Raw genomic sequence first — 113,084 nt, 5'->3', positions numbered from 1 at the left:
AGTACGAACGCGGTGTGGTGCTGCGGCTGGGGCGGCTGGCCTCCGAGGTGCGCGAGCCCGGGTTCACCATGATCGTTCCGGTCATCGACCGGATGCGCAAGGTGAACATGCAGATCGTCACGATGCCGGTGCCCGCCCAGGAGGGCATCACCCGCGACAACGTCACGGTGCGGGTCGACGCGGTCGTCTATTTCAAGGTCGTGGACGCCGCCGACGCGGTCATCCGGGTCGAGGACTACCGCTTCGCGGTCTCCCAGATGGCGCAGACCTCGCTGCGGTCGATCATCGGTAAGAGCGAGCTGGACGATCTGCTGTCCAACCGCGAGAAGCTCAATCAGGGCCTGGAGCTGATGATGGACAGCCCGGCCATCGGCTGGGGAGTGACCGTCGACCGGGTGGAGATCAAGGATGTCTCGCTGCCGGAGACGATGAAGCGGTCGATGGCCCGCCAGGCGGAGGCCACTCGCGACCGGCGGGCCCGGGTGATCAACGCGGACGCCGAGCTCCAGGCGTCGCGGAAGCTGGCCGAGGCGGCCGAGGCGATGTCCGACCAGCCCGCGGCGCTGCAACTGCGACTGCTCCAGACCGTGGTGGCGGTCGCCGCGGAGAAGAATTCCACCCTTGTCCTGCCTTTCCCGGTCGAACTGCTGCGGTTCCTGGAGCGCTCCGGGCTCCAGGCCCAGGCGCAGACCGCGGCCGCCGAGGCGGAGCGGGACGGCGTGCAGCGGCCTGCCCCGGCGGCGCCCCGGGCGCCGCGTACGGCCGTCGAGCACGGTGCGGAGGCCGCTCTGCCGCCGGAGCTGGCGGACCTCCCGCCGGTGGAGGATCTCCCGTAGGCATCCCGCGCGACTGAGGTTCCGATGCTCGCGCCGACTGCGTTTCTGATGTGCCACTGAATGCCGTATGTACCCCTTGGTGCGGGTATATACGGCATTTTCGATGGGCCGGGGGGCGGTTCCGGGCCGGTGTTTTCCGGCCAGCTATAGTCCTCACACGTTGCCGTCCGCCGTGCTCTCCGCGTGTCCGCTGATGTCCGCACTCGGCCGAGGTGCACGGATATCGGTGTGTCCTTCGTGTGGCGAAGTGGTGAACTCCCGCCTATGAGACCGGAACTCGGTCTTGTGCGCGAGTGAGGCGGATGGGAATACTCGGCTCCACCTTGGCATGGACGCGACTCCCCGAGCCGCCGCTCCGCGGGGCGGACCCGTGCCAGTCCTGATCCCCTCACTCCACGGGCCCGGGCGACTCCCCACAGTTTCCGGGCTCTTCCCCCACGGGAGGCCCTGAGTTGAAGCACCGACGCATAACCGACCGGCGCGCCGTCATAGCGGGCGCCGGAGCGCTCGCCCTCGCCGCCACCGCCACCGTCACCCTCGCCAACGCCAACGCGTCCCAGGCCCCCGCCCCCAAGCCGACGCTCGCCAAGCTGACCTCGGCGGCGGCGAGCACGCTCGCCTCCCACCTCAAGACGGACACCGCCGGTGCGTTCTATGACGCCAAGGCCAAGAAGCTGGTGGTCAACGTCGTGAACCAGGCGGCGGCCAAGGCCGTACGGGCGAAGGGGGCGGAAGCCAGACTCGTCAAGCACACCTTCGCCCAGCTCGACTCGGCCCGGCAGACGCTGAAGTCGAAGGCGACCATCCCCGGCACGTCCTGGGGCATCGACCCGCAGAGCAACAAGGTCGTGGTGACCGCCGACCGCACGGTCAAGGGCGCCAAGCTGGACCGGCTCACCAAGGTCGCCAACAGCCTCGGCGACAAGGTCGAGGTCCGCCACAGCAAGGGGCAGTTCAAACCCTTCATCGGCGGCGGCGACGCGATCTGGGGGAGCGGTGCCCGCTGTTCGCTCGGCTTCAACGTCGTCAAGGACGGCCAGCCGCACTTCCTCACGGCCGGCCACTGCGGCAACGAGATCAAGAGCTGGTCCGACAAACAGGGCGGCTCGGCGATCGCCACCACCGAGGACTCCAAGTTCCCCGGTGACGACTACTCGCTCGCCAAGTACACCGGCGACACCGCGCACCCGAGCGAGGTCGACCTCTACAACGGCAGCAGCCAGAAGATCACCAAGGCCGCGGAGGCCACCGTCGGCGAGAAGGTGCAGCGCAGCGGCAGCACCACCCAGGTGCACGACGGCACCGTCAAGGCGCTGAACGCCAGCGTCAACTACCAGGAGGGCACGGTCGAGGGTCTGATCCAGACCGATGTCTGCGCCGAGCCCGGTGACAGCGGCGGCGCGCTCTTCGACGGCGAGTCCGCCCTCGGTCTCACCTCCGGCGGCAGCGGCGACTGCTCCAACGGCGGCGAAACCTTCTTCCAGCCGGTCACCGAGGCCCTGAAGGCCTACGGCGCGGAAATCGGCTGACCCACCGGCACACCCCGCAGCAGCCCGGCGCACGGTGCCAGCCCCGGATCCGCTCGTCGTCCGGGGGTCGGCACCGTCCCGCGGCGCTCAGCCGTCCGTGCCCGGGGCGGTGTTCCGGCCGTCGCCCGGCCCGAACGCCGCCAGTGCCTCCTCGGCGGAACACCGGGCCCGGACATAGGTATCCGCCCACGCGGCCGCCGACGGAGAGTCCGATTCCCGGGCGATCCGGGCGCAGGCCGCCTCGTGATCGAAGGCCGTATGCCGCAGCGTGACCGCTCCGCCGCCCGGCCCCAGCAGCGCCCAAGGGGCGCCCGGCCGGCCGTACGGCATGCCGACGCTCCCCGGGTTGACCACCAGCCGCCCGTGGGTGAACCGGACGAACGGCATATGGGTGTGCCCGCAGACCACCGTGCGGACGGCATCGGGCACCCCCGCCAGCACCTCCGCCCAGCGCTCCGGCCGGGAGTCGACCAGCGCGATCTCGGTGTCGTCGCGCGGGGTGGCATGGCAGAAGAGGACCGGCCCGAGCCCGGGTACCTCCAGCGTCACGGTGGCGGGCAGCGAGCCCAGGAACTCCCGCTCGTCCGGGCCCAGTTGACCCGCCGCCCAGGCATCCATCGGATCTCCCGGCTCGTTCCCCGGCCGGGCGGCGGCCATCTCGCGGTCGGCGTTGCCGCTGATCCACACCGCCCGGTCGCCCAGGGCGCGCAGCCGCGCCAGGGTCTGACGGGGGAGCGGCCCGGCGAGCAGGTCACCGGTCAGCACGATGCGGTCGGCGGCCCGGACGTCCGGCTCGGCGAGCACCGCCTCCAGCGCCGGCAGCACGGCATGGATATCGGAGAGCACGGCGACGCCCGCGCCGTGCGGGCGAACGGAGTCCGGGGCGGATTCGGGAGCGGTGTCGGGAGCGGTCATGCGCCGACTCCAGGCGCCGTCAAAGCCCCACCCCATGCGAAATCCCCGGGCACCGCGTCCGGTGCCCGGGGATCTGACGCGACGGTCCGGTCAGAAGTCGAAGACCGCGCCGATGCCGTCGGCCATCGCGCAGGAGTTGGCGAAGGTGTAGGTGTACGAGACCCGCTTGCCCTGCCACACGCCGTCGGCGGTGACTACGAAGGGGTTCCACTCCCTGGTGCACAGCCGGTCGGACGGGGCGGTGGTCACCGCGTTGAAGTCACCGGCCACCGTGCGCAGTTCGGCGCAGGCGGCTTTCGGGTTCGGGTGGCTGCCGGTCGCCCCCGGCATGCAGCTGAGCGTCACGGCGCGCTGCACCGTGGCGGTCGCGCGGCTTTCGCCCTGGCCGGCCGTCAGCACCAGTGCCGTGGGGGCGTAGAGCCCGCCGGTCCGCGTGGGCTGCGCCGGTGCGGCGACGGCGTGCGCGGTGGTGGCGAGCGTGCCCAGGACCAGTGCCGCGCCGAGCGCAACAGCCCCAGTGATGTACCGCATGACGAACACTCCCTTGCTCGAAGGTGCAGATACCGGACCGGAGTCTGGCCCAACCGCACCCCGAAAGCATCTCGAGTGGGCAAGGAGCGATCACTTTGAGTCGTTAGATGAAAGCTGAGAGTAATGGCGTGAACCAGCCGGGGGTGGCACCGGGCGGCCGGGCCGAAGCGGTGTGCGGCCAGCGGGGATGCCGCTGCCGGTATGCCCCGGGCAACGGGTGATCGGCCACGGAACGAAGCAATCCGGCCGCCGACCGGTCGTTCGGGCGGGGTTGGATCTCCGGCGATTGGCCGAAGAGGGGGGCCGGAGGGTCCCTCCGTGCTGCCCGGGGCGTCCGGAGAGGTAAGAACCGGCCGCCCGCGGGTCGCCTTACCGGCCCGGGGCCTCCCCGTTTTCCCGCCCGTTCCCCGTGTATGCCCGGTACGGTGCGTCCAGTTCCGGCAGTCCCCCCGTCAGCGCCCGCATGGCCCGCACTGCCGACGCGGCAGGCCCCCGCGGCCCGTCCGGCGCCGCGTCTCCCGCCGCCCACTCCTCCACCGCGAGCCGCATCGCGGTGTTCGCGGCGGCCGCGGCCAGCCGCACCGCCCACGGGTCCGCACCGGTCAGCCGCGCCAGGACCGGCCGCAGCGCCTCCTCGGAGTCGTGATGGACCCGGTGCCAGACCGCGCGCAGCGCCGGATCGTCCGGCATCGCCCGCAGCAGCCCGCGGGTCCAGCGAAGCGCCTCGGCGGCCGGCTCGTCGGCGGGGGTCAGGGCCCGGCGGGCCGCCCGCTCCAGCACCTCGCGTACGGGGAGGGTGTCCGGGCCGGCCGGCGGCGCGGCCAGATCGTCGAGCCACTCCCGCACCCCGTTGGCCAGCAGTGGCACCACCGCGTCCTCCTTGGTGCGGAAGTAGCGGTAGAAGGTGCGCAGCGCGACCCCGGAGGTGCGGGCGATCTCCTCGGCGGTCACGGCGGCGCCGTGCTCCGTGAACAGGGCCGCCGCGGTACGGGCGATCTCCAGCTGGGTCTCGGCCTTGCGCCGCTCGGTGAGCGAGCGGCGGGGCGGCGGGGTGGAGCGGGGTGCGGTCGGCATGGCTTCAGTGTAGGGAGTGTGTGTCAGGGTGGCATGGCAGGCGCGAGTGGCATGGTGTGCCAGATGCGGGTTAGCGTGCCCGGGTACCTCGAGAACGGAGCTGGGCCATGCATCGCTTTGACGGACGCCGCGCACTGATCACCGGTGCCGGTTCGGGCATCGGACAGGCGACGGTCCACCGGATCCTCGCCGAGGGCGGCCGGGTGGTGGCGGCGGATGTCGACGCCGCGGGCCTGCGGATCACCGCCGACCGGGCCGCCGCGGAGGGCACCGACGGCCGGCTGGAGACCGTGGTGCTGGACGTGGCCGACGAGGCGGCGGTCCGTGCGGGCGTCGCCTCGGCGGTGGCCACCCTCGGCGGGCTGGACGTGCTGGTCAACGCGGCCGGCATCCTGCGTGCCGCACACACCCACGAGACCGGCCTGGACCTCTTCAACCAGGTCCTCACGATCAATCTGACCGGCACCTTCCTGATGATCCGTGAGTCGCTGCCCGCGCTCCTGGAGGGCGAGGCGCCGGTCGTGGTCAACTTCAGCTCCACGTCGGCCTCGTTCGCGCACCCGTACATGTCGGCGTACGCGGCGAGCAAGGGCGGCATCCAGTCCATGACGCACGCCATCGCGAGCGAGTACAGCAAGCAGGGGCTGCGCGCGGTGTGTGTGGCGCCGGGCTCCATCGCCAGCGGCATGACCAGCGGCCCGGTGCCGGGGCTGCCCGAGGACGCCGACATGACCCTGTTCACCAAGCTCTTCCCGGCCATCGGGGAGGGCTTCGCCGGCCCGGAGACGGTCGCCGGGGTCATCGCGATGCTCGCCTCGCGGGACGGCGCGTTCATCACCGGCACGGAGATACGGATCGACGGCGGCACGCATATGTGAGCCAGGGGCGGGGGCCGCGAACCCGGCCGGGCGGGGCCGGCGGCCGGGCTCGGCTGCCCGCCGGGGCGCGGTTGCTCAGGCGCTGCGCCGGCCGGCGGGGAGGGTCATGACGGGTTCTAGCCCTTCTTGCGGAAGATCGACAGAGCCAGGGTGAGCAGGGTGCCGCCCACCGCCCAGGCGGCGAGCACCAGGAGCGGGCCGGTGATCGCGTTGCCGCGGAAGTAGGCGAGGGAGCGTGCCGTCCAGGTGCCCGCGCCCGGTGGGAGGGCGGGGCCGATGGCGCGCCAGAACGGGGGCAGCAGCGGATAGGGGTAGGCGCCGCCCGCGCTCGGGTTGCCGAGGATGACGATCAGCAGGATCGCCAGGCCGATGCCGAGGATGCCCAGCAGGGCCTGGCAGGCCAGGGTGGTGGCGCCCACCGCGAAGACGGTCAGGGCGCCCAGCCCCCACAGCCCGAAGAAGGTGCCGGGCAGGGCACCGAGGACCGGCCCGACGATGATCGCGCCGGCCAGCCCGGCGGCGAGCGCGTAGACGGCGAGCGCGGCCAGCCGGATGACCGCCCGGTGCCCGTTCGAGGGGCGCGCGCCGGCGCTGATCGCGAGGATCGCGGCGCACAGATAGCCGCCGACGCACCAGCCGACGACGAGGTAGAAGGACGACAGGCTGCGGCTGTCGCCCGCGGCGGCGGGGGCCACGTCGACCGTGCGGACGGTGCGGTGTTGGGCCTTCTCGGCCGAGCGGACGACCAGTTCGACCGCCTGGGCGAGGGAGGCGCCGCCACCGCCGGCCACCAGCAGCCGGTCGGTGCTCCCGCGGGGGTTGACGATCAGTGCGCCGTCGATGGTCCGGTCCGCGAGCTGCTGCCGGGCGGCCCGTTCGGAGGGCAGTGCGCGCGGGTCCAGAGGAGAGCCCGGCAGCCGGTCCAGTTTGCCCACCAGTTGCGCCCTGGCCTGTGGGGGAGCGACGACACCGAGCGGTACATCGGCCGGCGCGGGGTGGTGGAAGGCGCCGGTGTACGACGTGATGAACGCGATCACCAGCCCCAGGACGCCGAGCACCAGCAGCGAGGCATGCGGCGTCACCGCGCTCTTCACCTCCCCGAGGAAGGTGGTGCGGGTGCCGTCGTCCGTCGTGGCCATGACTCGCTCCTCGCCACACTTCGGCTGCCGGTCCGGTGCTTTTGCTCCCTTATCTTCCGGTTGGCGGCAAAGCTGCGCAGATCGGTGGGGCTGATCGGCGGATCGGTGACCGGCCTCCCGGCATGTCTTCGTACGAATGTTCGATGCGCGGGTTATGGTGGAGAGGAGGAACGGGGGACGCAAGGTCAGCCGGGGGGCGGATGAGGTGCAGGAGGTGCGGATGCCCGGGTTCACGCATCTGCACACCGCTTCAGGGTTCTCCCTGCGCTACGGCGCCTCCCATCCGGAGCGGCTCGCCGAGCGCGCCGCCGAGCGCGGTATGGACGCCCTCGCACTGACCGACCGGGACGGGCTCTCCGGGTCCGTACGGTTCGCCAAGGCCGCGGCCGAAGCCGGTATCCGCCCGCTGTTCGGCAGCGAACTCGCCGTGGCGGAGCGCGCGTCGGCGCCCACGCCCACCGCGCGCCGCCGCACCCCGGTGCGTGGCGGCGCCTTCCTCGACGAGTCCGCCGCCCGTGCCGTCTTCCTGGCCCGGGACGGAGCGGCCGGCTGGGCCGCCCTGTGCCGGCTGGTCTCGGCCGCCCACGCCGGGCAGGGGGAGCAGCCCGTCCTCCCGTGGAGTGCCCTGGAGGCCGCCACGGACGGACTGACCGTGCTGCTCGGGCCGGACTCCGAGGTCGGCCGGGCGCTGGCGGCCGGCCGGCCGGACCGTGCCGCGCGGCTCCTCGGCCCCTGGCGTGAGCTGTACGGCGAGGCGCTGCGCCTGGAGGTCGTCGACCACGGCCGGCCCGGCAGCGGCCCCGGCTCCCCGCGGCTGGCCGCCCGTACCCTCGGCTTCGCCGTCGACCAGGGCCTCCGCGCCGTCCTGACCAACGCGGTCCGCTACGCCGACCCCGGTCAGGGCCCGGTCGCCGATGTCCTGGACTCCGCCCGCCGTCTGGTGCCGGTGGACCGGCGCCGGCCCGAGGCCCGGGACAGCGGGGAACGCTGGCTCAAGGACGGCGCCACGATGAGCCACACCGCCGGGCGGATCGCCGAGGCGGCCGGTTTCCGGCGCGGCCTGGCCCACCGGCTGCTCGCCATGACCGAGGAGGCCGCCGGGGAGTGCCTGGTCGATCCGCAGGACGACATCGGGCTGGGCCGGATCCACTTCCCCGAGCCGCGGCTGGTCGGCGCGGGCCGGCGCACCGCCGCCCGGGTGCTGCGCTCGCGCTGCGCCGCCGGGATGGTGCTGCGCGGCTACGACCACGACCGTGAACGCTGGGCGCGGCTGCACGACGAGCTGCGCACCATCGAACGGCTCGGCTACCCCTCGTACTTCCTGACGGTCGCTCAAGTCGTGGACGACATACGGGAGATGGGCATCCGGGTCGCGGCGCGCGGGTCCGGCGCGGGTTCCCTGGTCAACCACCTCCTGGGCATCGCACACGCCGATCCGGTCGAGCACGGGCTGCTGATGGAGCGTTTTCTGTCCGAGCGGCGGGCGGCGCTGCCGGATATCGACATCGATGTGGAGTCCGCCCGCCGACTGGAGGTCTACCGCGCGATCTTCGACCGGTTCGGCGCGGAGCGGGTCGCCACCGTCTCGATGCCCGAGACCTATCGCGTCCGGCACGCCGTACGGGACGTGGGCGCCGCCCTGGGCATGGACCCGGCGCGGGTGGACCGGCTGGCCAAGGCCTTCCCGCACATCCGCGCCCGGGACGCCCGGGCCGCGCTGGCCGAGCTGCCGGAGCTGCGCGGGGTGCGGGAGGCCGGCGGCGAGCGGCTGTGGCCGCTGGTCGAGGCACTGGACGCCCTGCCGCGCGGTATCGCCATGCACCCGTGCGGGGTGCTGCTCTCCGACGCCACGCTGCTGGACCGTACGCCGGTCGTCCCGACCAGCGGCGAGGGCTTCGCCATGTCGCAGTTCGACAAGGACGACGTGGAGGAGATGGGTCTGCTCAAGCTCGATGTGCTGGGCGTGCGGATGCAGTCCGCGATGGCGCATGCGGTCGCCGAGATCGGCCGGGCCACGGGGCGCCGGATCGATCTCGACGACCCCGCACAGGTGCCGCCCGGGGACCCGGCCACCTACGACCTGATCCGTTCGACCGAGACGCTCGGCTGCTTCCAGATCGAGTCGCCGGGCCAGCGCGACCTGGTCGGCCGGTTGCAGCCCGCCACCTTCCACGACCTGGTCGTCGACATCTCCCTCTTCCGTCCCGGGCCGGTCGCCGCCGACATGGTGCGGCCCTTCATCGAGGCCCGGCACGGCCGCAAGGCGATCCGCTATCCGCACCCCGACCTGGAGGAACCGCTGCGCGAGACCTATGGGGTGGTGGTGTTCCACGAGCAGATCATCGAGCTGCTGCGGATCATGACGGGCTGCGGGCGGGACGAGGGTGACGAGAAGCGGCGGGCGCTGTCGCATCCGGAGCTCCAGGGCCGGGTGCGCGCCTGGTTCGCGCAGCGCGCCGAGCGGCGCGGGTACGCACCCGAAGTGATCGCGCGTACCTGGGAGATCGTCGAGGCCTTCGGCTCGTACGGCTTCTGCAAGGCGCACGCGGTGGCCTTCGCGGTGCCCACCTACCAGTCCGCCTGGCTCAAGGCACACCATCCCGCGGCCTTCTATGCCGGGCTGCTCACCCATGACCCGGGGATGTACCCGAAGCGGCTGCTGCTCGCGGACGCGCGGCGGCGCGGGGTGCCGGTGCTGCCGCTGGATGTGAACCGGTCGGCGGTCGCTCATCGAATCGAACTGGTGTCCGGTGCGGCTTCCCGTGGCGACGGCCCGGGGGACTCCGCGGTCTGGGGCCTGCGGCTCGCGCTCTCCGATGTGCACGGCATGAGCGAGGCCGAGGCGCAGCGGATCGAGGCCGGGCAGCCCTACCGCTCGCTGCCGGACCTGTGGCAGCGGGCCAGGCCGGGCCGCGCGGTGGCCGAACGCCTCGCACGGGTGGGCGCGTTGGACGCCTTCGGGGCGAACCGGCGGGACCTGCTGCTGTACCTCGCCGAGCTGCACCACCGCGGCCGGCAGGCGCCCGGCGGCCAGCTGACGCTGCCCGGCCGGGCCCTCGACGGCGCGGACGCGGAACCGGTCGATCCGGTCGAGCCGGCCGGGCTGCCCGACCTCAGCGAGGTCGAACGGCTCAGCGCCGAGCTGGGCGTCCTCGGCATGGACGCCTCCCGTCATCTGATGGCCGACCACCGGGAGTTCCTCGCGGAGCTGGGCGCGCTGCCGGCCCGGCTGCTGCGCGATGCCCGGCACGGTGAGACAGTGCTGGTCGCCGGGGCCAAGGCGGCCACCCAGACGCCGCCGATCCGCTCCGGCCGCCGGGTCATCTTCACCACCCTGGACGACAGCACCGGACTGGTCGACTGCGCCTTCTTCGACGACAGCCATGCGGCCTGTGCGCACACGATCTTCCACTCCTGGCTGCTGCTGGTGCGCGGCACGGTCCAGCGGCGCGGTCCGCGCAGCCTCAGCGTGGTCGGCGCCGCCGCCTGGAACCTCGCCGAGCTGGCCGAACTGCGCCGCGAGGGCGGGCTGGAGGCGGTCGCCGCCCGGCTCGCGGAGGTGCCGGACGCGGGGTCGGCCGAGGCAGGTGCGGGGACGGCCGAGGCGGACACCCCGGCGGCGGAGCCGGACGCGCCGGCGGCGGAGCCGGGCCAGCGTCCGGGCGCGGAGCCCGGGACGGACCGGGAGTCCGAGGCGGCCGCCGTCCCGGGCCGCACCATCCGGCTGACGACCGGCTACGAGCTGCACCCGTGGGCCGACCTCCAGCCCCCCGGCGAACGCGCCGCCACCGGACGCAAGCTGTGGCACTCCAGCCCGGGGAGCGCGGGATGACCCCCGCGCCGAGGCCACCCGCCGCACCGCCGGATCCGCCCGGCGCCCCGCGGCAGCCGGGCATGCTCCATATCCGGTTCCGGACCGTCGACGGCACCCCCGTGAGCGCCGGATGCTTCGAACAACTGCTGGTGCTGCTGGCGCAGTTCACCCCGGTGATCGAGGCGCTGCCGCCGGACGCCGCGCTGGCGGATGTGCGTGGTGCGCTGCGCTATTTCGACCGGGACGCGACGGGCCTCGCCGAACTGGTGCGGCTGCGCGCCCTGGCCTGGCACGGCGTACGGTGCACGATCGGGATCGGCGCCAACCCGCTGCTCGCCCGGATGGCGGCCCAGGGGGCGGCGCCCGGGGAGATCCGGGCCGTCCCCGAAGGCGCCCCGGCCGTCGCCGCGTTCCTCGACCGCCGTCCGGTCTCGGCACTGCACGGTGTCGGCCCGGCGACCGCGCGCGCCCTGTGTGCGTACGGGCTCGACAGCGTCGGCCGGGTCGCCGCCGCCCCGCCCGCGACCCTCCAGCGGATCCTCGGCGCCAGGACGGGGCGGATCGTGTACGAACGGGCCCGCGGTATCGATCCGACGCCGGTGACGCCCAACGCCGCGGCCCGCTCGATGGGTGCCGAACACCGCTTCGTCCACGACGAGTTGGACCCGGCCAGGCGCCGCCGGGCGCTGCTCTCGCTCGCCGACGGCCTCGGTGCCCGGATGCGTGCGAGCGGGCAGGTGGCCCGCGCGCTCACCCTCACCGTCCGCTATGCCGACCGCTCCACCACGACCCGCACCCGGCGGCTGGACGGACCGACCGCGCACGGTCCCGCACTGACCGATGCGGCCTATGCGCTGCACGCCGCGCTCGGACTTCAGCGGGCGCGAGTACGCTCCGTGGCACTGCGCGCGGAGGACCTCTGCCGCGCCGAACGCGCCGCACGCCAGCTGACCTTCGACCCGTCCGACGACAAGGCGCACCGCATCGAGGCCGCCGTCGACCGCGCCAGGGCACGCTTCGGGACCGCGAGCGTACGCCCCGCCGCAACCCTCGGCCAGGCGGGCCGGACCCCACCGCCTCCGGGCACCAAGCCCCTCGGACGCGGGGTCAACCGGCCGTAGCTTGCCGCCGGTCAGCCGGTCAGCCGGCGAGCAGGGCCTTCTCCCACTGGTCCGCCCGCTGCTCGATATAGGCGGCATCACTGCGCCAGACGTCGCCGTGGCCTTCCGCCCACAGGGTTGCCCAGGGCTGTGTGCCCAGGGCGGCCTGCTCCCGCAGGAAGTCATGCATGGCCCGCGTACGGCGCCCCAGCAGCGGGACCAGCCGGCGCCGCTCGGCCTCGTCGAGACCGTAGGCATCGGCGAAAATCCGCAGCCGGCCCCCGGCATCGGCGCGCTGCCGGCCGGGTTGCGCCGACAGCGGGAGGAAGCCGTGCGCCGCATACGCGAGATCGCCGAGCCGGGTCCCCGGGGCGGCCGCGTCCCAGTCGATGAAGGCCCACTCGTCCTCCGCGCCGACCACGAGGTTCCAGGGAGCCAGGTCCTGATGGGCGATGATCTCGCTTCCCCCGGCGGGGAGGAGCACCTGCCAGTGCGGGTCGGGCGGTGGCGTGAAGCTCTGCACGGCGTCGTGGAAGTCCCTGATGAGACGCGCCACCCGGGCCAGCCGCCGAGCGGGCTCCAGCAGGGAGAACCGGTCGGGCCAGACCACCTGGCCCGGCATGAAGGTCAGCACCTCCCGGCCCTGTTCGTCGATGCCGAGGGGGCGCGGGGCGGCCCGGAACCCCACTTCGTGCAGATGCGTGAGGAGGGCGTGCACCGCAGGGGTCCACGGACCGGCGGGGCGGCGGACGGTGTCCCCGACACGGACGACACCGGCGCTGACGTTTCCACCGGCCAACGGCTGCTCTTCCGGATGCTGCATGGAACCAGCCTGGCCGGACTCCCCAGCCGCGTCACCTCGATTACGGCGATCACGGCACCGGCCGGAGGCCGAACGGCCGGATCGGACCTGCCCTTTGGACCGGTCCGGTCCGGCCGGTCCCCGGCTCCCCCTGCCTCAGCCGTAGAGCCGTTCCGCGTACTGGGGGCCGTAGTGCTGCTCCAGTTCCTCCAGGGAGTGGTCCGGGGCTTCGAGGCCCTTGACGATGCGGGCCCGGGAGGGCAGCGCGTCGGGGTGCCAGGTCTCCGGCTTCCACAGGTCCGAGCGGAGGAACGCCTTGGAGCAGTGGTAGAAGATCTCCTCGACCTCCACCAGGAGCGCCAGCCGGGGGCGGTGGCCCTTGACGGTCAGGGCGTCGAAGAACGGGGCGTCGCGCAGCAGCCGGGCGCGGCCGTTGATGCGCAGGGTGTCACCGCGGCCCGGGAGGAGGTAGTTCAGCCCGACATGCGGATTGTCGAGGACGTTCATCCAGCCGTCCACGCGCTTGTTGCCGGGGCGGTCCGGGATCACCAGGGTGGTGTCGTCCAGGACATGGGTGAAGCCCGCGGGGTCGCCCTTGGGTGAGACGTCGCAGCGGCCCTGCGCGTCCGCGGTGGCTATCACGCAGAACGGCGAGCGGGCCAGCCACTGCCGGTCGAGGTCGTGCAGCCGGTACCGGGTCTTGTGCGCCGCATGGGAGCTGGGCTCACCCATCAGCTCGCGCAGCTCCGCCTTCGAGTCGATCTCCACAAGCCCGGTCAGATCCGCCGTCCCGGCCGTTTCCATTGGTCGCCCCCTCATGTCTCGTCCCCGGCCAAGTCTCTTACCTGGCCAAGTCCCGTAGCTGGTCAAGCCGTTGCCGACTCTACGCGACGGGTCTGACATCCGGTCCGGTCGCGACGGACGGGGCGCACCGGCACGGAAACCGTTCGTTGAACCCCGGACGTCCGGTGAGGGTTGTGTGCGGCTTCCTTCACCGTCACACCGCTGGCACACCGCGCTTACCCAGCCGTAACTTACTTGCCAGTCAACTGCGTTGGCCCTTGCGATCCGGATCGCAGGTGAACGGCTCACGGAGCACTTCGGAGTCCCCTCACCCCGCAAGGAGCATCGTATGAAGCTGCGCTGGTCAAGAACGCTCACCCTTCTCCCCGCCCTCGCCCTGGCCCTCGGTGCCGCCACCGTCCCCGCCGCGGCCGCCGACCCGTCGCCCGCCACCACCCCGGCCGGAGGCGCCGCCCAGCACCCCACGCGCACCGCCGCCGGCAGCGGCTGGAACAACTACTCCTGCAAGCCCTCCGCCGCCCACCCGCGGCCGGTGGTCCTGGTGCACGGCACGCTCGGCAACTCCATCGACAACTGGCTCGGCCTGGCGCCCTACTTGGTGGCCCGCGGCTACTGCGTCTTCTCCCTGGACTACGGTCAGCTGCCCGGCGTCCCGTTCTTCCACGGGCTGGGCCCGGTCGACGCGTCCGCCCAGCAGCTCGCCGCCTATGTCGACCGGGTGCTGGCCGCCACCGGCACCGAGAAGGTCGATCTCGTCGGCCACTCGCAGGGCGGCATGATGTCGCGGGTGTACCTGAAGTTCCATGGCGGTGCGGACAAGGTGAACACGCTGGTCGGGCTGGCACCCGACAACCACGGCACCGATCTGAACGGCCTGACCCGTCTGCTCGACCACTTTCCCGGTGCCAAGGACTACATCGACAAGCTGACTCCCGGGCTGGCCGACCAGATCGCCGGCTCCGACATCCTCAACCGCCTCAACGAGGGCGGTGACACGCTCCCCGGGGTGCACTACACCGTGATCGCGACCAAGTACGACGAGGTCGTCACCCCCTACCGGAGTGCCTTCCTCGACGGCCCCGATGTACGCAATGTGGTGGTCCAGGATCTGTGCGGGCTCGACCTCTCCGAGCATGTGGCCATCGGGCTCGTCGACCGCGTCGCCTTCCACGAGACGGCCAACGCCCTCGACCCGGCGCACGCCACCCGGACGACCTGTCTGCCGGGCTGACCGGGAGCCGGCCCGGTCCGCCGCCGCGGCGGGGCCGGGCCGCGCTCCGTATCAGGCGTGAGGGTCAGTCGGCGGCCAACAGGGCGTCGGTGCACCGCTCCGCCAGGTCCTCGGCGTGCGGGGGCAGCGGGGTGCCGCCGCGCAGATGGCGGCGGACCAGCGACAGCGGGAGGTCGACGGCGGCGAGCGTCACCCGGTCGAAGCCCTCTCTGCCGTGCAGCCCCAGGGCCCCCGCGAGCGCCGCCAGGGCGGCCCGTACCTGCATGTTCCCCTCTTCCGCGCGCAGCAGATGCTCGTCGGACCAGTCGTCCCGCCCGAATTCCTGGGCCCCGTACAGGAGCAGCGCGGCCTCCGCCGGGTGGGTGCGGCTCCACGCCACGATGTGCCGGGCGGCCGCCCGGCCCCCGGCGCGCGGGTCGTCCGAGGATTCGAGGGCCTCGAAGTAGCCCGCCTGGAAGCCCTCGACGGTACGCAGCCACACCTCGGCCAGCAGCGCCGAGCGGCCGGCGAAACGGTGGTAGAGCGAGCCGCTGGGGGCGCCGGCGGCGGCCGCGACCGCGGACATGGTGACGCCCGAGGGCCCGGACTCGGCCGCCAGCTGTACGGCGGCGTCGAGGAGCTGTGCGGTGTCGAACCGGGGTGGCCTGGCCATGTTCTAGAGGGTACTCTCCACTATATTGGAGAGGCGCCTCTAGAACGGGTGCGGACCAGGTGAGGAAGGGCGCGATGGGTGTCTGCAACGTGCACGAGCGGGAGCTGCCGGTGTCCGGCGCCGAGGCGGGTCTGCTGATCGACGGCCTGTCCGGCGGCACCGGCCCGCTCTGGCCGCGCCCCCTGGACCGCGCCGAACGGGCCTGTACGGGCACCGTCGCCCGGCCCGCCCGCTGGAGCCGCTATGTACGGCTGCTGCGCCGCCTCATCGGGTGATCCGGCGCAGCGTCAGAAAGCCGACGGCCGCGCAGGCGAGTCCCGCCGGGATCAGCAGCAGCCATCCTGAGAAGACCAGCACGGCCGCCGTCAGCAGGGCGCTCGCGCATCCGCCGCACCACAGGGGAGCGCGGCGGGGCAGCAGCACCAGCGCGGCGGCCAGGCCGGCGAGGGTCACCGCCGCCAGACAGGTGGCGGTGGCCCTCATCAGGAGATCCAGGTCGGCGCCGCCGAAGCCCGCCGCTGCCCCCACGAGCACGGCCGCCCCGCCGAGCACCGTCAGTGACCGCCGCGGCACCTCACCCGGCGCGCCGCCCTTGGCCAGCGCGCGCGGCGCCGCCCCGTCCCGGGCGAGCGCCGCACCGAGCCGGGAGGCCCCGGCCAGATACGAGTTGACCGCGCCGAAGGTCAGAAAGAGCGCCGCCACGGCGGCCACGGGGCGGGCGGCGCCGCCCACGCTCCGGGCGAGCAACTCGGTCAGCGGGGTCTCGGTCCCGGCCGCGGCCGGACCCAGCGCACCGATCGTGGCCACCGCGAGCCCCAGGTAGAGCACGGTGATGACGGCGAGCGTACGGCGCGTGACCCGCGGCAGATCCCGCGCGGGATCGGCGAACTCGCCCGACAGATGGCTGGCCGCCTCCCACCCGGCGAACGCGAAGAACAGCACCACGGCCGCCGACCCGACCGAGGACCAGCCGCCCGGCATGAACGGGGTGAAGTGGGCGGCGGACACCTGCGGCGCGGCGGCCAGCACGGTGCCCAGCAGCACCACCGCCAGCAGCCCGCCGAGCAGCAGCTGCACCCGGCCCGACAGCCGCAGCCCCACCGCGTTGGAGACCAGCGCCACCGCGACCACCGCCGCGGCCACCACGGCCGCGCCCGTGCCGCCCCAGCCGGCCGCGTCGGCCACGTACTTCCCGCCGATCCACGACGCCGAGACCACGCCGATCGGCACCGCCCCGTAGAACCACCACCCCACCACGGCCGCCGCCCGCGGCCCGATCGCCCGGTGTACGTAGGTGGCCACGCCCCCGCCGTCGGGGAACCGCGCGCCGAGCGCCGCGAAGGAGGCGGCCACCGGCACGCACAGGGCGAGCAGGACCACCCAGGCCAGGATCGAGGCGGGGCCGGCCGCGGCGGCGGCCAGGGACGGCAGCGTCAGCACGCCGGGCCCGAGGACGGCCCCGGCGCACAGCGCGGTACCGCTGCCGACGCCCAGCCGCCGTACATCCGGTAGTGCGGATGCCGGGAGGGATGTTTGTTGTACGGTCACAGCCGCAGAACGTAACCGCTGGATTGATCAATCTGGCCTCTCGCCGAACATAATTCGGCGGCTGCGGCACCATGGGGCTCATGGACGACATTGATTCGGCGATTGTGCGTGAACTACAGCGCGATGCACGGCAGACCAACCGTGACCTGGCCCGCCGGCTGAACATCGCGCCCTCCACCTGCCTGGAGCGGGTCCGGGCCCTGCGCGCCCGGGGAGTGATCACCGGCTATCGCGCGACCGTGGACCTGCGCGCCCTCAACCGGCCCGTACAGGCGCTGCTCACGGTCCGTATCCGCCCGATGAACCGCGAGGTCATCGAGCGCTTCAAGGCCTTTCTGACCTCGCTGCCCGAGGTGCTCAGCGTCTATGTCGTCGCGGGCGGCGACGACTTCCTCGTCCATGTGGCCGTCCCCGACGTCGACCGGCTGCACGCGCTCCTGATGGACCAGGTCTTCAAGCGCCGTGAGGTCGTCGACTGCCGGAGCTCGGTCATCTACCAGCATGTCGCCAACGACATCATCGAGGCGCTGCCGCCGGCCGGCTCCTGATACGTCGACGACGCCGCCCCCGCGGTGAAGCAGGGGCGGCGCCGCTTACCGGACCCGCCGGGCTGCGGGCTCAGTCGCGGTGCCGGGCGGCCTTGCGGCGGGTGGTGAGGAACAGGACCCCGGCGCCGAGGGCGACCACGGCGGCGCCGCTCACGGCGAGCGAGGCGGTGGAGCTGTCCCCGCCGGTCTCCGCCAGCCGCTGCCCGCCGACCGGCCGGGAACCGCCGTGGGGGTGCGCGCCGTTGGCCTCCGCGTGATCGGCGGGCGCCGGGGCGTCGGCGGCCGCCGACCGGACCGTGCCCGTGTGGCCGGCCTCGCCGCCGTGATGGTGGTGACCCGTGCCCACCGACGACTTGGGGGCGCCCGCCGCGATCTGGGCGTCGGTCGGCGCGGAGGCGGACGGCGCGGGCGCCGCCGCGCTGCCGGTGCCGGCCGCCTTCTTGCCGAAGACCACGTCCGAGCAGGTGTAGAACGCCTCGGGGCTGTCCGACCGCTGCCAGATGCTGTAGATCAGATGGCGTCCGGACCGCGCCGGCACCTTCGCGTCGAAGACGTACTCGCCGTTGACGAGCTTGGGGTCGACGACCTTCGCGAACGGCTTCGACTCCAGGTCGGACCACTTCAGCGGCTTCTTCGGGTCATAGCCGGCCTTGGTGAGGTACAGCTCGAACGAACCCCGGTGGGGCGCGGTGGCCTTGTAGTGGAAGGTGTGGCCGCCCGCCCGCATCGGGGACGACGGCCAGTCGGCACGGGCCAGGTCCAGGCCCTTGTACTCGGCGCTGTTGGCGCTGCACAGCTTGCCGTCCGGGATACGGGTCCGGGACCGGCCGCCCGCTTCGCCGTCCCGTACGCCGTTCCAGTCGTAGAGGGCCTGGGCCCCGCCGGCCTGGACGGCGGCCTTGCACGCCGCGGACCGCGGGCTCTCGGGGCCCTCGGCGTAGCAGGCCGAGACCCGGCTGACCGGGTCCGTCATCGAGCCGTGTGCGGCGGCCGGGCTCGCGGTGAGCGCGGTGAGCGCGAGCGGGGCGATGCCGATGAGTGCGATCCCGGTGGCCTTGCGACGAACGGTCATCGTGGGGGTCTCCTTCAGGTGCGGGGAGCGGGAGTGGCGGGGGAGCGGTGGGGGTCGGGTCGCGTCCGGCGACGCCGCCCCCGGTGACCGGCGCCGACGGTCCGCGACCCGCCTTGCGAACAGCACGCTAGCCGCGCTGAACAGCGCTTTTGCCGGTGAAAGGGCGATCCTGGTGATCGTTATGGTGGCCTTAAGGGACGGCTAAGCGGGGGCTCATGCAGATGGGGAGGAAACGGGCACCCGTACGGGCGGGGAGCGCCGCCCGTACGGGTGTCCCGGTCGCCTCGAACCGCAGCTGCCGCGGCCACCTTGCGCCGCTCTCGGGCCGTACCCGCAGCGGGAATTGGCATCGGCGGGAGTCGTCCGCGGGGGGAGCCGTGCGCGGTGGGAGCCGTCCGCGCGGGAGTGGTTGTCAGCGGCCTTCGGTGCCGCCGTCGGGGGACGGGTCGCCGATGTCGTCGAGGCCTTCGAGGAGCGCGTCCACGGCGTTCGCCGATACGGGGCCGTCGGCCGAACGGAGCGACTGTTCGGCCCAGATGATCTTCCCCTGGGCGGTGTAGCGGGTGCCCCAGCGCTCGGCGTACCGGGCGATGAGGAACAGCCCCCGGCCGCCCTCGTCGGTGGTGCGCGCATGGCGGAGGTGCGGCGAGGTGCTGCTGCTGTCCGACACCTCGCAGATCAGCGTCCGCGCCCGGATCATCCGCAGGCTGATCGGCCCGGAGGCGTGCCGGATGGCGTTGGTGACCAGTTCGCTGACGATCAGCTCGGTGGAGAAGACGAGGTCCTCCAGGCCCCACTCCGCCAGCCGGCCGGCGGCGGACCTGCGGGCCTGGCCGACCGCGGACGGATCGGCGGGGATCTCCCAGGTCGCCAGCTGGGACGGCGCCAGGGCGCGGGTGCGGGCCAGCAGCAACGCCACGTCATCGACCGGCCGTCCGCCCGGCAGAGCGCCGATCACCGTGTCGCAGAGATCCTCCAGCGGGGCCTGCGGATCGGCCAGGGCGGTACGCAGCCTGGTGATCCCGCCGTCGAGATCGAGCGCCTTCCCCAGCAGCAGGCCGTTGGTGTAGAGGGCCAGCAGGCTGCCTTCCCCCAACGGGAGTTCGACGGATTCGAAGGGCATCCCGCCCAGCCCCAGCGGCGGTCCGGTCGGCAGCTCCAGCAGCTGACCTTCGCCCGCGGGGCTGATGAGCAGCGGTGCGGGGTGTCCGGCGCGGGCCAGCGTGCAGCGGCAGCCGACCGGGTCGTAGACCGCGTACAGGCAGGTGGCTCCGATGACCCCGTCGTCGGCGTTGGTGTCGTGGCCGACCCGGTTGACCATGTCGTCCAGGTGCGCCAGCACCTCTTCCGGGGACAGGTCAAGGTCGGCGAGCGCCTGCACCGCGGCCCGCAGCCGCCCCATGGTGGCCGCGGCGTGCACCCCGTGGCCGACGACATCGCCGACCACCAGCGCCACCCGGGCGCCGGACAGCGGGATCACATCGAACCAGTCGCCGCCGACGCCGCTGAGCGAGTCGGCCGGCAGATAGCGGTAGGCGGCCTCCACCGCGCACTGCTCGGGCAGATCGTGCGGCAGCAGGCTGTGCTGGAGGGTGAGGGCCGCATTGTGCTCGCGGGTGTATCTGCGGGCGTTGTCGATGGAGATCGCGGCGCGGGCGACGAATTCCTCGGCGAGCACCAGGTCGTCGGGCTGGAACGGCCCGGTGTGCTGCCAGCGGGCGAACGCGGCCGTCCCCAGGAAGGCGCCCCGCGCCCGGAGCGGCACCACCATCAGCGAGTGGAAGCCCAGTTCCCGCAGGTGCGCCGCGCGGACCGGGTCCTCGGCCGCCCATTCGGCGTCGGCGAGATCCAGCGTCTGGAACAGCGCCGAATCGCCCTCGATGAGACTCAGCACGACGGGCGCCGACGGCGGGTAGGCGGCCGCGTCCCCGATCGCCACCACCGCCTCGGGACAGCCCTCGCGTACCGACTGCTGCCCCGCCCGGCGCATGGTGAACAGATCCGTGGCGTCGACCGGCTCGGGCAGCGGCTCCTCCCCGGAGAGCAGCGCGTCGAGCAGATCGACGGTGACGAAGTCGGCGAGCTCCGGAACCGCCGCGTCGGCGAGTTCCTGCGCGGTCTGCCAGACGTCCAGGGAGCTGCCGATGCGCTCGGCGGCCCGGTTCAGCAGGGCCATCCGCTGACGTGCCCGGTAGCTCTCCGTGACGTCGAGGACCATGTAGCAGACGCCCAGCACCTGACCGGCTTCGTCCTCGATCCGGAAGAACGAGGTGGAGTAGGCGTGCTCCCGCTGCGGATCGGACTCCGGGTGCCCCAGATACTCGTAGCCGACCGACGGGGTACCGGTGGCCAGCACCTTGCGCATCTCCGCCTCGATGGCCTCCACGGCGAGGCCCGGCTGGATCTCCCCCAGCCGCTTCCCGAGGCGCTGCTCGCGGCGGGTGCCGCCCATCTGCTCCAAGGCGTCGTTCAGCCACACGAACTGGAGGTCGGCGTTCACCATGGCCACGCCGATCGGCGACATACCGAGGATGCCCTCCAGGAACGACCGGCTCGCTCCCGACCAGGGCGTCCGGGTCATCTCGGCGGCGAGGACGAGACGTGTCGAGTGCTCCTGCGCATCCATCAGCGGCAGCACGCGGAACTCCAGGTCGAGCCGGTGGCCGTCCTTGTGCCGTACGGCTTCCAGCCCGCTCCAGCCGTCCGCCGCCGCCAGCCGGGACTCCCACCTGCTGTCCTGCGGCGCCCCGGTGGCCACGCCCGCGAACAGCTCCCCCAGGGGCCTGCCGACGGCCTCGGACACCGCATAGCCCAGCAGCCGCTCGGCGCCCTTCGTCCAGCCCTGCGCCACCCCCGCGCGATCGGCCATCACCACGGCCGTCCGCGTGAGGTCGAAGACGCCGTCTCCGGAGAGACGGCTGCTCTGGGAGGCGCACATATGACCGGTCCAATGCCGGTCCCCACCGTGCGACAGGCGCTCTCTCAGGGTGGCGCCGCCGCACTCGACCGGCCTTTTCCACGGTACCCCCTCACCCTGTCCGGGCGCTCTCCCCGGCGCCCGCCACCGGCCCGCGCAGCACGCCGGGAAGCCGTCTCCGCAGGCTTGTCAGTGGGTGCTGCCACCATCGGCACATGAGTCCCGAAGCGCCCGCCGATCCGTCCCGTCAGCCCGTGACCGACCCCCTCAACCCACCGCTGCCGACCGCCGACGCCGCCTATTGGGAAGCGGCCGCCGCCTCCTTCGACGAGGAGCCCGACCACGGTCTGCGCGACCCCGCCGTCCGCGCCGCCTGGGCCGCCCGGCTGCGCTCCTGGCTGCCGTCCGCGCCCGCCGCCGTCCTCGACCTGGGCTGCGGCACCGGAAGCCTCTCCCTGCTGGCCGCCGAGCAGGGCCACCGCGTCACGGGCATCGACCGCTCCGCGCGCATGATCGAGCGGGCGCGCACCAAGCTCGCGGGCCGCGATGCCGCGTTCCGTGTAGGTGACGCCGCCGAACCACCCGTGGGGGAGCGGCGGTTCGATGTCGTCCTGGTGCGCCATGTCCTGTGGGCCCTGCCCGACCCCGCGGCCGCGCTGCGGCACTGGGCCGGTCTGCTCACCCCCGGTGGCCGGCTGGTGCTGGTGGAGGGCCGCTGGGGCGAGGCGGACCCGATAGGTCTTCCGGCCGACGAACTCACCGCCCTCGTCGAGCCGTTGGCGGTGCGTACGCGAGTGGAGAGCCTCGCGCACGATCCGGCGCTGTGGGGCAGGGAAGTGGCCGATGAGCGGTATGTGCTGATCGCCGACCTCCCCCGTCGGCACACCGAAGTGGTCGACGTCCATCTTGTGGTGCGCCGCGGCGACGAGGTGCTGCTCGCCCGCCGGGCCGGCACCGGTTATGCGGACGGTCTGCTGAACGTCCCCTCGGGTCATGCGGAGGACGGGGAGGACGTCCGGGAGGCGGTGATCCGGGAGGCCGCGGAGGAGATCGGGCTGCGGCTGGCGCCCGAGGACCTGCGGGTCGCGCTCGTGATGCAGCACTGCGCCCCGCCTCCGGCACGGCCCCGGATCGGCTGGTTCTTCGAGGCGGAATACGGCGTGGGCGGCGAGCCGTGGAACCGCGAGCCGGACAAGTGCGCGGAGTTGGCGTGGTTCCCGCTGGCGGCGCTGCCGGACGACATGGTCGCCTACTCCCGCGCCGGACTGGACGGACTGCGCGCGGGCCACCGCTTCCTGCTCCACTGGCACCGGCCCGGCGACGCCGTGGCCCACGACCCGTCGGGCCCCGGCCGCGCGGTCGTGCTGGACGGACCGGGCCCGACGGGGTGAACCGGCGAGCACGCGCTACGCCTCGGCCACCCCTCAACTCGCTCATGTGACACGGCTCCTGGGGGAGCGGCCGAGGCCCGGCACGCGACGCGATTGCCGCTTCTTTTCCGGTGTACGGGCCCCGCTTTGCCGCCGCTTTTCCGTAACGCGGTGAGCGCGTGGCCCGTTCCGGGCGCTCCGGGACGGCTTCTGTGGCCAATACACCTACCCGCGCGTACGGTGCCTGCCGCAGGCCGCCGCCCGGATGCGGCGGCCCCGAAGGAGGAGCCGCCAGCATGTGCGGAATCACCGGATGGATCTCCTACGAGCACGACCTCACCAGACAGCGCGCCACCCTTGAGGCGATGACCGAAACCATGGCCTGCCGCGGCCCGGACGCGGCCGGCCGCTGGCTCGACACCCACGCCGCGTTCGGCCACCGCCGGCTCGCCGTCATCGACCCCGACGGCGGCAAACAGCCCATGACCGTCACCCACGACGGCCGCACCCTGGTCGTCACCACCTACAGCGGCGAGGTGTACAACTACCGCGAGCTGCGCGCCGAACTGGAGCAGCTGGGCCACACCTTCCGTACCCGCAGCGACACCGAAGTGGTGCTGCACGCCTACCTCCAATGGGGCGAGGCGTTCGCCGAGCGCCTCAACGGTATGTACGCCCTGGCGCTCTGGGACCCACGAAGCCGGCAACTCCTGCTGGTACGCGACCGGATGGGCATCAAGCCGCTCTACTACCACCCCACCCCCGACGGGGTGCTGTTCGGCTCCGAGCCCAAGGCGATCCTCGCCCACCCCTCCCTACGCCCCACCGTCGACGCCGAGGGCCTGGCCGAGCTCATCACCTTCACCAAGACCCCGGGCCACGCCGTCTACCAGGGCATGCACGAGGTACGCCCCGGCCATCTCGTCCGGGTCGGCCGCGGCGGGGTGACCGTCAAGCGCTACTGGGCCCTCACCGCCCGCGAGCACACCGATGACCTCGGCACCACCGTCGCGCACATCCGCACGCTGCTCGACGACATCGTGGACCGCCAGCTGATCGCCGATGTGCCGCTGTGCACCCTGCTCTCCGGCGGCCTGGACTCCTCCGCCATCACCGCACTCGCCGCCGGCGCGCTGGCCGCCCAGGGGCGCGGCCCGGTCCGCTCGTTCGCCGTCGACTTCACCGGCTACACCGAGAACTTCCGGCCCGACGATCTGCGAAGCACCCCCGACGGGCCGTACGCGCACGCCCTGGCCGAGCACGTCCGCACCGAGCACCAGGACATCGTCCTGGACACCGCCGCCCTGATGGACCCCGGCCACCGCGCCGCCGTCCTCGCCGCCCGCGATCTGCCCAACGGCTTCGGCGACGGCGACACCTCCCTCTACCTGCTGTTCAAGGCCATCCGCGAACAGTCCACGGTCGCGCTGTCCGGCGAGTCCGCGGACGAGGTCTTCGGCGGCTACCGCTGGTTCCACGACCCCGAGGCCGTGCACGCCGACACCTTCCCCTGGATCGCGGCCGGCCTCTCCGGCAGGTTCGCCGGGGGTGACGGCACCCGCGAGGCGCTGCTGGACCGCGGCCTGCTGGCCAAGCTCGACCTGCCCGGATACACCGCCCGCCGCTATCGCGAGGCGCTCGCCGAAGTGCCCTGCCTCGACAGCGACACCGGCCTCCAGCGGCGGATGCGCGAGATCAGCTATCTGCATCTGACCCGCTTCGTACAGATCCTGCTCGACCGCAAGGACCGCGCCAGTATGGCCGTCGGCCTGGAGGTCCGCGTCCCGTTCTGCGACCACCGCCTCGTCGACTATGTCTTCAACACCCCCTGGTCGATGAAGACCTTCGACGGCCGGGAGAAGTCGCTGCTGCGCGCCGCCACCCGCGATGTGCTGCCCGACGCGGTGGCCGACCGGGTCAAGAGCCCCTACCCCAGCACCCAGGACCCGCGCTATATCGAGGCGTTGCACGACGAACTGCAAGAGCTGGCCGCCGACCGCGCCGCCCCCGTCCGGCCGCTGCTGGACTCCGGCGCCCTCGCACAGGCCACCGCCGACGGCGCGACGCCCGGCATCCGCCCCGGCGCCGAGCTGGTCCTCGGCATGAACGCCTGGCTGCGGACGACGGGCACCACCTTGGAGCTGTGACCCCTCCCTGGGGGACACCGCCTACGTGACGTGCACCGCCTACGTGGCGTGCCCTGGGGCTGACACCTCCCGAGAGGTGGGACTTCCCGTCACAGCGGGCGCTCCTGACGCACAATGGATGCGACAAACACGCGCACCGACGGGTACGCGTACGCGCACGCATCCCGGGGACACACCCCAGGGGTACGCGCCGTCGCGCATCCGCCCGCCCCACCACCAGCACCAGGAGCGCCACCGTGTCCCCGCAGACCTTGACCCTCACCATCGATCCGGCCGCGGCCGCCGCGCCGTTCGAGCAGGTACGCACCCAGATCGCGGATCAGGCCAGGGACGGCGGTCTGCCGGTCGGCTACAAACTCCCCACCGTCCGCGGCCTCGCCGAAGAGCTCGGCCTGGCCGCCAACACCGTGGCCAAGGCCTACCGCGCCCTGGAGACCGACGGCGTGATCGAGACCCGCGGCCGCAACGGCAGCTTCATCGCGGCGGCCGGCGAGGCCGCGGACAAGGAAGCCGCCGCGGCCGCCGAGAACTACGCCCGCCGCGCCCAGCGCCTCGGCCTGGACCACCACGCCGCCCGCGCGGCGGTGGAGGAGGCCCTGCGCGCCACGTACGGGACTGACGACTGACCGCACGGCCCGAGCGGCCACCGGACCCCGCCGACACCCACCACTACGGCCCCCGAAGAGGATCCCCATGCCCAGCAAGCAGGCGCTCGTCCGCCGCCCCGGTCCCCGTCTCGCCGAGGGGCTGGTCACTCATATAGACCGGCGCCCGGTCGACCCCGCCCTCGCCCTGCGCCAGTGGGAGTCCTACGTCCAGGTGCTGCGCGACCACGGCTGGCACCTCACCGAGGTCGCCCCCGCCGACGACTGCCCCGACGCGGTCTTCGTCGAGGACACCGTGGTCATGTTCCGCAATGTCGCGCTGCTCGCCCGCCCCGGAGCCGGAGAGCGCCGGCCCGAAGTGCCGGACGCCCGCGCGGCCGTCGAGGCGCTCGGCTGCTCCGTCAACGAGATCCGGGCGCCCGGCACCCTGGACGGCGGCGACATCCTCAAGGTCGGCGACACCGTCTACGTGGGCCGCGGCGGCCGCACCAACGCCGAGGGCGTCCGCCAACTCCGGGCCGCCTTCGAGCCGTTGGGCGCCCGTGTGGTCGCGGTGCCGGTGAGCCGCGTACTGCATCTCAAATCCGCCGTGACCGCGCTCCCGGACGGCACCGTCATCGGCCATCCGCCGCTGGTCGACGACCCCGCCGCCTTTCCCCTCTTCCTGCCCGTCCCCGAGGAGTCCGGCGCCCATGTCGTGCTGCTCGGCGGCGGCAAGCTGCTGATGGCCGCCGGCGCGCCCCGCAGCGCGGAGCTCTTCGCGGACCTGGGCTATCAGCCGGTCGTCGTGGACATCAGCGAGTTTGAGAAGCTGGAGGGCTGTGTGACCTGCCTGTCCGTGCGGCTCCGCGAGCTGTATGCATGACGGGGCATCATCCCCGGCGCTTCGTGTGCCTGCCCGGACCGCACCGCTGACCGTGCCTATCGTGGCGCCATGAGCAACCTTGAAGTCAGACCCGCGCCCAGCCTGTGCGGCGGCACCGGCCGCACGGGCCCGGTCCGCGACGTCCAGCCCGGCAAGCAGGTACCCCTCGGCGAGAGCACCGTCGTCCGCCGGCTGCTGCCGAACCTCGGCCGGCGGATGGTCGGCGCCTGGTGCTTCGTCGACCACTACGGCCCGGACGACATCGTCGACGAGCCCGGGATGCAGGTGCCGCCGCATCCGCACATGGGGCTCCAGACCGTCAGCTGGCTGCGTGAGGGCGAGGTACTGCACCGCGACAGCCTCGGCAGCCTCCAGACCGTACGGCCGCGGGAACTGGGCCTGATGACGTCCGGCCGGGCCATCGCCCACTCCGAGGAATCGCCGCACGGCCATGGCCCGTTCCTGCACGGCGCCCAGCTCTGGGTGGCACTCCCCGGCGCACACCGCGACACCGCACCGTCCTTCGAGCACCACACCGACCTGCCGGTGATCAACGGCGGCGGCCTCTCCGCCACCGTCATCCTCGGCGAACTGGCCGGCGCCACCTCGCCCGGCACCACCTACTCCCCCCTGGTCGGCGCCGACCTCACCCTCACCGCCGGCACGGACACCCGTCTGCCGCTCGACACCGACTTCGAGTACGCGGCACTCACCATCTCCGGCGAGAGCGAGGTGGACGGCGTCCGGCTGGCCCCCGGCTCCCTCCTCTACCTCGGCTGCGGCCGCAGTGAGCTGCCCCTGCGCGCCGACTCCGACAGCAGCCTGCTCCTCCTCGGCGGCGAACCGTTCGAGGAACAGATCGTGATGTGGTGGAACTTCATCGGCCGCTCCCAGCAGGACATCGAGGACGCCCGCACGGACTGGACCACCGGCTCCCGCTTCGGCACCGTCCACGGCTACGACGGCGACCGGTTGGCTGCTCCCGAGCTTCCGCCCGGCCCCTTGAAGCCGCGGGGGCGAGTGCGCTGACCTGGTGCTGTGCGACTTGAGTGGATCAACGGCGAGTGCGTCCACTGCCGGCCGGGCTTTGCGGACCTGAGTGACTGGCTGCGCTTCACAGTGCAGGCTCCGGGACGCACCGGTGGCCGGACTGGCCGAGCCGGGCCGCTCGGCGTGGCTCTTCCCCTTCGTCGACCGCGGGCCGAGCCTGATGTTCTCCTACCGCACCGACGACATCGACGCCGAGTTCAAGCGCCCCGCGGTCAAGTCGATCCGGGCAGCCTTCGGCCCGGCAGGACCGTGCGCTGCTCATGCGCCGAATCTGCACGCCGCACGACCGCAAGGAGCAGCTCATGCGCACTGCGATGGTGTGCCTCATGGCCAACCCGGCGGCCGGCCCCACGCAGTGCGTTCTCCCCGAGGCGGTCCGTCCGCTTCGGGTGGGCCCGGGAGGCCCGATTCGCCACCGTCGTCTTGTTGATCCCGAGACCCCATCTGGGCGATCGCTTTCCCGGCCGCGGTGACGATCAGGAAAGCCCCCTCACGGAGCTTCGCATCGAACGTGCGTTGCTTCTCCGCCGTGACTCTTGACTTCCTCTGCCATCACGGCCTCCACGCTACGAGGGAAAGCCACTTCGATTACTGCGTTGTCATGGGGAGCAGTCCGCGTTCGCCGAAGACCTTTTTGGCGACGAGGGTGGCATTGAGGGCCTTGGGTATGCCGCAGTAGACCGCTGAGTGCAGCAGGGCCTCGATGATCTCCTTGGGGGTCAGGCCGAGGTTGAGGGAAATGTTGATGTGCACATCGAGCTCATGTTCACAGCCTCCGTGGGCGGTGAGCATGCCGAGCGTGACGAGCTGTCGGTCGCGCGGGGCGAGCCCCGGGCGGTCGTAGATTTCGCCGAAAGCCCAGGCGGCGATCTGGTGGCCGAGTTCGGGAGCGACGTCGGCGAGAGCGTCGGTGAGCTTCTGCCCGGCCTCCTCGTCAATGCGGGTGAGCACCTCCATGCCCCGCTCGAAGCGGTCCTGGCGGGTCTCGGCAACGGGGGTGGTGGAACTCATGGGTGGTCCCTTCCCGACTGCTCGTCGAGCAGCCGTTCATTGTGGTTGAGCTTTTCGGGGTTTGCCCCCGAATCCTGGATACGGCTTGTGCGGCTTCGTCTTATTCCTCATGCGTGGTGATCGAGGCCAGCAGGAGCTCCCGTCGTCTACGCAGCTCTCGCAGGCCCTCGTCAGCGGTTGCGTGGATGTCGTCCGGGCTCGCCTGTTCAGGGCCCAGCAGTGCGGTCACCGCTGCGGCGATGACCTTGTCGGGCTCGTCGACGACGGTGCCGGGCAGAGCGTGTGTGCGGATGGCCGCTTCAGTGAACCCGTCCATGAGTGCCTGCAATGCGTAGGCTTGTTCGTCCAGGGGCCAGTCGGTTCGGGCGAGCCGATGCTGGCGCCATACCGGCAGTACCGAGTACATCAGTGCGGCAGGGCCCAGGCTGTTGAGCAGTTTCATGCTGCGCGGGTGTTGGGTGAGGACGCCCAGCAGGTCAGCGTCGCCGGTCATGAGCCCGCGGACGAACGGGTGATCCAGCGCGGTGTGGATGAGCCGGGGGCACAGCCGGTGCGGGCGGCTGAGGTCAGGGTCGGTGGTCAGCGCGTCGAGGTTGCCGTCCACGGCGTGGAGGAAGTCCCTGGCGAACAGCCCGACCAGCAGGTCTTCCTTGGTGGCCCAGTACAGGTACACGGTGCCCTTGCCGACGTGCGCTTTGTCCGCGATCTCGGCGACGGTCACGCCCTTGACCCCGCGCTTGAGCACCAAGTCCCTGGCGACGGTAAGAATCCGGGCGGCCTTTTCAGAATCCTGTTCAGCCAGTACAGCCATAATCGTCTCCCCTTCCGTTTGTGTGAGCTGGACACCCGCGGCCGCGGGGCCAGGTAGCGTACCTGGGCGATGTCCCTTTCCTGCGGTCCGCCTACCGTGTTCTTCCTGGGCAGTCGCCGCAGCGGGTACGAGGTCACCGGCATCCGCATTCCGCGCGCCATCGCCCTGCGATTCGCGATCTGGAAGCAGTTGGCCGGGGTGAAGAACGTGCGTCGTTTGCCGGGCGTGCGTCCGGTCGGCCGGGGTCGAGCATCGCGCGCAACCGCTCGGCCGGCTGCTTGGCGAACCCGCCCTCCCCATGTGGTCGCGCAGACCATCCAGGATGCCCAGGCGTTCGGCGCCCGCCCTGCCGGCGCCGACGTACCCGTGTCGCGGCCTTCTCGATGACGACCGGCCTCCACGCGCTGTGCGGTAGCCGCATGGATGCCGCGATCCCGTTGATGCCAGGCCCGACCGCCAGAGCCCGTCGGCCGCTGTCGATCGCGGTGCTTTCACTGTCCATGCACTCAGGTTAGCCGAACTGACCAGATTCGTCATTTGGTCATTGACGCGTAGGGCAGACGACGTTAGCGTTCAAGCATCCGCCGAGGAGTGAGCGCGTTTCGCGTGTCCCGGCCTTCGCGGATCCATACGGCCCCGAGCACCGCGTCGCCACCGAGCTCGCGGACGACCGGCGCCATTCCTGTCTACCGAAAAGGCAATTCCTCATGCGACTGATGACGTTTCAGGACAGCGGGGGCGACCGGCTCGGCGCCCTGGTCGACGGCGATACCGTCGTCGTCGACCTCGCCGCCGCCGCCGACCCGAACCGGCCGGCGTTCGCGTCCATGCAGGCGCTGATCGATGCGGGCGAGCGCGGCCTCGCCGAGGCCCGCAAGCTCGTCGCCGACCACCCGGAGCACACGCGCCGCCCCGCCGGCTCGGTGACCTGGCGCTCGCCCCTGCCTCGGCCGGTACGGCTGCGCGACTGCGGGCTGTTCATCGAGCACCTCGCCCCGACGGGCAAGTCGATGGCGAAGCGGCAGGCGGCCTCGGCCGACGACCCGGAGGCGGAGCTGGCCCGCCTGCTCGCGAGCGGACGCTACGACGTGCCGAAGCTCGTGACCGAGCGCGTCTTGTACTACGGCGCCGATCACCTCTCCGTCAGCGGACCGGACGAGGTGATCAACTGTCCCTCCTACTCGGCACACCTGGACTACGAGCTCGAATGGGCCGCCGTCGTCGGGCGGACCGGCCGGGACATCACCCCGGACGACGCGCACTCCTACATCTTCGGCTACACGATCTTCAACGACTGGACGGCCCGTGACACACAGGCACTGATCGCGCAGGCCGGGTTCGGGGTCGGCGGCGACAGCAAGGACTTCGACGGCTCCACGACCCTGGGGCCGTGCATCGTCACAGCGGACGAGATCGCCGACCCGTACGCGCTGGAGATGAGTGCCTGGGTCAACGGCGTCGAGCGGTCCCGTGGCACCACCCGGCGCATGCACCACAGCTTCGAGTCCGCCGTCGTCCAGCTGAGCACCGGTAAGACAGTGTATGCGGGCGAGGTACTCGGCTCCGGAACCGTCCGCAGCGGTACCTCCTTTGAGAACGGCTGGCAGCTTGCCGACGGCGACGTCGTCGAGCTGGAGGTCGAGGGAATCGGGGTGCTGCGCAACCGGGTCCAGATCCCTGGCCGCTGACGCAGCACGACACCGCCAGAACACGAAAGAGGAGCCCGAGCCATGACCCATCTCGTCGATCTCACCAAGACGCTGGACGCCGCCGACCGTGCCAGGATCCCGGATTTTCTCGCCCCGATGGCCTCGGTGATCGCCCCCGAGATCAGCTACGAAACCCCTGACGCCGGCGGGCGCGACTCGATGATGCGCATGTTCGGCGTCGACGCCGACACCCTTCCCGACGGCGAGGGGTGGGCCGGGGAGAACATGAACGACATCTCGACGCACTGCGGCACGCACGTCGACGCCCCACTGCACAGCGGCCGAATCATCGCCGGCGCGCCGGCGCGCACCATCACCGACATCGGTCTCGACGAGCTGTTCCGGCCGGGCATGGTGCTCGACATGCGGCCGTGGGCGAAGCGCGGCCAGGCGTTCTCCGTCGACGAGCTCAAGGCAGCCATTGCCGCCGTGGGCCGGAACATCGCCGAAGGAGACGCCGTGCTGCTGCGCACCGGCCAGGAGGACTACACGCTGGAGGACAGCGACTACTTCAACCATGCCGGCATGTCCGGGGACGGGACGCGCTTCCTCACCGACCAGGGCGCGACGATCCTGGGCACCGACGCGGGCTGGGACCGGCCGTTTCCCGTGATGCGCAAGGCGTTCGAGGAGACCGGGAACCCGCAGGAGATCTGGGACGGGCACTACGCGATCAAGGACAAGGAAGCGTTCATCGTCCAACAGCTCACGAACCTGGGCGCCCTGCCGCCGACGGGATTCATGGTCGGGTTCTTCCCGCTGAAGATATGGAAGGCCAGCGCCGCACCCGCCCGGGTCGTCGCCTTCGTCGACTGACCGTGCGAACCGGGGGCGGACCGGGCAGGTCCGTCCTCGGTCCAGGGGCCTGAGCCCTTGCTCCGCCGGCAGCATGCCGCGAGTGATTCGAGGATCTGGTCGGCGGTCTTTCCCGACGTACGGCCGGGGGGCGTTCCAGAGCCTCGGCGCCGTGCAGGCCACTGCCGTCCCGGATACGGCCGGCCGGGAGTACTCCGCCGACTTCATCCGCGTCAGGAGCGGCTTCCTGGGGCCCACTGGCTGCCTCGTCACCCCGCACCTCGCCGGTCCCGCGGACGGTCCAGATCCGGCACTGTCTCCCCGATATCTCCCACACCCTCGACACCGCACGAAGGAGCAGCGCATGTGCGACCACGGAAAGTCCATGGAGCCGGAGGGCGAACACTCCGGCAACTCCCCGGCCGGGGGCCGCTGGCGGCGCCGCGACCTGCTGCGCGCCTCGGCCGTCGGCGGCGGCGCCCTGCTCGGCGGCGGCGCCTTGATCGGCGGCGGCGTCCTGCTCGGCGCGGCGCAGTCCGCACCGGCAGCGCACTCCGCCACCGTGCCGTCCGCCAAGCACGCGCAGCGGCAACGCGGCCTGGAATTGGTGCTCTTGGGCACCGCGGCCGGCCCCGTACCCGACCCGAAGCGCGCCGGCATTTCCTCGGCACTGATCGTCGACGGAGCGGTCTACCTGGTGGATGCCGGGCTCGGCGCCCCCCGCCAGTTCGCCGCGGCCGGGCTGGATCGCTCGGCACTGCGCAACATGTTCATCACTCACCTGCACGCCGACCACCTGATGTCGTACTACGACTTCTTCCTCACCGCGCCGGGCCGCCCGGCCCCGGTCACCGCGCACGGCCCCGGCCCGGCGGGAGCGCTCCCCCCTAAGGAACAGGGCTCCACGCCGGGCACGGTCGACCCGCGCGACCCGACCCCCGGGCTGAAGGACCACACCGAGGACTGCCACGCCGCCTTCGCCTACAGCAGCAACATCCTCATGCGCAGTGTCGGCTCGGCGGACCCACGCGACCTCGTGGACGTGCACGACATCGCGCTGCCGGCCGTGGGCGCGTCGGCGCTCGGCGACACCGCCCCGCGGATGCGGCCGTTTCCGGTCATGGAGGACAAGCGGGTCAAGGTCACTGCCACCCTCGTCCCGCACGGCCCGGTCTTCCCCTCCTTCGCCTTCCGCTTCGACACCGACCACGGCTCGGTCACCTTCTCCGGCGACACCCGCCCCACCCCCAACCTGGTCCAACTCGCCCACGACACCGACCTGCTGGTGCACGAGGCGGTGCCGGACGCCGCCATGCAGGCACCCGGCCTCACGGGCAGCCACAGTCGCGCCTCGCACACCGCACTCTCCCAGGTGGGCGGTATCGCCCAGCGCTGCGGCGCCCGCCGCCTGGTCCTCTCGCACATCGGCAGCGGCACTTCCCAGCCGATCGACTCCCCCCAGTGGACCCGCACCGTCAAGCAAACCTACGACGGCCCCGTCACCGTCGGCGCCGACCTCATGCGCTTCACCGTTACCGCCCGCTCCTGAGCTCGACCTCCATGGGGAAGGGACAGGCCGTCCACCGCTGCGCTGAGCGCCCTCTCCCGTCATAGGTCTCCGTGAGCCGGGTGATGACCTTGTCCTGGGTGGCGAATCCGGCTTCCTGGGTCTGAAAGAACTCGAGCCGGACGGGGCGCGACCGTCCTGGTGGCGCATCTCGCCTACCGGCGGCGGGTGAAAGCCGGAGAACTCATTCCGCGGGAGATTCCGGGGCCGCGGCACACTCACCGGACAAGAACCTCCCCCTCATTCCGGTCCCGGCGTGGTAAGCGCAGAAGAACGAGTGCCGGCCGGTACTGGTGAAGTGGAGCCGGATGCTGCCGTGTCGCCCGCCGTTGAGGTTGTCCATGCCGGAGCTGTCACGCCAAGAGGTGCCACGGCGAGCATGACGGCGACCGAGATCAGCACAGCCGCCATACGCAGGCTCACCCGGCGCCACCACGGACCGCCCGACGACCGAATCACCGCTGTGTCTCCACTCCCGCTGCCCCACGGCACCTTTTTGCCGTGGGAATCCTGCCTGGCGAAGTGCAGGGCGTACCGGCACCTCGCCCTCCACCGTCACGGGACAGGGCGATGGGGCCGGCTCAGCGGACGCCGTCGCAGCTCAGCGTCGTCGGTCGTCGGGTGCGGTGCGTGGGCCGGGCGTCCGGGCGACGGCCAGCAGCCGGCGGTGGGTGGGCGCGAAGGGGTGGCCGTCGTCACCCAGGAACTGCACATCGACGAAACCCGCTTCGCCCAGCCACTGTTCGAGTTCGCTCGGTTCGAGCATCCGCAGCGACCAGCGGCATTCGCGCAGGGCATGGTCGCGTACCACGGTGCGCCGGGATTCGAGCCGGCTCCGGGTCACGTCGTAGGTGACCTCGTCGAGCATGAAGTCGGAGCCCACCCGCTGCAACCCCAGCTGGGGCCGGCCGGCGCTCAGGGCCCGCTGCTGGGCCGGATTGAGAATGTCGAGGAGCAGCCGGCCTCCCGGGCGCAGGGCGGTACACAGATTGGCCAGAATCACCCGGCTGTCGGCATCGCTGCCGTAGCCGAAGGAGGTGAACCACACCAGCGCGGCGTCATAAGCACCCGCGGCCGTCAGCTCACGCAGGTCCGCGGTGTCGAAGTCGGCCGGCAGGCTCTCCCGGCCGGCTCGGGTACGGGCGGAGGCCACCAGCGCGGGATTGCGGTCGACGCCGTGCACGTCGATACCGCGACGGGCCAGCTCCAGGCCGATGCGTCCGTAGCCGCACGCCGCGTCCAGCACCCGCATGCCGGGTTCCAGCCTCCCGGCGCGTATCGCGAGGTCCGCTTCCTTCCCGTTGAACTGCGGATCATGACCGGAACTCATGAAGTACTCGTAGTCGGTGTCGAAGACCTCGTCCAGTTCCGTCTCCCGCATGCGCCCGCTGTCCGCGAGCGGTATCCGCCGTATGTCATCCGTCTGCTGCACCTTGCGTCTTCCCCTCGTCCGCTGGCCGGTACCCGCCGGGCCGTGGCACGTCGCCGTGCACGCCGGTCCCCGTCCGACAGATGTGCACCCGGCAGCGCCGCTCCACCGCTACGGCGGACTCCGACCAGCACTGTGGTGTCCGTCAACCGGACATGATCAAGCGCGAGGCTACTTCCTGCACCCCAACTGGCCGTAGATGAGGACCTTTTACAGGGGGCGGTGGCGAGGCGGGCGGACTGGACCACCGGCTCCCGCTTCGGCACCGTCCACGGCTACGAGGGGCGACCGACTGGCCGCGCCCGAACTACCGCCGGTGGCACTGAAGCCCCGGGGGAGGGTGCGGTGAGCTGCGGGTATGACTGAGGGGCGGGTTGTGGTGAGGGGTGCCCTCGCCCTCGACCGGACCGGGAAAGCCAGGCCCGATCGAGGGCAAGCGCACCCCTGTCACCCTTCCCCGACCCGCGCTCCGGCGGCGCGTGCCAGCGCCCGCGCCTCGGGGCTGACGCCGCGCTTGCGGGGGGACATCCGTGAGTCTGTCGCTTCCCGCTGGGCGACCCACAGGAGGTTCCGCGGCCCAGGGGTCGCTACGACGCCCACGTACCGGGGGTCACCGGCGAACCACGCTGACGTGACCTCACCGGACTTCATGGCGCGCACCCAGAAGTGCTGCCCGGTCCCGAGCAGACCGCCGTAACCGAGGCTCACGGATTTCTCCGGCCGCTCCGGGACCGGCACGACGAACTGCGTACTTCCCTTCTTCTTCGCTCTCACCTCGGCAATGTCCACCTGCCAGGGGTAGACGCGCAGTACCCGCCGGATTCCCCGCAGAGTGGTGACCGCGACCATCGCGAGCAGGGTGTACCAGATACCGACCCACAGCACCGGCAGCCACAGCACCAGCAGCCAGGTCGGCGTCATGACGACGGCGAAAAGCCATGTGGGGAAGCCCAGCAGCCACCCCAGCAGGGCAGCGCACCGGAACATCGCGGTGCGACGCCACGCCTGGCGGGTGGCCGGGTCCTCCCAGGCCGTCTTGTAGTGCACTGCTGACGTCACTTCTGTCCTCACCGGTCTCTGATCAGCCGAATACATCTCGTGCGGCGGCGACTTCCTGGGCTTCCGGAATCTGCTCGCGCAGTTGCGGCGGAGGCGGGTTATCGACACTCACCATCCGGGCAATGCCGCAAACATGTCACGGCGGCCCCGGCCCCGACCACCTCCTGCTGTGACGTGCTATCTGGAAACAGAGCGGCCCCGGAGCTGGTGCTCCGGGGCCGCCCGAGGTCATCCCTCGTCCGGTGGTCCGGTATCGGATTCCGGATCGGATAGGGGGCTCAGCGGTTGGTCCACAGGATCCACCGCACGGGGCCGTTCGCGCACTGGAATTCGTCCCAGTGGTGGCGCTGGACGCCTTCCTGCCCGGCCTCCGTGCAGCCCCCGCGGGTCCAGTACTTGCCGCGCAGTACCCAGCCCGGGGGCGCGTAGGCGGTGTCGGGCCGGGTGGCCTGGTGCGGCGTCCGGGTGGGTGGGGCAGAAGCCTGAGCGGTGCCCATGCCGAGGGTTCCGGTGAGTGCGAGGGCCGCGAGAAGGCCGACTGTAAGGCGGTGGCGGCTCATGTTATTCCCCTTGGTGTGTGCGGAGCTGATGACACTTCAGAGTGTGTCGGTCGATTCCTGTAGGCCACAAGAATTCTGCAATGCCATAGCTGTCGTGATTGATGCACCATTGGTTATGGAGAGTTCATGGGGAATGCCTGCGTGAGCACCTGGCGTGGCTGTGGTGACGTACCCGGGTAATCCGGAAGGCGCGATTGGCCGGGCGGCTGGTCAGGGAGGGGCGGTCCTAGCGATCTTTCGCATCAGGGCGACATGAGGGCGATCGCGATTTCTGGCGAACCAGGTGAGGGCCATCGTGCATGGTGGTGCATCCACCAGCTCTCGATAGACGATTCCCGGGCGTGGGTAGAAGTCGCGAGCTGAGGCGGGGAGGAACCCGATGGCCTGCTTTCGGGCGATCGCCTGAAGAACACCCTCGACGTCCACGGCCAACGGGCCGAAGCGGATGGGAATTCCGTTGGGGCGAGGATTGATGGCCCAGAAGTCCCGCCATATCTGGGGTGACTCCGGCGGCATGGTGACCATGGTGCGATCGGAGAGCTCGGCAAGGGTGAGGCGTTCCTGGACGGCCAGTGGATCACCGTCCGGCAGGCAGACCAGGCGAGGTTCTTCGGCCAGCTGGTGAGCCTGGATACCGGAAGGTGTCGGCGGGCGAAGAAAGGCCACGTCCACCTCGCCGCAGGCGAGAGCCTCGTACTGATTGATGAAGTTGAGGCTGCGCATCTCGATCGCCAAATGCGGCTGAAGCCGGTGCAGTTCGTCGAGGATGAGGCGGGTGTGGGGCATCGCCGGCTCGGCAGCGAGGGTGCCGACGACGATGCGGCCGGAATTCTCTCGTGATCGCACCTCGGCGACTTGGCGCAAGTTGGCCATGGCTTCCGTGACGGCACGGGCATGTGGCAGCAGAGCAAGCCCGGACGGGGTGAGCTCTACGATACGACTGGTGCGCTCGACCAGCTGGAGACCTAATCGCCGCTCCAGAACGCGGATCTGCTTGCTGAATGCCGGCTGCGACATGAAAAGCCGGGAAGCGGACCGCCCAAAATGTAACTCCTCGGCCAATATCATGAACAGGCGAAGTTGATGCACGCTCGGTTCGGAGCCGCTTCCGTTCGAACGGGCATGCGGGCGGAATTCCTCTTCGCCGTTTGCGGTCATGGAGAAACGCTATCGCCGCGTGAGCATCGGTTCCATACGGAAACCGGCACCGCCCCGCGCTGTCGGGGACCGGCTCGTACGAGCGGGCAGGTGGGCAGCGGCGCCTGGCATGCCCGGCCCCCGCGCCCCAAAGCTGGGACTCCCTTCTGCGTCCGCGCACAGGGCCGCCGGGTGCTGCGTACCCGTCAGCCGTAGCTCACAGATACAACCCCGCGTCCGCGCCCGAGTCCTGGGGTGGGACCGAGGCGGGGCGGGTGCCGCGGCGTAGGGCGTAGAGCTCGGCGAGGGTGGCGCCCTCGCGGCCGATGCCCTGGTCCGTGCCGAGCCAGTGGGTGGCTTCGGGGCGGGTCAGCGGGCCGACCTCGATACGGGCCAGGCAGCGGCCGGGGCGGACCACGGCCGGGTGCATGCGTTCCAGGTCCTCGTTGGTGGTCACTCCGACCAGGACGTTCCGGCCCTGGCCCAGCAGGCCGTCCGTCAGGTTGAGCAGCCGTGACAGGGCCTGGCCCGCGGCGTGCTTGGCCTCGCCGCGGATCAGTTCGTCGCAGTCCTCCAGGAGCAGCAGCCGCCAGCGGCCCTTGCCGGTGCTGTCGTCCTCGCCGATCGCGATGTCCATCAGATAGCCGACGTCGTTGAACAGCCGTTCCGGGTCCAGGACGCAGTCCACCTGGCACCAGTCCCGCCAGGAGCGGGCCAGGGTGCGCAGTGCGGAGGTCTTGCCCGTACCGGGCGGGCCGTGCAGCAACAGCAGCCGGCCGGAGATCTCCTCGGGTGCCACCTTCATCAGCCGGTCCATGGCGTCGGCCACCGGCGCGGTGTAGTTGGGGCGGATCTCCTCCCAGGTGCCCGCCGAGATCTGCCGGGAAGTACGGTGCGGCCCGCGGCGGGGGGAGAAGTACCAGAAGCCCATGGGGACGTTCTCCGGCTGTGGCTCCGGTTCGTCCTCCGCTCCGTCCGTGGCCTGTCCCAGCACCTTCTCGGCCAGCTCGTCGGTGACGGCGGTGACCGTGACATCGGCGCCGCGGTTCCAGCGGGAGACCAGCAGGGTGAAACCGTCGCCCTCGGCGAGGACGGCGCTGCGGTCCTCGTCCTTGGCCGAGCGCAGGACCCGGGCGCCCGGGGGCAGCAGGGTCAGGCCCGAGCGGACCCGGTCCATGGACCGGCTGCGGGCGTACGGCTGCTCCCCTGTGGCGAACCGGCCCAGGAAGAGCGCGTCGACGACATCGGCGGGCGAATCGCTGTCGTCCATGGTCAGCCGGAGCGGAAGGGACTCCTCGGCGGCGGACGGCTGGACGTGATCGGCACACATGCGGCCATGATCCGTCACGGCGGGCCACGACGTACACGGATTATCCCGGCGTTTCCCCGGAGCCGGGCGTGGCGGCCGAGGTCCGGGGCCGGTGGTGGCGGGCCGCCCACAGACGGCGCAATGACGGTCCGTCGGGCGGGGCGTCCGGAGACTGGGAGGACGTGCCGCGAGGTGAGGTGACCGCGGGAAGGAGGTCGCGTCCGTGGAGCCGCCGAGCGGAACCCCGCTGACGGTGGTCATGGTCTGTCTGACCGTGGCCACCGGGATGCTCGATGCCGTCAGCTTTCTGGCGCTCGGTCAGGTCTTCACCGCCACCCAGACCGGCAATCTGCTCTTCCTCGGCTTCGGTATCGCCGGGCAGGGCGGGCTCCCGGTGGTGGCGACGGCGATTTCGCTCGGCGCCTTCGCGCTGGGCGCGGTCCTCGGGGCGCGGATGGAGTCCCTTCTGGCCGCACGGGCCTCCCAGTGGTTTCCGGTGGCGCTGGCCGTGGAGGCGGCGCTGCTGCTCGCGGCCGCGGCGGCGGCCTGGGAGTCGGGGTCGGTCCCGGGGCTGCCGCAGGGCCGGCGCGATGTCGTCATCGGTCTGATGGCGGTGGCGATGGGCATGCGCAATGTCACCGCCATACGGGCCGCGCCGCCCGATCTCACCACGACCGTGGAGACCCGGGCGATGACGGCGCTGGTCAGCGCGTCGCCGCTGGGGCGGGACACGCGGCTGGGGTACGGCGGGCACAGCGCGGGCCGCCGGCTGCTCTCGGTCGGCTCGATGTTCGCCGGCGGTCTCCTCGGGGCCGGGCTGCTCGGTCTGGGGACCCGTCCGACGCTGGTGCTCCTGCTGGTGGCCGTCTTCGTCGCGGCCACCGCCTTTCTCGTGCCCGGCCTCGCCCGCCGTCGCCGCAGCAGTGAGGAGTGAGGAGTGAAGTGCGGAATGAGGCGTGGCACGGGCGGGGGCTGCTGTGGAGGGACCGTCATGAGGCGGTGCGGGCAGGGAGGGCGGGCCGAACGGACGCCTCGGGGCCTCTCCCGGAGCTCATCGGCACGTGGCGCCGCGGCGATGACATGGCGGTGAACATCCCCACACATCGCCAGATTTGCCGTGAACCGCAGACAACTTTTGGCATGGACACTTCCGACTACCCGTGAGTCTTGCTACGACAGATAGGGCAGAGCTCCTGCTAAGGGAGGTTCCATGAAACTGTCCCGATTCGCGGCCTTGACGTCCGCCTTCTTCGTCACCACGGCGCTCGCGCTCACCGGCGCGAGCGCCGCCGCGTCCGCCCAACTCCCCGCCGCCACGGGCTATGTGGCCCTCGGCGACTCCTACTCCTCCGGCGTCGGCGCCGGCAGCTACGACAGTGCCAGCGGCTCCTGCAAGCGCAGCACCAAGGCCTACCCGGCCCTATGGGCCGCCGCACACTCCCCCTCTTCCTTTCAGTTCACCGCCTGTTCGGGCGCCCGAACGGGTGATGTTCTCAGCGGGCAACTCGCGCCGCTCAGCGGCTCCACCGGCCTGGTGAGCATCTCCATCGGCGGCAATGACGCGGGATTCGCCGACACCATGACGACCTGTGCGCTCCAGGGCGAGAGCGCCTGTCTGGCCCGCGTCGCCCAGGCCAGGACCTACATCGACACCACCCTGCCCGGCCGGCTCGACCAGGTGTACGACGCCATCTCCCAGAAGGCCCCGGCCGCGCACGTGGTGGTCCTGGGCTACCCGCGCTTCTACAAGCTCCAAGGAACCTGTATCGCCGGTCTCTCCGAGAAGTCCCGCGCCGCCATCAACGCCGCCGCCGACCACATCAACGGTGTCACCGCCAAGCGGGCCGCCGACCACGGCTTCACCTTCGCCGATGTCAACGCCACCTTCTCCGGCCATGAGCTGTGCTCCGGCAGCGCCTGGCTGCACAGCGTGACCTTCCCCGTCCTGGAGTCCTACCACCCCACCGCCACCGGCCAGTCCGGCGGTTATCTGCCGGTCTTCGCCTCCGCTGCGTGACGCCCCGTACGCCGGGCGCCGGGGAGAGGCCGTGATCCCGGTCTCTCCTTGTGCGTTCCGGCGGTCCGTCAGGACCCCCGCACCACCCGCGCCGAAGTCCGACGGTTGCTCAACTCGCCCTGTTCCAAGCCTTGTACGTGACATTCCGTATGGTGTTCGTCAACGTCAGAGCGAGGCAGGTGAATCCGATGACCGGTCTGCACGCGTGTCCTCCAAGAGAGATAGGGTTACCCTGCCCGGGCCGGGGTGCCCTCATAGGGTGGGGAGAGTCATGGAACAGATAACAGTGCGTAGCAGGGCGCGAGTCCCTGCCATCACATGCGGGAGCGTCGCCACCAGTGCGCGTCTCGACCGCCATCTCGCGGTGTTGGGTGGCCCTGCCATCCCGCAGCGTGAGGTGGAGGGCGCGACGTCGCTGATGCAGGAGCTCACCGCGCGCGATCACTCGCGCACGAGGAACGGCCGCGGCGCCAGGGTGTCGCTGTTCGCACCGCTGCGCAGGCTGCGGCGCTCGCTGTTCGGCGGGCACGGCTGACCCGTTTCTGAAGCGGCATCTCGGGCGATCACACCGTCCCGGCGCGGCACTGCGGTCCGATCGCTCATCAGGCCGGCAGCGCCACCAGTACGTCGGTGTGTTCGCCGGGGTGGAATCCCTCGCCCCGGAGGTGCAGTGAGCCGCTCACTTCTTCGCCCGGCCCCGTCCCCGCCCGGCCGGTTGCAGCACTCCCCACCACCCGTCGCTCCTACCGCGACGGGTGGTTTGCTGTGCGCGGCCCCAGCGGCCCCAGCGGCCCCAGCGGCCCCAGCCCCAGCCGTCCCAGCACCCCGCGGTCGGATGTCCGGCGCTCACAGCAGCGCGAACTGCCCCTCCGGGCCCTCCTCGTGGTGGTCGAGCACGGAGGCCGGGCGGTGTGCGGAGACCGGCGCCGGGAGGATACCGGCCGCCCGTAGTTCCCCCGCCGTCAGTTGTGCGGCCGCCGCCGTCTTCCGCCGCAACTCCACGCACTCCGGGGCGAGTTCGGACAGCAGGGCCAGTACGGTGATCAGCTCCAGCAGCTCCGAGGTCCACTCCTGGGGCCAGCCGGCGGGGCGCAGCGCGGCCAGCGAACCGGGCTCGGGCGGTTCCGTGCCCGCGCCGGTGCGCTCGGCGTACCACGCCTCCAGGACCCGGACACCGCCCGCATGGAAGTCCCAGGCGCCCGGCGGCACCGGCGAGATCCGGCCGCTGCCGAGGAGCAGCGCCTGCTCCTCCGGGTCGTAGCCGAGGGCCTCGGGCAGTCCGCGGTCGGGCAGCGCGGAGCGCACATACGGGCGCCGGCCGCCCGGCATCCGGGGCCGCTCGCCCGTACGCCCGCCGTCGGCTCCGTGCCCATGGGCGCCCCGGGTACCGAGCCACAGCAGCCGGGCGCCGAGTGCGACGCCGCGGCCCCAGAGCTCCGGGTCGGTGGTGAGCGGGACCGTGCAGCCGTCGGGGGAGTGGTGGGCGCTCGCGGCGAGCCAGGCGAGCAGGTCCGTCGGGCCCGCCGGGCGGTCCAGGCGCCGCCCGAGCAGGGCGAGCAGGCCCGGGGCCATGTTCGGTTCCTGCCCGCCGGGCCGCCGGTAGAGGGGGCGGATCCGTCCGGGCCGGCCGGCCGGGGACCGTCCGTCCGGCAGCAGCGCCGAGCACAGTACGGCCGGGCCGGGCAGTTGCGGCACCTGCGGCCACTCGACCGCGAACAGCTGCCGGGCGTCCGCGACCCGCCACAGCTCCGGGCGCGCGCCGTCGAGCAGCCGGTGGTCGGGCAGCAGCCACTGCTGGTCGAACGGGCCGTGCAGGATCCGCACCGGTTCGGGGCACGGTCCGCTCGCCCGGTACAGCCGCCCGGTCGGGGTGGGCTGGCCCGGCAGCTGGCCGACGGCGGAGTGCAGGGTCCGGGCCCGGGACGGCCGGAACAGCCGCTCGCGTTCCGCCGCGTCCTCGGCGGCCACCAGCGCCGCCCAACGGGCCCGCAGGGTGGCCGGATCCGGCGCCCGCACCCAGGAGCGGCCGAGCCGCAGTGGCGCCACGGACCACGGCATGAGATCGGACAGCCGTGGCGCGTCCTGCTTCGCCGTCACGCGGAGCCCCTCCCGGACCGTTCGGTTGACCCGGGCATGGTATCCAGCGGCCCCGCGGCCGCACCGAATCCGCAGGCCGTACCACCCTTCCGGGACGGCACAGGCGGTCTTCCGCTTGCTGATCTTGACGGAGTACGGTCCTCGCCGTACGCCCGACCACGCGGTGCGGACCCGGCTCCGTCCCGCGCGCGCCGGGACCTGCTCAGGGGAGGACCGTCATGACGGACACCACCTCCTCCACGCCTGAACGGCGCGGGGGGACCCCCATCGGCGCCCGGGCCGCGGCCCGGCTGGACCGGCTGCCGCCGTCCCGGTGGCACCGCCGCCTCACCCTCATCGTCGGCATCGGCGCCTTCTTCGACCTCTACGAGATCTTCCTCGGCGGGGTGCTGGCCGCGGTCCTCGCCGACCAGTGGCACCTCGGGCACACCGCGAAGGCCTGGGTGATCGCCGCCGGTTTCCTCGGGATGTTCGTCGGCGCGAATGTGCTGTCGGTACTCGCCGACCGCTTCGGGCGGCGCCGGATGTTCCTGGTCAACCTCGCCGGGTACGCCCTCTTCTCACTGCTGTGCGCGGCCGCCCCGGACCTGTCCTGGCTGCTGGTGCTGCGCTTTCTGGCCGGTCTCGGGCTCGGCGGCGAACTCGTGCTGGTGGACACCTATCTCGCGGAGTTCCTGCCCAGGGCGGTACGGGGCCGCTATATCGCCTATGCGTACACCCTCGGCTTCGTCGGGGTCCCGGTCGCGGCGCTGCTGGGTGCCCGGCTGGTGGCCGCGCACCGGCTGTTCGGGATCGAGGGCTGGCGCTGGCTGCTGGTCGCCGGTGCGCTGGGGGCCGCGTTCCTCCAGCTGATGCGGCGCCGGCTCCCGGAGTCGCCACGGTGGCTCGTGGTGCAGGGGCGCGGTGCGGAGGCCGAACGGATCGTGGCCGGGCTGGAGGAACGGGTGGCCCGGGAGACCGGTGGCAGCCTGCCGTCCGTACCGGAGGCGGAGACCGTGCCGGAGCGGAAGGTGCCGCTGGCCGAGATGTTCCGGGGCGAGCAGCGGCGGCGCACCGTCATGTGGTGGATCTTCCAGGTGCTGCAGACCGTCGGCTACTACGGCTTCGGCTCACTGGCGCCGGTGGTGCTCACCGCGAAGGGCCACACCGTCACCGAGTCGCTGCTGTACGCGGCGCTCAGCTTCTGCGGCTATCCGCTCGGCTCCGCGCTGTCCATCCCGCTCATCGACCGGATCGAGCGCCGAACACTGATCATCGCCGCCGCGCTCGGTATCGCCGGCTGCGGACTGGCCTTCGGCTTCGCCACCGCCACCTGGGCCATCGTCACCTTCGGCTTCCTGCTGACGGTGTGCAGCAACGTCTTCTCCAACGCCTTCCACGTCTACCAGACCGAGCTCTTCCCGACCGGTCTGCGCAGCAGCGCGATCGGCATCGCCTACTCGCTGTCCCGCCTCACCTCGGTCGTGCTGCCGTTCATCGCCCTGAGCGTCCTGACCGCCCTGGGCCCGGCCGCGGTATTCACCGGCTCGGCGGCGCTGATGCTGCTCCTGTGCGTGGACGTAGCGCTGCTGGGGCCCCGGAGCACGGGGCGGAGCCTTGAGAGGATTTGAGGGCTTCCCACGTTTTCGGCTGTCCCGTCGTGTGGGACCTCGCCGTTCCGCTGCGCTTTGCCCTGGCCGATGTTTTCGGCTTGCTCGCCGTTGCGCCTGCGGCGGGCGTTGCCGCTGCGCGGGGCTGTTGGGGTGCGGTGACGGGTCTGCGCGGGTGGGGGTTTCCGGACTGCTTCGCTTTACGTCCGGAAACCCCCACCCGCGCAGACCCGTCCCCTCCCGTTGAGGGGTGGGAAAGACGGTCGGTGGGGGCGCATGTTGGTGGTCCGGTGCGCCTTGTTGGTCGCAGTGAATCTGGTTACGGCGGCCAGCCCCCACCCACCGTCACACTTCTCCCAACGGGAGGGGACGGGCCGGAGGGGCTGGTGTGTGGGACGTAAAGCGAAGCAGTCCCACACACCAGTCCCGGAGGTCCGTCACCGCACCCGACAACCACCTGGCCCGCCGCAGGCGCAACGGCGAGCAACCACCACGGCGGGAAAGCCAAAAACGTAGGACGCTACGCGTCCAGCGTCACCGTGAAGGAGAAGCGGTCCCCCCGATAGTGGATGCGGGCGACATCGACCGCGCGGCCGTCCTCGTCGTAGCTGACGCCCGTGTAGTGGAGGATCGGGCTGAGCAGCGGGACTTCGAGGAGCCGGGCGGTTTCCGGGTCGGCCAGGCGCGCCTCAACCGTGTCGGTGATCCGGCTGATCCGTACGCCCGCCGCGTCCCGCAGCACCTTCGTCATCGGCCAGCGGAGCAGATCCGCCGGGTCGATGGCCGCGGCGACCTCGGGGTGGACGTAGTTGCATGCGTGGTTGGTCGGCTCGCCGGTCTTCTCGTCGCTGCGCAGCCGGCGGAAGCCGGCCACCTCCGCCAGGTCCGGGAAGAACTCGGCCAGTTCGGACGGCACCGGGGTGGGGCCGTGTTCCAGCAGTTCGGTGCGCATCCCGGACTGCTGGGCCACGATGGCGTCCACGGAGCCCAGCAGCCGCACCGGCGCACCGCGCTGGGCGCTCGGTTCGATGAAGGTGCCGCGGCGCCGGTGCCGGCTGATCAGGCCCTCCGTCTCCAGCTCCTTGAGGGCCTGGCGCATGGTCAGCACGCTGACGCCGTAGTGCGCGGCGAGCGCGTCCTCGGTGGGCAGCCGAAGCGGCGCCTCCGGGGAGCGGCCCAGTATGGAGGCGCGCAGCGACTGCGAGACCTGATACCAGAGCGGCAGCTTGCGGTTCAGGGCGAGCGAGTCGGGAGCGAAGGTGGTCACGAGGCGTTCCCCGGTGTCACAGGCGGAAGTGGCGCTGGAGACCCTGCCATACGTCGTCGTAGCCGCGCTGAAGATGGCCGGCGTCCCGGGCCTGTTCGGTGAGCGTCAGCGGCCAGCGGGTCTCGAACATGAAGGCCAGACCGTCGTCGATCTTCTGCGGCCGCAGTTCGGCGGCGCTCGCCCGGTCGAAGGTCTCCCGGTCGGGCCCGTGCGCCGACATCATGTTGTGCAGCGAGCCGCCGCCCGGGACGAAGCCCTCCGCCTTGGCGTCGTAGGCGCCCTCGATCAGGCCCATGTACTCGGTCATCACATTGCGGTGGAAGTAGGGCGGCCGGAAGGTGTCCTCGCCGACCAGCCAGCGCGGCGCGAAGGCCACGAAGTCCACGCCCGCCAGCCCCGGGGTGTCGGAGGGGGAGGTGAGCACGGTGAAGATGGACGGGTCGGGGTGGTCGTAGCTGATCGAGCCGATGACATTGAAGCGGCGCAGGTCGTAGACGTACGGGACGTGGTTGCCGTGCCAGGCGACGACGTCCAGGGGGGAGTGGTCGTAGGTGGCCGTCCAGAGGTGGCCGCAGAACTTGTTGACGACCTCGACGGGGCCCTCGACGTCCTCGTAGGCGGCGACCGGGGCGCGGAAGTCCCGGGCGTTGGCCAGGCCGTTGGCACCGATCGGGCCGAGGTCGGGGAGCTGGAAGGGCCGGCCGTAGTTCTCGCAGACATAGCCGCGAGCTGTCGGGCTCTGCCCGTCGGAGGCAGCGTCCAGCAGCTCGACGCGGAAGCGGACGCCGCGCGGGATCAGCGCCACCTCGCCCGGTGCGGCGTGCAGCAGGCCGAGTTCGGTGCGCAGCAGCAGTCCGCCCCGTTCCGGCACGATCAGCAGCTCGCCGTCCGCGTTGCCGAACACCCGCCGTTCCATGGAGGTGTTGGCGTAGTAGAGGTGGACGGCCATACCGGTGCGCTGGGTGGCGTCGCCGTTGCCGCCCAGGGTCCACAGGCCGTCCAGGAAGTCGGTGGGCCCGGTGGGTTCGGGCAGCGGGTTCCAGCGCAGCCGGTTGGGGTCGGGGGTGCAGTCGGTGAACGGTGCCGAGCGGAGCGCGTGCCGCTCGGCCCGGACGAACGGCGGATGCGCGGCCGACGGGCGGATGCGGTAGAGCCAGGAGCGGAGGTTGTGGCCGCGCGGTTCGGTGAACGCCGACCCGCTGAGCTGCTCGGCGTACAGGCCGAGCGGTGCGCGCTGCGGGGAGTTGCGGCCCACCGGCAGCGCGCCCGGGACGGCCTCCGAGCTGTGCTCGTTGCCGAAGCCGGTCTGGTACGCCAGCCCCTCGGCCGTCTTCCTCGCCTGCTCGTTGCCCGTGCCTGCCATCGCGTGCTCCCGCCGCTCAAGGAATCCTATGCATGACCTTAGGATTGCGGTCGGGGGCCGTCAACGGAGGATCCCGGCCGCGTCGGCCGGATCGCGGCGCTCATGTACCGCCGCCCGTGAGGCGGGCAGGATGGTCGGGTGCCGCAGCCGACCCCCCACCCCGACCCGCCGCCCGCCGCCCTGCGCCGCGCCCCCGTCCAGCGGCGCAGTGCCCAGCGGCTGGCCAGAATCCTCGACGCCTGTGCCGAAGTGCTGGAGGAGAGCGGCTACGAGGACCTGAGCACCCGGGCCGTGGCCGGCCGCGCCGGCGTTCCGATCGGCTCCGTCTACCGCTTCTTCCCCAACAAGCGCGCCATGGCCGAGGCCCTCGCCCGGCGCAATCTCGACGCCTACGCGGACCGCATCACCGCCCGGCTGACCGCCCCGGCGCACACCCCGCTCCGGTGGCGCCATGCGATGGATGTGGTGGTCGACGAGTACCTCGCCATGAAGCGGACGGTGCCGGGCTTCGCCCTGGTGGAGTTCACCGTCCCCGCACCGAGCGCCTCCCGGCAGGCCAACTACGAGGTCGCCGACCGGCTGCTGGCGCTCTTCGCCGGCCCGCTCGGTCTGGACGCCGCCGACGAACGGCTGCGCACCGCCTTCCTGGTCGGCGTAGAGACCGCCGATGCGCTGCTTCAGCTCGCCTTCCGTACGGATCCGGCGGGCGACCCGGCCCTCGTGGCCGAGACCAAGCTGCTGCTGCGGGCCTATCTGGCGCGGTATCTCGACACGGCGGGCGCGGGGGAGGAGTGAGTGCCGACGGAGGGGCGGCGCGGGCCCGGTGTGCCGGTTGTGCGCATGACCGTCCGGTGAGATCCCTATTGACCTGGGGTTTTGCTCGTATTGCTCGCGCGTCAAGACCTTGTTAACAAAACTTTGCGGGACCTAACGTCGCCTGAACCGCCACCCCCGGCAGATGTTCAAGGGCGAACGTGAGGTAACCCCTAATGCTGACAATCCTCGGATTTGTCATGATCGCCGCCTTCCTGGTGCTGATCATGATGAAGAAGATGTCACCGATGGCAGCGCTGGTGCTGATTCCCGCGCTGTTCTGCGTCCTGGTCGGACAGGGCGCGCACTTGGGCGACTACGTCCTCAAGGGCATCGGCGACCTGGCCCCCACTGCCGCGATGCTGATGTTCGCCATCATCTACTTCGGGGTGATGATCGACGTCGGGCTCTTCGACCCGATCGTCCGCGGCATCCTGAAGTTCTGCAAGGCCGATCCGGTGCGGGTGGTGGTCGGTACGGCCCTGCTCGCCGCGATCGTCTCGCTCGACGGCGACGGCTCCACCACCTTCATGATCACCGTCTCGGCGCTCTACCCGCTCTACAAGCGGCTGAAGATGAGCCTCGTGGTGATGACCGGTGTCGCCGCCACCGCCAACGGCGTGATGAACACCCTCCCGTGGGGCGGCCCGACCGCCCGCGCCGCCACCGCGCTCAAGCTCGACGCCGGTGACATCTTCGTCCCGATGATCCCCGCCCTGGCCGTCGGCCTGGTCGCGGTCTTCGCCCTCGCGTACGTCCTCGGCCGGCGCGAGCGCAAGCGGCTCGGCGTGCTGACCCTCGGCGACACCGGGCAGGTGACCGAGACCGTGCCCGAGAGGGAGACCGAGCAGGTCCTGGTCGGCGCGGGTTCCGGCGGCACCGGCGGTGCCCCGGCCGAGGCGCGGCGCACCACCGGCGGCGCGGGCACCGGCTCCGACGACGAGCCGGCCGCCGGCTCCGGAGAGCCGGCCGACGACGACGGCCTCCAGGTCCTGGACCCGCAGCGCGCCACCCTGCGGCCCAAGCTCTACTGGTTCAACGCCGCGCTCACCCTCGCGCTGCTCACCCTGCTGATCCTTCAGACGCTGCCGATCCCGGTGCTCTTCCTGCTCGGCGCCGCCCTCGCGCTCACCGTCAACTTCCCGCACATGAAGGACCAGAAGGCCCGGGTCGCCGCGCACGCCGAGAACGTGCTCAACGTCTCCGGCATGGTCTTCGCCGCCGCCGTCTTCACCGGTGTGCTCACCGGCACCGGCATGGTCGAGCACATGGCCCGCTGGCTGGTCAGCGGCATCCCCGACGCGCTCGGCCCGCACATGGGCATCGTCACCGGCATCCTCAGCATCCCGCTGACCTACTTCATGTCCAACGACGGCTTCTACTTCGGCATCGTGCCGATCCTCGCCGAGGCCGGCGCCGCCCACGGGGTCGCGCCCATCGAGATCGCCCGCGCCTCCCTCGTCGGCCAGGCCCTGCACATGTCCAGCCCGCTCGTCCCCGCCGTCTACGTCCTCGTCGGGATGGCCAAGGTCGAGTTCGGCGACCACACCAAGTTCACCGTCAAATGGGCCGCGCTGACCTCCCTGGTGGTCCTGTGCGCCGGTGTGCTCTTCGGCATCCTCTAGATGACCGCCACCCACACCGCGGGGCCCGGCAGGAGTTGGCTGCTGCGCCTGGTCCTCACCTTCTCCTTCGCGCAAGGAGCGGTGAGCATGGCCAGGCCGGCCGTCTCCTACCGGGCCCTCGCCCTGGGCGATTGGGGTCTCCCCTGCTCGAACGGGACCGTAAGCCCTCCCCAAAGGACCGTAAGCAGACCCGAAGGGAACCATAAGCGCAGCTCGGCAGGGTGGTGTGCACAGCGGGCCGGGCAGTGGGCCGGGCCCGCGCAGCGGATGAGGAGCACACCATGAGCAGCACCCCGAACGACCCCCGCACCCCGGTGACCGTGCTCGGCCTCGGCGCCATGGGCAGCGCGCTGGCCGGCGCCTTCGTCCGGGCCGGGCACCCCACGACGGTCTGGAACCGTACGCCGGGCAAGGCCGATCCCCTGGTGGCGCGCGGTGCGGTCCGCGCGGACTCGGTGGCCGAGGCGGTGGCCGCCAGCTCGCTGGTGATCGTGTGTGTAGTGGACTACGCAGCGGCCCGGGAGATCCTGGACCCGGCCGGCCCCGGGCTCTCCGGACGGGTCCTGGTCAACCTGACCTCCGACACCCCGGAGCGCGCACGGTCCGCCGCCGCCTGGGCCGCCGGGCACGGCATCGACTACCTCGACGGCTCGGTCATGGTCCCGACGCCGGACATCGGCGAGCCCGGCGCGACGCTCCTCTACAGCGGCTCACGGCAGGCGTTCGAGACGTACGAGGAGACGCTGAAGGTGCTCGGCGGCCAGGCGACGTACCTCGGCGACGACCATGCCATGGCCGCGGTGTACGACCTCGCCCTGCTCGGCTTCTTCTTTCCCGCGATGGCCGGCCTGGTGCACGGCTTCGCGCTGGCAGGCGCCGAGGGCGTACCGGCCACGGAGTTCGCGCCGTTCACGGCGGCGATCGCCGGCATCCTGCCGCCGCTCGCCGCGGGCATGGCGCGGGATCTGGAGCGCGGCGTCTTCCCCGGCGACCAGGACAACATCGTGATGGAGGCCGCGGGCATCGCCCACATCATCGAGGCGTCCACGGACCGCGGCCTCAACACCGAGGTGCTCGACGCCGTCAAGGGCCTCGCCGACCGCACCATCGCCGCGGGCCACGGCAAGGCGGGCTTCGTCAGCATCATCGAGGAAATCCGCAAGCCGTCCGCCAAGGGGTGAGGGCGGGGCGCCTCTTCGGCCTTCGCCCTGTGCCGCGACCGGGTTCGACCGGCACCGGAGCACGAGGCCTCCCGCGTTCAGCCGCCGCAGCCGTCGATGTCGTCGTCACAGCCGTCCACGTCCTCCCGGGCGACGGTGTTGAGCCGCCACAGCACGAGGCCGGTGCCGGTCCGCACCGCGTCGACGCGGGCCGTGAAGGGGGCGCCCGGGGGGATGTTGAACTGATCGGCCTCAGGGTCCCCGCAGCCGATTCCGTAGGCCTGTTCCGTGCTGCCGCGAGTCAGTGTGAGGGTGACTTCCTGCACGCCGCTCGTGTCGCAGGTGAGGTCGAGGCGGTACCACCGCTTCCCGGGGGCCCGGAAGGTCCTGCGCACTCCGTCGGCGAGGAACGCGGACCCGGAGTCGGCGCGTTGTACTGTGCTGCCGTCCTCGTCGTAGGCGTCCAAAGCCCGCTCCGCGCGTTGCATGGCGTCGTCGGGCTCCCATGGCCTGCCGCGGTCCGGTGCCGAGGTCTTCGGTGCTTCAGGTGTCTTCGGAGCCTTTGCCGAAGCCGTGACCTGACCCGGGGTCGCTTTTTCCGCCTCGCCGGCGCAGCCGGAAAGGAGAAAGGCCATGGCGGCGCCGAGCGGGACGAGGTGGCGCGGACGGTGCAGACGCATGGGAACCTCAGGTATCCGTTTTCGCCGAGGTCCGGAGCCCTGAACGAGGCTCCCGCCCTCGGCGCGAGACGCCCGATAGTGACCCCACCGGCACAGTTCCGCAATGTGGAATGCTCGTTTTCGGACTGGCGGGGGAGGGGCGATGCGGACGGGGGGCCGGCCGGTGGGGCCGGTGTGCTGGACTGGGCTCCCGGGCCGCGAGCATGCTGGCGAGTCACGACCGCCCGAGGCGGTCTCTCGTGGCCACCGTCACCCCTCAGCAGGTGGCGGGTCCCTGGCGGCAGAAAACTACCGGCGCTAGTTTAGGGACGAGGACCATTAGCCGGCGCGGGAGGACCACGACGTGAAGCAGCACGACGCGATGTACATCGACGGAAGCTGGCGGCCCGCGGAGGGCGGCGGGGTGATCGAGGTCGTCAACCCGGCCGACGGGCGGGTCATCGGCACCGTCCCGGCCGGGTCCGCGCAGGATGTGGATGCTGCTGTGCGGGCCGCCCGCGCCGCTCTGCCGGGCTGGGCCGCGACCCCGCCCGAGGAGCGGGCGGACCGGCTGGCGGCGCTGCGCGATCAACTCGTCGCCCGTACCGGGGAGATCGCCGATACGGTCACCGCCGAGCTCGGCTCACCGCTCGCCTTCAGCACGGCGGTGCACGCCGGGGTGCCGGTCGCGGTCTGCGGTTCCTACGCCGAACTGGCCCGTACGTACTCCTTCGAGGAGACGATCGGCAACTCCACCGTGCTGCACGAACCGGTCGGCGTGGTCGGCGCGATCACGCCGTGGAACTACCCGCTCCACCAGATCGTCGCCAAGGTCGCCCCGGCGCTCGCGGCCGGCTGCACGGTGGTGCTCAAGCCCGCCGAGGACACCCCGCTGGTCGCCCAGCTCTTCGCGGAGTGCGTCGACGCGGCCGGGATACCCGCCGGGGTCTTCAACCTCGTCACCGGCCTCGGACCGGTCGCCGGGCAGGCGCTCGCCGAGCACGACGGGGTCGATCTGGTCTCCTTCACCGGCTCGACGGCCGTCGGCAAGCGGATCGGTGCCCTGGCGGGCGCCGCGGTCAAGCGGGTGGCGCTGGAGCTGGGCGGCAAGTCCGCCAATGTCATCCTGCCCGGCGCCGATCTGCCGAAGGCGGTCGCGGTCGGCGTCGCCAACGTCATGGCCAACTCCGGCCAGACATGCAGCGCCTGGACCCGGATGCTGGTCCACCGGGACCACTACGCCGAGGCGGTGGAGCTGGCGACGGCGGCCGCCGCGAAGTACGTCCCCGGCGAGAAGATCGGCCCGCTGGTCAACGCCGCCCAGCGGGACAGGGTGCGCGGCTATATCGAGCAGGGCATCGCCCAGGGGGCGCGGGTGGTGGCGGGCGGCCCGGAGGCACCTGACGCCGGCCCCGGCTACTACGTCGCGCCGACCGTCTTCGCGGACGTCACCCCGGAGATGACCATCGCCCAGGAGGAGATCTTCGGCCCGGTCCTGTCGATCCTGGAATACGAGGACGAGGACGACGCCGCCCGGATCGCCAACGACACCGTCTACGGCCTGGCCGGCGCGGTCTGGGCGGCCGACGACGCCGAGGCGATCGCGTTCGCCCGCCGTCTGCACACCGGGCAGGTCGACATCAACGGCGGCCGCTTCAACCCCCTCGCCCCGTTCGGCGGTTACAAGCAGTCCGGCATAGGCCGGGAACTGGGCCCGCACGGCCTGACCGAATATCTCCAGACCAAGTCCCTCCAGTTCTGATCCGTCCGGCCGGTGGGGGCGGCCGCCGCCCCCACACGCCGCCCGCCGCCCCGCGCACGAGGAGTCCTCAGTGGTCCGCGCCGCCGTACTGCCCGCCGTCAACGCCCCCCTCCAGATCACCGAGATCGAGCTGCCCGAGCCCGGCCCCGGCCAGGTCCGTATCCGGCTGGCCGCGGCCGGGGTCTGCCACTCCGATCTGTCGCTGTCCAACGGCACCCTGCGCCAGCCCGCCCCGGCCGTCCTCGGGCACGAGGGCGCGGGCACCGTCACCGCGGTCGGCCCGGACGTGACCACGGTGGCCCCCGGCGACCGGGTCGTCCTCAACTGGGCGCCGTCCTGCGGCGACTGCCACTTCTGCGGGTTGTCCGAGCCCTGGCTGTGTGCCCACTCCGGCCTCGCCGCGAACGCCCCGTACGCCCGGCGCGCCGATGACGCCACCGAGCTCTACCCCGGCCTGGGCACCGCCGCGTTCGCCGAGGAGACCGTGGTGCCCGCGCGGGCCGCGCTGCCGCTGCCGGACGGGGTGCCGCTCGCGGACGCCGCACTGCTCGGCTGCGCGGTGCTCACCGGCTGGGGCGCGGTCCACCACAGCGCCCGGGTGCGGGCGGGGGAGTCCGTCGTGGTCTTCGGCGTCGGCGGGGTGGGCCTGGCCACGCTGCAGGCGGCCCGGATCGCCGGTGCGGGCCCGATCGTCGCGGTGGACGTCTCCCCGGCGAAGGAGGAGCTGGCCCGTGCGGCGGGCGCCACCGAATTCGTGGTCGCCGACGGGCCCGCGTTCTTCGAGAAGGAGGGCGCCAAGCGGATCCGCAAGCTCACCGGGGGCGTCGGCGCCGATGTCGCCATCGAGTGCGTGGGCCGCGCCGACACCATCCGTACGGCCTGGTCGGCGACCCGCCGCGGCGGCCGTACGACGGTCGTCGGCATCGGCGGCCAGGAGCAGCAGGTGACCTTCTCCGCCCTGGAACTCTTCTACTTCGGCCGGACGCTCTCCGGCTGCGTCTACGGCAACAGCGACCCCGCCCGCGATCTCCCCGTCATCGCCGGCCACGTCCGCTCCGGCGCGCTCGATCTCTCCGCGCTGGTCACCGAGCGGATCGGCCTCGACGGCATCCCGGCCGCGTTCGACGCGATGCTGGCGGGCAAGGGCGGGCGGGCGCTGGTCGTCTTCTAGACGGCGCTGTTCTTCACGGCGGCAACGAAGGACCCCCAGGCGGCGGCGCTGAAGACGAGCGCGGGCCCTTGGGGGTTCTTGCTGTCACGTACGGGGACGAGGGCGGGGAGGTTGTCGGCTATCTCGATGCACTCGCCGCCGGTCGTGTTGCTGTAGCTGCTCTTGCGCCAGTTGGCGGCGGCCAGGAAGTCGTCGGAGACCTCGATGCAGTTGCCGCCGCTCGTATTGCTGTAGCTGCTCTTGCGCCACGTCGCCTTGCTCAGGTCGATGGCTCGCACGGCATTTCCTCCAACAATCGCGTGATGAACTTCCGCGACTCGGCCGGGGACAGCGCCAGGTCACGCATCGCATCGTATCGGCGCTGCAAACCCTCAACCCTGCCATTTTCTTCGACCAGTTCACCGCGATCGTCGTTCTCCGTGTACGCCACGGTATGACCGTCCAGCAGCCGCAGGAACATCGTGTCCGTGTTCATCAGGCCATGAGGACCGGCGCTGAACGGCAAGACGTGGAGCGTGATGTTCGGGCGCTCTGCCGCTTCCATCAGGTACTCCAGCTGCTTCCGCCACTCCTGAGGGTCGCGCAGCCGCGTGCGCAGCACCGCCTCGGAGAGGATGACGCGAAACGGCGGTGCGTCGTCCCCCTCCAGCAACGTCCGACGCCCTACGCGCGCCTCGACCTGTTGGTCCAATTTCTCGCCCTTGACGCCCGTCGTGAGCGCTTCACGCGCATAGCCGGGAGTCTGGAGCAGCCCCGGCGGCGCACTCACGGAGTATTGCCAGAGGCTCATCGCCTCCTGTTCCAGCGCCATGTACCTCCGGTACTGCTCCAGGAACTGCGACGGATCCCCCACCGCCAACTCCCACAGCGTCAGCAGCCATTCCTCCGCCCCGTAGTGCTGGGCCAGCGCCTCCACCACCTCCGGGCTGCCGATGGTCTTCCCGCTCTCCATCTTCCCGAACAGCGACGCGTCCCAGCCGAGCACCTCACCGACCTTGCGCAGGCTGTCGCCCTTCTGTGCACGCAGTAAGCGCAGTTCCTCCGCGAACCGCTTGCGCGGCTCCTTGCTCCGTCCGGTGACGACCCTTCTCGGCGGCATGGGACCTCCTCCGTAACCGGCCAATTCCCGTAGTGGCCAGAACACTTACGGTAGTCAGCCCTTGGTTGGCCGCGCAGGGAATTGCAGGGCCAGGCCGTCCACCAGCGCGCGCAACCCCGTCTCGAACGCGCCCTCGTCCACCTGACGTTGATGCTCCGCCAGCAGATGCGCCTGGCCCAGATGCGGATAGTCGGCGGGGTCGTAGGCGCTCGGGTCGTCGACGAAACCGCGGGCGAACGAGCCCAGTGCGGAGCCGGCGACGAAGTAGCGGACCATCGCACAGACCCGGGTGGCCTGGGCGGGCGGCCAGCCCGCCTCGACCATGCCGCCGAACGCCGCGTCGGCCATCTTCAGTCCGGCGGGGCGGCGACCGGGCCCCTGGGCGAGGAACGGCACGATGTGCGGATGGGCGGCGAGCGCCGCGCGATACGAGCGGGCCCAGCCGAGCAGCCCGGCGCGCCAGTCCCCGCCCGTCTCCAGCGCCGACACATCGACCTGGGCGATGACCGTGTCGGCCACCGCGTCGAGGATCTCGTCCTTGGTCGTGAAGTGGTTGTAGAGGGAGGGCCCGCTCACCCCCAGCTCCGCCGCCAGCCGCCGGGTGGAGAGCGCCGGCAGCCCCTCGGAGTCGATGAGCGCCAGCGCCGTGGAGACGATGCGTTCGCGGCTCAGCAGGGGCTTACGGGGTCGGGCCATGTCGCACATAGTAGGGGCCCTCCGAGGAAAACTAGCAGTGCTCATTAACTGCTCCGGCCGGCCCGCCCGCGCTCGCCGGACCCTAAGCGCTTGCTCAGCGGCGCGATATGGTGTTCGATCCGTCAGTGGAGGGTCCCTGGTGGATCGAGGAGCGGGGAGCGCGATGGGTGCGGCGGCGGAACGGGCCGAAGAGGAGAACGAGGAGTGGGCCGGGGTGACCCCGGACGCCGCGCGACGGCTGGTCGGTGCCGCCGTCGAGGCCTTCGCGGAGCGCGGCTACCACGCGACGACCACCCGTGACATCGCCGGCCGGGCCGGGATGAGCCCGGCCGCCCTCTACATCCACTACAAGACCAAGGAAGAGCTGCTCTACCGCATCAGCGGCATCGGCCACGAAAAGGCGCTGCGCATCATGGGCGCCGCCGCCGGGGCCGGGGGCAGCGCCACCGAGCGGCTGCGCGACGGCGTCCGCACCTTCGCCCGCTGGCACGCGGAGCACCACACCACCGCCCGGGTCATCCAGTACGAACTCCAGGCGCTGAGCCCCGACCACTACACCGAGATCGCCGGACTGCGCCGCCGGACCGACCGGTTGCTGCGGCAGATCATCCAGGACGGCGCGGACAGTGGAGAGTTCCGGGCCGACGACGTCCCGGGCACCACTCTCGCGGTGCTGTCGCTGTGTGTGGACGTCGCCCGCTGGTTCACGGCCGACGGCCCGCGCACGCCCGACGAGGTGGGCACCCTCTACGCCGATCTCGTCCTGCGGATGGTGGGCGCGCCGGACTAGGCCGTGGGCTTCCTCGTTACTTTCCCGCTGCACCCATGCGTTGCTGCTGCGCCGCGGTGAGCGCGCGGACGACGAAGATGCCGGCCACGGCCGCGCCCACGATGGCTGCGTCGGCCATCACCAGGAACTGCACGTCCGTGTAGGCACGCGCGATCATGTCGTCCGTGGAGCCGGTGTACATGAGTCCCACCCCGCTCAGCATCCCGGCCAGCCACAGCCCCCACCACCAGTTCACGGCGCGCGGCAGCGGCTGGCCCGGGGCGCTCTTGTGGTGGACGTCCGCGACGATTCCGCGGGGCACCCACAGGTTCATGATCGGTACGATCCAGCCCGCGTAGACCCACGGCCAGGCGTAGCGCGGCGCTTGTCCCGAAAGGACGAGCGCGTTGTCCCGCACGCGCATCAGCCACACGAGGAAGGCGGCCGCGCACAGCACTGTGGCCGCATCCCCCAAGGTGCTCACGAGGTGGTACGTGTCCTCCAGCCCGGTCAGCGTGCGGTGTCGGCCGTCGCCCTGGTCCGGGGGACCGGAGGACGGCAGCCCCGCCGTGGCAAGCCGGATCTGCCACGCGGCCCGGGCCACCCAGGCGGCGCCGGCGAGGATGAAGCCGGCGATCGCGGAACGGGCCGCGCCCCTGACCGGATGCAGAGCGGGCTGTGTGGTGTCGTCGTTCACCCGGCCATCCTGACCTACGACAAGCGCCTGAGGCCAGGCCGTGATCGCCGGTCTAGAGGTAGAAGCGGCTGACCGTCTCCGCGACGCACACGGGCTTGTCGCCGCCCTCGCGCTCGACGGTCACGACAGTGGTGAGCTGGACGCCGCCGGACACCTCGGTCACCTCCGCGATCCTGGCCGTGGCGCGCAACCGCGAGCCGACCGGCACGGTGGCGGGGAAGCGGACCTTGTTGGTGCCGTAGTTGATGCCCATCTTCACGTTGTCGACGCGCATCAGCTGCGGGACGAGGGCGGGCAGCAGCGACAGCGTGAGATAGCCGTGCGCGATGGTGGTGCCGAACGGGCCGGCCGCGGCCTTCTCCGGGTCCACATGGATCCACTGGTGATCACCGGTGGCCTCCGCGAACAGATCGATCCGCTTCTGGTCGATCTCCAGCCAGTCGCTGGTGCCCAGCTCCTCACCGACCGCGGCTCGCAGTTCGTCGAGCGATCCAAACACTCGGGGCTCTGCCATCTCTCGTCTGCCTCCTCGGGGTCCGTCCGCCGTTGGCGCGCATCGGCCGACGCTTACTAAGCGCTTGCTCAGAATGCGTAGTGCGAGCCCCCGCTGTCAATGGCGGGACGACCAGCGCCGGCCCGATGGGTCCAGGGGCGGACACACCCTAGGGTTGAACCGTGCCCCAGCTTCCGTACAAGGTTCATGAACTCTCCGTCGGCCAGCTCTCCGCGCGCAGTGGCGCCGCGGTGTCCGCGCTGCACTTCTACGAGTCCAAGGGTCTGATCAGCAGCACCCGGACGGCGGGCAACCAGCGCCGCTACAGCCGGGACGCACTGCGCCGGGTCGCCTTCGTACGGGCGGCACAGCGGGTCGGCATCCCGCTCGCGGTGATCCGCGACGCGCTGGCGGAGCTGCCCGACGAGCGCACCCCCAACCGCGCCGACTGGGCCCGGCTCTCCGAGGTCTGGCGCTCCGAACTGGACGAGCGGATCAGTCAACTCGTCGAGCTGCGCGACCGGTTGACCGACTGCATCGGCTGCGGCTGCCTCTCGCTGGAGAAGTGCGCGCTGTCCAATCCGTACGACAACCTCGGCGAGCAGGGGCCCGGCGCACGGCGGCTGCGGGTCGACCGGAGCGCCAAGGACCCGGAGGGGACCCGGCGGCGCGCCGGCGGCGAGCCGGGGAGCGGCCCGGCGCAGGCGGCCGGGCAGGAGTGCTGCACGGGCGAGAGCTGAGCGCGGACGCGCCCGTCCCGGGGCGGGACGGGCGCGCGCAGTCGGGCGTTCGTCACCACACGGACGGGGTGCGTCCCGCCCACGGGCGGGCCTGCTCCAGCTGCGCCGACAGCGCGATCAGGGTGGCCTCGTCGCCGTACCGGCCGGCCAGCATCACCCCGATCGGCAGCCCTGCGGCGTTCCACTGCAACGGGACGTTCACGGCGGGCTGGCCGGTGGCGTTGTAGAGCGCGGTGAACGGGGTGAACGCCCCGAGGGCGTCGAACTCGGCCTGCGGATCGGCGTCGTTGCGCAGCGCGCCGACCTCGGCCGGTGGCGCGGCCAGGGTCGGCGAGAGGATCACGTCATAGCCGCCCGGCGGCATCAGACCGTCGGCCAGGGACTGGGCGAGCATCCGGAAGGCGTACAGCGAGCGGGTGAAGTCCGTGCCCGAGACCTCGGCGCCGCGCTCGCGCAGATAGCGGGTGAGCGGCATCAGCAGCTCCTCGCCCCCCGGCGGCACGGGGCGGCTCGCGGCCAGCACCGACCAGACGCGGGTGAAGGCGAGCAGGATGCTGTCGTCGGCGGGCAGCGTCAACTCCTCGACCTCATGGCCGAGTCCGGTCAGCAGGGCGGCGGTGTCGGTGGTGGCGGTGCGGCAGTCGGGGTGCACCTCGATGCCGGGGACGGGCGCCTCGGTGAGGCAGGCGATCCGCAGCCGTCCCGGGTCGCGGAGGGCGTGGTCGGCGAAGGTCTCCCCGGGCGGCAGCGACGGCGCCGCGAACGGGTCGCCGGGCATCGGCCCCGCCAGGACGTCCAGCAGGGTGGCCGCGTCGGCGACCGTACGGGCCAGCGGGCCCGAGGTGGCCAGGCCGGAGATGTCGTGCAGCATCGGGCCGCTGCTGATCCGGCCGCGGCTGGGCTTGATGCCGAAGAGCCCGCAGACCGAGGCCGGTATCCGGACCGAGCCGCCGCCGTCACTGGCGTGCGCGACCGGCGCCAGGCCCCCCGCCACGGCCGCGGCGGCCCCACCGCTGGAACCGCCCGCCGAGCGCGCCAGGTCCCACGGGGTGCGGGCGGGTGGGGCGAGGCCGTTCTCGGTGTAGCAGGGCAGCCCGAATTCGGGGGTGTTGGTCTTGCCGAGCAGAATCGTGCCGCCCGCCCGCAGTTTGCCGACCAGATGGTCGTCGACGGTGGGCACATGCTCGGCCAGCGCCCGGGAGCCCATCGTGCAGCGCACCCCCGCGACCTGGTTGAGGTCCTTCACCGGCACGGGAACGCCGTGCAGCGGCGGCAGTTCACGGCCCTCGCGGCGGGCCGCGGCGGCCTCGCTCTCCGCGTCCGCGGCCTGTTTGCGGGCGATGTCGGGGGTACGGGTGAGGAAGGCGCCGAGTGTGTCGTCGAGCCGCTCGATCCGCGCGAGGTAGTGCTCGGTGAGTTCCACGGGGGAGAGTTCCCCGGACCGGATTCCCCGGGCCTGCTCGAGCGCGGTCAGATCGTGCAGTTCGGCCATGGACGTCCACCTTCTCCTGGGAGTACCTCCCCTGCCCTCACGGCATGAGGGGAGGGCGCTCGTGCGGCCTGGTGCCGTACGGGCGGGGCCGGTGCCCGCCGGGCGCGATGCCGGTGCGGGTGGTCAGCCCGTGCACAGTTGTTTCAGTTTCCGGGCCGGGGCGTAAAGGCCGCATATGAACGGGCGGTTCATGCGCCGCCGGGAGGGCTGCTCATCGCGGCCGCTGCGGCGCGTATCAGCTCGGCGTTGTCGCGGGCCGGCCGGCCGTCGGGCAGCAGGAGGGTGTCCTCCAGGCCGATCCGGGTGTCCAGACCCAGTGCGCCGGCCAGCCGCAGCACCGGCCAGGCTCCGCCGTCCATTCCGTGGAGCAGCACCGGGCGGCCGGGCGCGGCACCGGCCAGCGCGGCCAGCAGCTCGCGCGCGGTGGCGGTCGCGCAAGCGGCGTCGGTGCCCACATCGGTCCCGGCCTCGGTGCTGATCACTTCGGCCAGCACCCGCAGCACCCTGGGGGCGAGCGGGGAGCGGGCGAACAGCCCGGCGCCGGCGGTGCCCGCCCAGATGCCGGCCTCGATGCCGACGCCGCGCTCCAGCAGGGCCGCGGCGAGCGCGTCGGCGCCCGGCTCGTGCCAGTTCACCGACGCGTGATCGGGCAGCACCGTCCAGGATCTGATCCGCGCCAGCCGGCGCTCGGGGTCCGGCTCGGCCCAGGCACCGGTCGTCACCCCGACCGGGACGTCCACCACTGCCCGGATCGCTTCCAGGGCCGCGGCCACCACCCGTGGTGCGAGCGAATCCTGGCCGCACGGGGTCTTGGGATGGACATGGACATCCTCGGCACCGGCCGCCACCGCCTGCTGTGCGGCAGCGGCCAGGGCGGCCGGTGACATCGGTACGGCGCCGGAATCGGCCGCGGTCCGGGGGCCGTTGAGACAGACCTGAAGCATGCCCTCATGATGGCAGCCGGGTCTGACAACGCCCGGACCCGGCCTTTCCCGCTGTGCCCGGTGCCGCTTCCCCGGCTTGCTCAGGCCGCCGCGAACGCCCCCACGCGGTGGACCCGGTCCGCGGCCCTCAGCACCTCGGGCGTGAGCACGGACACCGGCGCAAGCACACCGCACTGGCGGCAGGCCGGGCCGGAGGCAGGGGAGTCCGGGGACTCCGGGAGCCAGGCGAAGTGGGTGCTGCCGCACACCGGGCAGTCGCGGCGGGGCCGGCCGGCCTCCATCGCGGCGATCATGCGGCGCAGCACCACCGCGAGACGGGCCGCGGGGTGCCGTTGCGGCGACTCGCACGGCACGATGTCGCAGCCGCCCCAGGTCCGCCGGTGCCACTCGTCGAGGGCGCCGGGCTGGCGGATGCCGTGGTATTTCTCCTTGCGGCGCCGGGCGGCGCACTCCTCCTCGTACGCGAGCCAGAGCGTACGGGCCTCCTCCAGCTCGGCGAGCGCGGCCATCAGCCGCTCCGGATCGGGATCGCGGTCCTGGGTCGCGATACCGGCCCGGGTGCACAGATGGTGCCAGGTCGCCCGGTGCCCGTAAGGGGCGAAGCGTTCTAGGCACTTGCGCAGCGCGGTGCGACGCTGGGTCGCGACGAGACGTGGATTGCGGACCTGCTCTGCGAGGGCTCTGAAACCGGCCATTTCTTCCCACCTCCGTGGGGAGGATCCGACTGGACGGGGTTGAGACGTAGCCTGCCCCCACTTGGATCCATCGAACTTTTTTGTGGCCTTGTCGGCGATGTTCCGAAGTATCGCCGCGGCACGGGTCCGATCTTGCGGCGGAAGAGCAAAAGTTGACTGTTGTTCATCTTCCGGCCGGGGATAACCGCCGGTAACGTCCCGCCAGCCCTCCCCAAGGGGACCCCCATCGAGGAGCTGCAATGCGACGACGTACCGGAAGGTTCAGGACTGCCGCCGCGGCAGCCCTGTTCGCCTTGGGTGCCACGCTCTTGGCACCGCCCCCCACCGCGGCCGCCGCGCCGCCGGACGCCCAGGACTACTGCCAGGGCCAGTGCGGCGACATCCTGCCGCCCGGCGCCACCGGCAACGCCACCCTGGTGGAGATCCTCGGCAACAAGCTGTTCGGTACCCACCCCGAGCACACCACCGACCAACTCGCCCCGTACGGCGCGCTGTCGAGCGGCTATCAGTCGCTCACCGACGACACCCTCGGCAACTTCTTCAACGACGCCTCGTTCGGCGTCCCCGCGGACCAGGTCGGCAAGGTCAGTACGCCCCGCGACGACGTGACCATCACCCGTGACAAGAAGACCGGCGTCCCGCACATCAAGGGCACCACCCGCTACGGCACCGAATTCGGCGCCGGCTACGCCGCGGGCCAGGACCGGCTCTGGCTGATGGACCTCTTCCGCCACATCGGCCGTGGTGAACTGACCTCGTTCGCGGGTGGCGCGCTCGCCAACCAGGGCCTGGAGCAGCAGTTCTGGCCGCAGGCGCCGTACACCGAGGACGATCTCCAGGCCCAGGTCGAGCGCATCCGGGACACCAACGGCGAGCGCGGCAAGCTGGCCATGCAGGACGCCCAGGCCTATGTCGACGGGATCAACGCCTACCGCGAACAGTCCAAGAACGGCCGCTACTTCCCGGGCGAGTACGTGCTCACCGGTCATGTCGACGCCATTACCAACGCCGGTGAGATCCAGCCCTTCAAGCTGACCGATCTGATAGCCCTGGCCTCCGTCGTCGGAGGTCTCTTCGGCAACGGCGGTGGCGGCGAGGTCCCCTCGGCCCTGGCGCTGCTCTCCGCCCAGCAGAAGTACGGCGTCGAGAAGGGCACCGAGGTCTGGGAGTCCTTCCGGGAGCGCAACGACCCCGAGGCCGCCAAGACCCTGCACGACGGCAGCAGCTTCCCGTACGCCGTGAAGCCCGCCAAGGCCAAGGGCACGGCGCTGCCGGACCGCGGCTCGGTCACCCCCGAACCCCTGGTCTTCGACCGCACCGGCGCGGCCACCACCAAGAGCGGGACGCCGCCCCGGGACCCCGTCAAGGCGCCCAAGAAGTACAAGAAGCTGGAGGGCCTCTTCAAGGACGGGGTGCTGCCCGACGGGAGCTTCGATCCCACCCAGCACCGCGGGATGTCCAACGCCCTGCTGGTGTCCGGCAAACACTCCGCGAGCGGCCACCCGGTCGCCGTCTTCGGCCCGCAGACCGGCTACTTCGCGCCCCAGCTGCTGATGCTCCAGGAGATCCAGGGGCCCGGCATCAGTGCCCGGGGCGCCTCCTTCGCGGGCGTCGGGATGTACGTCCAGCTCGGCCGCGGCCAGGACTACTCCTGGAGCGCCACCTCCGCCGGCCAGGACATCACCGACACCTTCGCGGTCGAGCTGTGCAACGCGGACGGCTCCGCGCCCACCAAGGACTCCACCTCCTACCGCTACCGCGGTGCGTGCGTCCCCATGGAGAAGCTGGAGCGCACCAACTCCTGGAAGCCCACCATCGCCGACCCCACGGCGGCCGGCTCCTACCGGATGCAGGTCTTCCGGACCAAGTACGGGACCGTCACCCACCGCGCCACCGTCGACGGCAAGCCCGTCGCCTACACCGCGCAGCGCTCCACCTACCGTCACGAGGCCGACTCGATCATCGGCTTCCAGATGTTCAACGACCCGTCCTACGTGCGGGACGCCAAGACGTTCCAGAAGGCCGCCGGGCACATCGGCTACGCCTTCAACTGGTTCTACGCCGACTCCCGCGACATCGCGTACTACAACAGCGGCCTCAACCCGGTCCGCAACCCCGACGTCGATCCGGCCCTGCCCGTCAAGGCGGACGACGCCTACGAGTGGAAGGGCTACGACCCCGCGACCAACACCACCGACTACACCCCGGCCGCCCAGCACCCGCAGTCCGTCAACCAGGACTACTACATCTCCTGGAACAACAAGCAGGCCAAGGACTACGACTCGGCGGGCTACGGCAACGGTTCGGTGCACCGCGGCAATCTGCTGGACGACCGGGTGCGCGCGCTGACGAAGGACGGCGGGGTGACCCGGGCGTCGCTGACCCGTGCCATGGGGGAGGCCGCCGTCACCGATCTGCGCGGTGAGGACGTGCTGCCCGAACTCCTGCGGGTCCTCAACAGCAAGCCCGTCACCGACCCGAAGCTGAAGACCGCGGTCCAGCAGCTGGCGGCCTGGCGCAAGGACGGTGCCCAGCGCCGGGAGACCGCCGCGGGCTCGCACACCTACACCCACCCCGACGCGGTCCGCCTGATGGACGCCTGGTGGCCGCTGATGACGGAGGCCGTCTTCAAGCCGGGCCTCGGCGGCGACCTCTACGACGCGCTGCGCGCCAACCTCGGCATCGACGAATCACCGTCGGCCGGCCACGGCCCCACCGGGGCGCACGCCGGATCGGCCTTCCAGTACGGCTGGTGGAGCTACGCGGACAAGGATCTGCGGGAGGTGCTCGGCGACAAGGTGGCGGGGCCGCTCGGCCGGCAGTTCTGCGGCAACGGTGAGCTGTCCGCCTGCCGCGACACCCTGCTCACCACGCTCCAGCAGGCCGGCGGGAAGACGGCCGAGCAGGTCTACCCCGGCGATGACAGCTGCAAGGCCGGCGACCAGTGGTGCGCGGACGCCATCATCCACCGCACGGTGGGCGGCCTGACCCACGCCACCATCAGCTGGCAGAACCGGCCGACCTATCAGCAGGTGGTGGAGTTCCCCACCCACCGGTAGACGGAAGGCGGCACCACCGAGGCCCCGGGGCGCGTGACCCCGGGGCCTTCGTGCGCGCCCGACGGGTGCCTCGGCGGGCCCAACTCCCATGCGGGGCACCCCGACTGCCCTCGGGGCGGATTTCCCTTGGGGTTATGCTTCAGGGTTCTGAACTCCAGGGGAGGGGAAAGCGAGGCATGGCCTTGTCAGGTCCGCAGCAGTACCCGACGGAGCTGCTGGATACCACCATGGACCAGCTGCGCACGCTGATCGTCGTCCACGAGGCGGGTACCGCGCTGGGCGCCGCCCGCCGGCTGGGCCGCGAACAGTCCAGCGTGCAGAAGCAGCTGGACACCATGAACCGCACCTTCTCCGCGCTGTGCGGCGAGGAACTGGTCCGTAAGCAGGGGCGGGGCCGGGACGCCCTGTTCACCGCGACCGGGGAGGCGCTGGTCGTGCTGGCGCGCCGCACGCTGGGGGAGTGGACGGACGGGGTGCACGACGCCCGCCGCCGGCTCGGCCGGACGCTCTCCGTCGGCACCACCCGCTACACACTCGGCTTTCTGCTGGACGCGGTGGAACGGGTCACCGAGGACTACGAACGCGACGATGTCGATCTCAAGGTCACCCATGTCCGCACCGGCGACCTCTTCACCAAACTGCGCTCCAAGGAACTCGATCTGGTCTGCGGCAGCGTCGTGGTCACCGAGCGGGATGAAGCGGAACTGCTGGCTCCGTACGAGGTGATGGAGTGGCGGCGCAGCGGGCTGTCGCTGCTGACGAACCTGCCGCCGGAGCGGCTCCCCGGCACCTCCTTCGCGGCCCAGGACCTGCCCCGGCTGCCGCTGGTCGTCTCCGCACGCGGGCTGATCGGCCGCTTCCTGACCGCCTGGTACGGCCCCGACTACCGCCAGCGCCTCTCCATCGCGGCCGAGATCGAGGCCGCGCACTACGGCTTCGAGCTGCTGCGGTCCGGGGTGGTGAGCGGCGCGATGCTGGTCACCCGGGGCATCGGGGAGGCGGCGGCGGACGGCCGCCTCCCGGAGGCCGGCGGACTGCGCACCCTGGAACTCGTGGGAGAGGTGGGCCCCAAAACGGAAGTACTGGTCGGCGTCTTCACCCGCCACGGCGAACGCGACTCCTACGCCCCCGGCCACCCCCTCAACCTCCTGTGGGACGCCCTCTCCCGGGAGAGCGGCCGGTGGTGGCTGAGCTCGTGAGCGCGCGGGGGCGCCGGCGGCTCAGACCAGTTCCCGCTCCCGGGTCTCCGGCAGGGCCAGGACGCACAGCAGTGAGACGGCCGCCATCGCGCTGACGTACCAGCCCACCGATGACGAGCCGTACGCGGACTGGAGGCGGGTGGCGACCAGCGGGGCCACCGCGCCGCCCAGGACGCCGCCGAGGTTGTAGGCGAGTGAGGCGCCCGAGTACCGGACCCGCGCGCTGAACAGCTCCGGGAGATAGGCGCCCATCGGGCCGTACACCACGCCCATGCAGAACAGCGCGCCACCGATCCCCAGGGCGATCAGCGCCGGCCGGCCGGTGTCCAGCAGCGGGAAGAGCACCAGGCCCCACAGTGCCGCGAGGACGCTGCCGGCCAGGATCAGCCTGCGGCGGCCGGCGGCGTCGGAGCGGGTGGCGGCGAGCCAGGTGCCGGCCGCCAGGAAGAGGCAGGCGACGAGGGAGAGCCCGAGCATGGTGTTGCGGGAGATGCCCAGGGTGCCGGTGGCGTAGGCGAGGCAGTAGGTCGTCGCGGTGTAGAAGAGGCCGTAGGCGACGATCATCCCGCCTGCGCCCAGCAGCAGTTCGCGCGGATGACGGCGCAGCACCTCGACGGCGGGGGCCTTGCTCGCCTCTTGGGCATCCAACACCTTGGTGAAGACCGGTGTTTCACTGATCTTCAGCCGTACGAACAGCCCGACGCCGACGAGCAGGAACGACAGCAGGAACGGCACCCGCCAGCCCCATGAGCGAAACGCCGCGTCGTCGAGCGCGGACGACAGCAGCCAGAACACGCCGGTCGCCGCGAAGAACCCGACGGACGGGCCGAGTTGCGGGAACGCCGCATACAGTCCCCGGCGGGTGCGCGGTGCGTGCTCGACCGCGAGCAGCGCGGCCCCGCCCCACTCCCCGCCCAGTCCGATGCCCTGGAGGAAGCGCAGCGCGATCAGCAGCAGCGGCGCCCAGATGCCCCAGGTGCCGTACCCCGGGAGCAGTCCGACGCACGCCGTCGACAGCCCCATCAGCAGCAGCGACGCGACCAGGACGGATTTTCGGCCCACCCGGTCGCCGAAGTGGCCGAAGACCACCGAGCCGAGCGGCCGCGCGGCGAACGCCACCGCATAGGTGGAGAACGAGGCGAGGGTGGCGTTGACCGGATCGAGGGTCGGGAAGAACGCCTGGTTGAGGACGAGCGCGGCGGCCGTCCCGTAGATGTAGAAGTCGTAGAACTCGATGGCGGTCCCGATGAACGAGGCCACCGCCACCCGGCGCAGGCTCTCGCCGCCGGCGGCCGCCCCGTTCGTCTCCGCCGGAGCGTCGTCCGGTGTCTGTGCTGCTGTCGCGTCTTTGCTCACCAGCGCACTTTCCGGCCCGGTGGCAGAGCCGGTCAAGAGGCGAAAGGGCCTGTCCCGGTTCCTGAGACCGGGACAGGCCCCTTACGGCCACCGGTCCAACGCCCTTACGGATAGCGCAGATACCGCCGCCGCACCGTACGGAAGCGCTTCAGATCCTGCTGCCAGGCGGCCACGATCTCGTCCGGTCCGGCGCCCGCGTCGATCATCGTCCGGACGGTCGCGGAGCCGGTCAGCCGGTCGATGCCGTGGTCCGGGCGCCAGGCGAAGCCGGACCAGACCCGTTTCGCGGTCACCAGCAGACCGATGCCGGTACGCACCGGGTCGAAGGCCGGGCGGTCGTGGACGTGCAGCTGGACGCCGCCGATCGTCTTGCCCTGGAACTTGGAGAAGGTGGGGGCGAAGTAGGCCTCCCTGAAGTGGACGCCGGGCAGGGCCAGTTCGTTGGCGGCCGCGGCCCAGTGCCGGTCGATGCCATCGGCGCCCAGCAGTTCGAAGGGACGGGTGGTGCCGCGTCCCTCGGAGAGGTTGGTGCCCTCGAAGAGGCAGGTGCCCGCGTAGACGAGGGCGGTGTCGGGGGTGGGCATGTTGGGGCTCGGGGGGACCCAGGGCAGCCGGGTGGTGTCGTAGAAGTCGCTGCGCCGCCAGCCCGTCATCCGGACCGTCTCCAGCTCCACCGGGCGCCCGGCGGCCTGCGGCACGAACTCGCCGTTGAACAGCAGCGCCAGCTCCGCCACGGTCATCCCGTGCGCCTGGGAGATCGGCTCCCGGCCGATGAACGAGGCATACGCCTTGTCGAGCACCGGGCCGGTGGCCGCGCGGCCGGTGACCGGGTTCGGGCGGTCGAGGACCAGGAAACGCTTGCCGGCCAGGACCGCCGCCACCATGCAGTCGTACAGCGTCCAGATGTAGGTGTAGAAGCGGGCTCCGACGTCCTGGATGTCGAAGACGACGGTGTCCACGCCGGAGGCGGTGAAGATGTCGGCGAGGGCCTGGCCGCTCTTGTTGTAGGTGTCGTAGACCGGCAGCCCGGTGGCCGGGTCGTCGTAACGGCCCTCGGAGCCGCCGGCCTGGGCGGTGCCCCGGAAGCCGTGCTCGGGGCCGAAGACGGCGGTCAGCCGCACCCGGTCGTCGGCGTGCATCACATCCACGATGTGCCGCAGATCCGGTGTGACGCCGGTGGGGTTGGTGACGATGCCGACCTTTTGGCCGTCCAGCAGGCGGTAGCCGTCGGCGGCCAGCCGGTCGAAGCCGGTGTGCACCCGCCGCCCGCCGCCGTGCGCCGGCTGCGCGGCACGGGCCGGCCCGGCCCCCACGGCCAGGGCCGCCCCGGCCGCACCGGTCGCCGCCAGCCGCCCGAGCAACAGTCGTCTCGACAGAGCCATCCGCACACCTCCGTGATCAGAAATCCACCGGGTCCGTGTCGTGCCCGTGCGCACGCTAGCCGGGCCGGGGGCATCCCGGAACAGGGCGGGCCGGGGCGCGAAGGACTCTTCCGTCCGGACATACCGACTGGTTAGTCTGCCGTCAGTCGAACCGACGTGACCGAGGGAGATCCAGCGTGGCAGCCGTACGGGACAAGACCGTGGTCGTGACCGGGGCGGGCGGGGGGATCGGCGCCGCGCTGGCCCGCCGATTCGCCGCCGAGGGCGCCCGGGTCGTGGTCAACGATCTGGACGAGGCCAAGGCGCAGCGGACCGCCGACGAGATCGGGGCGCTCGCGGTCGCCGGTGACGCCTCCGCCGTCGTCCCGGCCGCCCGCGAGGCGCTCGGCGGCGGAATCGACATCTTCTGCGCCAACGCCGGGGTCGGCACCGGCGGCGGGCCCGACGCGCCCGAGGAGGACTGGGCGCTGGCCTGGGACGTCAATGTCATGGCGCATGTCCGGGCCGCCCGTGAGCTGGTGCCGGAGTGGCTGGAGCGCGGCAGTGGCCGCTTCATCTCCACGGTGTCCGCCGCCGGTCTGCTCACCATGGTCGCCGCCGCCCCGTACAGCGTCACCAAGCACGGTGCCTACGCCTTCGCCGAGTGGCTGTCGCTGACCTACCGGCACCGCGGTATCGACGTCCACGCCATCTGCCCCCAGGGCGTCCGCACCGACATGCTGGCCGCCACCGGGACCGCCGGGGACCTCGTGCTCACCCCGACCGCCGTGGAGCCGGAGGACGTCGCCGAGGCGCTCTTCGCGGCCATGGCGGAGGGCCGCTTCCTGGTCCTGCCGCATCCGGAGGTCGCGGACTACTACACCGCGCGCGCCGCCGAGCCCGACCGCTGGCTCGGCGGGATGAACCACCTCCAGCGGAAGCTGGAGCAGGCCGAGGGCCGCTCCTAGGGGCGAGGGGTGGCGGGCCGGGTCCGCCACCCCACCTCACCTCAGCCGTTTCCCCGCAGGGATGATCGGGCGATCAGGAAGAAAGGGCCGCACCTCGATGACCTCCTACCAGGACAAGCCGTGGCTGGCACAGCTCACCGACGCCCAGCGCGCCCCCGTGCAGCCGCCTCCCTCGACGCTGCACGCCTTCCGGGCCGCGGTGGGCAGCGTCCCCGACCGTACGGCGCTCGCCTACTTCGACGGCCGGCTGTCCTACGCCGAGACCGACGCGCTCTCCGACGGCCTCGCCGTCCACCTCGCCGAGCGCGGCTTCCGGCGCGGCGACCGGGCGGCGGTCATGCTTCAGAACACCCCGCACTTCGTGCTCGCGCTGCTCGGCGTGTGGAAGGCGGGCGGGGTGGCGGTGCCCGTCAACCCCATGTACAAGTCCACCGAGATGCGGCACATCCTGGACGACGCCGAGGTCACCGCCGTCCTCTGCGCCGACCGCACCTGGGACGGCTTTCTGCGGGACACCGCCGCCGGGTCCCCGTCCGTACGGATCGTGCTCACCGCCCACGAACGGGATCTCCAGACCCGCGACGACCTGCGGGTGCTGCACGGTGAGCGGCTCGGGCCGCAGCAGGACGCCGACGATCTGCTGACCGTGGCGCGTACCGCCGGCCGGATACGGGTGGCGCCTGCCGACCCGGAGCTCACCGCCGGCGACCTCGCGCTGATCAGCTACACCTCGGGCACCAGCGGCACCCCCAAGGGCGCCACCAACACCCACGGCAACATCACCTACAACGCCGAACGCCAGCGCACCGGCCTGGGTCTCCCCGAGGGCGCCACCTACTTCGCGCTCGCCCCGCTCTTCCACATCACCGGCATGGTCTGCGAACTGGCGGCCTGTATCGCCAACCAGGGCACCCTGGTGCTCGCCTACCGCTTCGAGGCGGGCGTCGTCCTGGACGCCTTCCTGGAGCACCGCCCCGCCTATACGGTCGGCCCCTCCACCGCCTATATGGCGCTGATGGCCCACCCCGAGGTCACCCGCGACCACTTCGCGTCCTTCCGGACCATGTCCTCCGGCGGCGCGCCGCTGCCGCCCGCCCTCGTCGAGAAGTTCCGTACCGGCTTCGGGCCGTACGTCCACAACGGCTACGGCCTGACCGAGTGCACCGCGCCCTGCGCCAGCGTCCCGCCGGGCCGGGAGGCGCCGGTCGACAAGGTCTCCGGCACGCTCGCCGTCGGGGTGCCCGGCGCCGACACCGTCGTCCGGATCATCGGTGAGGACGGCCGGGACCTGCCGTTCGGCGAGCCGGGCGAGATCGCGGTGCGCGGCCCGCAGGTCGTCCCCGGCTACTGGCGCCGCCCCGACGCCACCGCCGAGGCCCTCCCGGACGGCGAGCTGCGAACCGGCGACATCGGCTTCATGGACCGCGACGGCTGGCTCTATGTCGTCGACCGCAAGAAGGACATGATCAACGCCTCCGGTTTCAAGGTGTGGCCGCGCGAGGTCGAGGACGTGCTCTACAGCCATCCCGCGGTGCGCGAGGCGGCGGTGGTCGGGGTGCCCGACGCCTACCGCGGCGAGTCGGTGAAGGCGTACGTCAGCCTGCGCCCCGGCACCTCCCCGGAACCCGCCGAGCTGGCCGCCTACTGCAAGGAACGGCTGGCCGCGTACAAATATCCCCGTGCGGTGGAGATCCTGGCCGAGCTTCCGAAGACCACGAGTGGCAAGATCCTCCGACGGGAGCTGCGCCACCGCGCATGACTGAGCACGAAGGACAGGTGAGGGCGATGGCCGGCACGAAGGACGGTAACGGCAACGGCGCTGCGAAGCCGGTGGCCCAGCGGCTGCTGGCCACCGCCACCAGGCTCTTCGCTGAGCAGGGCTACGACCGCACCTCCGTCCAGGAGATCGTCGATGCGGCGGGCGTGACCAAGGGCGCCCTCTACCACTATTTCGGCTCCAAGGACGATCTGCTGCACGAGGTCTACGGCCGGGTGCTGCGGCTTCAGCAGGAACGGCTGGACCACTTCGCGGACGCCGACGCGCCGGTGGAGCAGCGGCTGCGGGACGCCGCCGCCGATGTGGTCGTCACCACCATCGAGAACCTCGACGACACCAAGATCTTCTTCCGCTCGATGCACCAGCTGAGTCCGGAGAAGGACAAGCAGGTGCGCGCCGAGCGGCGGCGCTACCACGAGCGGTTCCGGGCCCTGATCGAGGAGGGGCAGCGCACCGGCGTGTTCGCCGCCGACATCCCCGCCGACCTCGTCGTGGACTACCACTTCGGCTCGGTGCACCACCTGGGGACCTGGTACCGCGAGAACGGGCCGCTCAGCCCGCAGCAGGTCGCCGACCAGCTCGCCGATCTGCTGCTGCGGGCCCTGCGGCCGTGAGCCACGATGCCGGGGTGCGGCGCTGCTCACACAGCTGCACCTGATCGCGCAGCGGGCCTTGACCGCATCCCCTGGAATTTGTTGGATTGCGCGCAAGAGCAGTGGGCATGCGCTCCGGGGCCATGAGACTCAGGGGGCGGTCACGGGCAGGGGCTGTCCTCATCCCGCACCCGTAACCTAAGGTATGGATAGTACTGCTATCTATCGAGTGGGTGCCCTTTGCCTGAAGTGACACTTTTTCTCCGGGAGTACGCACGGACGAGCCGGGAGGTGGGGGCGATCGCTCCCAGCGGCCCCCGGCTCGGCAGGGCCCTCACCCGCTATGTGATCCCCAGCCCCGGCAGTGCCCGCGCAGTCCTTGAGGTGGGGCCCGGCACCGGGGCGGTGACCCGCCATATCGCCGGCGCGCTCGGCCGGCACGACACCCTCGACCTGGTCGAGGCCAACCCGCGCTTCGTCGACCTGCTGCAAGGCGCCTACGGCAGCGATCCGCGGCTCCAGTTCCGCACCGGCCTCGTGCAGGACCACGACCTGGGCAGCTACGACACCATCGTCTGCGGTCTGCCGTTCGCGAACTTCGACGCCCCGACGACCGCGGACATCTTCGACCGGCTGCTGGGCGCCCTGCGGCCCGGCGGCACGCTGTCCTTCTTCGGCTATGTGGGAGGGGCGCGGATGCGCCGCACCTTCACCAAGCGGGCGGGACGCGAACACGTCCTGGACGGGCAGAACACCCTGCGCCGCATACTGGAGCGGCACACCTTCCGTACGGAACTGGTGCTGGGCAATCTGCCGCCGGCCCGGGTGCACCACCTGGCACCGGTCAGCGCCCCCGTTCACCCGGTGTGACGGCGCGCGCCCACCCACCCGCAGACGTTCCCCCGGGCGATGCCGGACAGGCATCACGGCATCGCCCGGACGGCCCCGGACGCCGGCACCCCTGATCCGGGTGCCGGTGCCCGGGGTCCGTCGACGGCGGCCGGCCGGGTCCCGCCCGGGGCCGGCCGCCGGACCCGCGCTACAGGTAGCGCTTCAACTCCCGGCGCGCCAGCGACCGTTGGTGCACCTCGTCCGGACCGTCCGCCAACTGGAGCGTACGGGCCCCGGCCCACAGCTCGGCCAGCGGGAAGTCCTGGCTGACACCGCCCGCGCCGTGCAGCTGCACCGCCTTGTCGAGGATGTCCACGACCGTGCGCGGGGTGGCGATCTTGATGGCCTGGATCTCGGTGTGCGCGCCCTTGTTGCCGACCGTGTCCATCAGCCAGGCGGTCTTCAGTACCAGCAGCCGCAGCTGCTCCACCGCCACCCGGGCGTCCGCGATCCACTCCTGGACCACGCCCTGCTGGGCCAGCGGCTTGCCGAAGGCCGTACGGCTCACCGCGCGGCGGCACATCAGCTCGATGGCGCGCTCGGCCATCCCGATCAGCCGCATGCAGTGGTGGATCCGGCCGGGGCCGAGCCGGGCCTGGGCGATGCCGAAGCCGCCGCCCTCCTCACCGATCAGATTGCCGGCCGGCACCCGTACGTCATGGAAGAGCACCTCGGCATGGCCGCCGTGCCAGTGGTCCTCGAAGCCGTAGACCTGCATCGCCCGCTTGACCTCGACACCGGGGGTGTCGCGCGGCACCAGGACCATCGACTGCTGGCGGCGCGGGTCCGGGCCGTCCGGGTCGGTCTTGCCCATCACGATGAAGATCTGGCACTGCGGGTTCATCGCCCCGGAGATGTACCACTTGCGCCCGTTGATGACGTAGCTGTCACCGTCCCGCGCGATATGGGTCTCGATGTTGGTGGCGTCCGACGAGGCCACCTCCGGTTCGGTCATCGCGAACGCCGACCGGATCTCGCCCGCCAGCAGCGGCTCCAGCCACTGCTTCTGCTGCGCCGCGGAGCCGAACTGCGCCAGTACCTCCATGTTGCCGGTGTCCGGCGCCGCGCAGTTCAGCGCGGTGGGCGCCAACTGGGGGCTGCGGCCGGTGATTTCGGCCAGCGGCGCGTACTGGAGGTTGGTCAGCCCGGCGCCGTGCTCCTCGTCGGGCAGGAAGAGGTTCCACAGTCCCTGCTTGCGGGCCTCGGCCTTGAGCTCGTCGACGATCGCCGGGGTCTCCCACGGGGAGGCCAGTGCGGCCCGCTGCTCATGGGCGGTCTGCTCGGCCGGGTGGACATGCTCGTCCATGAAGGTCAGGAGCCTCTCGCGGAGCTCCTCCGTCCGGGCGTCGAATGCGAAGTCCATGGCTGCCTCAGCCTTCCTTGAGGGTGGTGAGTCCGCGGTCGATGAAGACGGGGACGAGCTCGCCGATCCGGTCGAACCCGGCGCCGACGGTCTGGCCGAGCGTGAAGCGGTAGTGGATGCCTTCGAGGATCACGGCGAGCTTGAACCAGGCGAACGCCGTGTACCAGGCGATGGCGGAGGTGTCCCGGCCGGACCGGGCGGCGTAGCGCTCGATCAGCTCGGCCGGGGACGGGTGCCCCGGAGCGCCGCTGGTGGTGCTCACCGGCGACTCCGGCAGCCCCAGGTCCGAGCTGTACATCACCAGCAGCCCGAGGTCGGTCAGCGGGTCGCCGAGCGTGGACATCTCCCAGTCCAGTACGGCCTTGAGGGTGTCGGCGCCCCTTGTGGGTTCGTTCACCTCCGGGGCGCTCGCCGGGCCCACCAGGACATTGTCGAGGCGGTAGTCGCCGTGCACGATGGCCGGGGCGGGCGAGGCGGGCAGCGCCCGGCCGAGCGCCTCGTGCAGCTCGTCGATGCCCGGCAGCTCACGGTTCTTCGACGCGGTCAACTGCTTGCCCCAGCGCCGCAGTTGGCGCTCCAGGAAGCCGTCGGGGCGGCCGAAGTCGCCGAGCCCGACCGCCTCCGGGTCCACCGCGTGCAGCTCCACGAGCGTGTCGACGAGGGACAGCACCACGGCGCGGGTGCGCTCCGGGCCGAGCGGGGCGAGCTGCGCGGCGGTGCGGTACGGGGTCCCCTCGACCAGCTCCATCACGTAGAAGGGCGCCCCGATGACCGACTCGTCCGTGCACAGCAGCAGCGTCTCGGGTACCGGCACCGGCGTCCGGTGCAGTGCGCTGATCACCCGGTGCTCGCGCTGCATGTCGTGGGCGGTGGCCAGCACATGGCCGAGCGGCGGCCGGCGGACGACCCAGGAGGCGGCGCCGTCGGTGACGCGGTAGGTGAGATTGGACCGCCCGCCCTCGATCAGCTGCGCCCGCAGCGGGCCGCCGGCCAGCCCCGGCCGTTCCTGGTCCAGATGCGCACGCAATCGTGTCAGGTCGAGGCCGGGAGGGTCCTCCCGGTCCCGGTCCTGCGGGGGAGGGGTGCCCTTGCTCATCGTGCTCCTCCGTACGGAGTGGACGGTCCATCGGTCGCTGGCACGATCATGCCGACTAGTCGGTATGGAGTCCAGTGCCGGAGCGTGGGGCGTCCGTCACGCGAGGTTTTTCCGCCGCACCCGCCGCCCCGTCCGCCCCTGCCCCTCATGGCCGCGGGCCCGCCGGCTCCCGCGGCCCACGGGGCGGTTCAGGCGTGACAGGACATCGGGACCCCGCCGTTCAGCACCGTCATATCGCCGAATCCGGCGATCGGGTCGAGCGGGACGCCCGGGGCGGCGCCGCCCAGTTCCGTGTAGGCGCGGTGCAGATTCGCCACCAGCCGCTCGCTCTCGGCCAGCTCGGCGAAGGGGCCGAGATCCGCCTCCTGGGCGGCCTCCAGCGGGGTACGCCCGGCCGCCCGGCCCTCCTCCGCGAGCCGGCCGACGAACCGCAGATAGCGCTCGATCCCGTCGTAGACCTCGGGGCCGGTCACCGGACCGTGCCCGGGGACGACGGTGACCGCGTCCAGGGCCCGCAGCGTTTGCAGCGCGCGCAGTGAGCCGGCCAGCGACCCCATGAAGACGAACGGGGTGCCGCCGTGGAAGACCAGATCGCCGGCGAAGACGATGCGCTCCCGGGGCAGCCAGACGATGGTGTCGCCGGTGGTGTGCGCGACGCCCGGGTGGATCAGCCGCACCTCGGTGTCGCCGACGTGCAGGGTCAGCTCGTCGGTGTAGGTGACCTCGGGCGGGGTGAGGCGGATGTCGCCGTACCCCACCTCCGGCCAGACGGCGTGCAGTTGATGTCCGGCGGCCAGCAGTTCGCGGCGGCAGGAGGCATGGCCGACGATCGTCGCCTCGGGCGCGAAGACGCCGTTGCCGTAGGTGTGGTCGCCGTGGTGGTGGGTGTTGACCACGGTGCGGGGAGCCGGTGCGCCGCTCTCGGCGATCCGTCGGCGCAGCAGGCGCGCCCGGCGCTCGGTGGCGGCGGTGTCCACGACCAGGGTGGCGTCCCCGTCGGTGACGAAGCCCGCGTTGTTCAGGCACCAGCCGCCGTCCGGCTGGATGAACGCATGGACCCCGGCGGCCAGTTCGGTGAGGTAGGGCTCGGGGACGGGGGACCCGTCGGCGGGCGGCGGGCCCGCGGGGGTCCCGGCGCCGGGCGGCTCCGTGGCGTCCGGTCCGGTCGCGCCGGGGCCGGTGGCCGGTGTCGTGGCCGGTGCCCCCGGGTTCTGTGCCGCCGTGTGCCGTGCCGTCGCGTCGTCCATGCGGGTGTGCCCTTCGTCTGATAGCCCGTCACTCCACGCTGCCGAGCAGGGGCCCGCCCGGTGCGCGCGAGGTCGTGTCACGGTACCGCCGCCCCGGCCGGCGGGCGTGCCGCACCCCGGCGTCAGTGCCCCGGCCGCACCAGGATCACCGCGCCGCCCAGCGCCAGCGCCAGGGTGCAGCCGACCAGCAGCAGCGCGGTCCGCGGGGGCAGGGCCGGCGGGCGGCCGCCGGCCATCGCCCGCATCCGGCGGTGGGCGAGGGCCACGAAGGCCGCCCACAGCAGCCCCATCAGCACCGCCAGCGTCACCTCGACCGCTCCCGGGGCATCGCTGCGCAGCAGCTGACGGCCGGCCAGTACCGCCATCGCGGTGGCCGACAGCGTGGTGCGCCGCCACGCCAGCCGGGTCCGCTCCGGCTGGAGCCCGGGGTCCCGGTCGGGAGCCGGACGCGGCGTTCCCGCGCCCGGCGGCTGTCCGCCCGCCATCGGCTAGTCGGTCCGGCCCAGCAGCACCAGCACGACCATCGCCACCGCCAGCACGCCGACGCCCAGGGCCAGCGCGCTGGGGAAACGGGTGACCGGCAGGTCCTCCCCGCGCCGCATCGCGCGCTCACAGCGCACCCAGTGGTTGACCGCCCGCAGCGCACACAGCGCGCCGCCCACCAGCAGCACGACGGTGAAGATCAGCCGCAGCCCCTCGTGCAGCCGGGGCAGGAACTGGTCCACCGCGAACCCGCCGCCGACCAGCGCCAGCCCGGTCCGCAGCCAGGCGAGAAAGGTGCGCTCATTGGCGAGCGAGAAGCGGTAGTCGGGGGTCGCCCCCTCCTCGTGGACCCGCGCGGGCGAGACCCACAGCCGTACGGCCGCGCGGAGCGACCGCAGTCCGTCGGTGCGGATCATGGCCGGAACCCTGGCCCGCGTCCCGTCCCGTACACCGGTGGCATCAGAACTCCCCCGCCTCCCGCCGGGCGAGCACCTGCCGGTAGGCGGCCATCCCGTCCGGCGTCCACGGCCACTCGTCGAGCCGCCGCCCCAGCTCCTCCTCGGTCAGGAACGCGGACCAGTCGATCTCCGACTCCTGCGGGGCGACCGGCAGGGTGCAGCGCACCTGGTAGACCGCGGACCACCAGGAGTGCTCGTCCGTCTCGTAGAGGAACTTGAACAGCGGCTCGGGCTGCGCCAGCCCCTGCACGCCCAGTTCCTCCTCGGCCTCCCGCAGCGCCGCCTGGTCATAGGTCTCGCCGGCGCCGACCACCCCGCCCACGAACATGTCGTAGTGCGCCGGGAAGACGAGCTTCCGCGGTGTGCGGCGGTGCACGAAGATCCGGTCCTCGGCGTCCCTGACCAGGACGAAGGCGGAGCGGGTGCGCATCCTGCGGGCGTAGGTCTCACCGCGTGGAGCCTGTCCCACGACCTGATCGTTCTCATCGACGACGTCGAGGATCTCGTCCGCGTTGAGCGGTTGCTGATCAGCCATGGAGCCATGCAATCACCACGGGCGGGGGCCGCACCCGCCGGGGCGGGGCGCGATGGGCGGGTTCCGGCCGGGGGAGCGGGACGCGAGGAAGGCCCGTACGAGGGAGTCGCACAGGGCCGGACGGGGGAGTGGCGGCGGGGAGGCGCGAGGCGACGGCGCCGGGCGGCGCACCGCCCCGGACGGGCCCGTCAGCGCGGCTGGAGCTCCCGGGCGTTCTCCCGCTGCCCGGCGCCCGGCGGCATCGCCGGATGGCTGCCGATCAGCACGATGCCCGCGACGACGGCCATGATCCCGATCACCTCCGCGGCCAGCGCCCCGGGCGTCACCCGCAGCTGGTCGCCGAGGAACCCCACCCCGCAGAGGATTCCGGCCAGCGGCTGGGCGGCGGTCAGCGCCGGCAGCGACAGCCGCAGCGGCGCCGACTCGAAGGCGCTCTGCACGAACACCAGGGCCAGCACCCCGAGCACGACGATGGCGTACGGCTGCCAGCTGGTGAGCAGCCCCGACCAGCCGCCGGAGCCGAAGCGCTCACCGCTGATCCGGGTCAGCGCGTCCTGGAGCCCGTAGAGCAGCCCGGCGGCGATGCCCAGGAGGGCGGCCTCCAGGCTCACATGCACCCGCTCCCGCTTGGCGACCGCCGCCAGCAGCAGGGCGGCGCCCAGCACCAAGCCCATGATCAGCCACTGCCACATCGGGTCGGCGTTGCTGCGCCCGCCCTGGGGGCGCCCGGCCACGATGAAGGCCGTCACCCCGCCCGCCAGCAGCCACAGCCCGGCCCAGCCGCTGCGGCCGAGCCGCTGGCGGGTCAGCCGTCGTGACAGCGCCATCGCGAACAGCAGATTGGTCGCGAGCAGGGGCTCCACGAGGGTGATGTCGCCCATCCCCAGCGCCACCGCGCCGAGCGCCATCCCGACCACCATCAGACCGATACCGGCCACCCACAGGGGCATCCGCACCAAGTCGAGCAGCAGACGGAAGGAGAGGAAGTCCTTCATCGGGGCGTGTTGCGCCGCGGCCTGCTGAAACACGAAACCGAGTCCCAGGCAGCAGGCCGCGCCAAGGGCGAGCAATATCACCGTCACGTCGCACCTCGTATCGCGCGGGGTGGGGGGATGCGCCTGAGGATAGTCATCCGGCGTCGGGCGTGGGGTGGCCCTCGTCACCCCCATTCTCCCGCGCGCCCCGGTGTACCACCCGGTAACTCCATGGTTGACGCGGCAGACGGGTGCGCTGAGGATCGTTCCACCGTTGCGGCCGGGGCGCCCGGCGTGCCCCGTTGAGGAGAGCAGAGATGGCGTACGACGCTGATGTGATCGTGATCGGAGCGGGGCTCGCGGGCCTGGCGGCCACCGCCGAGCTGGTGGACGCGGGACGCAAGGTGATCCTCCTCGACCAGGAGCCCGAACAGTCCCTCGGCGGACAGGCCCACTGGTCCTTCGGCGGTCTCTTCCTGGTCGACTCGCCCGAGCAGCGCCGGCTCCGGGTCCGCGACAGCCACGCGCTGGCCTGGCAGGACTGGCTGGGCACGGCCGGTTTTGACCGGCCGGAGGATCACTGGCCGCGCAAATGGGCCGAGGCCTATGTCGACTTCGCGGCCGGCGAGAAACGCGCCTGGCTGCACCGGCAGGGCGTACGGCTGTTCCCCGTCGTCGGCTGGGCCGAACGCGGCGGCTATGACGCGACCGGGCACGGCAACTCCGTCCCCCGCTTCCACATCACCTGGGGCACCGGGCCCGGTCTGGTCGCCCCGTTCGAGCGCCGGGTACGGGCCGGAGCGGCCCGTGGCCTGGTGGAGCTGCGCTTCCGCCACCGGGTGACCGGGCTGTCGCGCAGCGCGGGGACCGTGGACACCGTCAGCGGCGAGATCCTGGAGCCGTCGGACGTGGAACGCGGCCGGCCCAGCAGCCGCGAGGTGGCCGGCGCCTTCGAGCTGCGGGCGCAGGCCGTGATCGTCACCTCGGGCGGTATCGGCGGCAATCACGAGCTGGTGCGCGCCAACTGGCCGAAGCGGCTCGGCAGGCCCCCGAAGCGGATGCTGTCCGGGGTCCCGGCGCATGTGGACGGCAAGATGCTGGGCATCGCCGAGGCGGCCGGCGGCCGGCTCATCAACCGTGACCGGATGTGGCACTACACCGAAGGCATCGACAACTGGAACCCCATCTGGCCGCTGCACGGCATCCGGATCCTGTCCGGCCCGTCCCCGCTGTGGCTGGACGCCCGCGGCAAACGGCTGCCGGTGCCGCTGTTCCCGGGCTTCGACACCCTCGGGACGCTGGAGCACATCATGCGGACCGGCCATGATCACACCTGGTTCGTGCTCACCCAGAAGATCATCGAGAAGGAGTTCACCCTCTCCGGCTCCGAGCAGAACCCGGATCTGACCGGAAAGAGCATCCGGGACGTGCTGGGCCGGGCCAGGGCCGGTGCGCCGGGCCCGGTGCGGGCCTTCATGGACCACGGCGCGGACTTCATCGTCGAGCGGTCGCTGACGGACCTGGTGCGGCGGATGAACGAGCTGACCGGAAAGCCGCTGATCGCGGAGGACGCGCTGCGCGGCGAGATCGTCGCGCGCGACCGCGAGATCGCCCACTCCTTCACCAAGGACCTCCAGGTGACGGCGATACGCGGGGCCCGGAAGTACCTCGGCGACCGGCTGATCCGCACCGCCGCCCCGCACCGGCTGCTCGACCCCAAGGCGGGCCCGCTGATCGCCGTACGGCTGAACATCCTCACCCGCAAGACGCTCGGCGGCCTGGAGACCGACCTCTCCTCGCGGGTGCTGGCCGACGGCGGCGCGCCTCTGCCCGGTGTGTACGCGGCGGGCGAGGCGGCCGGGTTCGGCGGCGGCGGGGTGCACGGCTACCGCTCGCTGGAGGGCACCTTCCTCGGCGGCTGCCTCTTCTCCGGGCGTACGGCGGGGCGGGCGGCGGCGCGGGCGGTGTCCTGACGGGGACGGAGGCGGGGACGGGCAGCGGGGACGGGGGACCGGGGCGGGGGAGGGGAGACGGGCGGCGGGGACGCGGGCGGTGCGCGTTCCGGCCGCCATCCGTCTCCCCCTTCCGTTGGCCGTCCGTTCAATACCGTGATACGGAAGGGGGGTTGGGGCGGATCCAGCCATTCCCCTTCCCGCCTTGACGCGGAGCTCTGCGTACCGCTTTGCTGTGCGTGATGACTGGTGCGGACCAAGCCATCACCCTCTGTAGAGGCGCGTACGGATCCGGTCCCTCCCCACTGAGGGCGACTCAGGGGGTTGTTCGGGGCCGGTGCGGCGCGTCATGGAGCCCCTGACCCGTGATTTCGATTTCCCCATCCCCACCGCCGCAGCTCGCACCCGCCCGCTGCCCGGCCGGCCCGGCCCTCGCCCCGGTCCTCGCCCCGGCCCTGGACGACGCTCAACTGTCCCTCGCCGCCGACGCCTTGGCGCTCGGCCAGTGGGCCCGGGTGCGCGGCCTGCTCGCCGAGACCGGCCAGGACTGGGATCTGCGCGGCCACCGATTAACGGTCCTGGCCACCTCGCCCGGCAGCGCGGCCTGGGCCGGCGACTGGCGGCTCGCCGAACCGGACAGCGGTGACGCCGCCACCCTCCTGGCGCTCGCCACCGTCCGGCTCGCGCTGCACGGCGAGAGCAGCGCCGAGGCCGCCGCCGACGCCTGTGCCACCGCCGCCCGGCTGCTGCCCGAGGACCCGACGCCCTGGCTCGGCGCGCTGATCCTCGCCCGCCGCACCGGCACCCCGGAGGCCCGGGCGCACGCCTTCCAGCAGATCCGTGCCCGGCACCGCGACCACCATCACGCACATCACCTGATGACGGCCGCCCTGGCCGAGGAGCATCCCGGCGCCCGCGAGGACCCCCGGCACCCGGCCCATGCCTTCGCCGCCCGCGCCGCGGCCCGCGCCCCCGCCGACTCGCCGCTCGCCCTCCTGCCCCTCGTGGCCCACACGGAGCGCTACCGCGTCCTGGCCACCGCGGGCCCGGCACCCCGTCCGGACCGGGGCCACTGGTCCACCCGGCGCGCCCACCAGATCCTGCGGGACGCCTTCGACTGGTGGCTGGAATGGGGCGGTGAGGACCACCCCCGCGCCAAGGTCGATCTCAACTTCCTCGCCCACGCCACCTTCCATGAGGGGTGGATGGCCGAGGCCGCCGCGCTCTTCCAGCGCATCGGCCCGCACCCCACCCGGACCCCGTGGTCGTACGCGGGCCGCGACGCCGACGGCGCGTTCCGGGCCGCCCGGGACACCGCCCTGCGCCGCGCCGGGGACATCACCGCACCGTGCCCCCGGGGACGACGATGACGAAAGTCTGACGCCGGGGCCCGGACACTGGCCCCGGCGCCCGTCCGGTGTTCGAATCGAGGCATGACCAGGGACGACAGGCCGGACCGCGCGGCGGGCGGCGGCAGGGACGGGCAGGGCACCCCCGTGGGCCGTCGGGTGGTGCTCGGCATGCTCGCGGCCGGTGCCGCCGGAGTGGCCACGGCACCTCTCCTCCAGCGTGCCTACGACAGTGCCCTCGGCGCCGCCGCGCAGAAGGACCCCACCGGCCTGTCAGGGCTGCTCCCGGGCGGCGGCGGCTTCCGCTACTACTCGGTGACCGGATCCGTACCGGAGAAGGACGCCCACCACTACCGGCTGACGGTCGACGGCCTGGTGCGTCACCGCGCCGGCTACAGCCTCGCCGACCTGCGCCGGATGCCGCAGACCCGGCTCGTGCGCGATGTCCAGTGCGTCACCGGCTGGCGGGTGCCCGGCACCCCCTTCGAGGGGGTCCGCCTCTCGGCCCTGCTCGATGCCGCGGGGGTCCGCCCCGAGGCCCGGGCCGTCCGCTTCACCTGCTTCGACGGCGCCTACAGCGAGTCGCTCACCCTCGAACAGGCCCGCCGCGACGACGTCCTGGTCGCCCTGCGGATGCAGGACAGACCGCTCGCGCATGCGCACGGCGGCCCGGTGCGGCTCTATGTCGCGCCCATGTACTTCTACAAGTCGGCGAAGTGGCTCTCCGGGATCACCGTCACCGAACAGGTCGAGCCCGGATACTGGGAGGACCGTGGATATGACGTCGACGCCTGGGTCGGCCGGTCGAACGGACGCGACGATGCCCCCACGACCTGACGCCCCCTCGGCACCCGTCGCCGAGCGCCCCCGCGTCCCCCGCTTCACCCGCGCGGAACACCGGGTGCACCGCGCCACCGCCACCCTGATGGCCGTCTGCGTCCTCACGGCGGGCTGTCTCTACCTCCCCTTCCTCGCCGAACTCGTCGGCCGCCGCGCCCTGATGGTCACCGTCCACGAGTGGTCCGGCATCCTGCTGCCCGTCCCCCTGCTGCTGGGCCTCGGCTCCCGCGCGCTGCGCACCGACCTCACCCGCCTCAACCGCTACGGCCCGCACGACCGCCAGTGGCTGCGCGCCGCACTCCGCCGCCGGGGCGGCCGGCCGGCCGGGAAATTCAACGCCGGCCAGAAGCTCTACGCCGCCTGGATCGCCGGCGCGGTTCTCGTGATGCTGGGCACCGGCCTGTTGATGTGGTTCACGGATCTCGCGCCCCTGGTCTGGCGGACCGGCGCCACCTTCGTCCACGACTGGCTCGCGCTCGCCGTGGTCCTGGTGATCGCTGGCCATGTCTGGAAGGCCTTCGGCGACCCCGAGTCCCGCCGCGGGCTGCGCACCGGGTCGGTCGATGCCCAATGGGCCCGCCGCGAGCACCCGTTGTGGGAGCACGAGGACAACACGCGGTAGCGGGCGGCAAGTTGCAGAGAACTCTTTGCAGAGAACCCTGTGCAGAGGAGTCTCTGCAACTCTAGGCTGTCGTCTCATGAGCGATGCCCCTGAGCCGGAGCGGCCTCAACCGCCGTCCGCAGCCCCTCCCGCCGCCCCTCCCGTGCGCCGGATGGACGCCCGCAGTCTGCGCGGCCTGGCGCATCCCCTGCGGATGCGCATCCTGGACCTGCTGGCCCTCGACGGCCCGGACACCGCCACCGGACTCGGCCGCCGCCTCGATGAGAACACCGGCACGGTCAGCTGGCATCTGCGCCACCTCGCCGACCACGGCTTCATCGAGGAGGAGACCGGCCGAGGCACCCGCCGCGAGCGCTGGTGGCGGGCGGTGCGGGTGGCCCGCCGCCTCGACACCAACGACTTCCGCGACGACCCCGACAGCCGGGGCGCGCTGGCGGTCTATCTGCACGAAACCGTCCACCGGGACTTCGGCCAGGTGACCACCTACCTCGCCGAGGAGTGGGCCGCGGAGTGGCGTGACGCCGGGACGCTCTCGCGCTGGCAGGACCTGCGCCTGACTCCGGACCAACTGGCCGCACTGAACGCGGAGTTGGAGGCCGTGGTCGTCCGGCACCGGGAGGCGGCGGCGCGCGAGGCGGCGGCGGGGGACGGGGCGGCGCCGGGTGCCGAGGAGGCCCGGCCCGTGATCGTCCAGCTCCAGTCCTTCCCCCGCAAGGAACGGGACGAGCGATGAGCCAACTGCTGCGCCGCCACCGTGACTTCCGGCTGCTGTGGTGCGGGGAGACGGCGGGCAAATTCGGAGCGGCGGTCAGCACGGTGGCGATGCCGCTGGTGGCCGTCTCCACCCTGCACGCCACCACCTTCGAGGTCGCCCTGATCAGCGCCTGCGGCTGGCTGCCCTGGCTGCTGATCGGCCTCCCGGTCGGGGTCTGGGTGGACCGTCTGTGCCGCCGCCCGCTGATGCTGGCCGCCGCGGGGACCTCGATGGTGCTCTTCGCCGCCGTACCGGTCCTGGCCCGGGCCGGCGGGCTCACGCTCGGTCTGCTGATCGCCGTGGCCCTGCTGACCGGTGGCTCGGCGGTGCTGTTCCAGACCGCGTACAGCGCCTACCTCCCCACCCTGCTCGCCCGGGCGGACCAGGCCGAGGGCAACGCCAAGCTGCACGGCAGCGCCTCCGCGGCCCAGATCGCCGGGCAGGGGGCGGGCGGCCTCATCGCCCAACTCGCGGGCGCCGTCAACGGGTTGTTCGCCCATGCCGCCACCTTCCTCGTCGCGCTGCTGTGCCTGCTCGGCATCCGGTACCGCGAACCCCGCCCGGCGGGCCGGGAGGGCGCACCGAGGTCGCTGACCGGGGAGGTCGCCGAGGGGCTGCGGCTGGTCGCCGGTGACCCGTGGTTCCGTACGCTCACGCTCTTCGGCGCCGCCTCCAACCTCGCGCTGATGGGATACCAGTCCCTCACAGCGGTCTTCCTGGTCCGCGAGGTCGGGCTGCCGCCCGGCGCGGTCGGCGGGCTGCTGGCGATGGCGAGCACGGGCGGTATCGCGGGCGCCTTCGTGGTGCGCCGCACCGCCGGCCGGCTCGGCACCGCCCGCGCCATACTGCTGTTTGAACTCGGTGTCCCCAGCGCGGCGCTGCTCATCCCGCTCACCGCCCCGGGCGCCGGGGCGCTGCTCTACGTGGCGGGCAGTTTCGGCGTCAGCGCGGGAGTGGTGGCCGGAACCATCCTCAAGGTGAGCTTCCAGCAGAGCTACTGCCCGCCGCCGCTGCTCGGCCGGCTGGTCGCCAGCAGCGCGTTCCTCAACTACGGCACCCTGCCGCTGGGCGCGCTGCTCGGCGGCGCGCTCGGCTCCGCCCTCGGCGTCCGCACCGCGATGTGGATCATGACGGCCGGGGTGCCGCTGGCCGCCCTGATCCTCTTCTTCTCGCCGGTCCGGACGGTCCGCGACCTGCCGGTGCGCCCGGCCGAGCAGGAGTCCGGCGGGCCCGGCCCCGGGGCGGCGGAGCGGAACGGGGCGCCGGCGCACCGCTGAGGCGGCGCCGGGCCGCCCGTACGCTCATGCCGCGGGCGGCGCCGCCGGTGCCTCCGCCGCCGGCAGTTCGACCTCGAAGCGGCAGCCCGCCCCGGTGTTCCGTACCGTCGCCCGGCCCTCATGGGCCGCCACGATCCCGCGGACGATCGCCAGGCCCAGCCCGGCGCCGCCCATACCGTCCGCCCGCGGGGTGCGGGCCGCACCGCCGCGCCAGCCGGTGTCGAAGACCCGCGGCAGATCCTCCGGCGGGATGCCGCCGCAGCCGTCCTCGACCGCGAGCACCACCCGGCCCTCCTCGTGCCGGGCGCTGACCGCGACGGTGCCGTCGGCGGGCGTCGCGCGGATCGCGTTGACCAGCAGATTGCCCAGGACCCGGGTGATCTGCTGGGCGTCCACCCGCACCGGCAGCGGGACCACCCCGCCGTCCACCAGCCGCACCCCGCTCGCCCGCGCCAGCGGCCCGGCCCCGGCCAGCGCCTCGCCGACCAGGTCGTAGACCGACACCCGCGACAGCGTCAGGGCCAGCGCCCCGGCCTGGATACGGGACAGTTCGAAGAGGTCATCGACCATCGCGGCCAGCCGGTCCACCTCGATCCGCATCCGTGCGTGATAGCGCGCGGTGTCCTCGGCGACCCCGTCCTCCAGCGCCTCGGCCATCGCCCGCAGCCCGGCGAGCGGAGTGCGCAGATCGTGCGAGATCCCGGCGATCAGCTCGCGCCGGGAGGCATCCAGCGCCCGTTCCCGCTCCCGCGCCTCGGCCAGCTGCCCGCTGGTCTCCTCCAACGCCCGTGACAGCGCGGCCAGTTCGGCCGTCGGCGGTTCGGCGGGCGCCACGAAGCCGCCCTCGCTGCCGACCGTACGGGCTGAGCGCGCCAGCTCCCGGCTGCCCGCCGCGATCCGCCGCCCGAAGAGCAGCGCCGCCGCCAGCGACACCACCCCGGAGACGGCCACCACGGCCATCACCACGCCCAGGTCGTGCCCCGACAGGAACATCGCCTGGGCGACCGCCACCGTGCCCGCCGCCATCGCGGCCACCGCCAGCGCCGCCACCGCGAACAGCGACAGCGCGACCGAGCGCCGCCGCAACACCCGTACCGCGGGCGCGGCGAGCAGCCCGGCCAGTGCCGCGCCGAGCGCCGCCAGCGCCACGATGACCAGGAAGTCCGTCATGGGTGCAGTTCCCCTCCCGGCAGCGGGCCGTCCTCCGGCGGCGGCTCGTCCTCCACGGGGTCGAAGCGGTAGCCGGCGCCCCAGACCGTCGTCACCAGCCGCGGCGCCGCCGGATCGGCCTCGATCTTCTCGCGCAGCCGCCGTACGTGGACGGTCACCGTCGACAGATCGCCGAACTCCCAGCCCCAGACCCGGTGCAGCAGCTCCTCCCGGGAGAAGACCCGCCCGGGGTGGCGCATCAGGAAGACCAGCAGATCGAACTCGCGGGTGGTGAGCGAGAGCGCCCGCCCGGCCCGGTCGGCCCGCCGGCCGCCGGGGTCGGCGGACAGATCCCCGGCCCGCAGGACGGCGGCGGGCGCCGTGGCCGGCGGCGCGGCCTCCGCACGGCGCAGCACCGAGCCGATCCGCAGCACTAGCTCCCGCGGGCTGAACGGTTTGGTCACATAGTCGTCCGCGCCCAGCTCCAGACCGAGGATGCGGTCCGCCTCCTCGCCGCGCGCGGTCAGCATCACCACCGGCACCGCGGGGCCGTCGCCGCGCCGCAGCCGGCGGCACACCTCCAGGCCGTCGATGCCCGGCAGCATCAGATCGAGCACGACGAGATGCGGACGGAAGTCCGCGGCCCGGTCGAGGGCGGCGAAACCGTCGGCGGCATGGGCCGTGGTGTAGCCGGCGCGGGAGAGATAGCCGGTGACGACCTCGGCGACGGTCGGATCGTCCTCGACCACCAGGACACGGCGCGGCGGCCCGGCGGCGGGGACGGGCGGGGGTGTGGGCGGCGGGGTGGCGGGGTGCACAGGTCAGCGTGCCCTTCCCGGGAGGTGCGTCATGGCCCCAGCCAACACCACCGGGGGCGGACGCGGGTGGCCCGGTCCGGCTTCGTAAGACTCCGGTAACCGAGGGCGGTGCCGGGGGCGGGTGAGTGCGGGGGCGCGGCGGCGGCCCGGTGCCTCAGCCCTCCAGGCCCTCCCGCACCCGCCGCGACACCGTGATCGCGTACAGGTCGAGCACACCCGGCGGTTCGGCGAGACCGGGGCCGCCGGCGCGGATCCAGGCGGCGATGTCGGCCAGCGCCTCGTCGTCGTTGACCAGTCCCAGCCAGACGGGCCGGCCGCCGGCCGCCCGGCCCGCGGCCGACGGCTGGACCACGACCACATTGGCCTGGTCGCAGACGTCCAGGCACTCCGAGGCGCGCACCGGAGCCGCGCCGTCGAGCGCCGCGCGCAGGCGGGGTATCTGCCCGGTGTGGTCGACGCCCGGGATCTTGGCCGCGTCGCCGCAGCAGCAGCCGCGGCATACGGTGACCCGGCACGGGGCTGCGGTGGCGGTCCGTCCGGCAGGCTTGTTGATCACCGAGTCATGCTACGCGGGCCGTTGACGGCGCCCGACGCCGGGAGAGAAACCCGGCCTGCCGGAGAGAAACCCGGCCCGCCGAGAAGGAAACCCTGCCCACCAGGCGAGAAACCCGGCCCGCCGGGATAGACAGCGGGCTCGCCGGGATAGACATCCGGCATGTCCCTGACCGAATCCCTTCCCCCTCAGCCCGGTTCCGCCCCGGAGCGCGCGATTCCGGGCCCGGCCGGCCTTCCCGTGCTCGGCTCGATGCTCGACCTCCGGCGCGACTCGCTCAGCACGTTCTTACGGGCCCAGCGGGAGCACGGCGATGTGGTCCGCCTGGAGGCCGGGCCGCCGGGCCTGCGCAGCGTCTTCCACGCGGTCTTCGCGCCCGAGGGCGTCCAGCAGATCCTCGCCTCCCGGGCCGCCAACTTCCGCAAGGATCACCCGCTTTACGAGGAGGTCCGGCAGGCCTTCGGCAACGGCCTGCTGACCAGCCAGGACGCCGACTACCTCAGACAGCGCCGGCTGGTGCAGCCGCTGTTCACCAAGCGCCGGGTCGACGGCTACGCCTCGGCGGTGACCACCGAGGCCGCCACGCTGGCCGACCGCTGGCGGACCGCGGGCAGCGGCACCGTTGATCTGGTCCCCGAGATGAACCGGCTGGCGCTGCGCACCGTCTCCCGGATCCTGTTCGGTCTGGACGCGGAGGCGGCGGTGGACGCCATCCACCGCTGCGCCCCGGTCATCAACGCGTATGTCGTCCGGCGCGCCTACGTCCCCGTGAAGATCCCCCGCGAGTGGCCCACCCCCGGGAACCAGCGGGCGCGGGCCGCCACCGATGAGCTGAACGCGCTGTGCGACCGCATCGTGGCGGACCGGCGGGCCTCGCGCGCCACCACCGGGGGCGCGGACGGCGCGGGCGAGGATCTGCTGTCCCTGCTCGCCGCTGCGGGCAATGACGAGGACGGCTCGCTGGACACGACCGAGGTCCGCGAACAGGTCCTGATCTTCCTGCTGGCCGGGCACGAGACCACCGCGACCTCCCTCGCCTTCACCCTCCACCTCCTCGCCCGGCACCCGGAGGAACAGACCCGGGTCCGCGACGAGCTCGACCGCGTCCTGGGCGACCGCACCCCCACGGCCGCCGACCTGGACCGACTGCCGTATCTGACACAGGCGCTCAAGGAATCGATGCGGCTGTATCCGGCGGCGCCGGTGATCAGCCGCCGGGCCGTGGCGGCCGCCGAGATCGGCGGATGCCGCATCCCGGCCGGTGCCGATGTGGTCGTCGCGCCCTGGGTCACCCACCGCGACCCGGAGCTGTGGCCGGACCCGGAGCGCTTTGACCCGCGGCGCTTCGACCCGGAGCCGGAGGCGGCGCGGCACCGCTACGCCTGGTTCCCGTTCGGCGGCGGGCCGCGCGCCTGCATCGGACAGCACTTCTCGATGCTGGAGTCCGTGCTGGCGCTGGCCGTGCTGCTGCGCGGGTACGAACTCGACGCCGTGGACGAGGAGGTGCCGGTCTCGGCCGGAATCACCCTCCAGGCGACCGGTCCGGCGCGGGTGCGTCTGCGGCCGCGCGCCGGGGCGGGGGAGTAGCGGCCAGGGGACGCCGCCCTGGAGAAATAAACGCAACGAAAAATGCGTTTGCTTTTCGGTGGCGTCCCCCGTACCGTCAACATCGTTCCTGTTGCCGCCGATCGGAGAAGGCCGTTGCTCGTCTGAGGTCATGAGACACCGCGCCCGTGAGCGGTGATCCGCCCTGCGCTTCCGGTATCCGGAGCGGCGGATCATGCCTCACGCGGCCCGTCCGCGACCTCGGCGTACCCGCACGGTGTACCCCGGCGCAACACGGCGTTCCGACGCGGTGTCTCCCAGCGCAGTCCGCATGCACTTCCCCCGCGCCCAGGAGACCCGTATGTCCATGTCCTCCGCCTCGTCCGCCGCCTCCATCGTCTGTACCGGCCTCGGCTTCACCTGGCCCGACGGCAGTCCCGTCCTGGAGGACTTCCCGCTGGCCGTCGGCCCCGGCCGCACCGGCCTGATCGGCCTCAACGGGGCCGGAAAGTCCACCCTGTTGAAGCTGATCGCGGGCGAACTCACCCCCACAGCCGGCAGCATCAAGGTCGCCGGCGAGGTCGGCTACCTCCCGCAGCACGCCCCGCTCGACACCGCCCTGCGGGTCGATCAGGCGCTCGGAATCGCCACCGCGCGCGCCGCGCTGCACGCCATCGAAGGCGGCGACGCGAGCGAGGAGCACTTCACCGCGATCGGTGACGACTGGGACGTCGAGGAGCGCGCCCGCGCCACCCTCGACCAGCTCGGACTGCCCGGTATCGACCTCGACCGCACCATCGGCGAGGTCTCCGGCGGCGAGTCCGTCCTGCTGCGGCTGGCGGCCCTGCTGCTGCGCCGGCCGGACGTCCTGCTGCTCGACGAGCCCACCAACAACCTCGACGTGGCGGCCCGGGAGCGGCTGTACACCGCGGTGTCCGGCTGGTCCGGTGTGCTCGTCGTGGTCAGTCACGACCGCGAACTCCTCGAACGCGTCGACCGGATCGCCGACCTCCGCGACGGCGAGGTCCACTGGTACGGCGGCAACTTCAGCGCGTACGAACGGGCCCTGGCCGTCGAACAGGAGGCGGCCGAGCGGATGCTGCGGGTCGCCGAGGCCGACGTCCAGCGCCAGAAGCGCGAACTGGCCGACGCCCAGGTCAAGTTGGCGCGCCGGGTCCGCTACGGCAACAAGATGAACGCCCAGAAGCGCGAGCCGAAGATCGTCATGAACGAACGCAAGCGGGAGGCCCAGGTATCCGCGGGCAAGCACCGCATCATGCACACCGAACGCCTCAAGGAGGCCAGGGACCGGCTCGACGAGGCCACCGAGGCGGTCCGGGACGACGACGAGATCCGCATCGATCTGCCGCACACCGCCGTGCCGCCGGGCCGGACCGTGCTCACCCTGCACGACCTGCAAGCCCGTTACGGCGTCCATGCCGACCTGGAGGTGCGCGGCCCCGAACGGATCGCACTGACCGGCCACAACGGCTCCGGCAAGACCACCCTGCTGCGGACCGTCGCCGGTGCGATCCCGCCGGAGTCCGGTACGGCCGAGACCCATGTCCCCTACCGCTTCCTGCCCCAGCGGCTGGAGGTGCTCGACCCCGCGCTGACCGTCGCCGAGAACGTCGCCCGCTTCGCTCCGGACGCCACCAACAACCGTATCCGGGCCCGGCTCGCCCGCTTCCTGTTCAAGGGCGCCCGCGCCGACCAGCTAGCGGGCACGCTCTCCGGCGGGGAACGCTTCCGCGCCTCGCTCGCCGCGCTGATGCTGGCCGAGCCGGCCCCGCAGCTGCTGCTGCTCGACGAGCCGACGAACAACCTCGACCTCGCCTCGGTCCGCCGGCTGGTCACCGCCCTGGAGTCCTACGAGGGCGCGCTCCTCGTCGTCAGCCACGATCTGACGTTCCTCCGGGACCTCGGCATCACCCGCTGGCTGTCGACGGAAGACGGTGAACTCACCGACATCGCACCGCTGTAGAGGGAAGGGGCGGGCCCACTGCTCGGCCCGCCCCCAAAAAAACCGGTTGCCGCACCCCTTCCCGTGGGCCACGATCCTCCCCATGACCTACAGGAAGGGCGGCCACCGCCCCACCCGATGACCGCGCGGACCCCGGGCCACGACCCGGTCCCCGCCCCGTCAGCCACCGACCCCGACCGCCCGGCCGACGTGACCGCGGCAGTCCTCGACGGATCCGCCCTCGCCCCCGGCGCCACCGTCCGTACCGCCGTATTCGACGCGGTACGCGCCGACCCGGACGGCCCGGTCACCCACGAGCTGACCGGACTCACCCACCACCGGCGCCCCGCCGTGCGCCGCACCGCGCTCACCCTGCTCACCGAGCTGACCTACAGCGGTCCCCAGCCCTGGCCGGGCCCGATCGAGGCGGCAGCGGCCCGGCTCCACGACCCCGACCCGGACGCCCGCCGGACCGCCGCCCGCCTCCTCGTGCGCGCCGGCGGCACCGACCGCGCCCGCACGGCCCTCGACAGCCACCCCGACCCCGCCACCCGTATCGCCCTGGCCGACGCACTGCTGCTGTACGCACGCCACTCCCCGTGCCCGCCCGGGCCGCTGCGCACCGACCCGCTCCCCGAAATCCGCCTGCTCGCCTGTATCGAGGAGCTGCGAACGGCGCCGGCGGAGGAGTGGCCCGCCCTGGACGCGCAGACGGTGGCGGAGGTCGGCGCACTGTCCGGGCATGACGCGGACCGCGGTTGGCCCCTCGGCCACCGCTGGGGCGACGCCCTGTTCCGGCAGGACCGGGAGCAGCACTGCTACACCGCCGCCGCCCGGCTGCTGACCGGCGACGCGGGCCCCTACGGCCAGCGGGTCGGGGTGCACCTCGCCCGGCGGGCCCTCCAGTCGTGGCGGGCGGCCCCCGCCGTCCTGACCCCGCACCTCACCGCCCTGGTCCGCACCGCACCGGCCGCCCTGCGCGACCTCGCCGTGGACGCGCTCTGCGCCTCCCGCACCGCCACCCGCCTGGCCGCCGACGACCTTGCGGCCCTGCTGCCCGCCACCCGCAACACCCGCTCCGCCACGGCCTGGACGCTCACCTACGCCCTCGCCACGGTCGACGACCCGCGCGCCGCCCCGTACGTCCACACCCGTCTGGCATCGGGGACACCGCCCGCCGGTGCGGTCGCCGCCGTCCGCGGTCTGCTGCGCTCCGGGACCGCCGACCCGGAGCATCTCGTCCCCGTCATAAGGAGGTTGCTCCGCTCCGACGATCCGCACGTGGTGTCGACCGCGATCGCGCTGAGCGACGATCTCGGCCCCGCGGCGGCGGCCGGTGTCCCCGACCTCATCGAGGCGCTCCGCGCCGAGTGCGCCCTGCGCGATGCCCAGGGCGCCGAGTGGGCCGGCCGGCGCGAACTGCGCCTGGTCACCGCGCTCGGCCGGATCGGACCCGCCGCCGCTTCCGCGGTGCCGCTGCTCGAAGGGCTCAGCCGCGCCTCCCGGCAGCGGGCGGGCTACCGGGAGCTCGCCCTCGCCCGGATCACCGGCGAGCGCCGCTATGCCGAGGCCGCACTGTGCGCCCCGTCCCGGCTGCGGCGGTATGTCTCCGACCGCTCCGGGCTCTTCGAGTGGCTGCTCGACCACGGCGGCCTGACCCCGGACCAGTCCCGTCAGCTGCGCGACCTCGTCCTCAGCCGGCCCGGCGGTATGCAGGTCTTCGGATCGCGGGCCCTGTGGCGCCACGAGGGCCCGGCGGCCGCCGCCGACCTGCTCGCCGTCCTCCCGCAGTACCTCGACGACGATCTCTTCGGCCCCGCCGCCATGGCCACCCTGGAGGCCATGGGGGAGCACGCCCGCCCGGCCCTGCCGCACCTGCGCGCCCTCATCGGCCGACGCACCCGGCTTCCGCTCCACGCGGGCTCCGAGGACGCCGATATGAACGCCGACGAACAACTCCTCGAAGCCGCCCGGCGGACGGTGAGCGCCGTCGCCCCCTAGGTGTGCTGTCCGGCGGACCGGCCACGATCCGCCGGACAGCCCCTCGTCACCACGACGGGCTCACCGCCCCCCGTGCCCCCGGGCGCCCGCCGTGAACAGCCCCAGCGTCTCCCCGCACTGCGAATGCAGCGGCTCCGGCAGCGCGTCCGGGGCGAACCAGTCGAGCGCGTCGAACTTGTGCGGCTCACCGATCGTCACCCCGTCCGGGGCCACCCGTACGGCGAAGACCACCGCGACCCAGTGCGAGTCGACCGGATCGCCGCGCAGCACATTGCGCACCCCGATCTGCTCGATGCCGAGCGGCCGCACCCCGTACTCCTCCTGCACCTCCCGGGCCACGGCCGTCTCGAAGGACTCCCCGAACTCCAGCGCCCCGGCGCCGCAGTCCCAGGTCCCCGGCTCGTCCCGGGCCCCGGCGCCGCGCCGCGCCAGCAGCACCCGCCCGGCGCCGTCATGGCACACGAAGACACAGGACACCTTGGGTTCCACCGCTGTCATCTCCCCTTCCAACTCCCCTCGGTCCGCTCAGAAGTGGTGCAGCAGCTCGCCGAACGCCGGCAGCCGCAGCACCTTCTCGTCGGCCGGGTCGAGCTCATCGTGCTCCAGGACCCAGGTGTGGTCATGGGGGATGAACACCGCGTTCAGGCCCGCCGAACGGGCCGGCAGGATGTCCGACTTCGGGGAGTTCCCGATCATCCAGGTCGAGCCGGGCACCAGGTCGTAGGCGCGCACCAGCTCCTCATAGGTGGCGGCATTCTTCTCCGCCACGATGTGCACCTCCCGGAAGTGCCGGGTCAGCCCGGAGGCCGTCACCTTCCGCTGCTGCTCCTCGGTGTCGCCCTTGGTCAGCAGCAGCAACTCGTGCCGCCGCGCCAGCTCGGCCAGGGTCTCGGCCACCCCGGGGATCAGCTCCACCCGGTCCCCGGCGAAGGCCGCGGCCCACCCGGCGATCCGCGCCGACTCCTCGGCCGTCGCGGCCCGTCCGCGCAGCCGCGCCACACACTCCCCGAGGCTGTGCAGAAAGACCTTGCTGCCGTATCCGAGCGTCAGCGCGTTCGCCGCCTCGATCCCGTCGAGCACGGCCCGCACCCCTGCCCGGTCGAGCTCGGGGTGGGTCATCCACTCCAGGAACTCGTCGATCACCCGCTCGAAGATCACGTTGTTCTCCCACAACGTGTCATCCGCATCGAAGATCAGCATTCGTCCGTCAGCCCTTCTCCCACTTCACCGGCCTGCGCACCCTACGCAGGCCGGGCGGCCGGCCGCACCGGATATTCGGTGCGGAGGGAGGTCCCGGCCCGGGGTCTCACCACCACCGGAGGTACGACAGCAGCCGCAGCAGCTCCAAGTAGAGCCAGACCAGGGTCATCGTCAGCCCGAACGCGACATACCAGGCCCACCGGTGGGAGGCGCCGGACCGCAGCAGGCGGTTGGCGGCCTCGAAGTCCAGCAGAAGGAAGAAGGACGCGGCGGCGACCATCAGCACACTCACCCCGAAGGCCAGGACACCGCCGTCCCGCAGCCCCAGGTCCGCGCCGAACCCCCACCATGCGACCAGCTCCGCCACGAGCAGCACCAGCAGCCCGAGCGCCGCCCCGACCGCCCAGCGCGTCACCTTCGCACTGATCCGCACCTTCCGTGTGCGATACGCCGCCAGCATGCCGGCGAAGACGCACCCGGTGCCGAGGACGGCCTGGGTCCCGATCCCCGGATGCAGCGCGTCGAAGAGCTGTGTCGCCTCACCGAGCACGATCCCCTCGACCGCCGCGTACAGCAGGGCAAGTGCGGCACCGGGCCGGGGCCGGAGGGCGAGGAAGATCCCGAGGCCCAGCGCGGCGAACAGGGCGGGCAGGGCGAGGTACCCGACGTCCAGGAAGACGGTGAGGAAGGCGCTCGCCACCAGGACGGCGAACACCACCAGGGTTTTGACGACGATGTCGTCGAGCGTGATCGGACGGTCCGCGACGGCCGCCGGGGACGCCTCGCCCGGCCTGACCGGACCGGCCGGTGACACCGCACCGTCCAGCGTCAGCAGATTACGGATCGCAGGGTTGCTCGTCGTGGGCACCGGCCCTCCCGGAGGATCGAGCGAAGTGAACAACTCCGTGTTGTCACAGCATAGTTGGCGAAACGGGGAATGCCTCAGTCCACCTCGACGACCTGCCGCGGCCCCGGCACGCTCGCCCGCAACGCCCGCGTCACCTCCGCCACCGCGGGAAACACGGTGTCCGCGCCGGACGGGGCGGCATACGGCAGCGCCGTACCCAGATGATCGCGCCAGGGCGCGGGCACCGCGATCGGCTGCCGGACACCGGTCAGCACCACGCACTGGACCGCCTCGGCGCTGTGGTCACGCAGCGCGGTCCGCAACCGGCCCGGCAGCCCCAGGCGTTGCGGCACCGCGGTGTTGAGCAGCCGCTCGCCCACGCTCTCGCCCTGCCCGGCGAGCTCGGCGCCGTGCAGCTGATGGACGGTGTCGCGGATGGCCGGGTACTGCTCCGGCAGCACCCCGCGGCAGCGCAGCACGACCACGGTGTGCGCCTTTCCCTCGGCCTCCACCTCACAGGCGATGTCGAACGACATCCGCCGCTTCAGGAAGCCGTAACGGACCTCGTTGATCACCTGAAGATTCGCGTCGGGCGCCGGCCGGCCGGTCTCCGGGGGCGGCTGGCTGTACAGCCCGTGGAGCTGTTCGCCTACCGTCACCGAGCCGGTGAACAGCCGCCGCAGCCCCACGGCCACCGCATTGCGCTCGTACAGCTCCAGCCAGGCGGGCAGCCGGCTGACGCTGCTGAGATCGGGTGCCAGCAGCCGCGCGGTCTCGGCGTGCTCCAGCGCGTCGTCGCGCATCTGCTCGGTGAGCAGACCGATCCGGCGGCGCAGCTCGATCAGCGCCAGCGCGTCGAACTGCGCCGACTCGTCACCGGTCCGCTGCCCGCCGACGCCTTCGAGCACCCCCGCCAGGATCTGGGTCGGGGCCGCCTCGGCGGGCCACCCGCGCCGCCGGGCCAGCTCGGTGAGCCGGTCCTGTGCGTACGGGGTCAGCCAGCCCCGGCCCTCGACGAAGCCGCCCCAGTCACGGGACTCCAGACCGTGCCGGGCGGCGAGCCGCGGCAACCGGGCCAGCAGCGCCAGCAGCAGCAATTCGGCGTCATCGATGCCGTCCTGGTGGTGCCCCGTCTCCCGCAGCGCCTGGGCCAGCTGATGCCCGTCGAAGAGGGTGGCGAACACCTCGGACTCCGGGCACCCCAGGAGCCCCGCCAGCAGCGGCTGCGCGGTCGGGCCGACCAGCAGATGCAGATGCCGCCCGGTGAACACGGCCGGCAGCTCGGGCGGGGTGAAGGCGGCCCGGACCCGGGCCGCCAGCTCCGCCAGCTTGCTCTCGGCCTCGCTGAACCGGCCGATCCGGTGCAGCAGATCGTGCGCGGCGAAGTTGCCCAGCGCCTCCTCGGCCGCCGCCCTGGCACGGTCCGAACTCCGCACCATCCATACGACATACAGCTCGTTGTCCATGGCCTACCTCCCCGCCACCCGGCCGTAGCGCGGGGGTTCCTGCCCGGTGAGGACCTCGAAGAGCTCCTCTGCCGCACCACGCGACCCCCCGGCATACGGCCCCAGCAGAATCTCCTCCAGGGCCCGGCCGAGCTTCGCCAGTGCCGCGTCGACGGCCTCCTGATGCTCGGCGAGCTCCTCACCGGCCTCGTCCAGCTGCCGGGCCAGCCGGGCGTACTCCACCGCGTTCCTGAAGAGCCACACCGCGTACTCTCGCTCGGGGCTCACCTTGTTCAGCGGATCGCCCTTGCAGCTCGCCCGCGCCCGCGGCAGCCCCTGGAACAGCCGCCGGATGCCCTTGTCCAGCCCGGCCTCCGGCAGGCCCTCCAGCCAGTCCCGGGTGAACTCCTCGTCCGCGCTGCCCGCTTCGTCCAGCGCCCGCAGCGCGACATCGGGGAGTCCGGGCATCTGATGCCCGAGCAGCCCGGGGATCTCACGGGACTCCAGCCGGGCGGCCCGGCACTCCACGATCGCCCGCAGCAGCCAGACCCGGGCCTGCCACTGCGTCTCGGTACGGATGTCGTCCAGGCACTCCCGTGCGGTGAGGAACGCCTCGTTGCGCATCGCCATCAGCGCCCGGTCCATCCCCTCACCGAGCGAGATGTGCCGTTCCGCGGTCCGCAGCGCCGCCTCGATCCGGTCCTCCTCGGCGGCGGTGGGCCCGGCCGGCTGGAGCGCCTCGATCATCCGCCGGGCGATCCCGTCCGGCCGCGCCCGCAGCGCTTCGAGGAACCGGCGGCTGAACTCCTCCTCGACCTGTGGCTGTTCGGCCAGCGCGGCGAGGTCGTCCCAGAGCTGCTGCGCGGACGGGCCGGTGGCGTCGGCCGGGGCCGGCTCGGCGTGGTCCGTGGCGTCCCGCACCACCAGCACGGCGCGCCCGGCATCGGCGAGGACGGCGGACCGGGTGGTGTCCACCAGCGTGTACGGGTGGCTGAAGAGCACCGCCGGGTCCTCGGCGGTCGGCGGCAGATAGCGGCTGATCAGCACCGTGTGCGGGGTGAACACATCCTCCGGTGCGATGCCGTACCGGCGCAGCGAACACCGCCACTCGAACCAGAGCATCGGCGCGGCCTCGGTGCACCAGGCGCGAAAGGCCCGTTCGGTGGCGGGACTCTCGTCCGGGACGACGCCCCGTAACGCGGCATCGAGGAACCGCCCCGCGGCCACCTGCTGTGCCGGGGCGTGCGGCCGGTGCACCGCCGTCTCCAGCTGCTCGACCAGCTCCCGCATACGCCGGGCCCAGCCCTGCCGCATCTCGATCAGATGCGGAACATTGACCTCGTAGTACTTCTCGGTGGGCACCTCCTCCGGCTCGGTGAGCCGGATGGTCCGCCCGGTCGCCTCGTCGAACCGCACGGTCAGCAGCACCGTCGCCGGCCACAGCGTCCGCCGCTCCTCCTCGCTCGCCTGCCCATAGGCCCGCATATCGGCCGTCAGCTGGTCGATCTCCGTCTCCAGCTGGTCCAGGCGCAGCCGGGCGTCCATCGTCAGCCGCTGCGACAGCACCCGCTGATGCGCCTGCTCGACGCTCATATAGGCGTCCGTGGTGAACAGATCCGGGCTGAACTCCAGCCCCACGGACGCCCCCTGCCCCCTGACCGTCCGGAGATACGGCTGAAGGGACACCAGGCCGTCGCCCTCCGCGGCGCGGGGGGCACGCAGGAACGCCCGGTCCGTCTCACCCGCCGCCCGGTCCGCGAGCGCCCGCAACCCCTGGGTGTACGTCACCAGGTCCGCGTACGCGAGGTCCGCGACCTCCACCAGGCCGGTCTCGTGGGCCAGCGACCGCAGCAGGCCGACGAAGTCACGCAGCGCACCCCGGGCCGTCGACGACACCGCATCCGCCACCGTCACCGACCGGGCGCGGAACACCGACGGGATGTCGAGGGAAGCCTGGGCCCCGGACAGCCCGGCGGTGACACGGATCAGCCCGACGCCGATGTGGTCGCCGACGAAGTCGCCGCCCTCCGGGTCGCCCAGGCCGTTGACCCGCAGACAGGTGGTCAGCGCCGCCTGCACCACCTGCTGGCGGATCTCGGGTAGACCCTCGCCGGCCACCAGCACTTCCACCGGGCCCTGTTCGTCCCCCGCCACCCACGCCCGCACCAGCGACGACGGGAGCGCGGCCCGCACCTGCGGCGCGAGCGCGGCCTTCGGCCCCCACGCGAGCGGTGCGGGAAACAGCGGCCCGCACTCCGCGGCCTCCCGGGCCCGCCGGGCCCACCGGGCGACCGGCCCGTCGTCGGTCCCGGGATCACCGGCGGGCACCCGCAGCCCCAGCGCCCTGGCATGCAGCACCAGCGCGAGATCGTCCTCGGTGTCACCGAACAGCGGCGCGTCCGGGCACTGCTGGAGCCAGTACTGCCACAACCGGCTCACCAGGCGCTTCGGCACGGCCGGCCGGCTGTCCCGGAAGCGCTGCGCGATCCGCTCGGCCTCGTCGGCTGTCCAGGTGTGCGGCAACCGGCTCAGCACCTCGTCGACGGCATCCCCCCGCATGGATCTCCTCTCGTCGTCACAGGTCGCCGGCGCACCGGAACCCGACGTTCCCGCGGCACTCGACCGGTGACCGTGGCGACAGTTCCTCCCGCAGCCGAGCCGCGGGGGTGTCATAGGCCCCGCCGCGCAACACCGGCGCCCCCCTGTCGTCCACGCAGATGTCCCAGACGTTACCGAGCAAATCGCCGATGTTGTACGGGTTCGGTGGGAATTCCCCGACCGGGGTCAACGCGGCATGACTGCCGAGGAAGTTCACCCGGCCCGCCGCGATCTCCGCACGCCACCACTCACCGCTCCGCCCGGCCCGCGCCGCCAGCTCCCACTCCGCCGCGGTCGGCAGCCGCAGCGGAACGCCCAGCCGGCGGCCCGCCCAGGCCAGATACGCGCGGGCCGCGGGAAAGCTCACCGCGACCACCGGGTGCTCCGCACGCCCCGCCGGGAAGTCCGCACCGCTCCAGCCCGCCAGGTAGTTGTCGTCCACGTCCGTGCCCGCCGCCCGCGCGGCCGCCGGGTGCCAGCGCGCGTTCGCCGGATCCCGGAGGAAGGCACCGAACTGCGCATGGGTCACCGGGTACCGGCCCAGCCCGACAGTCCGCGTCTCCGTGACCGCCACCGGTACCAGCTGCGGCAGACCGGGCTCCGGCTCGCCGAACGGCACCCGCACCCGCGCCGGGGACGCCATCCCGCCGTCCGACGGGACGGTCCCCCCGGCCGTCGGGCCCACCAAAACCCGCGACGGCGCCGCCTCGACCACGGGACGCGCGTCCGTCGCCCCGGCTCGGTTACGGAACAGGCAGATCTCCCCGGCGGTCTGGCGGGTGCTCAGCTGGGGCAGCGGCCGGGACTTCGCGGTGAGCGCCGCCGTCAGCTCCGCGAACAGCGCCGCCATGCTCAGCAGAGCGGGCCGCCCCGGTACCCCGTCTTCCACGATCCGGATCAGCTCCCCGGTGAACGCGGTGTACGTCTCGCCCGGCGGGGCCAGCGCCTGCCGTGTCCCGGCCGTGGCGGTCAGCACACACGCCCCCTCGACGGCCACCGCGGGCGCGACATCCGGGGCCTGCATCAGGCCGTCCAGCGCCAGCCCGCTCCAGCAGCAGTCCAGAATCACCACGGTCCGCGGGGCGGTGGGCCGCCCGCCCGACGGGTGGAGCAGGACCGACCGCAGCTCCTCGTAACGCAGCGCCGTGTACGACGGACCCGCCTGCGAACAGGGCAGCGCGAGATGGAGTTCGCCCGAACGCGGATCGACCAGACCGTGCCCGGCGTAATACACGACCACGGTGTCGGTCGCCTCAACGGTGGCGTCCTCCACCGCCTTCAGGATCACCTCCCGCGACGCCTGCCGCAGCACCCGGCACCGCTCGTCGGCCAGCCCCCAGACCGCCGGATCACAGCACAGCTCCCGCAGCCGGCTGACGTTGCGCGCCACCGGCGGAAGGTCATCCAGCTCCGTGTACGCATGGGTGCCGATCAGGACGGCGCACGAGCGGGACGGATCGGACAGCGCCGACGCCACCGCACTACTCCCGCCGCCCGGGCCGGTCCACCGGTGCCGCGCGCCCCCCGCAGCCCCCGGCCTCCGAGCCCCGCCCGCCCTTGATCCGTACGCGCACCGCCGCCCCCGCCGCCGTCCGTGAACCCCGTCAGAGCGGTCAGCATAAGCGGCGTCCCGCACCCAGGTCTCAGGATCAGCCGATCGGGCCGTCCGCCCAGTCGGCCAGCCGCAGCCGGCTCTCGAACCGCCGTACCCGGCCGTCCACCGGATCGGTGAACTCCAGGATCCTGGCGAGCAGTTGGAGCGGCGCACGGAAGTCGTCCGGGGCCGGGTCGGTGACGACCGGATAGACCGGGTCATGGCGGATCGGCAGCCCGAGGCCGTTCATATGGACCCGCAGCTGATGGGTACGGCCGGTCGCGGGCAGCAGCCGGTACCGCCCGAGCCCGCCCCGCCGCTCCACCAGCTCGATCCGGCTCTCCGCGTTCGGCGCCCCGGCCTCCTCGCGCGCGGCCATCACCCCGCGCTCCTTCACGATCCGGCTGCGCACGGTCACCGGCAGCGCCACCGCCCCGTCGTAAGGAGCCACCGCCTCGTACTCCTTGCGCACCCGCCGCTCGCCGAACAGATTCTGGTACGCGCCCCGGTCCTCGGGCCGTACGACGAACAGCGCCAGCCCCGCCGTCAGCCGGTCCAGCCGGTGCGCGGGCTGCAGCGCGGGCAGCCCGAGGTCCCGCCGCAGCCGCGCCAGCGCGGTCTCGGTGATGTGCCGCCCGCGCGGAGTCGTGGCCAGAAAGTGCGGTTTGTCGGCGATCACGATCCGCTCGTCCCGGTGGATGATCCCCACCTCGAACGGCACCGGCACCTCCGGCGCGAAGTCCCGGTGGAACCACACATACCGTCCGGCCGCATACGCCTCGCCCCCGCTCAGCACCCCGTCCACCCCGACGAACCGCCCCGCCCCCAGCATGGCGTCCACCCGCCCGGCCCCGATCGCCCCCTGGAACCGGTCGACCAGATGATCCCGGACGGTGCCCCACACCCCGCCCGGATCGGCGGGCAGCCGCACCCGCACGGCGTCGATCCCGTCACGCTGCGGGAGAGGGGCCGGCGGAACCGGCGATCTGCGTCTCACCCGGCAAGAGAACCCCAGGTCGGCCGGGGTCTCAAGTCGGTACGGGCGGCGATCGGCCACGGACCTGGTGTGAGCGGCACCCGGCGCCCGCGCGCCCAGGCGGAAACGACCAACGCCCGCCCCGGCCGAGCGGCCGGTGCGGGCGTTGATACTGCGAGTGTCCGAGGGGGGACTTGAACCCCCACGCCCGATAAAGGGCACTAGCACCTCAAGCTAGCGCGTCTGCCATTCCGCCACCCGGACAAGGTGTCTGCCGTTTCGGCCCTGGGCCGTTCCGACGTGGAAAACAATAGCAAACCTTCGAGGGTGGTCGATCACCCGCACAGGTGGCCGGATGTGGGCCTGTGACCAGGGCATGTCGGGAGTATTGCGGCCTTGGGCCCAGCGGGCGACGGGTGGAGGATGGCAGTGGACCCGCCGCGGGCCGCGCTCCTCCGGGCGCGCGATGCGGCCGTGAACCCAGAGGAGGCACTGTGAGGGAGCTCAGCGAGCTGCGCGAGCACACCGTGGAGAGGTGCGCGCCGCGCGAATGCGGGCCCGGGCGAAGCGAGGTTTCGGCATGAGCGCGTCGCAGCCGGCCCGTGGGGTCACCGGTGAGGACGAGGTCGTCGACCTGTGCCGGGATCTGATCAGGATGGACACCAGCAACTACGGCGATCACTCGGGCCCGGGTGAGCGGGCCGCCGCCGAGTACGTCGCGGAGAAGCTCGCCGAGGTCGGCCTGGAGCCGCAGATCTTCGAGTCCCACAAGGGCCGCGCCTCGACCGTCGCCCGCATCGAGGGCGAGGACCGCTCGCGGCCCGGACTGCTGATCCACGGCCACACCGACGTCGTCCCGGCCAATGCCGACGACTGGACCCATCACCCCTTCTCCGGCGAGATCGCCGACGGGTGCGTCTGGGGCCGCGGCGCGGTCGACATGAAGGACATGGACGCGATGACGCTGGCCGTCGTCCGCGACCGGCTGCGCACCGGCCGCAAGCCGCCGCGCGACATCGTGCTGGCGTTCCTCGCGGACGAGGAGGCGGGCGGCACCTACGGCGCGCGCTACCTCGTCGACCACCACCCGCACCTTTTCGAGGGTGTCACGGAGGCGATCAGCGAGGTCGGCGGCTTCTCCTTCACCGTCAACGAGCAGGTGCGGCTGTACCTCATCGAGACGGCCCAGAAGGGCATGCACTGGATGAAGCTGACCGTGGACGGCAGCGCCGGACACGGTTCGATGATCCACAAGGACAACGCCATCACCGAACTGTCCGAGGCCGTCGGGCGGTTGGGCCGGCACGAGTTCCCGGTGCGGGTGACGAAGACCCTGCGGTCCTTCCTCGACCAGCTCGGCGACGCGCTGGGCACCGAGCTCGACCCGGAGGACATGGACGCCACGCTGGCCAAGCTCGGCGGCATCGCCAAGCTGATCGGCGCCTCCCTCAAGAACACCGCCAACCCCACACAGCTGGGCGCCGGTTACAAGGTCAACGTCATCCCGGGGCAGGCCACCGCGCATGTCGACGGCCGGTTCCTGCCGGGCTACGAGGAGGAGTTCCTGGCCGACGTGGACCGCCTCCTGGGCCCGCGCGTCCGGCGTGAGGACGTGCACGCGGACAAGGCGCTGGAGACCACCTTCGACGGTGCGCTGGTGCAGGCGATGCAGTCGGCGCTCCAGGCCGAGGACCCGATCGCGCGGGCGGTGCCGTACATGCTCTCCGCGGGAACGGACGCCAAGTCCTTCGACGATCTCGGGATCCGCGGATTCGGCTTCGCTCCGCTGAAGCTGCCGCCGGAGCTGGACTTCGCGGGGATGTTCCACGGTGTGGATGAGCGAGTGCCGGTGGACGGGCTGAAGTTCGGGGTGCGGGTGCTCGACCGGTTCATCGAACAGAGCTGAATTCGGCGCGATTTTCCTGCCTTTCGCGCCGGCTTCGCTGAAAAGAGTGAACGCGCCGATGTGTTCGTAGCTTGAACGGCATTTTCCTCGTTGCAGTCAGTGCGGTCCGCGGCTGGGATCGTATTGCCTACAAGGAGGACTAATGATCAAGAAGGTCGTCGCAGCTGCGGCAGTCGCTGGTGGTGTCGTACTCGCCGGTGCCGGCCTGGCCGTTGCCGACTCGGGTGCCCAGGGTGCGGCCCTGAACTCTCCGGGTGCGGTGTCCGGCAACACCATTCAGGTGCCGGTCCAGGTCCCGGTGAACGTCTGCGGTAACACGATCTCCGTGATCGGGCTGCTGAACCCCACCTTCGGCGCCGGCTGCGTCAACAAGTGACCTTCTGACGTCCTTTGGCGTTGTATTTACACCCGTAAAAAGGGTCTGACCCGGCTCGGCTCCGGGGGCGTGCCACGCAATCCGGAGCCGCTGGGTATTTCGGCGGGCGGGTGGATCTTCCCGAAGACCGCCACTCGTCCGTATTCCTGAAGGCACTAGGCAGGGGAACAACCTATGAGACAGGTCGCACGAAAGGGCCTGATCACCGCGGCCGCCGCCAGTGGCGTACTCGCCATGGCCGCCGGCTACGCACAGGCCGACGCGGGAGCCGCCGGAGGGGCGGCGAATTCGCCGGGCGTGGGATCCGGCAACAACGTTCAGGTACCGGTGCATGTGCCGGTGAACGCCTGCGGTAACACCGTCAATGTGGTCGGGCTGCTGAACCCCGCGTTCGGCAACCGCTGCGCCAACGACGTCGGTGGCAGGCACCACGGTGGGAATCACCATCAGGGCGGGCACACGGGGGCCGGCGCCGCCGGTACCACCGCGAACTCGCCGGGTGTCGTGTCGGGCAACAATGTCCAGGCTCCGGTCGACGTACCGGTCAACGCCTGCGGCAACAATGTCTCGGGAGGCGGGCTCCTGAACCCCACCTTCGGCAACCACTGCGCCAACGGGTCCTCGGCGACCCCGGGCAGGCCGCACCACCCGAGCAACCCGCACCACCCCGGCAAGCCCCATCACCCGGGCAAGCCGCATGAGCCGGGCAAGCCGCATGAGCCGGGTAAGCCGCACGAGCCGGGTAAGCCGCACCACCCGAGCACGCCGCACCACCCCGGCAAGCCTCACCAGCCGGGTAACCCGAGCCAGCAGACCCCGCACAAGCCGGCCAAGCCGCAGGCGCCCAGCCAGCAGGTGACGCCGGCCAAGCCCGTCGGGAACCTCGCGCACACCGGTGCGGGCTCGATCGGCTACGCGGTTCCGGCCAGTGCCGGGATGCTGCTCGGTGGCGCCCTGCTCTACCGCAAGGCGCGCGCCGCCCGCCGGTGATCAGCAGCAGATAGCTCACCGGCAGCTCAGCGAGCGGGCCCCGTCTCGACGGGGCCCGCTCCGCTGTGTTCAGCCCCCGGTGGCGCTCACCACGTCGCGCGGAGCTGGCGGATGATCCGGCGACGCAGCCGTACCTTACGGCTCCCGTCGGGGTTCAGACGCAGTCGGTCCAACTCCCAGTGTCCGTACTCGGCATGGTCCGTCAGCAGGCGTGTGGCGGCGTTCCGGGAGACTCCCCGGGGCACATACACATCGCAGAATTCGTATTCCGGCATCGCATCTATTGTGCGGGACCGGCCCCGGTACGGATAGCGTCTGCACTATGTCTGATGCTGCGCAGCCTTCCGCCGCCGAGGTACGTGCCGCCGCCGAGGCGGTCAAAGCCGCACTGGACCGTCACCTCGACGCGGTCGAACGCCGCTCGGGGCAGGACGATCCGGCCGTGTACGCCGCGTTCGACGAGCTCGCCGCGGCGGCTGAGGTCTATGACGAGCTGCTCTACGACACCTACGACGAGGTCACCCCCTTCGAGATCCCCGGAAACGAGGCGCTGCCCGCATACGCGGGCCCGGAAGAGCCGAGCGCGCTGAGCGTGCTGATCCGCCGGGACTACACCGTCGCCGCACCGCAGCGACTGCTGCATCAGGCACAGCGCATCGCCGATCTTGATCCGGACGCCGCCGACGACGCGGCCGGCAGCGCCGCCGATGCCGCCGCGGTCGTCGGCACCAGCGTGCATGCGGCGCTCGGTGTCCTCTTCGGGGAGTTCGAACCGGACGAGATCGCCACCCGGCACAAGGAGTTCGGCCTGGAGGAGGGCGACTCCACGCTGTGGGTGGCGGCCGCCGACGACCCGGCCGAACCGGGGGAGTGGCTGTCCGCCCCGTTCGACCAGGCGGACCCCCAGCGGGTGGTGTGCCGCTTCGACGTCAGCGCCGTCTTCGACGAGGAACTGGGCGAAGACGACCTGATGGAGCCGCTCGACAACGAACGGTGAGGGAGGCGCCGGGCGGCCGTGCGCCGCACCGGCGCCGCCTGCTGATCCGTAGACGCCGCTGCCCCGGCCCGTTCGCCAGTTCTGCGACGGGACGGGGCAGCGGTGTCCAGGGGTGAAGGGCGCCGAAGCCCCCGGGCTCAGTCGGCTGCCGTCGGCTCCCCGCCGCTCTGCACGCTCTGCTGGAGCAGGCTGCGCAGCCGGGTCGTGCGCTCCTTCACGGGCACCTCGGCGACCGCGCGGGCCAGCGCCTGGTCGGCGCCCTGGACGACCGACAGATGCCGCTCACCGCGGCTGAAGGCGGTGTAGACCCAGGCGCGGGTCAGTCCGCCGGTGGCGTCGCCGGGGAGTACGACCACCGCGGCGGGCCAGCGCGTGCCGGCCGCCTGGTGGGCGGTGAGTGCCCAGCCGTGCCGTACGGCTCCCGTGCCGACCTGCTCGCGCGGCACCACGAGCGCGGAACCGTCGCAGTCGAGATGCAGCCCGGCCGCGTCCGCGCCGGTGACCGTGCCGGGCACCGTGCGGCCGGGGGCCGGGGTGTAGGCCACGCGGTCGCCGGGGTCGAAGCCGCCGAACCGGCCGGGGCCGGGGTTGAGCCGCTCCTTGAGGGCGGCGTTGAGCGCGCGGGTGCCGGCCGCGCCGCCGTGGCCGACCGTGATGACCTGGGTGTGGTCCGCGGGGACACCGAACGCCCGGGGCACGGAGTCGGCGACCAGCTGGACCGTGCGGTGCACCGCCTCGCCGGCATCCCGCACCGGCACGATCACCACCTCCTTGCCGGGCGCCTCGACCTGGCTCAGCTCCCCGATACCGATGCCCGACACCAGCTCGCCGATCGGGCCGAAGTCCGGGGTACGGGAGGCGACCTGCGGACAGAAACGGGCCGCGAGCAGATCGGCGAACAGCCGGCCGGGACCGGCGGACCACAGCACGCCCGGATCACCGCTGAGCACCAGCCGGGTCCCGTCGGTCAGCGACTCGACGAGCAGTGCGGCGGTCTCCAGATCCAGCTGCGGGGCGTCCAGCACGACCAGCAGATCGAGCGCGAGGGCGCCGTCCGCGTCCCGTCCCGGCCCCTCCCGTCCGGACAGCAGACCGGAGACGGTCACCGCTGCCGTGGCGGGGTCCGCGGAGCCGGTGGCCGTGGCGTCGTCGGCCGCGCTGTCGGTGAGGTGAGCGGCCAGGCGGCGGCGGCCGTTCTCGGTGTGGGTGGCGCCGAAGGCCCGCAGCCCGAGCGAGCGGGCCGCGGCGATCAGCGCGGCCGGCTCGGCACGGGCCGCCTCCGCGCCCGTGTGGGCCACCAGGCCGCTGTGCGCGGCGGCCCGGATGAGCTCGGCGGCCGACGGCGAGGGCGCGGCGGCGGCCACGGCCTCCCATGCGGTGGCGGAGGGCCGGGCGGGGTGCGGGGCCGTGTCGTGGTCGGTGGGGATGCCGGTGGTGGGGGTGTCGGCGGCGGGGGCCGTGGTGGCGGGGCTCTCCCCGGAGGTGTCCCCGTCGGCGACCCGCGCGTCTCCGGCGGCGGTGGACTCGTCGGCCGCCTCCCCGCCGGCCGTGCTCTCGCCGGACGCGGGCCCGTCGGCCTCGGCCTCGCCGTCCTCCGCCGGTGCCGTGTCCTGGGTCGATTCCGCCACGGCTTCGAAGGTGTTGAGCAGCCGTGCCAGCCCGTCGGCGACGCTCTCCTCCGCCATCGCGAACCGGTCCAGGCCGAGCAGGACCCGGACGGGCTGTTCCTCCTCGTCGTCACCTGTGGCCGGACGTGCCCGGCCGCCCGGCTCGTCGATGGCGTCCTGGAAGACCAGCACCGCGCCGTCGGCGATGGCCGCCTGAAGGGCGTCATCAGGGTCGGGCACCGAGCGCTGGGCGAGGGCCGCACGCAGGGCGGCGGCCTCCAGGGCGGAGTGGCCCGCGAGCGCGGCCTGTTCCAGCAGCCAGCCGACCATCGCCAGTGCGCGCCGCTCGTCGCCCGGCCCACAGGCGGGCCCGAGCAGCGCCCGCGCGAAACCATCGGCCTGCTCGGGACGGACCCCGGGCACCCCGAGCAGCAGCCAGGGGTCCTCGCCCAGCGCCTCGGCGGCCCGCTCGCCCAGGATCTCCGCGGTCTGCTCGGCCAGCGTCTCGGGGGCACCGCCCGCCGCGAGCACCTGCCGTACGCCCTCGACCCCGGGGAGGGCCCGCACCGCGGGTCGGGGAGCGGGGGCGGGGCCGGTGGCGGCCGGTGCGGTGGCGGCCGGGCCCGTGGCACCGCCCTCTGGGCCGCCCGGACGAGCCGGTCCGCCGGTGTCCTGCACGGTGCGCTGCCGGGCCACCTCCGGGCCCGGGCCCGTGGGTCCGGCCTGCGGCCCGCCCTGCGGCGCGCCCTTGGCAGGCTGGGCGGCGGGTGCGGCCGGCCTGGCGGGACGGGGTGCGTCATTGAAGAACGAAGCGGCCGAGCGCTCGCCGCTCTCCACGGCTCGCACGGCCGCGGCCAGCGCATCGGCGGTCGCCTTGGCCGAGCCGGACGGCGGGTTCGCCTTTGCCGCACCGGGGTTCGCAGCCGCGGCCCCGGACGCCGGGGCGGCGGTCTCCGCGCCAGGAGACGGCGTGCCGGTTTCCGGGCCGGACGCCGGGCTCCCGTTTGCCGCACCGGCGTTCGCGGCGTCGGCTCCGGAGGCGGGAGTGGCGGACTCCGCCCCAGAAGACGGCGTACCGGTCTCCTCCCCGGATCCCACAGCGTCGGCCTCGGCCCCGGAAGCCGAAGCCGCAGCCTCCGCTCCCGCCGTCTCGGCCTCCGCTCCGGCCGTCCCGGCGCCCTCCTCGGGCCCCGTCGCACCCTCGCCGGGCGCTGCCGCACCTTCCGGCGCCGCCGCGCTCTCCGGCCCTGCCGCACTGTACGGCGCCTCCGCGCCTCCCGGCCCCGCCGCGTCATCCGGCGTCCGGGCCTCCGCGGTGGCGGGTGCGGCCTCCTGCCCGGGCGGGGTTTCGCCGGCGAGGCGGTCGGTGCTCACAGCGTGCTCCAGTCGTGATCGGGGTAGTGGTGCACCGGCGCCGAAACATCGTCCAGCGCCTGGCGGATCTCGTCAGGAAGACTAAGGGTCTCCACTGACAATGCGGCTCTGAGCTGCTGCGCTGTGCGAGCGCCCAGGATCGGCGCGGTCACGCCGGGGCGGTCGCGGACCCAGGAGAGCGCGACCTGGAGCGGCGTGACGGCCAGTCCGTCGGCAGCGGTGGTGACGGCTTCGACGACCCGGCTCGCGGTCTCGTCGAGATAGGGCGCGACGAACGCCGCCAGATGCTCCGAGGCACCACGGGAGTCGGCCGGTGTCCCATGGCGGTACTTGCCCGTCAGCACCCCCCGGCCGAGCGGCGACGACGGCAGCAGGCCGATCCCGAGATCGAGCGCCGCGGGCAGCACCTCCCGCTCGATGCCGCGCTGAAGGAGGGAGTACTCCATCTGTGCGCTCGCGAGACGATTGCGGACACCGGGCGCCGCGAGCTGCCAGGTGCCGGCCCGGGCGAGCTGCCAGCCGGAGAAGTGCGCCAGCCCCACATAGCGCGCCCGGCCGCTGGTGACGGCGAGGTCGAGGGCCTGAAGGGTTTCCTCCAGCGGGGTGTGCGGATCGAAGGCGTGCAGCTGCCACAGGTCGACGTAGTCGGTGCCCAGCCGCTCCAGGGAGGAGTCCAGGGCGGCGAGGAGATGGCGCCGGGAGCCGTCGACCCGGCGGTCCGCCTCCAGGACGCTGCCCGCTTTGGTGGAGATCACCAGATCCTCGCGTGGAACGAGTTCATCCGTCAGCCGGCCGAGGAGGTATTCGGCGCCGCCGTCGGCGTAGATGTCGGCGGTGTCCACGAGGCTGCCGCCGGCCTCCCAGAACGCCTTGAGCTGGTCGGCGGCTTCCTGCTCGTCCGTGTCACGCGCCCAGTTCAGGGTGCCGAGCCCGAGGCGGGTCACGCGCAGGCCCGTTCGGCCGAGGTGCCTTTGCTCCATGGGCCTTGAGATTACTGGGCGGCAGCCGGCATCAGGGGACCTGTGGACAACCGGCCGATGACAGCCGGCGCGACCGGCGGATACAGTCCCCGGAACAGCGACGTTACTGATGGGTAAGGGGAGCGGCATGAGGCTTGGCATCAACCTCGGCTACTGGGGCGCCGGGATGGACTCCGACAATCTCGCGGTGGCACAGGAGGCCGATCGCCTCGGCTACTCCGTCTGCTGGGCGGCGGAGGCCTATGGCTCCGACGCCGCCACCGTGCTCTCCTGGGTCGCGGCCCAGACCGAGCGGATCGACATCGGTTCGGCGATCTTCCAGATCCCGGCGCGTACGCCCGCGATGACCGCGATGACGGCCGCGACTCTGGACTCTCTCTCCGGGGGCCGGTTCCGCCTGGGCCTCGGCGTCTCGGGGCCGCAGGTCTCCGAGGGCTGGTACGGCGTCAAGTTCGACAAGCCGCTGGCCCGCACCCGCGAGTATGTGGACATCGTCCGTAAGGCGATGTCGCGCGAGCGGCTGTCCTACGAGGGCGAGCACTGGACGCTGCCGCTGCCGGGCGGTCCGGGCAAGCCGCTGAAGCTCACGGTGCACCCGGAGCGCGAGTACATCCCGCTCTACATCGCCGCGATCGGCCCCAAGAACCTCCAGCAGACCGGTGAGATCGCCGACGGCGCGCTGCTGATCTTCCCCTCGGCCGACCACCTGGAGGAGACCGCGATCGCGCACCTCCGGGCCGGCCGCGAGAAGGTGGGCAAGACGCTGGACGGCTTCGACGTCTGTCCGACGCTGCCGCTGGCCGTCGGCGCGGACAAGGACGTCAGCGCGCTGGCCGACATGTTCCGCCCGTACACCGCGCTCTACGTCGGCGGCATGGGCAGCCCCAAGCAGAACTTCTACAACCAGCTCGCGCAGCGCATGGGGTACGGCAAGGAAGCCGCCGAGATCCAGGAGAAGTACCTGTCCGGCGACAAGGAAGGCGCCGCGGCAGCGATCCCGGAGCGGCTGATCGACCAGACCACGCTGCTCGGCTCCGTCGAGCGGATCGCCGACCGGATGCAGGCCTACGCGGCAGCCGGCGTGACCACGCTGACGCTCGCCCCGGCGGGCTTCTCCCTGGAGGACCGGCTGGCGTCGCTGCGGGCCGGTACCGAGGCCCTGGAGCGCGCCGGGCTGGCGTAACCCCACCGGGGTGCCGGGTCCCTCGGCCCCGCACCCGGCCCGGCGCCCGAAGTGCCGGGCCGGCGAGGCCCCGCGGCCGTGGTGGGGGCTCGGGGGTCTTCCCCACCACGGCCGTCAGCAGCACAACGCGGCCACGGGCACGCTGGTTACGCCCGCGTACGGGGGCATCCCTCGCCCGAACGGCCGAACGGGCCGCCGCTCCGGTTGCCGCCCATGCACCACCCCAATTGACTCTTCCTTTACGGGTGTGTCCGTTCGGAGGTGGCAAAGATGCTCTCGGCCCGAAGCCTGTTCCAGGAGATCGTCGACAACGACGACTCCTTCCGGCTGTTCTGTTCCATCGCGGCCAGCGGAGAGGCGCAGGGCGGCTGGGAGAACGGCCGGATCGCCGCGCTGCTCCCCGCGTCCATGCGGGAGCTGGCGCCCAAGGTCGCCCGGCACGGCGCCGACGAGGACAAGCACGGCCGGATCTTCCAGGCGCTGATGCGCAAGCGCGGACTGACGCCGACCGACGTCCCGGTGGCGACCGACTACACCGCGCTGCTGGAGCGGCGGGGCATCGGCCTGACCCACGACAAGCTGCGCCGCGACCAGCCGCTCACCGAGCGCGACATCGTCGTCTACCTCTCCCACAGCCGGGTCACCGAACAGCGGGCCTCCGACCAGATGCTGATGCTCACCAAGCACTTCGGCGACCACCCCGAGCTGGGCAAAGCGGTCCGGATGATCTCGCATGACGAGGACAACCACCTCGCGTACTGCCACGAGGAGCTGCTGCGGCTGGCCCGCGCCGGGCACGGCCGCGTCATCCAGCGGACCCTGCGGGAGTGCGCCCATGCCGAGATCGTCGTCTACCGGGAGGTCAG

101 protein-coding genes, 1 tRNA gene and 2 pseudogenes (2 of these 104 only partly in view) are annotated in these 113,084 nt (G+C 72.3%); 51 read left to right on the top strand and 53 right to left on the bottom strand.

Going from position 1 to position 113,084, the window contains the following annotated elements:
• Nucleotides 1-836 carry the 3' portion of a slipin family protein gene (locus CP981_RS08650; RefSeq protein WP_085924258.1) on the top strand. The gene continues 85 nt to the left of window position 1, outside the view, so only the last 836 of its 921 coding nucleotides appear in the window; the start codon falls outside the window, past its left edge; the stop codon is at nt 834-836.
• A gap of 452 nt (nt 837-1,288) precedes the next feature.
• Entirely contained in the window at nt 1,289-2,365 is a 1,077-nt protein-coding gene (locus CP981_RS08645) for a S1 family peptidase (RefSeq protein ID WP_085924259.1), read from the top strand.
• An 87-nt stretch (nt 2,366-2,452) separates the two neighbouring features.
• On the opposite strand, the gene CP981_RS08640 is transcribed toward CP981_RS08645, so the two are convergent.
• The 3 genes from CP981_RS08640 to CP981_RS08630 all read right to left on the bottom strand — a co-directional run bounded on the left by CP981_RS08640 (nt 2,453) and on the right by CP981_RS08630 (nt 4,885).
• Nucleotides 2,453-3,280 carry a metallophosphoesterase family protein gene (locus CP981_RS08640; protein ID WP_244329596.1) on the bottom strand — a complete coding sequence of 276 codons (828 nt, stop codon included), beginning with the start codon at nt 3,278-3,280 and terminating at the stop codon, nt 2,453-2,455.
• 90 nt (nt 3,281-3,370) lie between these two features.
• Nucleotides 3,371-3,811, bottom strand: a complete 441-nt coding sequence (locus CP981_RS08635; protein ID WP_085924260.1) for a subtilase-type protease inhibitor — start codon at nt 3,809-3,811, stop codon at nt 3,371-3,373.
• Nucleotides 3,812-4,180: 369 nt separating this feature from the next.
• A complete protein-coding gene (locus CP981_RS08630; RefSeq protein WP_085924261.1) occupies nt 4,181-4,885 on the bottom strand; it encodes a TetR/AcrR family transcriptional regulator in 705 nt (234 codons plus the stop codon).
• A 107-nt stretch (nt 4,886-4,992) separates the two neighbouring features.
• Between CP981_RS08630 and CP981_RS08625 the strand changes: the two genes are divergently transcribed.
• A complete protein-coding gene (locus CP981_RS08625; protein ID WP_085924262.1) occupies nt 4,993-5,763 on the top strand; it encodes an SDR family NAD(P)-dependent oxidoreductase in 771 nt (256 codons plus the stop codon).
• Nucleotides 5,764-5,879: 116 nt separating this feature from the next.
• On the opposite strand, the gene CP981_RS08620 is transcribed toward CP981_RS08625, so the two are convergent.
• Nucleotides 5,880-6,902 carry a DUF3533 domain-containing protein gene (locus CP981_RS08620; RefSeq protein ID WP_085924263.1) on the bottom strand — a complete coding sequence of 341 codons (1,023 nt, stop codon included), beginning with the start codon at nt 6,900-6,902 and terminating at the stop codon, nt 5,880-5,882.
• A 220-nt stretch (nt 6,903-7,122) separates the two neighbouring features.
• Between CP981_RS08620 and CP981_RS08615 the strand changes: the two genes are divergently transcribed.
• Together CP981_RS08615 and CP981_RS08610 are read left to right on the top strand one after the other, a co-directional pair.
• Nucleotides 7,123-10,734, top strand: coding sequence for a DNA polymerase III subunit alpha (locus CP981_RS08615; RefSeq protein ID WP_085924333.1), 3,612 nt, complete (start codon nt 7,123-7,125; stop codon nt 10,732-10,734).
• Nucleotides 10,731-11,837, top strand: coding sequence for a DNA polymerase Y family protein (locus tag CP981_RS08610; RefSeq protein ID WP_085924332.1), 1,107 nt, complete (start codon nt 10,731-10,733; stop codon nt 11,835-11,837). Before CP981_RS08615 ends, CP981_RS08610 begins: the two co-directional genes overlap by 4 nt.
• Nucleotides 11,838-11,856: 19 nt before the next feature.
• Here the strand turns inward: CP981_RS08610 and CP981_RS08605 are convergent, their stop codons facing one another.
• Both CP981_RS08605 and CP981_RS08600 read right to left on the bottom strand, forming a co-directional pair.
• A complete protein-coding gene (locus CP981_RS08605; protein ID WP_085924264.1) occupies nt 11,857-12,639 on the bottom strand; it encodes a phosphotransferase in 783 nt (260 codons plus the stop codon).
• A gap of 135 nt (nt 12,640-12,774) precedes the next feature.
• Nucleotides 12,775-13,422: a pyridoxamine 5'-phosphate oxidase family protein gene (locus tag CP981_RS08600; protein WP_085924265.1), complete on the bottom strand. Its 648-nt coding sequence runs from the start codon at nt 13,420-13,422 to the stop codon at nt 12,775-12,777.
• A gap of 328 nt (nt 13,423-13,750) precedes the next feature.
• On the opposite strand from CP981_RS08600, the gene CP981_RS08595 reads away from it, so the two are divergent.
• Nucleotides 13,751-14,653, top strand: coding sequence for an esterase/lipase family protein (locus CP981_RS08595; RefSeq protein ID WP_085924266.1), 903 nt, complete (start codon nt 13,751-13,753; stop codon nt 14,651-14,653).
• Nucleotides 14,654-14,717: 64 nt separating this feature from the next.
• On the opposite strand, the gene CP981_RS08590 is transcribed toward CP981_RS08595, so the two are convergent.
• A complete protein-coding gene (locus CP981_RS08590) occupies nt 14,718-15,305 on the bottom strand; it encodes a TetR/AcrR family transcriptional regulator (protein WP_085924267.1) in 588 nt (195 codons plus the stop codon).
• 74 nt (nt 15,306-15,379) lie between these two features.
• On the opposite strand from CP981_RS08590, the gene CP981_RS39500 reads away from it, so the two are divergent.
• Nucleotides 15,380-15,580 (top strand): hypothetical protein, encoded by a 201-nt coding sequence (locus CP981_RS39500; RefSeq protein WP_085924268.1) that lies wholly within the window; start codon nt 15,380-15,382, stop codon nt 15,578-15,580.
• Here the strand turns inward: CP981_RS39500 and CP981_RS08580 are convergent.
• Complete coding sequence (locus CP981_RS08580; protein WP_244329595.1) at nt 15,570-16,853, bottom strand: APC family permease; 1,284 nt, start codon at nt 16,851-16,853, stop codon at nt 15,570-15,572. The two genes, CP981_RS39500 and CP981_RS08580, sit on opposite strands and share 11 nt — an antisense overlap.
• 80 nt (nt 16,854-16,933) lie before the next feature.
• On the opposite strand from CP981_RS08580, the gene CP981_RS08575 reads away from it, so the two are divergent.
• On the top strand, nt 16,934-17,401 hold the full coding sequence (locus tag CP981_RS08575; protein WP_085924269.1) for an Lrp/AsnC family transcriptional regulator: 468 nt from the start codon (nt 16,934-16,936) through the stop codon (nt 17,399-17,401).
• Nucleotides 17,402-17,471: 70 nt separating this feature from the next.
• On the opposite strand, the gene CP981_RS08570 is transcribed toward CP981_RS08575, so the two are convergent.
• Both CP981_RS08570 and CP981_RS08565 read right to left on the bottom strand, forming a co-directional pair.
• Complete coding sequence (locus CP981_RS08570; protein ID WP_085924270.1) at nt 17,472-18,473, bottom strand: lytic polysaccharide monooxygenase auxiliary activity family 9 protein; 1,002 nt, start codon at nt 18,471-18,473, stop codon at nt 17,472-17,474.
• 412 nt (nt 18,474-18,885) lie between these two features.
• Nucleotides 18,886-21,411, bottom strand: coding sequence for a SpoIIE family protein phosphatase (locus CP981_RS08565; protein WP_085924271.1), 2,526 nt, complete (start codon nt 21,409-21,411; stop codon nt 18,886-18,888).
• Nucleotides 21,412-21,605: 194 nt separating this feature from the next.
• Here CP981_RS08565 and CP981_RS08560 point away from each other — a divergent pair, with 194 nt between their 5' ends.
• From CP981_RS08560 to CP981_RS08540, 5 genes are all read left to right on the top strand, one after another.
• A complete protein-coding gene (locus CP981_RS08560) occupies nt 21,606-22,781 on the top strand; it encodes a methyltransferase domain-containing protein (RefSeq protein WP_085924272.1) in 1,176 nt (391 codons plus the stop codon).
• A gap of 275 nt (nt 22,782-23,056) precedes the next feature.
• Nucleotides 23,057-24,907: an asparagine synthase (glutamine-hydrolyzing) gene (asnB, locus tag CP981_RS08555; protein WP_085924273.1), complete on the top strand. Its 1,851-nt coding sequence runs from the start codon at nt 23,057-23,059 to the stop codon at nt 24,905-24,907.
• A gap of 236 nt (nt 24,908-25,143) precedes the next feature.
• The gene (locus tag CP981_RS08550; protein ID WP_085924274.1) at nt 25,144-25,533 is read left to right on the top strand and encodes a GntR family transcriptional regulator; all 390 of its coding nucleotides are present in this window, start codon (nt 25,144-25,146) and stop codon (nt 25,531-25,533) included.
• Between the two features lie 67 nt (nt 25,534-25,600).
• Nucleotides 25,601-26,377: a dimethylargininase gene (gene ddaH / locus CP981_RS08545; protein WP_085924275.1), complete on the top strand. Its 777-nt coding sequence runs from the start codon at nt 25,601-25,603 to the stop codon at nt 26,375-26,377.
• A 69-nt stretch (nt 26,378-26,446) separates the two neighbouring features.
• Nucleotides 26,447-27,406: a pirin family protein gene (locus CP981_RS08540; RefSeq protein ID WP_085924276.1), complete on the top strand. Its 960-nt coding sequence runs from the start codon at nt 26,447-26,449 to the stop codon at nt 27,404-27,406.
• A gap of 609 nt (nt 27,407-28,015) precedes the next feature.
• Here the strand turns inward: CP981_RS08540 and CP981_RS08530 are convergent.
• Both CP981_RS08530 and CP981_RS08525 read right to left on the bottom strand, forming a co-directional pair.
• Nucleotides 28,016-28,438, bottom strand: coding sequence for a carboxymuconolactone decarboxylase family protein (locus tag CP981_RS08530; RefSeq protein WP_085924278.1), 423 nt, complete (start codon nt 28,436-28,438; stop codon nt 28,016-28,018).
• A 100-nt stretch (nt 28,439-28,538) separates the two neighbouring features.
• On the bottom strand, nt 28,539-29,249 hold the full coding sequence (locus CP981_RS08525; RefSeq protein WP_085924279.1) for a TetR/AcrR family transcriptional regulator: 711 nt from the start codon (nt 29,247-29,249) through the stop codon (nt 28,539-28,541).
• A 69-nt stretch (nt 29,250-29,318) separates the two neighbouring features.
• Here CP981_RS08525 and CP981_RS08520 point away from each other — a divergent pair, with 69 nt between their 5' ends.
• The 4 genes from CP981_RS08520 to CP981_RS08505 all read left to right on the top strand — a co-directional run bounded on the left by CP981_RS08520 (nt 29,319) and on the right by CP981_RS08505 (nt 33,302).
• The gene (locus CP981_RS08520) at nt 29,319-29,636 is read left to right on the top strand and encodes a hypothetical protein (RefSeq protein ID WP_150522319.1); all 318 of its coding nucleotides are present in this window, start codon (nt 29,319-29,321) and stop codon (nt 29,634-29,636) included.
• A gap of 329 nt (nt 29,637-29,965) precedes the next feature.
• Nucleotides 29,966-30,937: a fumarylacetoacetate hydrolase family protein gene (locus CP981_RS08515; protein WP_208852913.1), complete on the top strand. Its 972-nt coding sequence runs from the start codon at nt 29,966-29,968 to the stop codon at nt 30,935-30,937.
• A gap of 42 nt (nt 30,938-30,979) precedes the next feature.
• Entirely contained in the window at nt 30,980-31,774 is a 795-nt protein-coding gene (locus tag CP981_RS08510) for a cyclase family protein (RefSeq protein ID WP_085924281.1), read from the top strand.
• Nucleotides 31,775-32,117: 343 nt separating this feature from the next.
• The gene (locus CP981_RS08505) at nt 32,118-33,302 is read left to right on the top strand and encodes an MBL fold metallo-hydrolase (RefSeq protein WP_085924282.1); all 1,185 of its coding nucleotides are present in this window, start codon (nt 32,118-32,120) and stop codon (nt 33,300-33,302) included.
• 619 nt (nt 33,303-33,921) lie between these two features.
• Here CP981_RS08505 and CP981_RS08500 read toward each other — a convergent pair.
• Entirely contained in the window at nt 33,922-34,752 is an 831-nt protein-coding gene (locus CP981_RS08500; protein WP_085924283.1) for an SAM-dependent methyltransferase, read from the bottom strand.
• 219 nt (nt 34,753-34,971) lie between these two features.
• On the opposite strand from CP981_RS08500, the pseudogene CP981_RS08495 reads away from it, so the two are divergent.
• A pseudogene (locus CP981_RS08495) lies at nt 34,972-35,098 on the top strand (pirin family protein); the annotation flags it as partial.
• Between the two features lie 98 nt (nt 35,099-35,196).
• Here CP981_RS08495 and CP981_RS08490 read toward each other — a convergent pair.
• From CP981_RS08490 to CP981_RS08475, 4 genes are all read right to left on the bottom strand, one after another.
• The gene (locus CP981_RS08490; protein ID WP_244329594.1) at nt 35,197-35,808 is read right to left on the bottom strand and encodes a hypothetical protein; all 612 of its coding nucleotides are present in this window, start codon (nt 35,806-35,808) and stop codon (nt 35,197-35,199) included.
• 278 nt (nt 35,809-36,086) lie between these two features.
• Nucleotides 36,087-36,368: a hypothetical protein gene (locus CP981_RS08485; protein WP_143658860.1), complete on the bottom strand. Its 282-nt coding sequence runs from the start codon at nt 36,366-36,368 to the stop codon at nt 36,087-36,089.
• 210 nt (nt 36,369-36,578) lie between these two features.
• The gene (locus tag CP981_RS08480; protein WP_085924286.1) at nt 36,579-37,526 is read right to left on the bottom strand and encodes a LysR family transcriptional regulator; all 948 of its coding nucleotides are present in this window, start codon (nt 37,524-37,526) and stop codon (nt 36,579-36,581) included.
• Nucleotides 37,527-37,722: 196 nt separating this feature from the next.
• Nucleotides 37,723-38,835, bottom strand: a complete 1,113-nt coding sequence (locus CP981_RS08475) for a DUF5925 domain-containing protein (RefSeq protein ID WP_085924287.1) — start codon at nt 38,833-38,835, stop codon at nt 37,723-37,725.
• Between the two features lie 202 nt (nt 38,836-39,037).
• On the opposite strand from CP981_RS08475, the gene CP981_RS08470 reads away from it, so the two are divergent.
• The 3 genes from CP981_RS08470 (at nt 39,038) to CP981_RS08460 (ending at nt 41,366) form a co-directional block, all read left to right on the top strand.
• The gene (locus CP981_RS08470) at nt 39,038-39,748 is read left to right on the top strand and encodes a YoaK family protein (protein WP_085924288.1); all 711 of its coding nucleotides are present in this window, start codon (nt 39,038-39,040) and stop codon (nt 39,746-39,748) included.
• Between the two features lie 276 nt (nt 39,749-40,024).
• The gene (locus CP981_RS08465) at nt 40,025-40,831 is read left to right on the top strand and encodes an SGNH/GDSL hydrolase family protein (protein WP_085924289.1); all 807 of its coding nucleotides are present in this window, start codon (nt 40,025-40,027) and stop codon (nt 40,829-40,831) included.
• Nucleotides 40,832-41,102: 271 nt separating this feature from the next.
• Nucleotides 41,103-41,366, top strand: a complete 264-nt coding sequence (locus CP981_RS08460; RefSeq protein ID WP_085924290.1) for a hypothetical protein — start codon at nt 41,103-41,105, stop codon at nt 41,364-41,366.
• Nucleotides 41,367-41,433: 67 nt separating this feature from the next.
• On the opposite strand, the gene CP981_RS39130 is transcribed toward CP981_RS08460, so the two are convergent.
• The gene (locus tag CP981_RS39130; protein ID WP_280116698.1) at nt 41,434-41,562 is read right to left on the bottom strand and encodes a hypothetical protein; all 129 of its coding nucleotides are present in this window, start codon (nt 41,560-41,562) and stop codon (nt 41,434-41,436) included.
• A gap of 115 nt (nt 41,563-41,677) precedes the next feature.
• Nucleotides 41,678-42,928 (bottom strand): type ISP restriction/modification enzyme, encoded by a 1,251-nt coding sequence (locus CP981_RS08455; RefSeq protein WP_085924291.1) that lies wholly within the window; start codon nt 42,926-42,928, stop codon nt 41,678-41,680.
• A 218-nt stretch (nt 42,929-43,146) separates the two neighbouring features.
• On the opposite strand from CP981_RS08455, the gene CP981_RS08450 reads away from it, so the two are divergent.
• A complete protein-coding gene (locus tag CP981_RS08450) occupies nt 43,147-44,538 on the top strand; it encodes an MFS transporter (protein WP_085924292.1) in 1,392 nt (463 codons plus the stop codon).
• A gap of 499 nt (nt 44,539-45,037) precedes the next feature.
• Here CP981_RS08450 and CP981_RS08445 read toward each other — a convergent pair whose 3' ends face one another.
• Together CP981_RS08445 and hmgA are read right to left on the bottom strand one after the other, a co-directional pair.
• A complete protein-coding gene (locus tag CP981_RS08445; protein WP_085924293.1) occupies nt 45,038-45,784 on the bottom strand; it encodes a GntR family transcriptional regulator in 747 nt (248 codons plus the stop codon).
• Between the two features lie 16 nt (nt 45,785-45,800).
• Nucleotides 45,801-47,147: a homogentisate 1,2-dioxygenase gene (gene hmgA / locus CP981_RS08440; RefSeq protein ID WP_085924294.1), complete on the bottom strand. Its 1,347-nt coding sequence runs from the start codon at nt 47,145-47,147 to the stop codon at nt 45,801-45,803.
• A gap of 138 nt (nt 47,148-47,285) precedes the next feature.
• Here hmgA and CP981_RS08435 point away from each other — a divergent pair, with 138 nt between their 5' ends.
• The 4 genes and pseudogenes from CP981_RS08435 to CP981_RS08420 all read left to right on the top strand — a co-directional run bounded on the left by CP981_RS08435 (nt 47,286) and on the right by CP981_RS08420 (nt 50,766).
• A complete protein-coding gene (locus tag CP981_RS08435) occupies nt 47,286-47,942 on the top strand; it encodes a TetR/AcrR family transcriptional regulator (protein WP_085924295.1) in 657 nt (218 codons plus the stop codon).
• 194 nt (nt 47,943-48,136) lie between these two features.
• Nucleotides 48,137-49,585: a CitMHS family transporter gene (locus tag CP981_RS08430; protein WP_085924296.1), complete on the top strand. Its 1,449-nt coding sequence runs from the start codon at nt 48,137-48,139 to the stop codon at nt 49,583-49,585.
• Nucleotides 49,586-49,714: pseudogene (locus tag CP981_RS38520) on the top strand (MFS transporter); the annotation flags it as partial.
• Between the two features lie 152 nt (nt 49,715-49,866).
• Nucleotides 49,867-50,766 (top strand): NAD(P)-dependent oxidoreductase, encoded by a 900-nt coding sequence (locus tag CP981_RS08420; protein WP_085924298.1) that lies wholly within the window; start codon nt 49,867-49,869, stop codon nt 50,764-50,766.
• 77 nt (nt 50,767-50,843) lie between these two features.
• Here the strand turns inward: CP981_RS08420 and CP981_RS08415 are convergent, their stop codons facing one another.
• A complete protein-coding gene (locus CP981_RS08415) occupies nt 50,844-51,425 on the bottom strand; it encodes a hypothetical protein (RefSeq protein ID WP_143658861.1) in 582 nt (193 codons plus the stop codon).
• A gap of 343 nt (nt 51,426-51,768) precedes the next feature.
• On the opposite strand from CP981_RS08415, the gene CP981_RS08410 reads away from it, so the two are divergent.
• Nucleotides 51,769-53,166: an aldehyde dehydrogenase family protein gene (locus CP981_RS08410; protein ID WP_085924300.1), complete on the top strand. Its 1,398-nt coding sequence runs from the start codon at nt 51,769-51,771 to the stop codon at nt 53,164-53,166.
• Between the two features lie 70 nt (nt 53,167-53,236).
• Nucleotides 53,237-54,337: a Zn-dependent alcohol dehydrogenase gene (locus CP981_RS08405; protein WP_085924301.1), complete on the top strand. Its 1,101-nt coding sequence runs from the start codon at nt 53,237-53,239 to the stop codon at nt 54,335-54,337.
• Here CP981_RS08405 and CP981_RS08400 read toward each other — a convergent pair.
• Genes CP981_RS08400 through CP981_RS08390 form a run of 3 tightly spaced genes read right to left on the bottom strand, consistent with a single transcriptional unit; the run spans nt 54,334 to nt 56,132 of the window.
• Entirely contained in the window at nt 54,334-54,615 is a 282-nt protein-coding gene (locus tag CP981_RS08400; RefSeq protein WP_085924302.1) for a DUF397 domain-containing protein, read from the bottom strand. The two genes, CP981_RS08405 and CP981_RS08400, sit on opposite strands and share 4 nt — an antisense overlap.
• Entirely contained in the window at nt 54,597-55,436 is an 840-nt protein-coding gene (locus CP981_RS08395) for a helix-turn-helix domain-containing protein (RefSeq protein WP_085924303.1), read from the bottom strand. The genes CP981_RS08400 and CP981_RS08395 overlap by 19 nt, the downstream gene beginning before the upstream one ends.
• Before the next feature lie 54 nt (nt 55,437-55,490).
• Nucleotides 55,491-56,132, bottom strand: coding sequence for a TetR/AcrR family transcriptional regulator (locus CP981_RS08390; protein ID WP_040901906.1), 642 nt, complete (start codon nt 56,130-56,132; stop codon nt 55,491-55,493).
• A 163-nt stretch (nt 56,133-56,295) separates the two neighbouring features.
• On the opposite strand from CP981_RS08390, the gene CP981_RS08385 reads away from it, so the two are divergent.
• Complete coding sequence (locus CP981_RS08385; RefSeq protein WP_085924304.1) at nt 56,296-56,922, top strand: TetR/AcrR family transcriptional regulator; 627 nt, start codon at nt 56,296-56,298, stop codon at nt 56,920-56,922.
• A gap of 16 nt (nt 56,923-56,938) precedes the next feature.
• On the opposite strand, the gene CP981_RS08380 is transcribed toward CP981_RS08385, so the two are convergent.
• Together CP981_RS08380 and CP981_RS08375 are read right to left on the bottom strand one after the other, a co-directional pair.
• Nucleotides 56,939-57,598, bottom strand: coding sequence for a DUF4328 domain-containing protein (locus tag CP981_RS08380; protein ID WP_085924305.1), 660 nt, complete (start codon nt 57,596-57,598; stop codon nt 56,939-56,941).
• Nucleotides 57,599-57,650: 52 nt separating this feature from the next.
• Nucleotides 57,651-58,112 (bottom strand): MaoC family dehydratase, encoded by a 462-nt coding sequence (locus CP981_RS08375; RefSeq protein WP_085924306.1) that lies wholly within the window; start codon nt 58,110-58,112, stop codon nt 57,651-57,653.
• Between the two features lie 161 nt (nt 58,113-58,273).
• Between CP981_RS08375 and soxR the strand changes: the two genes are divergently transcribed.
• A complete protein-coding gene (gene soxR, locus CP981_RS08370; protein WP_085924307.1) occupies nt 58,274-58,831 on the top strand; it encodes a redox-sensitive transcriptional activator SoxR in 558 nt (185 codons plus the stop codon).
• A gap of 52 nt (nt 58,832-58,883) precedes the next feature.
• Here soxR and CP981_RS08365 read toward each other — a convergent pair whose 3' ends face one another.
• The 3 genes from CP981_RS08365 to CP981_RS08355 form a co-directional block, all read right to left on the bottom strand.
• Nucleotides 58,884-60,323, bottom strand: a complete 1,440-nt coding sequence (locus CP981_RS08365; protein WP_085924308.1) for an amidase — start codon at nt 60,321-60,323, stop codon at nt 58,884-58,886.
• Nucleotides 60,324-60,511: 188 nt separating this feature from the next.
• Nucleotides 60,512-61,267 (bottom strand): 3-keto-5-aminohexanoate cleavage protein, encoded by a 756-nt coding sequence (locus CP981_RS08360; protein ID WP_085924309.1) that lies wholly within the window; start codon nt 61,265-61,267, stop codon nt 60,512-60,514.
• 80 nt (nt 61,268-61,347) lie between these two features.
• Nucleotides 61,348-61,962 carry a hypothetical protein gene (locus CP981_RS08355; RefSeq protein ID WP_085924310.1) on the bottom strand — a complete coding sequence of 205 codons (615 nt, stop codon included), beginning with the start codon at nt 61,960-61,962 and terminating at the stop codon, nt 61,348-61,350.
• 239 nt (nt 61,963-62,201) lie between these two features.
• Between CP981_RS08355 and CP981_RS08350 the strand changes: the two genes are divergently transcribed.
• Nucleotides 62,202-65,021, top strand: coding sequence for a penicillin acylase family protein (locus CP981_RS08350; protein ID WP_085924311.1), 2,820 nt, complete (start codon nt 62,202-62,204; stop codon nt 65,019-65,021).
• A gap of 176 nt (nt 65,022-65,197) precedes the next feature.
• A complete protein-coding gene (locus tag CP981_RS08345) occupies nt 65,198-66,220 on the top strand; it encodes a LysR family transcriptional regulator (protein WP_085924312.1) in 1,023 nt (340 codons plus the stop codon).
• A gap of 21 nt (nt 66,221-66,241) precedes the next feature.
• Here CP981_RS08345 and CP981_RS08340 read toward each other — a convergent pair whose 3' ends face one another.
• Complete coding sequence (locus CP981_RS08340) at nt 66,242-67,576, bottom strand: MFS transporter (protein ID WP_244329593.1); 1,335 nt, start codon at nt 67,574-67,576, stop codon at nt 66,242-66,244.
• Between the two features lie 104 nt (nt 67,577-67,680).
• A complete protein-coding gene (locus CP981_RS08335; protein WP_085924313.1) occupies nt 67,681-68,958 on the bottom strand; it encodes an exo-beta-N-acetylmuramidase NamZ family protein in 1,278 nt (425 codons plus the stop codon).
• Nucleotides 68,959-69,134: 176 nt separating this feature from the next.
• On the opposite strand from CP981_RS08335, the gene CP981_RS08330 reads away from it, so the two are divergent.
• The 4 genes from CP981_RS08330 (at nt 69,135) to CP981_RS08315 (ending at nt 73,145) form a co-directional block, all read left to right on the top strand.
• Nucleotides 69,135-69,905, top strand: coding sequence for an SDR family oxidoreductase (locus CP981_RS08330; protein ID WP_085924314.1), 771 nt, complete (start codon nt 69,135-69,137; stop codon nt 69,903-69,905).
• Nucleotides 69,906-70,002: 97 nt separating this feature from the next.
• Nucleotides 70,003-71,664 carry a class I adenylate-forming enzyme family protein gene (locus CP981_RS08325; protein ID WP_085924315.1) on the top strand — a complete coding sequence of 554 codons (1,662 nt, stop codon included), beginning with the start codon at nt 70,003-70,005 and terminating at the stop codon, nt 71,662-71,664.
• Between the two features lie 26 nt (nt 71,665-71,690).
• Nucleotides 71,691-72,296 carry a TetR/AcrR family transcriptional regulator gene (locus CP981_RS08320; RefSeq protein ID WP_085924316.1) on the top strand — a complete coding sequence of 202 codons (606 nt, stop codon included), beginning with the start codon at nt 71,691-71,693 and terminating at the stop codon, nt 72,294-72,296.
• A gap of 270 nt (nt 72,297-72,566) precedes the next feature.
• Nucleotides 72,567-73,145: a class I SAM-dependent methyltransferase gene (locus CP981_RS08315; protein WP_244329592.1), complete on the top strand. Its 579-nt coding sequence runs from the start codon at nt 72,567-72,569 to the stop codon at nt 73,143-73,145.
• Between the two features lie 169 nt (nt 73,146-73,314).
• Here the strand turns inward: CP981_RS08315 and CP981_RS08310 are convergent, their stop codons facing one another.
• The 7 genes from CP981_RS08310 to CP981_RS08280 all read right to left on the bottom strand — a co-directional run bounded on the left by CP981_RS08310 (nt 73,315) and on the right by CP981_RS08280 (nt 79,430).
• Entirely contained in the window at nt 73,315-74,529 is a 1,215-nt protein-coding gene (locus CP981_RS08310) for an acyl-CoA dehydrogenase family protein (RefSeq protein ID WP_085924318.1), read from the bottom strand.
• 7 nt (nt 74,530-74,536) lie between these two features.
• The gene (locus CP981_RS08305) at nt 74,537-75,625 is read right to left on the bottom strand and encodes a phosphotransferase family protein (RefSeq protein WP_085924319.1); all 1,089 of its coding nucleotides are present in this window, start codon (nt 75,623-75,625) and stop codon (nt 74,537-74,539) included.
• Nucleotides 75,626-75,813: 188 nt separating this feature from the next.
• Nucleotides 75,814-76,872 (bottom strand): MBL fold metallo-hydrolase, encoded by a 1,059-nt coding sequence (locus CP981_RS08300; RefSeq protein WP_085924320.1) that lies wholly within the window; start codon nt 76,870-76,872, stop codon nt 75,814-75,816.
• A 122-nt stretch (nt 76,873-76,994) separates the two neighbouring features.
• A complete protein-coding gene (locus tag CP981_RS08295; RefSeq protein WP_085924321.1) occupies nt 76,995-77,357 on the bottom strand; it encodes a DUF202 domain-containing protein in 363 nt (120 codons plus the stop codon).
• A 3-nt stretch (nt 77,358-77,360) separates the two neighbouring features.
• Nucleotides 77,361-77,771 (bottom strand): YidH family protein, encoded by a 411-nt coding sequence (locus CP981_RS08290; RefSeq protein WP_085924322.1) that lies wholly within the window; start codon nt 77,769-77,771, stop codon nt 77,361-77,363.
• Nucleotides 77,772-77,814: 43 nt separating this feature from the next.
• Nucleotides 77,815-78,348 (bottom strand): NUDIX hydrolase, encoded by a 534-nt coding sequence (locus CP981_RS08285; protein WP_085924323.1) that lies wholly within the window; start codon nt 78,346-78,348, stop codon nt 77,815-77,817.
• Between the two features lie 188 nt (nt 78,349-78,536).
• The gene (locus CP981_RS08280) at nt 78,537-79,430 is read right to left on the bottom strand and encodes a DMT family transporter (RefSeq protein WP_085924324.1); all 894 of its coding nucleotides are present in this window, start codon (nt 79,428-79,430) and stop codon (nt 78,537-78,539) included.
• 209 nt (nt 79,431-79,639) lie between these two features.
• On the opposite strand from CP981_RS08280, the gene CP981_RS08275 reads away from it, so the two are divergent.
• The 6 genes from CP981_RS08275 (at nt 79,640) to CP981_RS08250 (ending at nt 86,116) form a co-directional block, all read left to right on the top strand.
• Nucleotides 79,640-81,295 (top strand): FAD-binding dehydrogenase, encoded by a 1,656-nt coding sequence (locus tag CP981_RS08275; RefSeq protein ID WP_085924325.1) that lies wholly within the window; start codon nt 79,640-79,642, stop codon nt 81,293-81,295.
• A gap of 353 nt (nt 81,296-81,648) precedes the next feature.
• Complete coding sequence (locus CP981_RS08270) at nt 81,649-82,644, top strand: hypothetical protein (protein WP_425282209.1); 996 nt, start codon at nt 81,649-81,651, stop codon at nt 82,642-82,644.
• A gap of 63 nt (nt 82,645-82,707) precedes the next feature.
• Nucleotides 82,708-83,460, top strand: a complete 753-nt coding sequence (locus CP981_RS08265; RefSeq protein ID WP_085927050.1) for a molybdopterin-dependent oxidoreductase — start codon at nt 82,708-82,710, stop codon at nt 83,458-83,460.
• Nucleotides 83,444-84,085: a cytochrome b/b6 domain-containing protein gene (locus tag CP981_RS08260; RefSeq protein WP_085927049.1), complete on the top strand. Its 642-nt coding sequence runs from the start codon at nt 83,444-83,446 to the stop codon at nt 84,083-84,085. The genes CP981_RS08265 and CP981_RS08260 overlap by 17 nt, the downstream gene beginning before the upstream one ends.
• A 151-nt stretch (nt 84,086-84,236) precedes the next feature.
• Nucleotides 84,237-84,818 carry a winged helix-turn-helix domain-containing protein gene (locus CP981_RS08255; protein WP_085927048.1) on the top strand — a complete coding sequence of 194 codons (582 nt, stop codon included), beginning with the start codon at nt 84,237-84,239 and terminating at the stop codon, nt 84,816-84,818.
• On the top strand, nt 84,815-86,116 hold the full coding sequence (locus tag CP981_RS08250; protein WP_085927047.1) for an MFS transporter: 1,302 nt from the start codon (nt 84,815-84,817) through the stop codon (nt 86,114-86,116). Before CP981_RS08255 ends, CP981_RS08250 begins: the two co-directional genes overlap by 4 nt.
• A gap of 24 nt (nt 86,117-86,140) precedes the next feature.
• On the opposite strand, the gene CP981_RS08245 is transcribed toward CP981_RS08250, so the two are convergent.
• From CP981_RS08245 to CP981_RS08235, 3 genes are all read right to left on the bottom strand, one after another.
• Nucleotides 86,141-87,286 carry a sensor histidine kinase gene (locus CP981_RS08245; protein ID WP_085927046.1) on the bottom strand — a complete coding sequence of 382 codons (1,146 nt, stop codon included), beginning with the start codon at nt 87,284-87,286 and terminating at the stop codon, nt 86,141-86,143.
• The gene (locus tag CP981_RS08240; protein WP_085927045.1) at nt 87,283-88,083 is read right to left on the bottom strand and encodes a response regulator transcription factor; all 801 of its coding nucleotides are present in this window, start codon (nt 88,081-88,083) and stop codon (nt 87,283-87,285) included. Before CP981_RS08240 ends, CP981_RS08245 begins: the two co-directional genes overlap by 4 nt.
• 154 nt (nt 88,084-88,237) lie before the next feature.
• Nucleotides 88,238-88,639, bottom strand: a complete 402-nt coding sequence (locus tag CP981_RS08235; protein WP_085927044.1) for a hypothetical protein — start codon at nt 88,637-88,639, stop codon at nt 88,238-88,240.
• A 159-nt stretch (nt 88,640-88,798) separates the two neighbouring features.
• On the opposite strand from CP981_RS08235, the gene CP981_RS08230 reads away from it, so the two are divergent.
• The 3 genes from CP981_RS08230 to CP981_RS08220 all read left to right on the top strand — a co-directional run bounded on the left by CP981_RS08230 (nt 88,799) and on the right by CP981_RS08220 (nt 94,145).
• Nucleotides 88,799-90,223, top strand: coding sequence for a cytochrome P450 (locus tag CP981_RS08230; RefSeq protein WP_085927043.1), 1,425 nt, complete (start codon nt 88,799-88,801; stop codon nt 90,221-90,223).
• A gap of 319 nt (nt 90,224-90,542) precedes the next feature.
• A complete protein-coding gene (locus CP981_RS08225; RefSeq protein WP_085927042.1) occupies nt 90,543-92,165 on the top strand; it encodes an ABC-F family ATP-binding cassette domain-containing protein in 1,623 nt (540 codons plus the stop codon).
• Nucleotides 92,166-92,282: 117 nt separating this feature from the next.
• Nucleotides 92,283-94,145 carry a hypothetical protein gene (locus tag CP981_RS08220; protein WP_085927041.1) on the top strand — a complete coding sequence of 621 codons (1,863 nt, stop codon included), beginning with the start codon at nt 92,283-92,285 and terminating at the stop codon, nt 94,143-94,145.
• Between the two features lie 60 nt (nt 94,146-94,205).
• On the opposite strand, the gene CP981_RS08215 is transcribed toward CP981_RS08220, so the two are convergent.
• From CP981_RS08215 to CP981_RS08180, 8 genes are all read right to left on the bottom strand, one after another.
• A complete protein-coding gene (locus tag CP981_RS08215) occupies nt 94,206-94,643 on the bottom strand; it encodes an NUDIX domain-containing protein (protein ID WP_085927040.1) in 438 nt (145 codons plus the stop codon).
• Nucleotides 94,644-94,670: 27 nt separating this feature from the next.
• Entirely contained in the window at nt 94,671-95,345 is a 675-nt protein-coding gene (locus CP981_RS08210; RefSeq protein ID WP_085927039.1) for an HAD family hydrolase, read from the bottom strand.
• Nucleotides 95,346-95,451: 106 nt separating this feature from the next.
• Nucleotides 95,452-96,213, bottom strand: coding sequence for a Bax inhibitor-1/YccA family membrane protein (locus CP981_RS08205; RefSeq protein WP_158092685.1), 762 nt, complete (start codon nt 96,211-96,213; stop codon nt 95,452-95,454).
• Nucleotides 96,214-96,287: 74 nt separating this feature from the next.
• Complete coding sequence (locus tag CP981_RS08200) at nt 96,288-97,658, bottom strand: hypothetical protein (protein ID WP_085927038.1); 1,371 nt, start codon at nt 97,656-97,658, stop codon at nt 96,288-96,290.
• A gap of 3 nt (nt 97,659-97,661) precedes the next feature.
• Nucleotides 97,662-100,196: a hypothetical protein gene (locus CP981_RS08195; RefSeq protein WP_085927037.1), complete on the bottom strand. Its 2,535-nt coding sequence runs from the start codon at nt 100,194-100,196 to the stop codon at nt 97,662-97,664.
• Between the two features lie 16 nt (nt 100,197-100,212).
• Complete coding sequence (locus CP981_RS08190; protein WP_085927036.1) at nt 100,213-101,712, bottom strand: caspase, EACC1-associated type; 1,500 nt, start codon at nt 101,710-101,712, stop codon at nt 100,213-100,215.
• 172 nt (nt 101,713-101,884) lie between these two features.
• The gene (locus tag CP981_RS08185; RefSeq protein WP_085927035.1) at nt 101,885-102,826 is read right to left on the bottom strand and encodes a pseudouridine synthase; all 942 of its coding nucleotides are present in this window, start codon (nt 102,824-102,826) and stop codon (nt 101,885-101,887) included.
• 158 nt (nt 102,827-102,984) lie between these two features.
• Nucleotides 102,985-103,069, bottom strand: a tRNA-Leu gene (locus CP981_RS08180).
• A gap of 316 nt (nt 103,070-103,385) precedes the next feature.
• Here CP981_RS08180 and CP981_RS08175 point away from each other — a divergent pair.
• The 3 genes from CP981_RS08175 (at nt 103,386) to CP981_RS08165 (ending at nt 106,077) form a co-directional block, all read left to right on the top strand.
• On the top strand, nt 103,386-104,711 hold the full coding sequence (locus CP981_RS08175) for a M20/M25/M40 family metallo-hydrolase (RefSeq protein ID WP_085927034.1): 1,326 nt from the start codon (nt 103,386-103,388) through the stop codon (nt 104,709-104,711).
• 142 nt (nt 104,712-104,853) lie between these two features.
• Nucleotides 104,854-105,087, top strand: coding sequence for a chaplin (locus CP981_RS08170; RefSeq protein WP_085927033.1), 234 nt, complete (start codon nt 104,854-104,856; stop codon nt 105,085-105,087).
• Nucleotides 105,088-105,261: 174 nt separating this feature from the next.
• Complete coding sequence (locus tag CP981_RS08165) at nt 105,262-106,077, top strand: chaplin (protein WP_085927032.1); 816 nt, start codon at nt 105,262-105,264, stop codon at nt 106,075-106,077.
• Nucleotides 106,078-106,163: 86 nt separating this feature from the next.
• On the opposite strand, the gene CP981_RS08160 is transcribed toward CP981_RS08165, so the two are convergent.
• Nucleotides 106,164-106,352 (bottom strand): DUF5703 family protein, encoded by a 189-nt coding sequence (locus CP981_RS08160; RefSeq protein WP_085927031.1) that lies wholly within the window; start codon nt 106,350-106,352, stop codon nt 106,164-106,166.
• 47 nt (nt 106,353-106,399) lie between these two features.
• Here CP981_RS08160 and CP981_RS08155 point away from each other — a divergent pair, with 47 nt between their 5' ends.
• Nucleotides 106,400-107,074 (top strand): hypothetical protein, encoded by a 675-nt coding sequence (locus CP981_RS08155; protein WP_085927030.1) that lies wholly within the window; start codon nt 106,400-106,402, stop codon nt 107,072-107,074.
• Nucleotides 107,075-107,211: 137 nt separating this feature from the next.
• Here CP981_RS08155 and CP981_RS08150 read toward each other — a convergent pair whose 3' ends face one another.
• Nucleotides 107,212-110,055 carry a helix-hairpin-helix domain-containing protein gene (locus tag CP981_RS08150; protein WP_085927029.1) on the bottom strand — a complete coding sequence of 948 codons (2,844 nt, stop codon included), beginning with the start codon at nt 110,053-110,055 and terminating at the stop codon, nt 107,212-107,214.
• A complete protein-coding gene (locus tag CP981_RS08145) occupies nt 110,052-111,035 on the bottom strand; it encodes an aldo/keto reductase (protein WP_085927028.1) in 984 nt (327 codons plus the stop codon). Before CP981_RS08145 ends, CP981_RS08150 begins: the two co-directional genes overlap by 4 nt.
• Before the next feature lie 127 nt (nt 111,036-111,162).
• On the opposite strand from CP981_RS08145, the gene CP981_RS08140 reads away from it, so the two are divergent.
• Complete coding sequence (locus tag CP981_RS08140) at nt 111,163-112,218, top strand: LLM class F420-dependent oxidoreductase (RefSeq protein WP_085927027.1); 1,056 nt, start codon at nt 111,163-111,165, stop codon at nt 112,216-112,218.
• 270 nt (nt 112,219-112,488) lie between these two features.
• On the top strand, nt 112,489-113,084 hold the 5' portion of the coding sequence (locus CP981_RS08135; protein ID WP_085927026.1) for a hypothetical protein. It continues 193 nt past the right edge of the window; only the first 596 of its 789 coding nucleotides appear in the window; the start codon lies at nt 112,489-112,491; its stop codon lies off the right edge, out of view.

This window comes from Streptomyces platensis (assembly GCF_008704855.1).
Taxonomy (GTDB): Bacteria; Actinomycetota; Actinomycetes; order Streptomycetales; family Streptomycetaceae; genus Streptomyces; species Streptomyces platensis.
This window is presented reverse-complemented; position numbering and strand designations above follow the sequence as displayed.

What these genes read in the sequence shown, in the direction of transcription:
- CP981_RS08640 (WP_244329596.1), bottom strand. Translation starts at nt 3,280, where the DNA reads ATGACCGCTCCCGACACCGCTCCCGAATCCGCCCCGGACTCCGTTCGC.
- CP981_RS08635 (WP_085924260.1), bottom strand. Translation starts at nt 3,811, where the DNA reads ATGCGGTACATCACTGGGGCTGTTGCGCTCGGCGCGGCACTGGTCCTG.
- CP981_RS08630 (WP_085924261.1), bottom strand. Translation starts at nt 4,885, where the DNA reads ATGCCGACCGCACCCCGCTCCACCCCGCCGCCCCGCCGCTCGCTCACC.
- CP981_RS08625 (WP_085924262.1), top strand. Translation starts at nt 4,993, where the DNA reads ATGCATCGCTTTGACGGACGCCGCGCACTGATCACCGGTGCCGGTTCG.
- CP981_RS08620 (WP_085924263.1), bottom strand. Translation starts at nt 6,902, where the DNA reads ATGGCCACGACGGACGACGGCACCCGCACCACCTTCCTCGGGGAGGTG.
- CP981_RS08615 (WP_085924333.1), top strand. Translation starts at nt 7,123, where the DNA reads ATGCCCGGGTTCACGCATCTGCACACCGCTTCAGGGTTCTCCCTGCGC.
- CP981_RS08610 (WP_085924332.1), top strand. Translation starts at nt 10,731, where the DNA reads ATGACCCCCGCGCCGAGGCCACCCGCCGCACCGCCGGATCCGCCCGGC.
- CP981_RS08605 (WP_085924264.1), bottom strand. Translation starts at nt 12,639, where the DNA reads ATGCAGCATCCGGAAGAGCAGCCGTTGGCCGGTGGAAACGTCAGCGCC.
- CP981_RS08600 (WP_085924265.1), bottom strand. Translation starts at nt 13,422, where the DNA reads ATGGAAACGGCCGGGACGGCGGATCTGACCGGGCTTGTGGAGATCGAC.
- CP981_RS08595 (WP_085924266.1), top strand. Translation starts at nt 13,751, where the DNA reads ATGAAGCTGCGCTGGTCAAGAACGCTCACCCTTCTCCCCGCCCTCGCC.
- CP981_RS08590 (WP_085924267.1), bottom strand. Translation starts at nt 15,305, where the DNA reads ATGGCCAGGCCACCCCGGTTCGACACCGCACAGCTCCTCGACGCCGCC.
- CP981_RS39500 (WP_085924268.1), top strand. Translation starts at nt 15,380, where the DNA reads ATGGGTGTCTGCAACGTGCACGAGCGGGAGCTGCCGGTGTCCGGCGCC.
- CP981_RS08575 (WP_085924269.1), top strand. Translation starts at nt 16,934, where the DNA reads ATGGACGACATTGATTCGGCGATTGTGCGTGAACTACAGCGCGATGCA.
- CP981_RS08570 (WP_085924270.1), bottom strand. Translation starts at nt 18,473, where the DNA reads ATGACCGTTCGTCGCAAGGCCACCGGGATCGCACTCATCGGCATCGCC.
- CP981_RS08565 (WP_085924271.1), bottom strand. Translation starts at nt 21,411, where the DNA reads ATGTGCGCCTCCCAGAGCAGCCGTCTCTCCGGAGACGGCGTCTTCGAC.
- CP981_RS08560 (WP_085924272.1), top strand. Translation starts at nt 21,606, where the DNA reads ATGAGTCCCGAAGCGCCCGCCGATCCGTCCCGTCAGCCCGTGACCGAC.
- asnB (WP_085924273.1), top strand. Translation starts at nt 23,057, where the DNA reads ATGTGCGGAATCACCGGATGGATCTCCTACGAGCACGACCTCACCAGA.
- ddaH (WP_085924275.1), top strand. Translation starts at nt 25,601, where the DNA reads ATGCCCAGCAAGCAGGCGCTCGTCCGCCGCCCCGGTCCCCGTCTCGCC.
- CP981_RS08540 (WP_085924276.1), top strand. Translation starts at nt 26,447, where the DNA reads ATGAGCAACCTTGAAGTCAGACCCGCGCCCAGCCTGTGCGGCGGCACC.
- CP981_RS08530 (WP_085924278.1), bottom strand. Translation starts at nt 28,438, where the DNA reads ATGAGTTCCACCACCCCCGTTGCCGAGACCCGCCAGGACCGCTTCGAG.
- CP981_RS08525 (WP_085924279.1), bottom strand. Translation starts at nt 29,249, where the DNA reads ATGGCTGTACTGGCTGAACAGGATTCTGAAAAGGCCGCCCGGATTCTT.
- CP981_RS08520 (WP_150522319.1), top strand. Translation starts at nt 29,319, where the DNA reads ATGTCCCTTTCCTGCGGTCCGCCTACCGTGTTCTTCCTGGGCAGTCGC.
- CP981_RS08515 (WP_208852913.1), top strand. Translation starts at nt 29,966, where the DNA reads ATGACGTTTCAGGACAGCGGGGGCGACCGGCTCGGCGCCCTGGTCGAC.
- CP981_RS08510 (WP_085924281.1), top strand. Translation starts at nt 30,980, where the DNA reads ATGACCCATCTCGTCGATCTCACCAAGACGCTGGACGCCGCCGACCGT.
- CP981_RS08505 (WP_085924282.1), top strand. Translation starts at nt 32,118, where the DNA reads ATGTGCGACCACGGAAAGTCCATGGAGCCGGAGGGCGAACACTCCGGC.
- CP981_RS08485 (WP_143658860.1), bottom strand. Translation starts at nt 36,368, where the DNA reads ATGAGCCGCCACCGCCTTACAGTCGGCCTTCTCGCGGCCCTCGCACTC.
- CP981_RS08480 (WP_085924286.1), bottom strand. Translation starts at nt 37,526, where the DNA reads ATGACCGCAAACGGCGAAGAGGAATTCCGCCCGCATGCCCGTTCGAAC.
- CP981_RS08475 (WP_085924287.1), bottom strand. Translation starts at nt 38,835, where the DNA reads ATGTGTGCCGATCACGTCCAGCCGTCCGCCGCCGAGGAGTCCCTTCCG.
- CP981_RS08465 (WP_085924289.1), top strand. Translation starts at nt 40,025, where the DNA reads ATGAAACTGTCCCGATTCGCGGCCTTGACGTCCGCCTTCTTCGTCACC.
- CP981_RS08460 (WP_085924290.1), top strand. Translation starts at nt 41,103, where the DNA reads ATGGAACAGATAACAGTGCGTAGCAGGGCGCGAGTCCCTGCCATCACA.
- CP981_RS08450 (WP_085924292.1), top strand. Translation starts at nt 43,147, where the DNA reads ATGACGGACACCACCTCCTCCACGCCTGAACGGCGCGGGGGGACCCCC.
- hmgA (WP_085924294.1), bottom strand. Translation starts at nt 47,147, where the DNA reads ATGGCAGGCACGGGCAACGAGCAGGCGAGGAAGACGGCCGAGGGGCTG.
- CP981_RS08430 (WP_085924296.1), top strand. Translation starts at nt 48,137, where the DNA reads ATGCTGACAATCCTCGGATTTGTCATGATCGCCGCCTTCCTGGTGCTG.
- CP981_RS08420 (WP_085924298.1), top strand. Translation starts at nt 49,867, where the DNA reads ATGAGCAGCACCCCGAACGACCCCCGCACCCCGGTGACCGTGCTCGGC.
- CP981_RS08415 (WP_143658861.1), bottom strand. Translation starts at nt 51,425, where the DNA reads ATGCGTCTGCACCGTCCGCGCCACCTCGTCCCGCTCGGCGCCGCCATG.
- CP981_RS08395 (WP_085924303.1), bottom strand. Translation starts at nt 55,436, where the DNA reads ATGCCGCCGAGAAGGGTCGTCACCGGACGGAGCAAGGAGCCGCGCAAG.
- CP981_RS08390 (WP_040901906.1), bottom strand. Translation starts at nt 56,132, where the DNA reads ATGGCCCGACCCCGTAAGCCCCTGCTGAGCCGCGAACGCATCGTCTCC.
- CP981_RS08385 (WP_085924304.1), top strand. Translation starts at nt 56,296, where the DNA reads ATGGGTGCGGCGGCGGAACGGGCCGAAGAGGAGAACGAGGAGTGGGCC.
- CP981_RS08375 (WP_085924306.1), bottom strand. Translation starts at nt 58,112, where the DNA reads ATGGCAGAGCCCCGAGTGTTTGGATCGCTCGACGAACTGCGAGCCGCG.
- CP981_RS08365 (WP_085924308.1), bottom strand. Translation starts at nt 60,323, where the DNA reads ATGGCCGAACTGCACGATCTGACCGCGCTCGAGCAGGCCCGGGGAATC.
- CP981_RS08360 (WP_085924309.1), bottom strand. Translation starts at nt 61,267, where the DNA reads ATGCTTCAGGTCTGTCTCAACGGCCCCCGGACCGCGGCCGATTCCGGC.
- CP981_RS08355 (WP_085924310.1), bottom strand. Translation starts at nt 61,962, where the DNA reads ATGGCCGGTTTCAGAGCCCTCGCAGAGCAGGTCCGCAATCCACGTCTC.
- CP981_RS08350 (WP_085924311.1), top strand. Translation starts at nt 62,202, where the DNA reads ATGCGACGACGTACCGGAAGGTTCAGGACTGCCGCCGCGGCAGCCCTG.
- CP981_RS08345 (WP_085924312.1), top strand. Translation starts at nt 65,198, where the DNA reads ATGGCCTTGTCAGGTCCGCAGCAGTACCCGACGGAGCTGCTGGATACC.
- CP981_RS08335 (WP_085924313.1), bottom strand. Translation starts at nt 68,958, where the DNA reads ATGGCTCTGTCGAGACGACTGTTGCTCGGGCGGCTGGCGGCGACCGGT.
- CP981_RS08325 (WP_085924315.1), top strand. Translation starts at nt 70,003, where the DNA reads ATGACCTCCTACCAGGACAAGCCGTGGCTGGCACAGCTCACCGACGCC.
- CP981_RS08320 (WP_085924316.1), top strand. Translation starts at nt 71,691, where the DNA reads ATGGCCGGCACGAAGGACGGTAACGGCAACGGCGCTGCGAAGCCGGTG.
- CP981_RS08310 (WP_085924318.1), bottom strand. Translation starts at nt 74,529, where the DNA reads ATGGACTTCGCATTCGACGCCCGGACGGAGGAGCTCCGCGAGAGGCTC.
- CP981_RS08305 (WP_085924319.1), bottom strand. Translation starts at nt 75,625, where the DNA reads ATGAGCAAGGGCACCCCTCCCCCGCAGGACCGGGACCGGGAGGACCCT.
- CP981_RS08300 (WP_085924320.1), bottom strand. Translation starts at nt 76,872, where the DNA reads ATGGACGACGCGACGGCACGGCACACGGCGGCACAGAACCCGGGGGCA.
- CP981_RS08295 (WP_085924321.1), bottom strand. Translation starts at nt 77,357, where the DNA reads ATGGCGGGCGGACAGCCGCCGGGCGCGGGAACGCCGCGTCCGGCTCCC.
- CP981_RS08290 (WP_085924322.1), bottom strand. Translation starts at nt 77,771, where the DNA reads ATGATCCGCACCGACGGACTGCGGTCGCTCCGCGCGGCCGTACGGCTG.
- CP981_RS08285 (WP_085924323.1), bottom strand. Translation starts at nt 78,348, where the DNA reads ATGGCTGATCAGCAACCGCTCAACGCGGACGAGATCCTCGACGTCGTC.
- CP981_RS08275 (WP_085924325.1), top strand. Translation starts at nt 79,640, where the DNA reads ATGGCGTACGACGCTGATGTGATCGTGATCGGAGCGGGGCTCGCGGGC.
- CP981_RS08265 (WP_085927050.1), top strand. Translation starts at nt 82,708, where the DNA reads ATGACCAGGGACGACAGGCCGGACCGCGCGGCGGGCGGCGGCAGGGAC.
- CP981_RS08260 (WP_085927049.1), top strand. Translation starts at nt 83,444, where the DNA reads ATGCCCCCACGACCTGACGCCCCCTCGGCACCCGTCGCCGAGCGCCCC.
- CP981_RS08255 (WP_085927048.1), top strand. Translation starts at nt 84,237, where the DNA reads ATGGACGCCCGCAGTCTGCGCGGCCTGGCGCATCCCCTGCGGATGCGC.
- CP981_RS08250 (WP_085927047.1), top strand. Translation starts at nt 84,815, where the DNA reads ATGAGCCAACTGCTGCGCCGCCACCGTGACTTCCGGCTGCTGTGGTGC.
- CP981_RS08245 (WP_085927046.1), bottom strand. Translation starts at nt 87,286, where the DNA reads ATGACGGACTTCCTGGTCATCGTGGCGCTGGCGGCGCTCGGCGCGGCA.
- CP981_RS08230 (WP_085927043.1), top strand. Translation starts at nt 88,799, where the DNA reads ATGTCCCTGACCGAATCCCTTCCCCCTCAGCCCGGTTCCGCCCCGGAG.
- CP981_RS08225 (WP_085927042.1), top strand. Translation starts at nt 90,543, where the DNA reads ATGTCCATGTCCTCCGCCTCGTCCGCCGCCTCCATCGTCTGTACCGGC.
- CP981_RS08220 (WP_085927041.1), top strand. Translation starts at nt 92,283, where the DNA reads ATGACCGCGCGGACCCCGGGCCACGACCCGGTCCCCGCCCCGTCAGCC.
- CP981_RS08215 (WP_085927040.1), bottom strand. Translation starts at nt 94,643, where the DNA reads ATGACAGCGGTGGAACCCAAGGTGTCCTGTGTCTTCGTGTGCCATGAC.
- CP981_RS08210 (WP_085927039.1), bottom strand. Translation starts at nt 95,345, where the DNA reads ATGCTGATCTTCGATGCGGATGACACGTTGTGGGAGAACAACGTGATC.
- CP981_RS08200 (WP_085927038.1), bottom strand. Translation starts at nt 97,658, where the DNA reads ATGGACAACGAGCTGTATGTCGTATGGATGGTGCGGAGTTCGGACCGT.
- CP981_RS08195 (WP_085927037.1), bottom strand. Translation starts at nt 100,196, where the DNA reads ATGCGGGGGGATGCCGTCGACGAGGTGCTGAGCCGGTTGCCGCACACC.
- CP981_RS08175 (WP_085927034.1), top strand. Translation starts at nt 103,386, where the DNA reads ATGAGCGCGTCGCAGCCGGCCCGTGGGGTCACCGGTGAGGACGAGGTC.
- CP981_RS08170 (WP_085927033.1), top strand. Translation starts at nt 104,854, where the DNA reads ATGATCAAGAAGGTCGTCGCAGCTGCGGCAGTCGCTGGTGGTGTCGTA.
- CP981_RS08165 (WP_085927032.1), top strand. Translation starts at nt 105,262, where the DNA reads ATGAGACAGGTCGCACGAAAGGGCCTGATCACCGCGGCCGCCGCCAGT.
- CP981_RS08160 (WP_085927031.1), bottom strand. Translation starts at nt 106,352, where the DNA reads ATGCCGGAATACGAATTCTGCGATGTGTATGTGCCCCGGGGAGTCTCC.
- CP981_RS08155 (WP_085927030.1), top strand. Translation starts at nt 106,400, where the DNA reads ATGTCTGATGCTGCGCAGCCTTCCGCCGCCGAGGTACGTGCCGCCGCC.
- CP981_RS08145 (WP_085927028.1), bottom strand. Translation starts at nt 111,035, where the DNA reads ATGGAGCAAAGGCACCTCGGCCGAACGGGCCTGCGCGTGACCCGCCTC.
- CP981_RS08140 (WP_085927027.1), top strand. Translation starts at nt 111,163, where the DNA reads ATGAGGCTTGGCATCAACCTCGGCTACTGGGGCGCCGGGATGGACTCC.